The sequence below is a fragment of the Desulfosarcina sp. genome (genome assembly GCF_055467485.1).
In genome coordinates this window covers 1-115,343 of the sequence record NZ_JBUOIV010000004.1, presented here as the reverse complement: position 1 = coordinate 115,343, position 115,343 = coordinate 1, and the positions used below count along the sequence as shown (strand labels likewise).

The window sequence follows — 115,343 nt, the reverse complement described above, 5'->3', positions numbered from 1 at the left end:
ATCCTGATGCATGCGCGTATGCCAGCGGTCATTTCGATCGACTGCCGGACGCTATGGATGATGCTTTCTCGCGGGACGACCTGGATCGCAGCACCATAGAGGCCGTGGCACAATCCCACAGGGTCTGCCCATTTGAGCTTTCCCTGGAGTTGGCCCGCTGGGCGGATTGCATTATTTGCGATTATAACTACGCCTTCGATCCACGCGTGTACCTGAAACGCTTTTTCGATGAGGAAAACGGCGCTTATGCCTTTCTGGTAGACGAGGCACACAACCTGGTGGACCGCTCCCGGGAAATGTTTTCCGCCCAGCTGAGTAAAATCGATTTCCTCGACCTCAGGCGGGCGGTGAGAAAGCACCTGCCAGCTGTTTATCGGGCGGCGGGAAAGATCAATGCCTGGATGCTCGATGCCCGAAAAAGGACTCATGAAGCCGGCGGCTTTCACTCCGAGGCCAACCTGCCTGACGGATTGGAACCCGTGTTGCGTGTTTTTCTGCGGGTGTCGGAGCGTTGGCTGGCCAAGAATCAATCGACGCCCTTCCGCGAAATTGTCATGGATCGCTTCTTCGAAGTCAGCGGGTTTTTGCGAGTGTGGGATCAGTTTGACGACAGCTATGTGACCTGCAGCAAGGCAGCCGGCAAGGACCTGCAGATCAAACTTTTCTGCCGTGACCCCGCCCGGCACCTGAAAATGGCCCTGCGGCGTTCCCGGTCGGTCGTTTTTTTTTCGGCCACCATGACACCGGCAGGCTATTTCAGGGATATTCTGGGATGCGAACCGACCGCGGCCATGCTGGCCATCCCGTCTCCTTTTCCTCCAAAAAACCTGAAGGTGTTCATTGCTGGCGGCATATCCACCTATTACACCCAGCGCGAACGGAGCATCGATCCGATTGTGGCACTCATCCGGAGCTTTATCCACCCCAAGAAAGGCAACTACCTGTGCTTTTTTCCTTCCTATGAATACATGAGCATGGTGGTCGGTCGATTTGAAGAATCGGCGGATGAGGTTCAAGTCCTGGTACAGATGCGTGAGATGGACGAAGCGGGGCGTGTCCGGTTCCTCGAGCATTTTTCAACGCAGAACAATCAACCGATGGTCGGATTTGCCGTAATGGGAGGGATTTTTGGTGAAGGCATCGACTTGGTGGGCGAGCGGCTCAGTGGTGCGGTCATTGTGGGTGTTGGCTTGCCGGCCGTCTGCCCGGAAAGAGACCTGATTCGCCGCTATTTCGATGAGCGGGGCACCGGATTTGATTTTGCGTACCGTTTCCCGGGGATCAACCGAGTTCTGCAAGCTGCGGGCCGGGTGATTCGCACTGCTCAGGATCGCGGGGCGTTGCTGCTCGTTGATCAGCGGTTTTGTCATTCCACTTACCAGGGGTTGCTGCCAGAGCAGTGGGCCATGGCCAGGGTCGTATCCGAACAGCAAATGCAACGCGGGCTGAAGCGATTCTGGTTGTCCGGCGATTGACCGAGGCTGCACGGGAAGGATGTTTTTTCCCTTGGCCGCTTGCATCGACGCCGGTAGAAAGGGCTTCAATCCGGTCTATTTCAGTTTGGCCGGCTTTTCGATTTTTGTCGTATCCGCCGGCGTGCTCAGGCAATAGGTGCGCCAGTCGCAGTCGATGATGTCACAGTCCGCATTGCCCATTTTGAAGCAGTCCGCCACCCCCGCCGTTCGCTGCAGGCTCCGGACCATGGCGATAATGTCGACTTGTCCCTTGGAATGAAGCTTTTTTTCGATGTCATTCTTGGCGGTCTGGTTGGAATTGTTGCCGGAACGAAATGGTTTCTGGTTTTCTGGTACGGAAGATCGATATTGATCCATCATCGTTAGCTCTTTTGATGTTGGTCAAAGGCCAGGGGGTGCGAAGACGATATCGTTGATTCGAAAACGGATGAAAGAGCCTTTTCCATGGAGCCACATGCGGCGGTGTAGGCAACCCGAAGAGCGCCTGAAAAGCCGGGAAACAGATGGTATCGGCTGGCCGCAACCGTTTATCCTGTTGGCCGATGCAGTTTTATCCGAACAAAGTGCCATGAATCGGCGCAATCCCAAGCCATGGACTGGGCCAGACAATTTAGAACGGCAAGCAAGGACGCTAATATGGGCTCATCATGGCCGCAGATGGTGACTTGATGTGGTAGCGGCTTTCCTCGGTGCAGTCGATGGCGCTGTAACAGATGCTTTTCGCGGTTATCAGATGGAATTCCTGAACGTCATGCAAAATTTTACAGTCTTTCAGGCATTCATCCTTCGGGTCGTTCCTTCTTTCGCAGGTTTTGCATGGAGAAGATATCATCTTGTTCTCCTTTCTTAGCATTCGCCGTACCATCACTGGCTGTTAAAAGAACATGGTACCCGTTAACCTCCCTATCTGTTGTCCATCATTGAAAATCATTGGCAGGATCGGTCGATTCTCCACCCCTTTTAGACAACCGACCCTTCTCTGCTTTGTATATACTATCGGCAGTAGAAAAAATGTCTATAGGTCATTCGACTCATTTATTTAGGTTTTTTTACTATATCCCGGGAGAAATTCCCGAGTGGTGAGAAATCTTGTGGGTTAAAGAGGAATTAAATACAAGATGTTGAGATGGCTTCAAACCGAATTTGAACCATCCGTTGTAGGTCACTGGCGGGAAATTGCGTCGATGCGATGATTCTGGTGTTAACACATGATGGTTTTAGTTTGCACCTGTGCTTCAATCCGCATCAGGCCCTACTCTTTCCAGAGGTCGATATCAATGAGCCCCAGTTTGGCCGCGTAGCGAACGAGATCCATGGCGCTGTGTAAATCGAGTTTTTTCATGATGTTGGACCGGTGGTTCTCGACGGTTTTAATGCTGATGCAAAGCCGGTCGGCGATTTCCGATTTTGGGAGCCCTTCGGCCAGCATGCGCATGATTTCCTGTTCCCTGGGGGTGAGACGGCCATAGTCCGTATCGCTCACCCTTGCCTCGCGGACCGGTGATTTCATCAGTCGCTCCACCACCTCGTGAGAGATGGAACTGTCCAGAAAATACTCACCTTGAATGACGGCATGTAGCCCTTGCACCAGTCGGCCAGCGGCTGATTCCTTGACCACGTAGCCGGTTGCACCGGCCTGGAAGGCTTCCACGATGTAATCGATTTTCGAGTGCATGCTGATGATCATCACCCGGGTGTGCGGCAGGGCTTCCCTTATTCGTCGGGTCAACTGCATGCCGCTCTCATCGGGCAATGAAATGTCCACCAGTGCCACATCAGGTTTGATTTTTTTGGCCATGGCCAAACCATTGCGTGAATCTCCGGCCTCGCCTTCGACCACGAAATGACGGTCCCCGGCAATGATGGATTTAAGGCCTTCTCTGAACAGCGGGTGGTCGTCAATAATGAGAATGCTTTTCCTGGAAGACACTGCTTTTCTCCTTTAGCGGAATGGCAATGAAAATATAGGTGCCTTTGTTGGGCTTGGATTGGATGTTGATTTTTCCTTGGAGCAGACGAACCCGTTCCACCATGCTCTGAAGGCCCATGCGCTTTTCCTTCAGGGCCCGCTTCCGGCGATCGTTTACGTCGAATCCTTTACCATTGTCCTTGATACGTATGACGATATCCGGAGAGGAAGTGACCACCCGGATCGTCACCCGGTTGGCGCCGGCGTGCCGTTTGATGTTGTTCAAGGCTTCCTGGATCAGCCGGTAGATGTTGATTTCCGTTTCATATTCCAGGTCCAACTCGTCCACGCCGGCCGCAGCGAAATCGATCTCCGTCGTAGTGGATTTTGAAAAATCCTCACAATACAGGTAAAGGGTTTTGACTAAACCCAACTGGTCGAGGCCGGGGGGGCGCAGATCGTAGGCCATGTCCCTGACAGCCGCAATCGATCGCTGCAGGATATCAGACAATTGGGCAACTTTTTTATTGGTTTCGGTCGACTGGTCTTTGAACAGCGTTTCCAGGCTGATTTTCAGGGTGGACAGGTCCTGGGCAATGTGGTCATGCAAATCCCGGGATATTTTAAGGCGCTCATTTTCTTGCGCTTTAATCAATTGGTGAGTGAGAAACTGTACCTGATCCTGGGCCTGTTTGCGCTGGGTGACATCCACACCGACACTCAGGATTTCGACGATCCGGTCTTTTTTATCCCGGACGACCTTGTTGGTCCATGCAATCCAGGCTCGCCGACCGCCACGACGGATATTTTCCATTTCATTGGTGGGGTATCGTTCCGGATGTTTCAAAAAGTCCATCATCAGGGAGCGATAGTCGCGCCCTTCGGATGACCGCCATGGAATGATGCTTCCCAGTATATTCCGTCCGATGACCTCCTGTTCGGGAAACCCGAAAAATTGTCGGGCATATTCATTGAAAAAGGTTATGTGTCCCAAGGGGTCATAGCGAACGATAATGCTGTTGGTATTCTGGACCAGTTCCCGGTATTTTGCCTCGCTGCGGCGAAGGGCGGCTTCGGATTTTTTTCGGGCGGTTACATCCCTGGCAATAGTGTGGGCACACGCGTTGCCGGCAATCACGATCTTGCGGCTGCTGAACTCGGTATAGATGGTGCGGCCGTCTTTTCTGGCGATTCTTGCCTCGCCGGAGATGGATTGACCGGCCCAGATGCGTTTAAAAAAATCGCTGTGCCGTTGGGGGTCGACCTTGGCGTAGAGATCGAAAATTTTGAGTTTCTTGAGTTCATCCGGTCGGTAGCCGGTCAACTGGGTGGCGCTGCGGTTGAAAATCAGGATGGCGCCATCGGCACCGCTGATAAAAATGGCATCCCGGGAGCCGTCGAAAATGATGCGGTGCCGCTCCTGGCTCTCCCGCAATGTCTTTTCGATTTTTTTTCGGTCCTCAATTTCGTTGAGCAGGTGTTCGTTGATCAGGGTCAGGTCACGGGTCCGGGCGTGTACCCGCTCTTCCAGTTCCTCTTCGGCTTCTTTCCGCTGGTGAATGTCGATGATCATGCCGAATTTGGAAATGGATCCGTCCGGATGCACGAGTGGGGTATCGATCACGTAATACCAGCGCTGATCTTTGGGGCTCTTCACCTCCCAGCGAACGGTTTCCCCTTTGAATACGCGCTCGTTGCGGCACCATGGGCAAACCTTTTCCAGGTTGTGCAAGACCTTGTGGCAACGTTGCCCTGTTCCGTCAAAACCCGTGCGCTGGATCAGCCGCCTGTTCATGAACTCGATGCGATAGTCTTTGGTGCAAACATAGACAAATCCGTCAAACGCGTGGATGATGGCGGACAGTTGAAGATCCCTTTCCTTCAACGCTGGCTGGGAAGGACGATGCCCGTCGTCAGGGGAGGCGATGGCAGCACCGGGTGTTCCGCCGGACTGAAATCCCTTGGCAGGCATGGCAAGGTGTTCCAATCGGCTGCGTTCGCTCATCCGGACGACTCCTGTGGGTGGTTGCAGGTGGGTCAATGCTGTGACTGCTGAAAAGTTATCTCAAGAACCCTCTCCCTGAAAAGAAAAAACTTTGAAAAAGATGAAATATTCGTTAGAACACGATACATTGGCTAAAAAGGTGGCCCAACGTGACTGACAATGAACCGCAGGAAAACAACGATGAACGCCGGATCAGCATCAAACAGGCCGTCTCCGCTTACGCCCAAAGCGAGAAGGTCAAGTCTGGATTAATCTGGATCTGCCAGGTCTCCGACCAGGTGGCAGCTATGGATGCTCCGGGCAGACGGCAGGGATTGAATCTCCTTAAAACGCTCGCTCATATGGTTGCCGATGAATCTGATCTGGCCGGCAGGATCACTGGTGACAGGTGCTGGTATGAAATTGGAAAAAAGATCAATATGGCGCTGGTAATGATCAATTCCGGCGTTCCCCAGGAGACCGCCTTTCATCTGACGCAGGCCCTGACCCGCGTTACCCGCCTTGGTGGGCGGGCCGCATCGGTTTTAAAGGAGAGAGGTCTTCTATAGGAGGTCGTCATGACCGTATCCATTGTATATATAACAGCGGGAAGTATGGATGAGGCGGCACGCATCGGAAAAACGCTGGTCCAAGAACGACTGGCCGCCTGTGTGAATATAATCGACGGCATGCGCTCATTATATGAGTGGGACGGAACCCTTCAGGACGACCGGGAGGTAGTGATGATTGTCAAAACCCGGTCCAGCCGGGTAGCCGAATTGACCAGCGCGGTCAAGGCCATCCACAGTTATGACTGCCCCTGTGTCGTTGAACTGCCGGTGTCCGGCGGCAACAGCGCTTTTTTGGACTGGATCGGCAAGCAGGTGGATTCCCCATCATCGGAGGACCAATAGCATCATGAAAGACAAAATCGGTATCTTCTACTACCCCGTTCCTGAAAATAAGCGGGTGCGCATGTATGTCCGCGAGAAAAACGAGGATGTCGAATTCAGAATGAAGAATGAAGACGATCCCAGCGTCTGGAATGATCACGGCTGGGTCCCTTATGGTGCCATTCAACAGGCTCAGGTGTTGTATGAGAAGCGCGGTCGGTTCGATCCGAATCGGGCCTACGACATCCAGATAGCGAAAGTTTTGATCCGGGACGGCGGATAGAGCGAATCCGCGATGAATGGGTTTCGGCAACGCTAGCATAAGACTAGGGACAGCATCCATGGTTTTACAGGGATCGGCAGGGCTGGTGGCATTTCTGCTCCTGGCATGGCTGATGAGTGAAAACCGCAAACAGGTGTCGTTGAAGGTGGTTGGCGTGGGCATCGGCGCCCAGGTGGTCACCGGCCTGATTCTGCTTAAGGTGCCTGTATTCAGGCAATTCTTTCTGATGCTGAACGACGGGGTCATGGCACTGGAGGCGGCCACTACGGCCGGCACGGCTTTTGTCTTCGGCTATCTTGGCGGCGCACCGTTGCCCTTTGTCGAGACCTATCCCGGCGCCGCATTCGTGCTTGCGTTCAGGGCGCTACCGCTGGTTCTGGTAATCAGCGCCCTGTCGGCCCTGCTGTTTCACTGGCACATTCTTCCCGTGGTGGTCACAGGGTTTTCCTGGTGTTTGCGAAAGACCATGGGGCTGGGCGGTGCCGAAGGATTAGGCGTTTCGGCCAACATATTTGTAGGCATGGTGGAGTCCCCGCTGTTCGTGCGGCCCTATCTGGAAAAAATGACCCGCAGTGAGTTGTTCACCCTGATGACGGCCGGGATGGCCACCATTGCCGGTACGGTGATGGTGCTATACGCCAGCATCCTGAGTGATGCCATTCCTGGTGTCATGGGCCATATCCTCACCGCTTCGATCATCAGCGTACCGGCCGCCGTCACCGTGGCGAAGATCATGGTCCCCGAAACCCGATCTCCCACCGGTGGACAGCTGGCGGTGGCGAATCCGGATGCCGGCAGCATGGATGCTGTCACCCGGGGCACGCTTCAAGGTGTTGAACTGTTGATCAATATCGTCGCCATGCTGGTGGTGCTGGTGGCCCTGGTTCATCTTGTCAACACAATGCTGGGGGTATTTCCGGACATGGGCGGGCGGCCGCTCACCCTCCAGCGGGTGCTGGGAGGCGTGATGGCGCCGATCGTCTGGTTCATGGGGGTGCCCTGGAAGGAGGCACCGGTGGCCGGCAGCCTCATGGGCGTCAAGACTATTTTGAATGAATTTCTCGCCTACCTGGAACTTAGCCGACTTGCACCGGGTGCACTGAGTGATCGCAGCATGCTTATCATGACGTATGCCATGTGCGGGTTTGCCAACCCCGGCAGTCTGGGGATCATGATCGGGGGCATGGGAACCATGGCCCCGGGACGCCGTAGCGAAATCGTCGCCCTGGGTTTACGCTCAGTGGCGGCCGGTACACTGGCCACCTGCATGACGGGTGCTGTGGTGGGGATTTTGCACTGAGCGTTTTATAACCATGCTCATGCAGAAAAATTCTGAAGCACCTGTTTAACGGTATTGCCATCTGCAGAAGTGCCGAAGTGGGCCATGATGGTACCCATGGCCTGCATTTTATTCTTGTAGGCTGAAAAATCGATATTGTCGGCGATCCACCGGGAAATTTCATCCGGGGTGGCCATTTTGGGCAGGTAGGCCTCGATGATGGCGATAAAAGGGGACGATTCTCCCTGGCCGCTCTTCTCCAGCATTTCCTTTTCCGATTTGATCAGTTTTTTGAGTATCTTGATGATCTCTTCATCCGGCAATTGCTTTTTGTCCGAGCGGGCCATTTCTCCCATGACAACCCGGATAGCATCTTTCTGGGTAACGTCTTTAGCCTTCATGGCCGATTTCAGGTCGTCTTTGAGTTTATCTTGAAGTGTCATCGAAATGATCCTTTCCGAAGAATCGAGGTCTCAGGTACGTCGTCTCACCAAAGATGAACTGGACATCGTCGTGTCCATCGTAATCCAGATCGATGAGGATATAGCCATAGTCCGGGTAGCGCAAAAAAGACAGCGTGATCAGCGAAGGGTCGAAAGGGGGTTCAAACTGGGCGTCCAATCGCAGTGTCGCTTCCCGCCGGGTGCCGTGGCAGACGACGCATTCATCCCTTGCTATCGGGTCGATAGTCTCCGGTGCGTAGAAACTCAGTTGGAGCGCCTCAGGATCGATGGTTGCCGGGGTACCATCGATTTCAACGGTCATTTCGGACAACTGGGTCTCGAGGATGGCCCGGTCGCCAAAAAATAGTCCCAAGGCATGATCCAGATCGTCGATGGACCACCAATTCTCCGCACCGAAAACCGCCCTAAAAAGATCGGTATTGTTATACCATGAGGCTTGGATATCATTCTGCAGGTCGGTGCAGCAGGCTTCGATTTGACCTTTTTTGAGCCGGGTAACCCGCCCCATACACAACTCAATAAACGTGCCCTTCCAGCCAAGGGCCAACTTTTTTTTCTTCATTTTTTTTCCGGTATCAACTACTATTTGAAATGGTGACCACTGTTTCAGCGCCCGTCGGATTTGTCAAGAAGATAGCGCTGAGGGGTAAGGGGGCCGCGTGTATGCATGATCTTTAGCATGACTGTCTTGTAAAGCTAAACGGGTGGGATTTTATGCAAAAGCAGCTGGAGCGATTTCCGAAACAAGGTTAACCAGCGCTCGCCTTGTTATGGATGGGCGTACGACAGTTTTCGAACTCAATTAAACCGGAAGAAAAAATGCGACTGCTACTGGTTGAAGACGACCGAAAAATCGCCTCCTTCGTTAAAAAGGGCTTCAAGGCGGAAGGGTTCGCGGTGGATCATGCCGTGGATGGAACGGACGGGTTGGACCTGGCACTCAGCGAACCATACGATGCCGCAATTGTGGACATCATGCTGCCCGGATTGGACGGCCTGTCCCTGATCGGGCGGATGCGCCGGGAAAAGGTGATGACGCCGGTGATCATCCTCAGCGCTAAAAGTTCCATCGATGACCGGGTCAAGGGCCTTCAAACGGGTGGTGACGACTATCTGAGCAAACCGTTTGCCTTCTCCGAATTGCTGGCCCGGGTGCAGGCGCTGATCAGGCGGGCCAGCGGAGCAAAAGAACCCACCCGATTGTCATGCGGTGATCTGTCGCTCGACATGCTGACGCGGGAAGTATACCGTGGTGGGGTTAAAATTGATTTACAGCCGCTGGAATACTCTCTCCTGGAATACCTGATGAGGAACGCCGGCCGGGTGGTTTCCAAGACCATGATCATGGAACACGTATGGGATTACCATTTCGATCCCCAGACCAACGTGGTGGAGGCCCGAATCTGCCGGCTCCGCGATAAGGTGGACAAGGGTTTCGAAGACAAGCTGATCCACACGGTCCGCGGGGTGGGTTATGCCCTTCGCCAAAAAGATTAAACTGCATCGGACCCTCTCGTTCAGGTTGACCTTGTGGTACGGGATTGTTTTCTCATTGACCTCATGCCTGGCATTTCTTTTTTTCTATGTCTTGATCACCACCAGCCTGAGGCAGCGTCTGGACAGCCGGCTTTCCGATAAAATATCTGAATTCGAGGCCATCTATAATCTTCAGGGACTCGAGGATGTCAAATCCGCGGCACTGATCGAATCTCAGGCGGCCGGCGAGAAAAAGATCTTCTTCCGCCTGCTGTATGCCAGTGGGGTGGCTTTTTCTTCATCCAACATGACTTACTGGCAGGAGATCGGCATCAACCGAAACGCTGTCGGCCAGTTGGTGGAGGGGCGTTCGCGGGTCTATGAAACGTTGACCATTCCCGGTCGTCCGGATCGGGTTCGCATTGCCTATGGAATCATCGGCAAGGGTGTCGTTGCGCAGTTGGGATATTCCATGGAAAACGACACGGCATTTATCGCTATTTTCAAGAAGATATTTCTCATTACCATGTCTGCGCTGATATTGACCGCCGTCCTGGTGGGATGGTTCATGGCCAGGCGGGCCCTTTCCGGCGTGGAAGCGGTCACGCGTACGGCCCGGCAGATTTCCGAATCCGATCTCAGCCGTCGGGTGCCGATCACCGCACACCATGAGGAAATCGATCGCCTGGCGGTGACCTTCAACCAAATGCTGGACCGCATCGAAAGACTGGTGGTCGGTATCCGTGAGATGGGCGACAATATCGCCCATGATTTGAAAAGCCCGGTGGCAAGGATTCGCGGTCTGGCGGAAATCAGCATTTCCGGTGCATCCTCCGCCGGCGATGATCTGACACTGGCCGGCAGCACCATCGAGGAATGCGACCGATTGCTGGATATGATCAACACCATGCTAATGATCTCCAAATCCGATGCCGGTGCCGGAGATGTGAGCATGGAACCCGTTAACATGGCCGACGTGGTTCGCGGTGCGATCGCGCTATTTGCTCCCCTGGCAGAAGACAAGGGCCTTTCCCTGAGCTGCGACATCCCCGATAGGCTGATGGTGCGAGGGGATCTGAAAATGCTTCAACGGGCAGTGACCAATGTGGTGGACAACGCGATCAAATATACACCGGCACCGGGTAATATTGACATTCATGGGTTTCATGATAAGGATGTTGAAATGATTAACGTTTCCATAAAAGACAGCGGTATCGGCATCGACGCTGAAGACCTGCCGAAGATATTCAACCGGTTTTTCCGATGTGACCAGAGTAGGGCAGCCGGAGGCTTCGGTCTGGGGTTGAGCCTGGCCAGAGCCATTGCCCATGTCCATGGTGGTGAAATCCATGTCGAAAGTTCACTTGGGGTTGGAAGTGTGTTCACTTTCAGTTTGCCCCGGACGCAATCCCGTTGATAAGTGGCACTGCGTTTAATCCATGTTCTGTATCTGCGTTTTCCCTCCTATCACGACGCTGCTGTTGTTCGGCGAAAACCAATGGTGAGCCATGAACTTAACCCTGGAAAAAGTTGATGTCGCCATTTCCTACAGCATGCTTCGAGTCTACCTCCACCCGTTGACCCTTGTTTTTACCGGAAACCACCAATCCTTAGAGCAACCCTTCAGGCAGGCATACTTTTCAAATTCTATCGATCATGTACGACGGTGTAAACTGTATGCGATCCTTTTTTTCAGCATATTCGGCCTTCTCGACGCCTATGTGTTTCCGGAACAGAAATTCCAGTTGTGGTTTATCCGGTATGTGCTGGTGTGCCCTGTTTTCCTGGTTGGGCTGATCTTCTCCTATACCGATGCCTACCGCCGGGTATGGCAGCTCGCGAATGGCTTCTATATTATGGTCACCGGGTTTGCCTACGTGGCCATGGTGGTGATCACACCTGCCCCCGAGTCCTATTTTTATGGTGTAGGAACCATTTTTTGCGTTTTCTTCGGATATACGTTTATCCATGCTCGGTTCCTTACCGCATCCATTGCCGGGCTATTGGTCGTCGGCGGCTACCAGGCGGCGATGATGTGGCTGATGGAATCCACCGGTGTCATCCAGTTGATATTTGGCGCCCATTTCATGGGAATCAATTTACTGGGAATGCTTATCTGCTATTCCATCGAAACTCACCATCGAAAGAATTTTTTCCTGAATTATCTCTTGGAGCAAGAAAAGGAGAAAACAGACACGATTAACCGGAATCTGGAACAGCGTGTCGAAGAGCGCACCGCCGCGCTGCAGCGGATCAACCGTGATTTGAACAAAGAGATCCTCGAGAGAAAACAGGCCGAGGGGCGGGTGCGGGCCAGTCACGAACAGCTCGCGTCGATCATCGACAGCATCGATGCGGATATCCATGTGGCGGATTTGGAAACGCACATCATTTTGCTGGCCAACCGCCACATGAAAGAGACTTATGGCGACGATATTGTCGGACAAGTATGTCATAAAGCGATCCAAAAACTCGAAGCACCTTGCCACCACTGCAAGACCCACCTATTGCTGAACGAAAACGGTCGCCCCGGTGAGAGTTATTCCTGGGAAGATAAAAATTTGGTCAACGGCCGCTGGTACATTATTTCCGCTCGTGCGATCGTGTGGGAGGATGACCGCCTGGTTCAGCTCACCGTGGCCACGGATATTACCGCGATGAAGGAGATGGAGGCACGACTCCAGCGGGCTCAGAAAATGGAGGCCATCGGTACCCTGGCCGGTGGTGTGGCCCACGATCTGAACAACATTCTTTCGGGTTTGGTGGGATATCCGGAACTGCTTCTCATGGATATTCCCCAAGGAAGCGAAACACGCATCATCGTTGAAACCATTAAACAATCCGGTGAAAAAGCAGCGGCCATTGTTCAGGATATGCTGACCCTGGCACGGCGGGGGGTGGCCGTTACCGATGTCATCGGATTGAATCAAGTGGTTGAAGATTATTTGAGCAGTCCTGAACTGGCCAGGCTTAAATCTTTCCATCCTCAAGTGACGATTCAATCGGATCTGGCTCCTGCGCTGTTCAACATTATCGGCTCCTCGGTGCATCTGGGAAAAACCATTATGAACCTGGTGACCAACGCAGCCGAGGCGATGCCCGACGGGGGAGAAATCATTTTAAGCACCCGGAACTGCTATGTGGACCGGCCGATGCACGGATTCGAAACGGTGCTGGAAGGCGAATATGTGCAGCTGCGGGTGGCCGACACCGGCGTCGGTATCTCAACCCAGGACCTGGAACGAATCTTCGAGCCGTTTTATACCAAGAAAAAAATGGGGCGAAGCGGCACCGGTTTAGGCATGGCTGTGGTGTGGGGTACCGTGAAGGATCATAGCGGCTTTATCGATGCCAGCAGTATCGAAGGCCAGGGGACGGTATTTGACCTTTATTTCCCCATTACCCGACAGGTTGCAAAAGTGGAAGCTGAGGAGCTGCCCATCGAACGGTACCGCGGTGCCGGCGAATCCGTCCTCGTTGTTGATGACATCAAGGAGCAGCGTGATCTGGCCGCTTTCATGCTTAAGCGTCTGGGTTACCAGGTGGACGCGGTTGCCAGTGGCAAGGAAGCCGTCCAACATATCCGCAGGACTCCTGTGGACATCCTTGTACTGGACATGATCATGGACCCTGACATGGACGGCCTTGATACCTATCGTCAAATTCTGGCTGTTTCTCCAGGCCAGAAAGCGGTTATCGCCAGCGGCTTTTCCGAGTCTGAACGCGTACTGGAAGCCCAGCGTTTGGGTGCCGGACCCTATATCAAAAAGCCCTACCGTATGGAGCAGATCGGCATGGCATTGCGCGAACAACTGGCCGCCGCGCATACTGTTGACCCACCCGATACCTCATTGCGCGACTGATCAGGTTTGATGATCCGTCTCATTTTCTGCCACCTACCTTGAATATTACCATATGGTAATCTTTCAGTCATCTTGCCGTAACCCTTGACGGTTACATTCATCACCATTGAAAGATGTGCGGGTTGAGAACAACACGACTACCATTTTAACATTGGGATGTACCAGGAGGTTGGTCATGATCAAATCTAAACAGACGTTTCACTCATTGCTTGTCTTTTTTCTGCTTGTCGCCGCGACCGCTTTCCTATGGGGAGCCTCTCCATCGGTCAGCACCGTGCACGCATTCTCGGCTCCGGAAAGCTTCAGCGAACTGGCCGAAGCAGCCAGACCCGGTGTGGTTAACATCCGCACCGTTAAAATCATCAAGGGCGGCAGTCCGGTTTTTCGCCATTTTTTCGGAAATCCCCATGGCGGCAACCGGAATCCGTTTGACGAATTTTTTGGCCCGTTTCAGGGTGATGGCCAACAGCGGGACTTCAAACAGCGAAGTCTGGGTTCGGGCTTTATCATCGATGGCAACGGTTTCATCGTAACCAACAACCATGTCATCGAGGACGCCGATCAGATCAAGGTGATCTTGGCCGACGATAAGGAGTTTGACGCAGAACTGGTGGGACGGGATCCGAAGACCGACCTTGCCCTGATTCGCATCGAAGGGGCTAAAAATCTTAAACCCCTTGAACTCGGCAATTCTGAAGAACTGAAGGTGGGAACCTGGGTGGTGGCCATCGGCAGCCCCTTCGGCTTGGAGCAGACGGTCACCGCCGGTATCGTAAGTGCCAAAGGGCGGATCATCGGTTCGGGACCCTATGACGATTTTATCCAGACGGACGCCTCAATCAATCCGGGCAACAGCGGTGGGCCGCTGCTGAACATGGACGGTGAAGTCGTGGGCATCAACACGGCTATCATCGCCAGCGGCCAGGGCATCGGTTTTGCCATCCCCATCAACATGGCCAAAGGCATCATCGAGCAACTCAAGGACAAGGGAGAGGTTACCCGGGGCTGGCTGGGAGTTGGCATTCAGGACCTTACCCCGGAACTGGCCGACTATTACGGCTTGAAGGCCCAAAAGGGCGTCCTGGTTACCCAGGTATTCGAAGGGGATCCGGCGGACAAAGCCGGAATCAAAGTCAATGACATCATTTTGTCCGTGGACGGCCAAAAGGTGACAACGGGCCGGGAATTGTCCGCCATGATTGCGAATACGCCGGTGGGGAGCCAGACCACCGTTGACCTGATAAGGGACGGCAAGGCAAAATCCCTGACGGTAACGTTGGCCAAACGCGACGATGATGAGAAGATGCTGGCCGCCCAGAGTCCGGAAAACGACGAGCTGGGAATCGAGGTTACGGACCTGGATTCGGATATCGCACGCCGGTTTGGTATCGAAGGCAAAGAAAACGGTGTGTTGGTTACGGATGTGAAAGATGGCAGCTTGGCCCGGGATGCCGATGTACGTCCCGGCGATATCATCAAAGAGATCAATCGCACCGTCGTGAAAGACCGGAAAGGTTTTGCCCAACTGATGCAAAAGAACGAGGACAGCAAAACCATTCAGCTGCTGATCAAGCGGCGCAACGCCGGGTATCTGGTGGTAAAAATAGAGCGAAAGTAGCCATTGCCAGGATAGTGATACGATCGGCGGATTCGGTTTGGTGCATCGGGTCCGCCGTTTCCGTTGGGAGCTTTGCAGCATTTAAAACAGTTGCGATCAGGTCTTGACACGATAACAAAACAGAACTAAGTTGGCACAAAAACGGGCAATTATGAGCAAGCGATCCATTTGTACGCGTTGCCCGCCCAGAAAGGAAATCGCGATGCCGGTTTACGAATTCAAGTGCAAATGTGGCCATATTACTGAAGAGCTGGTTCGGATGGATACACAAGCGGTCGAGTGCCCCAAATGCCATGATAAAGCCAAAAAAATACTCTCCGCTTGCAGCTTCGAACTGAAAGGCGGCGGATGGTACGCCGATGGATATGCCTCGTCGAAGAAATAGCCGGAAAGCCAAACTCTTCCTAATGAAGAAGCGGCGATATGATTGACCACCACCTACCCGTTCCGTTTTTCATTGCCCGATAATTTTTACATGAGAACATGCCTGCCGTTACGGGCAGCAGTTTTTCCGGTCGCTCTGTTGCCGGATGTTTCGGCCCTGCACGCCTTAAAAAATAAAACCGGCCCTTCTTTAGGAGGATAGTCGGTTTTTTTGTTTTCTCTGCTGCAACTGTCTTCGGGACACCACACCTTAAACCACCAGGGGGGGGGCATGACACACGAGCTAATCCATGGGATCGAGGCGTTAACAACCTTTGCCATTGAAGCCATTCGAAGTTCCGGTCAGCGGGCATTGGAGAGTTTTGGCAAGGGCAGGGGGGCGACCAAATTCGATGAAGGGCTGGTGACCCGCGCTGAGTTACAGATCAGCACGTGCTTTCAGCAAGCGCTGGACAACCAGTATCCCGATCACCGGATGTTCACCAGCAAAACGCTGGACACCGCCTATACCCATGACAACCGGCGATACTTGTGGATTTTCGACCCCATTGACGGTGTCGACAATTATCAGGCGGGTATTCCCATCTGGGGAATGTCCTTGGCGCTGCTGGAAAATTTCTGGCCGGTTTTCGGCGCATTCTATATGCCGGCTACCGGTGACCTGTTTCATGCCCGGGCCGGCGGCCAGGCCTTTTGGGGAGAGAAACGCATCCGGATGGCCGACGATCGCGCCATTGACGATGAAAGCCTGATGTTCACCTTTTCCAGATTCCACCGGCACTATGTGTCCCGGTTTCCCGGTAAGATCAGAAATCTGGGCTGCACCGGCGCGCACCTGTGTTACGTGGCCATGGGGCGCGCGGATGTGGCCGTTACGGCAAATGAATCCTTTCAGGATCTGGCCGCCGCGCGAATGATCGTGGAGGCAGCCGGCGGGCAATTGTTCAAAGCCAGCGGTGAAAAATTCTATCTCAACGACTATCTGAACGGGGCAAGGATCGAGGAACACCTGCTGGTGACCGCCCCTGGCAATATCAAAGCGGTGTTGGACTGTCTGGAAAGGCACGTATGACAGGGAAATAGGACCGGTGGCTGGCTTCAGGGGCTTAGTCGGCCTCTTCGTCAATGATGGTCGTGGTGTTTTCCAGCCGGTAGATGAGCACGCAAACGAACAGGCCGGCGGCAAATAGGGCGCAGAACAAGAGGAAGCTGTCTGCAGCCCTTCTCCAGGATAAAAAAAACAACAAGGCGACGATCATCAGCAGTTTGGTGTTCATGGAATGATTCCGTATCTTTCCGTTTGGTGCCGTTCGGTACAGTCGGGTGTTCATGCGGACATGGCAGCTTCTGGTTGCGGACAAGATCGAAAGAACACCGATCCGGGCCGACACCTCAATCCTGACCAGACACTTTTTAGATTATCGGCTTTTTCTTTTGTATCTTAACCTCATTTCTCAGAATCAGCACCGTTCCTGCGATAGGATACGTGATGCCATAAAAATCAAGTCTGGAGCACGCAAGGAGAACGATTCGTGGACAATGTGACGCGTACGATCATCGACTACTTTGAACAGATCAACCAGATTCCACGGTGCTCGCAGAAAGAGCAGCAGATATCCCGCTGGCTGCAGCAGTGGGCCAAGGATAGGGGGATACCGGTAAAATCGGATCCAGCTGGCAACCTGGTCCTTCAGGTCCCGGCATCAAACGGTTTGGAGCAAGCCCCCATCGTTATTCTTCAGGGCCATCTGGACATGGTTTGTGAAAAACTGGACGACTCGGATCACGATTTTTCCAAAGATTCCATCCGCATGGTACAAGATGGCCCCTGGCTGACCGCCGAGGAAACCACCTTGGGAGCGGATAATGGGATTGCCATCGCCCTAGCCCTGGCCCTGGTGGACCATCCGGATGTCTCCCATCCGCCTCTGGAGCTTTTTTTTACGGTGGAGGAGGAGACCGGCCTGACCGGCGTTTTGAAGATGGACCCATCTTTGCTGTCGGGCAAAATCCTGATCAACCTGGATTCAGAGGACGAAGGCGTCTTCGTTGTCGGGTGTGCGGGCGGGCGGAACACAACCATCAACCGGCCATTGGAATTCGAGATCCTTGACGACGACTATGAGATGCTGAGCGTGTCGGCCCAAGGCATGAAGGGGGGGCACAGCGGGGTGGATATCGCCAAGCATCGCGCCAATGCCAACAAAATCATGGCCCGCCTGCTGAGTGCCGGGATGGCGGTCGCACCGATACGACTCGTGGCGCTAAAGGGCGGCACCGGCAGGAATGTGATCCCCCGTGGCTGTGAAGCGCTGGTGGCCTGCCGCCGGGAATCGCTTGGTGACCTGGAAAGGATGATCGGTTCCGTCGCCGATATCATCAAAACGGAGTATAAGGCGGCGGATCCGGAGTTGGTCGTTCAAATTGAAAAAAAAGGGCCGCTGAGTGCAGACGTGCGAGCCGTTACCCAAAACGATACGGCGGCGGCGGTGAACCTGCTGGCGGCATTGCCCAGCGGTCCGGTTGAAATGGCCGAAGAATTTCCGCTATTGGTGCAGACTTCCACGAATTTATCGTTGGTGGAGATAAGCAACGATGAATTGGCGGTGACCACCAACCAGCGTAGTTCGGTACCTTCCCGTCTGGATGCCATCTGCATGACGGTCGAGGCAGTGGGCCGTCTTGCCGGGGCCGCGGTTCAAACCGGCAGCGGCTATCCCTCCTGGCCCATGAATCCCGAATCTCCTCTGCTCAGACGCTGCACGTCGCTCTATCGGGAACTGTTCGATGCCGCACCCAGGGTGCAGATCATGCATGCGGGCTTGGAATGCGGGGTGATCGGCGACCGGTGCCCTGGCATGGATATGATCTCACTTGGACCCACCATGGAGAATCCTCACTCGCCATCGGAGCGGCTCTATCTGCCATCGGTGGGAAAAGTGTGGCTGTTGATGGCGGCGCTGCTGAAATCGTTGGGGCGATAAAGCATTATCGGTTTCTGCCGATTCCCCGAACGCGTCCTACCGGTTTAATCGGCCCCGGACGTTCAGCACCACCCACGGCACCCACGGCGCTACCTTTCCGACGATAGGGCCGGTATCCGGAAGCGAACCGGTGGCCAGTTCCGGCGTGGTTTCCCGGGCGGCGTTTCAGTTTTGGGGGTGTGGCACCGCCGGCCATTTCATCGAGAACCTGTTCAAATGTTTTTTGCCGTTTGGTAACGCTTTCACCATCCGGTGGTACCGCGGGTCCGCCGGTACGCTTCCCCGAATAGGCGTTCAGGGCATCGAAGAGGTGGTCCACCCAGGAGTGCTTTTTCTTTTTTTCGCCGGATATGTCGTGGCGGTGGGCGCTGGATTGATCCGGATGAGGTGGGCTGGCGCTGGCCGAGACGGTCGGATCCGGCCGATGCATGGCCAGGTGCGCTTTGACGCGGGCATAGGCGATGTTGATCTGCTTCAGCTTTTCTTCGGCACCCGTCTTGGTGGCCGACCCCTCGGGAAACTGATCCGGATGCCACCGCCGTACCTGGGCCTTGTAAGCGCGCTTAGCCTGCGCTTCATCCGCTTCCGGGCCGATACCCAGCGTGTTAAAACTCGTCACTAAATTCATTTCCGTCCCCCGATTGTCATCGCCACAAAATAGGTGAAAAGGGCCATGGTGTCAAACGGGTCTTGTCGCCCATCCAGAATCCGGTGCAATCCGGGAAATTTTTTTAGGTGGCCCTTGACCCGGCAGTCAAAAGTTTTTACACAATGGACGGAACCAACCGTTGCCTGAGGAGTGAACATGCGGAAAAATAACCTTACCGTCTCCTATATATTCTTTTATCTGCTATTTTCAGACGATACCTGGCGCATTGCCGCCGGCTTTGCCTGCGCCCTTTTTTTAGGCCCCCTGCTGACCCACGGGCGCAACTTGAGCCAGGCAGGTGAAGCGATGGTCTGGCTGATGATTCTGGCCCTCGGCTGGTCGGTGACGGCATGGCCGGCCAAAAAGATCACCGGTGCGTTGCAGCGGGCTGTTAAGCGTGCGGCCAAGTAGTGTTTGTCAGAAAACGGCATCTTTTGGCCCATGCCCGCGTTCCCGCCTTGTTGAACCGCGAAAGCGCTCGCATTCCCCGCTGCTTGCGGCGGGGAATGCGAGCGAACGGGAAATCGATTATCATCCTTACGGTTTCAACTTCGCTGCAGCCTCGTCCCGAACCCAAATCGACCACTTTTTCACAGATACCCCATTTATCGAATCCCCCTATTCGGGATTCGATTACCCGTCCTCCGGCGTTTGTCTACGATTGGCTCGACCCGCTCCACGGTGAGGGTCGCGGCATCCCAGTTTTTTTCCACCTTTCCTGACAGCAGATAGGGGCGATTCCGGTCTAGCATGTGACAGAAGCGGCGGTAGGGCTCGGGGAAAAAAGTGGTCTCAACGATACCGGTTTCGTCCTCGAAAGTGAGAAATTCCATGGGCTCTCCGCGGTGGGTGTGCACCACCTTGCCGGTAACCAGCCAGGCGGCCAGCCGAACCCGTCGACCCGTCAGGTCTGGAAGGCGGCCGGCCTTCACGGTGTGCATCGTGTCGATGACATCGGCAAACAGGGTGATCGGGTGCCGGCGGCACAGAAAACCCAGAACGGCGAATTCCCGGCGAAGGCGCGACGTGGCGTCCTCCGGCGGGAATACCGGCGGCGGCGTGGCAGCTCTGCCGCCCTGCCGGGCGGCGAACAGATCGGGCTGGCCCGCTGACCGGCGTCGATTCGCTTTCCACCGGGCCAATGTCCACAGCAGTTGGGCTCGCGAATGGCCGGCAGCCAGTCCATCCAGGGCGCCGCAGTGGATCAGGGCCCGGATCTCGTCTTCATGGGGCTGCACCCGATCCAGAAAATCGGTCATGTCCTTGAAATTGGATGCCTGCCGGCATTCCACGATTTTTTGCATGGTATGTTGGCCCAATCCGCCGACCGCCATCAGGCCAACCTGCAGACGACGATTCCTGCCTGTCCAGTGGATCCGGCTGGTGTTGACGTTTGGCGGATCGAGGACCAGTTCCATGCGCCGGGCTTCGGAGACGTAGGCGAAGGTGCTGTAAAAGCCACCCTGGTTGCTGATGACCCCGGCCATGAATTCGGCCGGGTGATGGGTCTTGAGAAAGGCCGCCTGGAACGACACCCGGGCGTAGGAGGCGCTGTGGGGCTTGCAGAAGGAGTATCCGGAAAAACTCATCATCATCTGCCAAACGGCGCTGGCCTGGTCCGTGGATACGCCCCGGGCTGCGGCGCCGGTCATGAAGCGGTCATGGAAATCGGCCAACTGTCGCTGCCGGTCTTTTTTGGCGATAATCTTTCGCAGGCCGTCGGCCTCGGCATGGGAGAATCCGGCCAGCGCTTCAGCCGCCCGGGAGACGTCCTCCTGGTAGACCATGATGCCGAAGGTTTCGTCCAGTACATCTGCCAGCAGCGGGTGGATGGGGTCCCAAGCGCCGCCGTGCAGGCGTCGAAGGTACTCCTGGATATAGGCGTTGGCCGCCGGCCGGATGATTGAGGAGTGAACCACCAGGTGGTCGAAATCACCGTTGCCGGCTTTCTGGTGCAGCAGTCGCATGGCCGGGCTCTCGATGTAAAAACAGCCCATGGTGCGGCCCCGGGCCACGGTGTCCCGCGTGGCCGGGTCGTCCTCGGGTACCCAGCGGTCTTCGTCGAAGGCAACGCCGTTGGCTCTTACGTTGGCCAGCGCATCCCGTATCACGCCCAGGCTGCGGTTGCCCAGAAGATCGATTTTCACCAGGCCGGCGTCCTCGGCGCCGTCCTTGTCCCACTGGATGACGGGGACCCCTTTGGGGGCGTTTTCGATGGGGACATAGCTGTCGAGGGAGCCCGGGGTAACTACCACACCGCCGGGGTGCACGGAGAGATGGCGGGGGATGCCGATGATTCGCTGAGCCAGGTCCATGATCTGCGGCCAGGGGTGAACGAAATCCAGGTGGCGGGTTTCCGGGCGCTGCCGCAGATTTTTAAGCAATCCGGCGTCCAGTTCGTCCCGCTGCCAGAACCAGGGCAGGCGCCGGGTGATTTTGCCGATCTCGGCATCGGGCATGCCGAAAACCTTGGCGGTTTCGCGCAGGGCCATGCGGGGCTGGAACAGGACATGGCTGGCCACCATGGCCGCACAGCCGGCGAAGCGGTCGAGCACGCCGTCGATGACCGTATCCCGCTCGTCCCAGGCAAAATCGACGTCGATGTCCGGTGGGTCCGTTCGTCCGGGGTTGAGAAACCGGCCGAAGTACAGGTTGTGTTTCACCGGGCAGACGTTGGTGATCTTCAGGCAATAGGCCACCAGAGAGGCGGCGGCCGATCCCCGGCCGCAGGTGCGCGGACTTTGTGACACGATTTTTTGTACCACCAGGAAATAGGCCGAGAAATTCATGCGGGCGATGACGGTCAGCTCATGTTCCAGTCTCTCCACCACGGCCTCGCCCAGTTCCTTCCCGTATCGGTTCCGGGCGCCGGCATAGGCGGCCCGGCGCAGGCAATCATCGGCGCTGCGCCCGCTGTTGTCTTCCCACGGCGGCATGACCAAACCGAAGGATGGGCCGGTGAAGGTCAGTCTTTCGGCAAGCTTGCAGGTGTTGTCCAAGGCTTCCGGGCAATGCATGAACCGCCGGTGATATTCCTTGGCCGGAGCCAGCCAGGCCTCTTGCGGAGACGTGTCGGTCGGGCCGAGCCGGGAAAGGCCGGTATTGCCGGCGATGGCCCGCAACAGGCGGTGGGCGACGAATCCGTCCGGCTCCAGAAAGAAGCTGCCCGGTGTCGCCACCAGGGGAACGTCCAGGCGTCGAGCCGTCTGCACCAGGGGATGGAAAGGGGATGGGGGATGCCGGGGCAGGGCCGCTGCCGTGTGGACCCCGGCCCGGTGCCAGGCCGTCAGCAGGCCGGCGTGGTTGACCAGCACCAGCAGACCGGCGGCCAGATCGGGCAGGGTGGTGGACAGATCGAATGCCGGGTCCCGGTGGCGACGGGTGATCAACCGGCACAGGTTGGCGTAGCCGGCTGCGTTCTTAACCAGGCAAACGGCGCGGCCTTGTTTGTTCGGGTCGGTGATTTCGGCCCCCACAATGGGGGTGATGCCCTCCTCATGGCAGGCGCTGACAAATTTCAACATGCCGTAGAGGTTGTCCGTATCGGTGAGGGCCAGACGGTCATATCCCATGCGTCGGGCAGCCCGGCAGATCGCTGCCGGCGAGTCGGTGCCCCACATGAGGGAATAGTGGGATCGGACGGTCAGAGGAATCATGATCGGATGTCCGAGGTCAGAAGACAGAGGTCAGAAATCTGAAACCGGGCCTCTGTCTTCGGCCAATCGATGTGGTGCCGGTGACAGAGGCAGCGTCACTCAGGCGGTACGTTGGGTTTGTCGGGTGTGTTGCGTTCATTGGGTGTCTTGCGTTTGGGCTCGGTTAATTCTTCAATCCCTCAATTCAGAATGCCGCCATCCGTTTTCAGACTTCTGTTCTCTGGCCGCTGTCATCCGGCCTATGCCGCCAGCGTCCGTCCCATGGCCAATGCATCGGTGCCGAAGCGCTGACGGACCCGGTCCATGGCCGCCACCAGTCGGTCCTGTCTTTCGGCCATTCGGCGCTCCGGTTCGAACAACAGACGCTGGGCCGGCGGATAGGTCAAGCGGTCGCAGACAAGGGTCAAACGCCGCAACCGGACCCGGCGGGTCCAGGCCAGGTCCAGCACCCGCCGGGCATGGGCGAAGAGGGTGAAATCGTTGGCCGTAGCCGGTGTGGCCGTGGTCTGGCGGATCCGCCGGACGCCGTCGGTGTGCTCCAGAACCAAGGCGACCCGCCGCGCGGCCAGGGTTTGGCGCCGCAGCTGTCGACAGGCCCCTTCCACCAGCCGGTACAGGCTGCGTTCCATCTGCAATCGATCATTGGTGTCTTCGCCGAATTCCAGACATTCGATGACCCTCGGGGACGGCTGGTCCACGGGCCGGACGGGCGACGGGTCGATGCCGTGAAGCCGGTCATGGATAAAACGCCCCCGGTGGCCGAAGAGGGTCTGCATCTGATCGGCGCTGAGCCTGGCGGCCTGAAACACCCGGATCATGTTGAAATCATTTAGTCGTGCCAGGTCGCCGGGTTCGATGCCGGGCACCAGAAAGAGGGGCAGGGGCGCCAGAAAGGCGGCTTCGTCACCGGGTTCCACGATATATTCGCCCAGAGGCTTGACCAGTCGGGTGGCGGTCTTGGCGACCAGCTTGCTGGTGGCCACCGACCAGATGGGCACCAGGCCCAGGTCCTGCCGGATCCGGCGGCCCAGTCGCCAGGCCACATCTACCGGCGGTCCCAGCAGGCGGCTGCTGCCGGTGGCATCCACAAACAGATGCCCGTCCCCTTCACCCGCCTCGATGAGGGGCGAGTAGGGCAGGGCGGATTTGAGCATCCGGGCCATGGCCTGGCCATAGCGATCGGGGCGGGGCGGCAGCACCCGGGTGCCCCGGCACCGGCGAAGCGCCCGGTTCAGGGGCATGTGCTTTCTCACTCCTGCTTGAAAGGCCTCTTCGCTCATGTCATAAACCGTGGCCCGGGCGGCCCCCTCCGGTGCGATGATTAACGGCCGGCCGTCGAGCCGGCGATCCAGTACCCGCTCTACGGCCACGGCGAAGTCGGCGACATTGATGTGAATGATCGATCGTTCCATGATTATTCAGAAGTCGGATGACGGAGGTCGAAAGTCTGAGATCGAAATTCCGAATTAAGGGATTGAGGAATTGGGGAATTGTCGGAGCGGCTTCCAGCCGCGATCTGTCCTCCGACTTCTGTTCTCTGTCATCTGTCGTCCGTCTTCAGACCTCCGTTAGTTGCTCCATCAGCATCCGGGCATTCTTCGGTGCCTGGCCGCGGACGTGGTTGTTGAAAAAAATGATGCCGGTGCCTGCCTGCCGGGCCATTTCGGGAATGCGCGACCGGGACCACTGGGCCAGTTCGTCGTTGCTGTAATCGTAGTCGAACTGCTTTTGCATGCTGCCCGACCGCCAGCCTTTGGTATTGCGGCCGTGGAAGCGGATGTAGAACAGATCCGGATTGGTGACCACGGCCAGGGTCGGGAACAGGTCCTTTAGTTCCGGGACATCCACGCATGCCAGGGTTACCCGGCGTTCTTCGAGGGAAACAAACACCCGGTCGGTGGCCCAGGAAGCGTGGCGGAACTCGACGACCAGGGGCAGGCCGGAAAGCGCATCCAGCAGCCGGGCCAGATAGCGGCGGTTTTCCGGATTGCGCCGGAAAGAGGGCGGCAACTGCACCAGCACAGCCAAAAGCTGGCCCGACTGCACCAGCGGGGAGACGCCTTCCCGGTACAGGGCCGCCTGGGCCGGCCAACGGGTGGTGTCCACCTCGTGGGTCAGGGTGCGGGTGAGTTTGACAGCAAAGCGAAAGCCCTCCGGCACCCTGCGGCGCATGCGGTCCATGGCCGGCGCCTTGGGCATCTGGTACCAGGTATAGTTAATCTCGGTGACCGGGAAAACACGAGCGTAATGCGCCAACATCCGGGCCGAGCCGGTGCCCGGGGGGTAGAAGCCGGCATCCACCCACTCGCTGTAGGCGTATCCGCTGGTTCCCACCAGAATTCGATTTGGATGGTTGTCTATATTTTCCATCGTTTTTCATTTTCGAAGCATGCGTGAAAGTCAGAATGGATAAAACCGGAAATACCGGTGGCCGACGGATTGATGGGACGCCCGCGCGGTCAAGGCGTGTCAATCCTGAGAAAACCGCTATCGCGGGTGCCGCAGGCAGCGTACATCGGTACGCCGCAGTGATGAAGGGTGCCGCACAACGCAGATGTCGGGTGTCTCATCAACCCATCACCCGCTGTATCCCGATCACCCGCCCCTGGATCAGCACCTCGTCAAACCCGTAGTGCATGACCGGATAGTCCGGGTTTTCCGGCCGCAGTTCGACGTGGTTCCGGTGGAGAAAAAACCGTTTTATCGTGGCCTCCTCCCCATGGATCAGAGCCACGACGATCTCTCCGTTTTCGGCGTACTGGCGCGGTGCGCACACGGCCATGTCCCCGTCCAGGATACCCGCCCTTTTCATGGAATTCCCTCGCACCCGCAGGGCGAAAAGATGCTGGCCGCGGTACAGGGCGCGGTCCAGCACCAGACTGCCCTCCCATTCCTGCTGGGCATACAGGGGCAGGCCGGCGGTGACCCGGCCCACCACCGGTACCTCCCGCCACCGCTGGGCCGCCGCCGTTTCGCCGGTGGGATTGATCAGGTGAAGGGTCCGGCTGTAGCGGCCCTGGCGCTTCACCACTCCTTTTTGCTCCAGCAGCTTCAGGCCCTGGGAGATGGCCGCGTGGCTCACGCCCAGGTCCTGGGCCGCCTGGCGGAGACTGGGTGCGCTTCCGGTGCGTTCGATGTTATCTTTCAGATAATCAAAAAGCCGTCTCTGTCCCGGTGTCAGTTCGGATTCCATTTGGCCTCTCCACGAATCGGTGCGTTTGCTGTCCCCATTATAAAAAGTGAAATGTAAATGTCAATGTAAATTATTTTATGGATTTGTTGCTTTACAAAACGACTGGCCTCGGACTTGGGACTTTACCTGCACGGCCGGTCGGTGTATGGATGCAAGCTGATGCCGACGCCGCCCATCTCTCCCATGGATCCGGAAAGAAACGATTGTCATGACCCGAAAGCGCCCCATTGATATCGACCGTTTTGTCGCCACCATCGAATCCAATTACCGCCAGTGGAACCCGCCCATCATCACCTTCATCGCCAACCGCGGTGCCACTCCCTTTGAGGTGCTGGTCTCCACCCTGCTCTCTCTTCGCACCAAGGACGAGGTGACCGGTGTGGCCGCCCAACGCCTGCTGGCTGTGGCCCGGACCCCGGAAACCATGGTGAATCTGCCGGCGCGGGAAATCGAAACACTCATCTACCCGGTGGGGTTCTATCCCACCAAAGCCAAGCGGCTGCTGTCCATCAGCCGGATATTGCTGGATCGCTACGGCGGCAAGGTGCCGGACACCCTGGAGGAACTGACCGCCTTGCCCGGTGTGGGCCGTAAAACCGCCAATCTGGTCCTCGTGGAGGGGTTCAAGATCCCGGCCATTTGCGTGGACACCCACGTGCACCGGATCAGCAACCGCATCGGTTACGTCAAGACGAAGACGCCGGACAAGACCGAACTGGCCCTGCGAAAGAAACTGCCCAAGCGGCACTGGGTCCGCTACAATGAACTGCTGGTGGCCTTCGGCCAGGTGCTGTGCCGGCCCGTTTCCCCTTTTTGCAGCCGGTGTCCGGTGTCCGGCATGTGCCCGCGAATCGGGGTGGGCCGCCACCGCTGATCCGTTGATTCAGCCGGGTAAATGCGGAACGAAAAAGTTAATAAATAGCTTTATATTCGTACAATAAATAATTAATTTAATTATATTTATTTTCATATTGCATTAAAAAGGCGATCCATGTCCAAGCAAACCATCAAATTGATCTCCTGGAACGTCAACGGTTACCGGGCCGTCATGAAAAAAGATTTCCTGACATCCATTCGCCGCCTGGATGTGGATATCGTGGGGCTCCAGGAGACCAAGCTTCAGGAGGACCAGTTGACCCGAACCATGAAAGCCTTGGACGGTTACGAGGCCGCCTTTTCCTTTTCCACGGTGAAAAAGGGGTACAGCGGGGTGGCTGCCTATTCGCGTTTGGTTCCCAAGGCGGTGCGCCACGGCATCGGCCGCCCCCGGTTCGATGACGAAGGCCGCATCGTGGAACTGGAATTCGATGCATTTACGCTGTTTAACGTTTATTTTCCCAACGGCCAGGCCAGCGATGAGCGCCTCCAATACAAACTGGACTTTTACCAGGCCTTTTTCGATTACGCCGAGGGGTTGCGTAAACAGGGAAAAAGCTTGATCATCACCGGTGATTTCAACACGGCCCACAACGAGATCGACTTGAAGCACCCCGGGCCCAATTCCAAGCGATCCGGTTTCCTGCCCATCGAGCGCGAATGGCTCGACCGCATCGTCAAGATGGGTTACGTGGACACGTTTCGTCACCTCTATCCCGACACGGTGAAATACTCATGGTGGTCCTACCGTTTCAATGCGCGCACTAACAACGCCGGCTGGCGCATCGACTACTTTTTCGTTTCCGATGTCATCATCCGGCAAGGATGGCTAAAAGACGCCTTCATCGACAACGACATCTTCGGATCGGATCACTGCCCGGTTGGCTTAACACTAGAAATATAAGCAAAAACATACGCTTTCGCAGAAACATGAAGGTTAACCGTTAACTGCCGGATGGGTCGTCTTCGGCCAGGATGATGCAGACGCAGACGATGCCGGTCAATGAGCGGTCGAGGAACTGCCCATGTCAATCGTGAAAATAGACGGTCTGGACACGTACTACGAAATCCACGGGGATGGGGAGACCATCGTGCTGCTGCATAACGGATTCTCCTGCGGCATGATGTGGGAAGGGATCTATCCGATGCTGGTCGCCGCCGGGTTCCGGGTGCTTTTATATGACCGGCGCGGGTTCGGCCGATCGGACGGCGGGGCTGACTTTGCCGGCCACTATGTGGATGCGCATTTCCGCGAACACAGCGTGTCGGCAATGGCCGAATTGATGGCCCTGCTGGAGGTCGATCGTTTTCACATCGTCGGCCAGTGCGAAGGGGGAGTCGTGGGTGTGGACTATGCCGTTCGCTTCCCTGAGCAGGTCCGAACCCTTGCCACGGCCAGCACCCTTTGCCACAGTGCTATTTCCATAAAGGCGTTCAACCGCCAGAAGCTGCCGGCAACCTTCGAAGACCTGGCGCCGGAACTCCAGGAAAAATACATTCGCTGGCACGGTGCCGGCCGGGGGAGGGTATTTTATGATGTCTGTGCCAAAGGCGGCGGGTGCTATGGCCAAACCGGCCTTTTCGATCTCCGGCCGGCGATTTCCCAGGTGACCTGTCCGATCCTGGTCATGTACCCGGACCGGGGCTATTTTTTTGACGTGGAACAGGGGGTTGACTTCTACCGCCATTCAACCCGGGGCGAGCTGCTGGTTTTCCCCAAATGCGGACACAACATTTTCGAGCATTACCCGCAGATGTATGCCCGGCAGGTGGTTGACTTCATTCGGCGGCAGGGATCGCCATCCGGATCGATCAGCGTGTAGGAACCTTTAACGAATGCGCAGAAAAAACAAGAGGTGGCTTTTTCGCCGTCCGTAAAAAGCAGTTGACGGACGGTCGGGTGAAATGTCAGTTAACACTATGGAGCTGAATCACAATGCGAGAATCGCTGCAAACGGGAGGGTGCCGGGTTGAAAAACAATTATATCGATGATCTGATCCATTCGGTAGCACGGGTGGTGAAACCGAACGTCCCGCTGCTCAAAGATGTGCTGGTGATCGGCGGCATGCCTGATAAAACCCAGAACCTGCAGTATCTGAGCTACAACCGGGATACCACTTTGGCCAGAGGCCTGTCTTGTGAATTTTCTGCCGTGGCGGTGATCAATAACCGGCGAGCCTCGGAATGGCAGCTCACCGGGTATCCGAAGAAAATCAGCCGCTGGGTATTCAGTACCCGATGGGCGCGCAACCCACTGGATCTGTTTATAAACAACCTGAGATGCAACCCATCGGTCATGTCCGTGCTGGCCGGGGCGACCAGCAATTATACCTTGCTCGGCATACTGACCGAGACCGATCTTCAAGGGTCGGGGCTGACGAATCGACGGGCCCAATACATCTGTCCGGTCGTGGCGGTACCCGGCCTCGAGGTCAACGCCCTGCAAATCATCCAGGCCTTTGAATCGGCCAACCAGATTAAAAAATCAGGGATTATCGGGTTAGAGCTGTATCGCAAGACCGGCCGGCAGATGGCCGGCACCTGAAAAAAGAAGGTTCGCGGATTCCAGGGGGCAAGGGGTCAAGAATCTTTTTTCGGCGATTTTTTTCTTTCCCGCTGGTTCATTGCACAGAACCGGCAGGATGTATGTCGTGCGTATTGCGAGTTGCCATTCTTGAGCCTTTAGCTTGATCCTCGGTCCCTTGAATCCCATCAAGTCTTAAAATAGCGCATCCACGAACTGCTTCGGGTCGAACGCCTGAAGATCTTCCACGCTTTCTCCCACACCGATATATTTCAGCGGGATGTTCAGGCTGCTGCAGATGCTCACCACGATGCCGCCCTTGGCCGTGCCGTCCAGCTTGGTCAGGGCGATGCCGGTGACACCCAGCGCCTCGTTGAACATCCTGGCCTGTGACAGGGCATTTTGCCCCGTGGTGGCATCCAGCACCAAGAGCACTTCATGGGGGGCGTCGGGAAGCCGCTTGGCAAGGGTGCGCTGGATCTTTTTGATCTCCTCCATCAGGTTTACCTTGGTATGAAGACGGCCGGCGGTGTCGACGAAGACGATGTCCGTTCCTCTGGAGACGGCGGCATCGACACTGTCGTAGGCCACGGCTGCCGGGTCTGCATGGTCCTTGTGGCGGACGATCTCCGCCCCGGCCCGTTCGGCCCAGATGCTCATCTGTTCGATTGCCGCTGCCCGGAACGTATCGGCGGCGGCAATCAACACCTTCTTGCCGTTACGGGACTCGTGTGCGGCCAGTTTGCCGATGGTAGTGGTCTTGCCCACCCCGTTGACCCCCACCACCATGACCACGTGGGGTTTGGCGGCAGGCTCGGCCGCTGGCGCGGGCAGGGCCTCGAAATAGGCCAGGATCTCTTCTTTCAAGACCGCTTTCAATTGACTGGCACCGGCGATGCGCGATCGTTTTCCCGCAATCCGTTCCATGATGTCCATGGTGGTCCGGACGCCCATATCAGCCGTGATCAACAGCTCTTCCAGTTCCTCGAGCATGTCGTCGTCAACCAGTTTTTTTCCGAGAAACAGGTCATCGATATCTGTGGTGAGAATCTTACGGGTTTTGGAAAGCCCGGATTTCAGCCGGGCGAACAGGCCCTTGCCCTTTTTTTCAGCGGGTGCGTCATCCGCCGGCGGCACTTCCGGCGCCGCTTCTTCCTTGGCTACCGGTGAGGCATCTTCTCCTTCTGCCGCCGGCGCTTCCGGTTCGATCATCCCGCCGTCGACGGGCGCTTCCGGCTCCGGAATGGTCTCATCGTTTTGATCATCAATCGGCGGCGCTCCGGTTGCCTGCTCGCGGGTCTTGTCTTTCTTTTTTTTAAACCAGTTGAATGCCATGGATGTCCTTCAATGATGACGGCTTCGCCAACAGTCCACTATCTATGTTACGCTTCACCCCTCGTCACTACGGCGTACCATAAGTACGCCTCATTCCTCAAGGATTGAAGATTCCCTGCGGGAGATTTTTGACGTATTGATGTTGATCAGTCTAACGTTCGCCCGCGAACCCCGCTGGCCTTTGCGGCGCGCGAGCCTTGATCGTGAACTTATGACAAATCCGTCTGAAATCTGGCTATTTATGCGTCTATCAGTGGTGTTAGGCGGCGGTGAGTTCCTTTGAGTGGTTTTCGCGGTCCAGGTTTACCGACACGACCTTGGACAATCCTTTTTGTTCCATGGTGATACCGAACAAGGTATCGGCAAACTCCATGCTGTTTTTGTTGTGGGTGATCATGATGATCTGCGATTTTTCACCGATCACCTTCATCAGGTTGTTGAAACGCATGACGTTGGCGTCGTCCAGCGGTGCATCGATCTCGTCCATGAGGCAAAAGGATGCCGGTCTGAGGAGGAAGATCGAAAAGATGAAGCTGATTGCCGATAGCGCCTTCTCACCGCCGGAAAGCAGGCTCATGCGGGTGAGTTTTTTACCGGGCGGGTGAACCATGAATTCCACTCCGGTTTCAAGCGGTTCGGTGGGGTTGGTCAGTTCCAGGCGTGCGGTGCCGCCTTCGAACAATCGGGGAAAAACTTCCTGGAGCTTTTCATTGATGCGGTTGAAGGTGTCCAGAAAACGCTCCTGAGTGATGCGGTTGATCTTGCGGATCACCTTGTGCAGGCCATCGATGGCGTTGACGAGATCGTCGCGCTGTTCGCACAGGAAATCGCAACGCTCCTTTTGCTCCTCGAATTCGCGGATTGCCTCCAGGTTGACGTCGCCGATATTGATGATCTTTTGGCGGATGGCGGCCAGGGTCGTTTCCAGTTCCTCGGGGGTTTGCCGGCCGGTTTCATCCGGCTGCTCATCGGTTTTACCGAGATCGGCGATGGCACAATGGTAGTATTCCTGGCAGCGGTTTTCCAGGTTTTCCCGCTTGATCCGCTTTTCGGCCAGATCCATTTCCAGCATGCGGATTTTCTGGTGAAGCGCCTCACGCTGGTTTTGGATCTGGGAAATCTGGTCGTCGTTCTCCCTGAGTCGGGCGTCGATGTCGCCAAAGGCCTTTTCTTCGGCGCCCAACCTGCCGTCTATCTGCTCGAGTGCTTCGTAATGGGCGGCAAGATCCCGGCTGATGATTTCGTTGCGTTTGCCAGTCCCCTCGATCTTTTCGGTTTTAGCGGTAATATCATGGGAAAGCTGTTCGAGACGACGGACCCCATCTGCCTGGAAATCTTTCAGGCGGCGAAGCGTACCGGCGCAATTGTCCAGGTTGGCGCTGGCGGAGGTGAGCTTGAGCTTCAGGTCAACAATCCGCTGGTTGAAGGCTTCCAGCCGTGAGGCGGTTTCATCGATCTGGGCCGATGTGCGGGCCACATGTTCCTGGGCCTGGGTGACGTTGCGGGCCATGGTCTCCAGCAGGGCATGGTAGCGCTCGATCTCTTCGTCCAGGTCCATCTCTTCGCCCATGAGCTGTTCCTGCTCCAGTCGGACGATCTCATGGTGCCGCCGAGCGCTTTTCAGGTCTTCGTCGGCCCGGTAGAGGGCTTTTTCCGCCTCCATGGCGTCCTGGGCGGCGCAGTTTTTTTCAGAGATGGTTTCCTGCAAGTGTTTTTCGAGGCCGCGGACCCGGACCTCCATTTCCGTCTGGAGCTGGTGAGCTTCTTTCACCTGCTTGTCAAGTTGGTCACACTGCAGGGCAAGGGATTTGATTTCCTGTTTTTTTGCCAGAATGCCCGACAACTTGTCCGGGCTGCCCCCGATCATCACGCCCTGGTAGGAGAGCAGATCGCCGCCCCGCGTGACAACGGTCTGGGTCTTGCCGTTGCGGTTGAAAATTTCCCGGGCCGCATCCAGGGTGTCGGTGACCACCACATGTCCCAGCAGGGCACCGGCCACCGATTCAAAACCCTCCTTGACGCGGACGTAATTCAACAGGAGATGGCCGGATTCCGGTTGCTTATGCGGGCGATCGTCCACGGTTCGCATGCCCCCCACGGGGATGAAGCCGCACCGCCCTGCCTGAGTTTTCTGCAGATAGCCGATGGCGTCGGCGCCTGAAGGCTGGTCCTGCACCATGATATATTGAAGGGATTCACCCAGGGCCGCTTCCACGGCGGTTTCATAGGTGGGGGCCGGGTCGATCACATCGGCCAGGAGCCCGACAATACCGGTGGGCCGGCCGGCATCCGCCAGGGGTGTTTCCTGTTTGGCGGACTTGAGAATGGCCTTGACCCCGTCCCGGTACCAGTCCAGATTGGCTTCCATCTTTTTCAGCGTGGCCAGGCTGCTGCTGGCCTTGTTGCGTTCCATATCGAGGGTCTGTGTGGTTTTAACCTGCGTGGCCAGAGACGCAATGGCGCCATCCAGCTCCTTTTTCAGGGACGCCATCCGGCCTTCCAGGTCGCGGATCTCGTTTTTCGTCTGGGTCAGTTCGGCATCGGCGGCCTCGCGGCGACCGGAGGCTTCCAGAACGGTTTTCTCGGCTAAAGCGGCTTCTTCATCGGTGCGTTTGAGCCGGCGCTTGAGATTGTCGCGGTTATTGGCAGCGTTCTGGTGGGTGTTTTTGACCCTGGCCTCCTCGGCCACCATTTTCATCAGATCGTTCTTGCCGGTTTCCATCGCCCGGTTCAGGGTGTCGATGCGTTCACGAAGGCCGGACGAATCGCTGTTTTCGCGTGCGACGGTCTCTTTCAAATCACTGATTTGGGACTGCAGGTCCAGGTGCTGCCGCTGGACTTCCTCGATTTCCGACACGATCGTGCTGTTCTTGGCCGACAGATCGGTCCTGGCCGCTTCCAGTTCGGCGACTTCGCGCATCAGCCGCTCACGGTCGGTTTTCATGTGGGCCAGGTCTGCCTCCATGCGGTCGATCTTGCGCTGAATGTCGAACTTGCGTGACTTCTGGGAGGCGATTTCCCGGTCCTTTTCCGAGCGCCGAAGTTTGATGGCTTGGATGGCCGCATCGATCTTTTGCAGTCTGGTACTCTGGCCGATGTCTTCATCTTTGAGTGATTTTAAAAGGTTGCCGGCTTCGTCCATCTGACGGCCCAGGGCGGCATCGCGATAGCGGATGAGTCGGATGTCAACCTCCCGAGCCTCGGCCTTGAGGTTTTTGAACCGCTCCGCCCGCTGGGCCTGGCGCTTGAGTCCGGCCATCTGCCGGTCGATTTCGGTGATGATGTCCGTGACGCGCAGCAGGTTCTGGTTGGTGGCGTTCAATTTTCTCAGGGCTTCAGTTTTGCGCATCTTGTAGCGGGTGACGCCGGCCGCCTCCTCGATGAAGACCCGCCTCTCGTCGGGCCCGGCGTCGGTAATGGCGCCGATGTTTCCCTGCTGGATGACTGCGTAAGTGCGGGCGCCCACCCCGCTGCCCATGAAAATATTGTGGATGTCTTTGAGACGGCAGGGCTGCTTGTTGATCAGGTAGGCGGTTTCGCCGCTGCGGTAAAGCCGGCGGGTCACCATCACCTCGCTGAAATCCCTGTACTCTTCCGGCATGCTGCCGTTGTCGTTGACCAGGGTCAAGGAAACCTCGGCCAGGTTCAGCGGCGGTTTGCCGCTGGCGCCGGAAAAGATGATGTCTTCCCTGTCTTTTCCCCGAAGCTGCTTAATGCTCTGTTCGCCCATGACCCAGCGAAGGGCATCCACCACATTGCTTTTGCCGCAGCCATTGGGCCCGACCACCGCGCAGATGCCCGGGGGGAAGGCGATACTGGCTTTTTCAAAAAAAGACTTGAACCCGACGATGTCCAGTTTTTTAAGTTTCATCGCTACCTGCTCCTGCTTGCCTGTCCAGCGATACACGCTCGACCCGGGTCAGCAACAGCCGTTACGCCCGAAGGCGAAATCGAAATGGGTAATGTTGATTGCCGTCGATATACCGGAAGCGGTCGCCCGGAAAGGGCGATTGCTGGTATGTTGATACCATCATGGCCGGTGGTTGTAAAGCGGAAAGCACAATTTGAGGGGTTGTGAAATGATTTGCGCCACTATATGTGGTGTAAATTCCCGAAGCAGGATGAGGAGCGCGTGAGGGAGTCGAAATTGAGTGCCCAGCTTGGACTGGTAACCATTCTAAGCCGTTTAAAACACAACCAATGGGAATCAGGCGTGTCCCGTCCGGAAGTGGAATCTTTGGCTCAGGCCAAGGTGGCAACGCTTTAGAACCGCTATAGCGAGCGTATTCCCCGTCGCTTGCGGCGGGGGAATGCGAGCGAACGGGGAATCGATATTCATTCTTGCGATGCTGCCCAGCACCGCCGCTGTTGGCAGCACATTCCCCGTGGTTTGCCGCGGGGAGGGCTCAATCCCCAGGTGTTGCCTTCTGCGTCGAGGATGACGCTGACATTTCACTCCGTGATCGAAACCCTGAAAATGCCGCCCTGGATCAATACGTGCCGTTTCCGGATGAAGACAGACGATTACTCTTTCTTAAGCAGCAGGTACAGCAGCGCCATGCGGATGTAAAGGCCGTTCATGGCCTGTTGAAAATAGCGTGCCCGTGGGTCGTCGTCCACTTCCTTGGGAATTTCATCCACCCGGGGCAGCGGATGCATGATGATGGCGTCCGGTTTCATGGTCCGGACCCGCTCCGGGGTAAGGATATACTTGCCCGCGGCCGTTTTGTAGTCCTCGGGGTCATGGAACCGCTCCTTCTGGATGCGGGTCATATAAACGCAGTCCACCTCCGGGGCAACTTTGGCAAGGTCCGTTTCTTCGCGCCATGGAACGTTGTTTTTATCCAGGTAGGCTTTGATGTCTCCCTCCATTTTACAGACCGGCGGCGAGACGAAGATGATCTCCACGTTCTCATACTTGGTCAAGAGGTATGACAGGGACCTTACCGTACGTCCGTAGCGCAGGTCTCCCACCATGGCGATTTTCAGGCTGTTCTTTTCAGAAAAGGCGTCCACGATGGTATACATGTCCAGCAGGGCCTGGGTCGGATGCTGGCCGGCACCGTCTCCTGCATTGATTACCGGAATACAGGAAATCTCAGCGGCGCGTGCCGCACTGCCGGCTTCATTGTGGCGCATGACAATCACGTCTGCATAGCCGTTCATGATCCGTGTGGAATCGGAGAGGCTTTCCCCCTTGGCCGCGCTGGAGAACTCCCGGGCGTTTTCCGTGGTGATCACCGAACCGCCCAGACGCAGCATGGCGCTTTCAAAAGAAAAGCGGGTACGGGTGGAGGGTTCGTAAAACAGGGATGCCATGATCCTGCCCTCCAGTGACCTGGCAAAGCGGCGCTCACCATCAAGGTCCGCCTTCATCTGGTCAGCGGTCTGGAAAACCATTTCCAGCAGTTCCCGGTCGAACTGCTGGGACTCGATTACGTGGGACAACGGAAAAGCTGCCATGGGAGCGTCCTCCTCAATTCCTTGGATGTTAACTCAATCAATCAAAGACGAATTCGGTTCCGGCCGTTCCGGCCACTGCGTCGACGATGCGGTCGACCCGGGTAATTACCGCCCTTTTCCCTCCGCCGCCGACGAACTGCATGGCCGCTTCCACCTTGGGCAGCATGGCGCCGGCTGAGAAATGGCCATCGATGATATATTTGGCCGATTGCGCCAGGCTGACGGCGGTCAGATAGCGTTCTTCGGGGTTGCCGTAGTTCAGGGCCACGCCGTCCACATCCGTGGCGATCACGAACAGGTCCGCACCCACCTCTTCTGCCAGGCGGGCACTGGCCAGGTCCTTGTCGATGACGGCATCCACGCCATCGAATGTACGTCCGGCGCGCACCACCGGAATACCGCCGCCGCCACAGCAGATCACGATGAATCCGGCATCGATCAGGGTCCTGATCTCCCGTTTTTCAACAATGGTCACCGGCTTGGGGGAAACCACCACGCGCCGGTAGCCTTTGGGTGTCTGGATCGTGGGATAGGGCAGGGTGGCGGCCTTTTCTTCGCTGAATGCGGGACCTACCGGCTTGGAGGGCGACTTGAAGGCGTTGTCGTTTTCGTCAACCACCACATAGCTGATCAGGCTCACCAGCGGCTGGTTGTTGATGCCCATGGCCATGAGGGCTTCGTCCAGGGTTGATTCAATCATGTAGCCGATCTGACCCTGGGTCTGGGCCACGAGAATCTCCAGCGGCAGCCGGGGGACCGAGTCGCAACATTCCTGCTGAAGGAGCAGATTGCCTACCTGGGGACCGTTGCCGTGGGTGAGGATGACCCGGTAGTCCCTTGACAACATGGCGATCTGTTTCATCGGGACCTTGAGGTTGTCGAACTGTTCCTCCACGGTGCCAGCCTGCCCCTTCTGGATCATGGCGTTTCCGCCCAGAGCGACCAGCAAAACGGGCTTTTTGTCGGCTTTTTTCTTCATCAGGCTTTTCCGCAGATTTTCAGGAGGATGGCATTTTGGGCGTGCATCCGGTTTTCGGCCTCGTCGAAGACGATCGACGCCTCGGACTCGAGCACCGCGTCGGTGGTTTCCACGCCGCGTTCGGCGGGCAGACAGTGCATGAACAGGCTAGCCTTGCCGGTGGCGGCCATCAGTTCGTCATTGACCTGGAAGCCCTGGAAACGCGCTTTGCGCGTGTCGGCTTCCTCTTTCTGTCCCATGGAGGCCCACACGTCTGTATAGACAATATCGGCATCCCTGACGGCCGTTTTGGGATCGTGGCTGATTTCTATCTCAGACAGGCCCGCCTGCCGGGCGTCGTAAATGGTCCGGGCGTCGGGTTCATAGTCGTCCGGGCAGGCGCAGACAAAATGGAAGGGCAGGCGTTGAGCCAGGCGCAGCCAGGAGTGCACGATGTTGTTGCCATCGCCCACATAGGCCACCTTCAGGTCATCGAGGTGGCCGCGGTGCTCCAAAATCGTGAACATGTCCGCCATGATCTGACAGGGATGGTTGTAGTCAGTCAGGCCGTTGACGACCGGCACCGATGCGTATTCGGCAAGTTCCAGTACGTGCTCGTGGGCGAATAGCCGGGCCATGATCACATCGTTGTAGCGGGCCACCACCCGTGCGATATCCTTGACCGCCTCACGTTTGCCGATGGAGATGTCCGAAGGGCCCAGGTAGAGTGCGTGACCGCCCATGCGGAAAAATCCCGTCTCAAAGGAGATGCGCGTACGCGCGGAGGGCTTGGCGAAGATCATGGCCATGGTGTGGTCCTTGAACGGTTTATAGTCCTCCCGGCGCTTGAAACGGGCCTTGACCTCTTTGGCCAGGGCGAAGGTTTCATGGATTTCGTCGGCGCTAAAATCGGTGACATGCAAAAAATCGCGTTTCACGGGTGTTCCTCCTTAAAGATAAAGACACTATCGCGAAAAGTTGTCGATCGTCTCAGATCAGGTGCGCATCACCGCATCGATCTGCTCCACTGCCCAGTCCACTTCGTCTTTATTGATAACCAGGGGCGGGGCGAAGCGGATGGTATTTTCATGGGTTTCCTTGCACAGCATACCCCTGTCGGCCAGTTTGTAGCAGAAGGGACGTGCACCGCCCGCTTCGTGAAAAAGCTCCATGGCGATCATCAGGCCGCGGCCGCGTACCTCTTTGACATGTGGGCTCTGGATCTTTTTCAGGCCGGCGAGAAAATAATCACCCATTTCCTTGGCGTTTTCAATCATCTTTTCATCGATGAGCACCCGGATGGCGGTGCGGGCGATGGCGCAGGCCAGCGGGTTGCCACCAAAGGTGGATCCGTGTTCGCCAGGCTGCAGCACATCCATGACCTCTTTATTGGACAGGACGGCTGATACCGGATAAAAGCCGCCGGACAGTGCCTTTCCCACCAGGGTGAGGTCGGCTTCGATGCCTTCGTGCTCCTCTGCCAAGAGCCGTCCGGTGCGTCCCAGGCCGGTCTGAATCTCGTCGAGAATCAGCACCACGTTATGGCGGTCACAGATCTCTCTGGCTGCCTTGAGATAGCCAGCTGGCGGAATGATAACTCCGGCTTCCCCCTGGATGGGCTCAACCAGAAAACCGGCGGTGTTGGGGGTGATGGCCGCTTCCAGGGCATCGGCATCGCCGAAGGGGATGATTTTGAAACCCGGGGTGAACGGTCCAAATCCGCTGCGGGCCGTCGGGTCGGTGGAAAAACCCACGATGGTGATCGTGCGACCGTGAAAGTTGTTGGCGCAGACGATGATCTCCCCTTTGTCTGCGGGAATACCTTTGACCTGGTAGCCCCATTTTCGTACTGCCTTGATAACGGTCTCCACCGCTTCGGCGCCGCTGTTCATGGGCAACACCTTGTGGGAACGGGTCAACTCGCAGATTTCCTTGTAAAAATAGCCCAGTTGGTCGTTCCGGAAAGCCCGGGAGGTGAGGGTCAGGTTCTGGGCCTGGGCCATCATGGTTTTCATGATCGCCGGGTGGCAGTGGCCCTGGTTGACCGCACTGTAGGCCGCCAGGCAGTCCAGGTATTTCTTGCCATCTACATCCCATACCCAAACGCCTTCGCCCTTCGTCAGAACGACGTCAAGGGGTTTATAGTTATGTGCGCCAAATTCGTTTTCCAGGTCGAGATATTTTTGGGTGTTCATTTGTTCGCTCCTTTTGAGTGGTCTTTGCCGGATTGCTGCTGGCCGTTCATATAGCGGTTGAAACGCCGCACGTGGCTTTGCATGAGTGAGCGCACGGCCGTGGCCTGCTGTTTTTCCAGCGCAGTGACGATATCATACAGGTCCTGATAGTTTTCCTGCATGAACGACTGGTCTTTAAGGGCGTGGGCCTCATAATACTGCTGGATGTTGTCGTGGACCATGCGCAGGACGAATTCGTAAACCCGGTTGCCGGCTGCTTTGGCAATGGCCACGTGGATGCGATTGTCCACCTGGCAGAACCGTTCCCACGCTTCGATACCGTCTTCCACATGCTTTTTAGCCTGTTTCAGCAGCGATTTGAGATGACGGACGTCTGCCGGGGTGGATCGCTGGGCGGCGATGGCAGCCACGCTGCCCTCGACGCCCTCTCTGAATTCAGAAAGCTCTGCCAAGGTGATTTCGCGATGGCGAATCAGAAGACCCAGACTTTCCGCCACCGGTGCCATGCCAGGCTGCTTGACCACCGCTCCACCGCGCACCCCTCGCTTGATTTCCAGAAGCCCCTTTTGCTCTAGTACCCGCAATGCTTCTCGAAGGGGTCCCCGACTGGTCTGGAACATATCGACGAGGTCTCGTTGGGCCGGTAATTTGTCGCCGGTCTTCAGGCGACCATCCAGGATTGCCCCTTCGATTTGTGAGACCAAATCTTCGAAAATTCGTTGCTGATTTGTTTTTTTAAACATGGCTTGCCTGCAGTGGATCGCTCTTCAACAAAAAATATAATTGTCATATCGGGCAGGTAAAGTTAATGGGTAACCCATTTATTTTATGATAGGCCAAATGTCAACCAAAAGTTGGCCGGCGTGCCATCAGGTCGTCCGATGGATGGAACCGTGGACGACAAGGTAAATCGTGAACTTGATAATGAACAGTCGGATCACGCAGTCGCGGCGGCTAGATTTCACCGAAGCCGCTGGTGAGGATTGGCTGTCCTTTGCGGCGATGACTTCATTGGATGGTCGTAACCGGCGCGTCTCATATTAAAATCAGGCGACCGGGTGATGACCGGTTTACGCTGATGAAAAATGGCAGCAGACGATCCGAATAGGCGGTAGACCGCTTGACAGCAAGGATCGAGACAACCCGGTCAATCTTACTTTCTCGGAGATATGAGCTCAAACAGCTCCTGGGACGTGTCCCGCAGGTGCAGGCTAAGCAGTTGCGCAATCGATCTCAGGATTTTAACCCCGATCTTCGGGTGTTCCTCACAAATTTCGTCAAAGCGCCGTCGGGGCAGGGTGAGCAAGGTGGAATCAGTGCGCGATTTGACTGTGGCGGTGCGGGAAAAATTGCCGATGACGGCCATTTCTCCAATGGATCCGCCAGGGGCTTTGACAGCTATTTTTTTTTCAAGTTTGCCGGCATACAATTTCAAAACGTCGAGTGTGCCGTCAACGACGAAGCACACCTCATCACCCGGGTCGCCTTCGCTAAAGACAAGATCGCCGGCTTCAAACCGGGACACATGCATGTGGTCGCTGACCGTGTTCAATTCAGCGTGATCCAGATCAGCAAATATCGGTATGCCGGACAGGCAGTTGATGATGGCTTCTTTCAGCACATTTTTAGCGTATGTCGGTTTCAATGGTGGCGTGTCCTCTAAGAAAAAATGGATGGTTGATTGTGTTGCGGAAGATGCAACATCTGAACCAAATAATCCTACCATGGTTATCCCAAGAGACCTTCCGATGTCAAATGCCAATGCAGGTAAAAATAACAAATGAAAGCCAATAATTGTCCCAGATGACGACAGGGACCTTGTTTTTTTTTGTGGTGTTTAATATATCAGACACCATACCGATAAAAATGTACAGAAAATGTATCGATCGGCATGATAAAGGCTTGAAAGAGAAATTCAGACCGATTGGTAAAACGGCCCCGATCAGGGTGTGGTATTCATCGAAAATGAGGCGTGCGCATCGACCTCATCACAAACGAGCATCGCTGCTCAACGCAGACCCTGGCAATTTTGAATGTCGTCAGGTGTTAACCCGTATAACAAGGAGTATTCAATGAACGACTTATTGTCGCATGTTTTGGATTACGGCGTGGATGAGATGGTCGTGGGCGACAAGGATCACCTGTGGCATCACATCAAACCTCACAAATGTTTTCAGAACCAGGAGCAGATGATCATCGTTGCGGGCAAGGGGTTGATGGTCACGGATATCCGCGGCCGAGAATACTTGGATGCGACCTCCGGCGGCGTGTGGTGCGTCAATGTGGGATACGGCCGCGACAGCATCGCCGATGCCGTCGCCGCCCAGATGAAGAAGATGGCCTATTTCGCCGGCAGCGTCGGTACGGTCCCTTCCATCAAACTTTCCAGCAAATTGATCAAATTGTTGCCTAAGATGGGCAAGGTCTATTTCTCCAACAGCGGGTCCGAGGCCAACGAAAAAAGCTACAAGATTATCCGGCAAGCCACAACCATCGATCCGGCACGTAAAGGCAAATTCAAGATTTTATATCGGGACCGAGACTACCACGGTACGACCATTGCCGTGCTGGCCTCCTCTGGACAAGCCGAACGCAAAAAGGCCTTCGGTCCCTTTCCGGAGGGGTTCGTGCAGATTCCCCACTGCCTGTGTTACCGTTGTCCTTTCGACAAGCGCTACCCGAACTGCGATGTCCAGTGCGCCAGAGCCGTCGAGGAGATCATTCTGCAAGAGGGACCGGAGAGCGTGGGCGGTTTGATCGTTGAACCGATTACCGCCGGCGGCGGCATCATCGTTCCGGTGGATGAGTATTTTCCCATTCTCCAGGAAATATGTGAAAAATACGGTGTGTATCTGGTCATCGACGAGGTGGTGGCCGGATTTGGGCGAACCGGCAAGTTTTTCGGGCATGAGCACTTTGATGTGGATCCGGACATGATCACCCTGGCCAAGGGTATGGCCAGCGCCTATGAGCCCATTTCCGCCACGGTGGTCAAGCAGCACCTATACGATCTGTTTCTCAACGATCCCGCCGACCCGGATAAACGAATGCACTTTTTTCGGGACATCTCCACCTACGGCGGCTGTGCGGGGACCATGGCGGCGTCGCTGGAGAACATCCGCATCATGGAAACCGAGAACCTGGTCGAAAACAGCCGGGTGATGGGCGATTATCTGCTCGGCAGGCTCGGGGAGCTGCTTGACCACCCCGCCGTCGGCGACGTTCGCGGCAAAGGCCTGTTCTGCGGCGTTGAACTGGTGGCGGATAAACAGAAAAAACAGCCGCCCAGCGAAGCCCAGGTCGGTGCGGTGATAGATGCCGTCAAGGCAGAGGGTGTGCTGCTCGGACGAACCAACAGCAGCCTGCCCGGACTCAACACCACCCTTTATTACGCCCCGGCGCTGGTGATTACTAAAGACGAGGCGGACCGGATGGTACACGCCACTCAAAAAGGCATAGAAAAGGTCTTCGGATGAGAAAAGCGATTGCTTCCACCAACTGACAAAAAACCGGTCAACCCATTTGAGCTGCGTTCATTGCGGGAGCAGGTCTACCAGTATCTGCGTGCTGAGATGCTCAACGGCCGCATTATCCCTGGTGAGTATATCCGGCTCAATGAGATGAGTGAACGACTGGGCATCAGCAAGACCCCCCTGCGCGACGCGATCATCCAATTGGAATGCGAAGGTTTTGTCACCATTCTGCCGCGCAGGGGAGTGCTGATGAACCGTTTGTCCCTGCAGGACGTCAAAGACGCATACGAGGTTGTCGGTGCGTTGGAGGCCGCTGTGCTGGTTGATGTCTGCAGTCGATTCACCGACGATCGTCTCGATGCCATGACCGCCATCAATGGCCGCATGAAGAAAATGATCGAACGGGACGATTTCGACAGTTTTTATGCCGAATTTTTCGGGCTTAACCTCGCCTTTCACAACCAATTCCTTGACCTGTCCGACAACCGACAGGTCAATAAAATTATTACTCCTTTCAAACAGCGGCTCTACGATTTTCCCCGTCGCGTATACATTTGCGAGTGGGAACGGCAAAACTGCCAGGAGCACGATGAGCTAATCGAACTGATCCGTACCGGAGATGGAAAAACAGCTGCCGATCTGCTTCAGAACCGGCATTGGTCCTTTTCCTATTATGAAGGTTTTATCCGTCAGTTTTACGAAGAATAACTGAATATAGCATAAGTGGAGGTGCCAATGCGAAGGATCGCCTGGTTTACGTTGCCGCTGATGCTCAGCCTCTTATCATTTGCCGGATGTACCGGACTCAATCGCTATCCGACCGATGGCAGACTCGTATTGAAGGACCTCGATTCACCAGTAAAAGTGGTTCGGGATGAGAAGGGCATGGCCTATATCCACGCTGAATCCCTGGGCGACGCCATGCGCGCCTTGGGTTACGTCACCGCCCAGGACCGCCTGTTCCAGATGACCTTGACCCGGCTCTTCGCCGCAGGTCGGATTGGCGAACTGGCCGGGGAAAAAGCAAAAGCGCTGGATATCCGACACCGTACCCTCGGCCTTCACCGTCAGGCCATCGCTCACGCCGGAATGCTTGCCCCGGATACGCGTCGTTTAATCCAGTACTATGTGGACGGTGTCAATGCCTACATCCAAGACGGTGGGGAGTCTCTTCCGCTGGAGTTCAAACTGGCGGGAATATCGCCGGAACCGTGGACCCTTGCGGATAGCCTGACCATCTTGTATTTCATGAGTTGGGACACCTCGGCCAATCTGAAGGCTGAAATCCTTGCGCAGATGCTGGTTGAACAACTTGGGCAGCAGCGGGCTACGGAGATATTTCCCTTGATCGTCAACCCGGACGATGAGGGTTCCCGGGCAGATGCGGCCGGCGCTCTGACGATGGTTCCGTCCGGGTTCCAATCCGATAAACGGCTCCTGGGCTTTCTCGAAGACGGCAGCCATGAGATGGGCAGCAACAATTGGGTGCTCGGTCCGGGTCTGTCTGCCGGCGGCAAGCCGGTGGTCTGCAACGATCCACACCTGGAAACCCGTATTCTCCCCGGTCCCTGGTACCCGGTCGGCCTCATCACACCCCACAACCGCATCGTCGGCGCTCATATCCCCGGCCTGCCCCTGATGCCCATCTTTCGTAACCGGTTTGTGGCCGTCGGTATTACCAATGCCTATGGGGATATGCAGGACCTCTACGTCGAAACTCTTGATCCGGCCGACCCCGATCGTTATCTGGAAGGCAACCGGTCCATTCCCTTTACTGTAGTTGAGGAAACATTGAGGATTCGGGATAAGCATGCGAAGGAGGGTTTCCGTGAAGAGCGGATTGCGATTCGTTACACCAATCGGGGGCCGGTGGTTTCCGGCGTGCTCGAGGGTCTTGAAACGGAACAGGTCGTGAGTCTCAGGTGGGCGCCTTTTGAAACCATGAGCCCAACCCTTGGTGTCACGGATATGATCAATGCCAAAAGTGTGGGCGACATCCGGCGCGCGCTGGCCATGGCCAATATTATCATGCTCAATTTCGCCTTTGCCGATACGGATGGCAACATCGGCTGGCACGTCTCCGGACGGTTGCCCATCCGCAATGACGGCGATGGAACCGTTCCGTCCGTGGTGACCGACGGCAGGGACAACTGGCGCGGTTTTGTCCCTTTTGAACAGATGCCCCATGCATACAACCCCAAAAAGGGGTGGTTAGGCACCTGCAACCACCATACGGTGCCGCACGATTATCCCTATTACTACTCATCCTATCAGTCGCCATCCTACCGATACCGCCGGCTCAAACAGCTGATGGACACGCCTGGCGAGAAATCCGTTGACGATCACTGGCGCTATCAGCGGGACACCTTCAACCTGATGGCGGAAAAGCTGGTCCCCTATATGGTGGATGTTCTGGAGACTTCCCCGCACACGCTCGAACTGGCGCAGATCCTGAAAAAATGGGACTTGCATGACGACATCGACGCCGTCGGCGCCACTGTGTTCCATTCGATCTACGAACGATTCGCCTGGCTGACGTTTTCGGATGAACTGGGAGAAGCTCTCGCCGGGCACATGCTCGGGGTCTGGTATTTCTGGCAGGAACGTTTTCAGCAGATGGTTTTGACCGACCACCTGGGGCTGTGGTTCGATGACACGACGACTGCAGGGACCGTCGAACGAAAGCCGGAGATCCTGATCCGTGCAGCCTTGGACGCCCGTGCCATGCTTTCCGCGTCGATGGGTAGCAATCCGGATGGATGGCTCTGGGGAAAGCTCCATCGACACAGCTTCGTCAGCCCGGTTCGGCAAGATGGATTTGGCAAGGGCTTTCTGGGGGGCGGCACGCATCCGGCGGCGGGATCCGTGGAGGCCTTGTATCGGGGCCGGTATGAGTACAACGATCCCTATTCGGTGACCATCTCCGCGGCCCTTCGCATGGTGGCCGATCTGGCCGACGAGGACAAGGTGCTGGCAGTGTTGTCCGGCGGGGTGACCGGACGGGTGTTTCACCCCCATGCCACGGACCAGATCGGGGCATTCATGAATGGTGAGAAGATGTACTGGTGGTTCAGCGATCACGAGATCGCCAACCATACCCGTTCGGTCCTGGTGCTGACACCTACCGCCGTACCTTCCAACTGAGCATGCACTGCCTCATGACCAAGATAACAATCATGTGTCGCATGCGATGCATTCTGCTTTTCGCGATATTGCTGGTTGGCGGTAGCGTGTCTTGTGACCGGCCGATCGGAAGGACGTCCTCAGCCGTTATTCTCATGGCCCATCCATGGCCGGCGGCCGATCGCATTTTCCGGCAGGACCCACGCTGGCTGGGCGCCGATGACGCCCATAGTGTTGATCTGGGAAAGGGCAGGGCGCTTTGGCTGTTCGGGGATACCCTTATCCGTTCAGGCACAAGTGACGACCGAAGCCGGGCCATCCTGATCCGCAACAGTATCGGCATTCAGACCGGAAGCAATCCAGCTGCGGCATCCATGACGTTCTTCTGGAGACAGACGGCGGCCAGAACACCGGCATCCTTTTTCCCCGAATCTGAAAAAACATGGTCCTGGCCCGGAGACGGTATTCGGATCGGCAATCATCTGCTGGTTTTTCTTACGATGATCGCGCCTTTCGACAACGATCTGGGATTTGCCACGACCGGATGGCATGCGCTATTGATCGACAACCCCGACGCACCTCCTGAACGATGGCGGTTCACCCACGCGAGAAATAATCCAGGCGCGCACCCTATCGCTTTGGGCACCGGCGGCGTATTGCGCAGAAAAGGACACCTCTACGCCTATGGAACCAATCAAGGTGGCGATCAGGCCTATCTGGCCAGGTGGGAGGAGGAACGGGCATGGGAAGGGGACTTGCGTGAACCGGAGTGGTGGTGTGGTATGCGGACTGGATGGAAAAAAGAATCACAGATGGACGGCTGGCCGGCAGTCCTGTTCGCCGATGCCCAAGCCGAGTTCGGCGTTCATTTCGAACCCCGCATCAACCAGTTTCTCCAGATTCAAACCGTCGGCTTCGGCGCCGCCGAACTGGGGTGGCGGATCGCCCCCCGGCCCGAAGGGCCGTGGGGTCAATTGACGCGTTTATATTCCCCGGAAGAAGTGTCGATTCCCGGTGTTTTGATTTATGCCGCCAAATCCCATCCGTTTCTGACCGGGGCGGATCTGGTGATCACTTACGCCACCAATCATATCGATCCCAATCGATTGGACGACTATCCTGCGCTGTACTACCCGCGCGTACTTCACGGTTCATTCGAAGCCGCCCGTGTTATCGATTGAACCCTTTCGGCAGGGTGAGCGGTAACGGGTGATCCGCTGCCCCACCATGAAGAAAGGCCGACTTTGCGGCCGGCATCTGTGCCCCGGTCTCCTATTCGCCGGGCAGCTTCTCAAGCCGGGTCGGCTTGCCGGCCGCTTTGCGAACGTCGTTCCACTCCTGGCGCGAACAAGCCGCCATTTTTCCCGGAAGTTGGTCAATAATTTCAAAATAATCCAGATTGTATCGGTTTTTTACCACCTCGTCTCTCGGCTTGCAGCGCACCACGTAAACCGTTTGAACCGATTGATGATCGAAGTCGCGCCATACCTGTTCATCTTTCAACAGTTGGTAACGGTGACCTTCCAGCGCTTTGATCACTTTTCCCGAGTCAAACGTGCCGGCTCGTTCAACGGCAGCTTTGTATTCGTAAAGGATGGTATAAGCGGAAGCGGCAGAGGAACTGGGATAACGCTGGTGTTCTTTTTGGAAATCCTCTACGAATTTAATACCCCGTTCGTAGTTGTAAGTATATGGGATCTGCCAGCACCAGGGTACCGTTCCCACCACACCCTGCATGGCTCTGGGGGTCCCGCGTTCGGCCATGCCGAGCGTCAGATTGGGAACGACGATCTGCATGCGCTCCTTCATGCCCATTTTGTGCGCCGAACGAATCGCATTGGCCATTTCCTGGCCGAACAGTACCAGTACCAGTACATCCGGCCGCTCCTGGTCGGCCTTTTTCAGTGCAGCAGTGAAATCGGTTGAAGGAAACGGTGTCAGCACGCCCTTGTGAATGGCTTTGTCCTCAGTGTCGCTGAATTTTCTCAATGACGCTTCTGTGGTCCATCCCCAGGTATAATCCGCCGTGATATAGAAGTATTTTTTGCCTTTAAAATTTTTATTCATATATGACGAGATGGCCTTGGCCGCCATCCACGAATCGTTGCATTCCCTAAAGGTATGACGTCTGGCTTCCTCTCCGGTAACCGTCGTGGAATAGGTCAACGTACCAAAGAAGGGCACGCCCTTTTCCTGGCAGACTTTGGATACCGCCACGGCAACCGCACTCGAAGAGCCTCCGAAAATCATTTTCACACCATTTGAATTGATGGCGTGAACGGCATTTTTGGCGGCAAGTTCCGAACTGGATTTGGTGTCGTAGGTGACCAGTTCAATCTTTTGATTTAAAATGCCACCGGCGGCGTTGATTTCAGTTTCAGCGAGATTTGCGGCTCTCCACTGGTCCTTGCCCTGCATGTAGTAAGGGCCCGTCTCGGGATAGTTCAACGCAATCTTGACAGTGCCTTGACTGGCTAAGGCCACCGATGCCGAGAAAAGCAGGATAAGTCCAATTAAAATACGGGTAAATGCAGGTCGGCCGGGGTGCATGGTTTTTCTCCTTATATTACGGGTTCAATAGTTACCTAATTACTACAGAACTCTACATACGATTGTTCGGTTGTAGGAGAGCAATCAGCTCAGCTTTTATGTGAAGCCGATTCTTATTTTATAGGTAAAGCAAACAATGTGCCATCGTAAAAAAATAAACTAATCACACAAAATGAAAACAATTCAAAGTATACAATCGCTGAATTTACTGATTTCAATTAAATTTAGTGCATTTTTTAAAAAAATGGAGCATTTTTCAAAAGGACGGGGGTCGCCGGTTGACGCGGGTGGTGGTGAAGCGGGGGAGGTTGATCCTCAGGCGGGCCGGTGATAGGGCCGAAGTGCTTTTTTTAGGGTTTGTGGCACTGGCACCGACTGGCGCTGCCGATAGTCGTAGCAGACTTGGATGGAGGACCCCTTCGCGAAGATGCGATTCGCATCGGCCTTATCCTTCAGGGCATAGGCAAGCCCGAAGCTTTTCGTGCCGATGGCGGTGACCCACATGTTCAGCAACAGCTGGTCTTCGAGGCGGATGGGTAGTAGGTAATCGCATTCCAGGTGGGCTAGGATAAAATTAAATCCACCGGGGACGGATTCCTTGAAAGCGTCGCAGAATAGCGCTTTTCGACCCTCTTCGAAGTAGGTGAAGATCACGGCGTTGTTCACGTGCCCCATGGCATCGATGTCTTTGAAACGGATGCTGATTCGGGATTGAAATGGCTGTTCGCGGTTCAATGGTGTGCTCCTTGAGGTATGCGCGGGTGACTAAAAGGACGATCCGCCGTCCTTCATGGATACCAGCTCTCCGCTGTTTCCATTGATGTGAAAGATCTTCCGGCTGCGGATATATTTCTTGGAACCGATGGCCTCCATGACATTTTCGGACAGGGCTTTCCGTGAAAATCCCACGGTAACCTCCCAGTGGCACCCATCGTCACCCATCTTTACCTCTTCCAACAGTATGTCCTCAAACTTGCGGGTGTCGTACAGACCGTTGAGAAGGTCCATGGCTGCTTGAACCGCTTCTTTCACTGTCAACACGTGGCCGTTTCCTTCCATTGCTGACCGGATGCCGGTTGCAAGGTGGCACCGGAAATGTCATGATCACTGCAATTGTTGCCAGATCCGAGGGGTCAAGTCAATGCTGAGATCGCATGTGCAATCTACCACCATGAAATCATAGGGGCGCTTTGCTGACAGCAGATATCATTGTCGTCGGAGCGGGTCCGGCCGGGTGCAGCGCGGCCTGGGACCTGACCGCCAACGGATTGAGGGTTCTTTTATTGGACCGGGCCGAATTCCCGCGAAAGAAAACCTGTGCCGGCGGGCTGACGGTCAAGGCGGTTCGAGCCCTTCGCTATTCAATCGCCCCGGTTATCCAGAGAACCGTGTGCGACCTGTCGGTAAGCTGCCGAATGCGCAATCAAAAACGGTTTAAAGGGATTCACCCCATCTGCCACATGATCGAACGGTCGGCATTCGATTATTTCTGCCTGAAAAAAACCGTGGCTGCGGGTGCGCGTTTTTCGGTGGTAAAGCGGATCGATCAAATTGTGGAAAGCGATCGACGTGTTTCGGTGATTACGGATAGGGGGGTGATCCGTGCCCGTTTCTTGATCGGGGCCGACGGTGCCCACAGCCGGGTCCGTCGGCTGACCGGTCGATTTGACGGCTATCGCGCGGGATTTGCCGTCGAGGGAATCGTAGACTGCTCGCCTTCCATGGATCTGTCCATGGGCTTTGATTTCAGCCGGGTATCCGGCGGGTATGGGTGGATTTTTCCCAAAAAGAATCACATCAATGTGGGGCTGTATAGCTTGAAAGCGGATGTTAAGATCGACCGTCAGGACCTGGTTGACTATGTGGTCCAGAGAATCGGCAGACCGGTGCCGACGCGCATAACCGGTTTTCCGCTGGGCATGGGGGGATGGCGGTATCGACCCGGTCGCGGACGGGTGCTGCTGGTCGGTGACGCTGCCGGTCTTGTGGATCCGCTGCTCGGCGAAGGGCTGTACCATGCCATCATCAGCGGCCAAAAAGCGGCTGCTGCCATCGCAGATGCCATGGGTACCGGTAAAGATGCCTGCAAGACGTACGCAAATGGGTTGGTGCCGATTCAACGCGATCTTCTTTTCGCTCACGCCGCCTCGGCAGCTTTCTACAAACTGCCTAAGATAGGGTACCTGCTGCTGGTCTCACCGCCAGCCAGAATAGCGCTGATGGGCGGGTTTTCCAAGGGGATGCCCCTGCTGGATATTTTTCGTCACGGCTATCGGTTCTGGTTTGGAATGCCGTTGCCCGCCAACGGAAAACAGAATTGTTTTTGACAGTGGCGAGCCAATTAGCTAAAACTTAATATAGACAGCCGGGACGAAACGATTTTTAGATGATGTCGCCACCTGAGCCTGCACACCGCTGTTTTCCGTTTCACTCTTTTCTCGGTTGTTTTTTGGGGCGCGCTTAAGGCCTCGGTAGTAAATAATTGCCCGTTATGCTTGACCTTGGCCCGCCATCCGCGTTGCCCCACTGGTCCTTTTCCTGATAAAGCGGTCAGCGGTCCTTGCAGACGGTCCCGCACCCGATGCAATCGTGCTCGACTATTTTTTTCCGCGGCCCTGATTCCCATCCTTACAGATTGCCTGCGGGGGAGGTGACTCATGGAAAAAGGCTTAACGGCCCTTGAGGTTGCCGATAACGGCGGCAGGCGCCGGGTCAAGGATCGGCGGTTCCTGGTCTCGATACCATGCGGCCGGGAGCGGCGAACCAACTGGGATCGGCGCAGCGGATACGATCGACGGCTAAGGCGAATTATAGGATACCCGGACGATCGGCGGGTGGCCGAGGGGGAGCTTTCCGACTAACCTTGAGCGAGCTTTGCCTTAACACTGTCCACTTTGTCGGCCATGTGTTGCTCCCTGTCGGTGCGGGTCCCGAATTTGAGGGTAGTGGTGATTCGCGGTGCCCCCATTCGATGGATCGCTTCGTGGCAGTGCCGGATGGCGGTAAACACGGCATCCCAATCCCCCTCGATGTTGGTGCCATAGGCGTGCAGCGTAATGTCCAGGCCCGCTTCCGCAAGAATTGGCTGGCAGGCGGCGATATACGGTGAGACCGATACCCCCACACCGATGGGCACAATGCACAAGTCTGCGATGACGTTCATGTCAACTCCTCTGTTTCGGCCGAATTGGCAGCAGCTGCGCCTGCGCATTCAAATCGACCAGTAAAACCAATCGAACCAGTAACACCAATTCAACAGACCGACCAAGCGTCCTTCGTCGTTCGTTTTCAGATTTCATTCATCCGGCAACAACCGGCAGCTGGCCTGACGGCAAAAGCCCGCAATTTCACTGCCGTTGCTCTGATGGTCCCGCCGAAGGTGAAAATTGAGCCAGGATGAGGTGTTGTTCAGTTCCCACATGCGTGGGGGGACACACCCGTCACACATCTCTTTGGTTTTCCCATCAACAGCCAAACGGTAATGGGCGCGAAACCAGACGCATTTCCGGTCCGGGTTCACCTCGCACCTGCCGTTTAGACTGCCCCCGCAGGCGCCGTTGCGCGTGTGTTTGGGACATCCCGATTCGGGGCACAAGAAGCCCACATGCTGGATGGCGCAGTCGCCGCATTGAAGACACCCCAGCAGCATAAGCTTGATGGGGTGTTCGGCCAGGTGCATGAACAGTCGTCCGCCGATGCCGCGGTCCATTGCCTGGCAGAGCGTTCGATAGACGGGGGCCATTGGTGAATCGAAATTGAAAAACAGGTTGTGGAAGTGACGCATCAGCGAATAGAGCGCCCGGTCGACCACCGGCACCGGCTGGGGGCGAAGACCGAAAACCGGAGCGGTGACCGGCTCCGGGGGTGGTTCGCGAAAGGCGTAAAAGCCGTTGGGCTGGGGATAATCGAACTGGGGAATGAACGCCTGCCAGTCGTTTTTGATCTGCGCCATCCGGTCCAGGATCATGCCCACCGTGGAAAAGTCGCGATGAATACCCCCGATGTGAATACCCCGGTACCCCAGGCCCTGCAATACCGCCCCGAGGCGTGCGGCCCGCTCGATGGCAGCCATCTTTCCCTGTTTTTTGTCCTGCCACTCCGCGAGTACCGTTTGGAGAAGCGTGTCGGTGACCACCGCCCCCGGCACCCGGCCCTGATTCATGATGCGGGCAGCATTGGGGGTGAGCAAGTAAACCGAGCCCAAGGTGGGAACCCGCAAATCCATATGTCGCTGGATGCCTATCAGTTCGTGGAACTTGCGGGCATCGTAACCCAACTGAGTGATGACGAATTGGGCGCCGGCCGCCACCTTTCGGCTCATCTTGGCATACTGGGCCATGTTCTCCCCTTCGGTTTGCTTGAAAGGCGAGACGGCGCAGCCGGTGAAGAAGCCGTCGGGGTCGCCGGCGGCATTGACGCGCTTGCTGATCAGCGTGAGCATGATCTGCAGGTTCACCGAATCCAAGTCGAACACCGGTGCTCCCTGGCCGCCAAACCCCTTGCCGGAATAGTCACCGGTGAGGGCAAGGATATTTTTCATGCCGATCATGGCCAGTTGCAGGGCCCGGCTTTCCATGCCGACGCGGTTCATGTCCCGGCAGGTGAAGTGAACGATGACGTCCATGCCGATTGAAAAGATCCGGTAGCCGATGGCGTCGGGGCTCAGGGACGGGTTGCCGCCGGGGTTGTCCGTGATGGAGACCGCGGAAATGCGCCCGTCGGCAAAGGCGTCCCTGGCAATGCCCATGACCGTGTCCACCGACCGTCCGGTGGACTCCCGCCCGGGTACCAGTTCCAGGGTGACGACGAACTGCTCCGGGTCGGCAATGTCGGTTTGAAAAACGCGCAGCATAGGTAGTCAGTCCTCCTTATCCCAAGCCTCTGGCGGTTCCAGATGGCGGTCTCATATCATCCTTGCAAAAGTTGATTGCCGGACATACATTATCAATTCCTCGCGTTAAAACCAGGATGATGGCTCACGGTCAAGGACGGCCTGTTTTAAACCCGCAGGCATGCGCGTAAATGTCGAAGATTCGACGCGGTCCACCCGCACTGAAATTGAGCCGCTTAACCATGCCGAGATGATCCCGCGCAATCGCCATTGGCGATGGGACCCAAATAGCTGTGAAAGGTGGTTTGTCCGTGAACGATTTCGATAAAAACAATTGGCTGCCAACGTTTTTTTTAGTGGCCTGCGGTCTCTTTTTTTTCGGTTGTGTATGGTACCTGTGGGTTGGTGCACTGAACCCGGACTATCACTGGCAACCGTCTCCCGCGGTAACCGCTGAACCGGCGGATCGGATTCTGGAACAGCGTGGGCGCATCCTTCTGGCAAAAGATCACGGCGCACGGGTAGGTGACTCCCGCATCGTCTATCGAGGCAGCCGTAGCGGCATTCTGCATATGGACTTGTATATTCTCCAGTTGGACCCCCACTTCGGCTATCCGCATCGGATCGATGCAGACCAGGCCCGCAAGGGATTCCGGATGGGAGAGCATTTTTTCCAGGTGCTTGCTGCCAGTGACGGTAAAATCAGCCTCAAGCGCCTTTAACGCCTTCACGCTGCGTTGGGCCGGATCATCCAATGCCCCACCGACTCAATTTCTGCCCTCGATGTATTTGTCTATCCTCTGTATTTCACCGGCCGGCAGACGCCCCGACGGCGCCACAGTCGTGAAAAAGGGGCGCCTGCCGGCAGGACATCCCTTTCCAGGCGGTCGATGTCCACGTCGATCGATGCGCGGGTGTAATCCGGGTCCCAGGGCTCGATGATCAGCGCGCCGTTTTCAAGCGGCCACAACCGCGGCATGATCGGTGCCGGCCAGGAACGGCGGCGGGCTTCGGCCATCAGGGTGCCGAGATCGGCAAAGGTCAGCATCTGATGAAGGGTCACCAGGGTCGGCGGGCTCAGCGGCAGGAGGCCTCGTTCGTTTTCTGCCAGGGCTTTTCGGGGTGTGATCCAGGTGCCGTGGACCGTTTCCCGGTTGTCCGGGCGGCAGCGTTGATCCTGCCCCACGGGCGCCACAAAGAAAAAGGTGTCGAAACGTCGCGGCATCAACTCCGGCGTGATCCAGTGGTGCCAGCGCCCCAGCTTGGAGATGGACAGCCAAAGGCCGTCGTTCTGTATCCGCCGGGTGAATGGCGTGTTTCTTTTTCCTGCCGGTTCAAGGCTGCGGGGTCCTTTCGCGGGGGCGGCCAGCAGCAGCCCGGCCTCCTCCCAGGTCTCCCGGATGGCCGCCACGGCAAAGGGCAGCATGCGGTCAACAGCGCCGTCCAGCGCCGGCTCCAATTGATCCGCAGGAAGATCCGCATGGTCCTGCCAGAAGGCGCCATCCATGTCTTCGATTTCCAGGTTGCCGCCGGGAAAGACGTAGGTGCCCGGCATGAATTTGCTGGCGGCGTTGCGGCGCAACAGGTAGACTTCGACTCCCGCATCGTGCTGGCGGGCGAGGATGAGGGTGGCCGACGGAGACGGCGTCGCGGGATGGCTGGGTTTGACGGTCATTGGCGTGAAGCGGCCCTTTCCGCGGATTCCTCTTGGGGTTTATTCCTCATGCGTGGTCGTCAGCTCCAGCGGTGCCTGATCGGGGGCGTCGCTTTCCAGGCGGTCGACATTCTGGAATCCCCGGGGCAGTTTTTTTCCACGGCGGCCGCGCTCACCCACGTATTGGGTGAGATTGCCGTAGGTCAACTTGAAAAACCGTTTGCCGGCGAAAATGGTCAGGGTGCCTGCTTCGGGTACAATGATGATATGGATCAGCAGTTCCGTGCGCTCCCTGGCCCGCTTGGGCGGGATCTGGATAATCTTGTTGCCTTTGCCCTTGGCGATGGCTGGCAACTTATTGAGGGGAAAGACCAGCATGCGTCCCTCGCTGGTGACCGCGGCCAGCAGATGTGAAGAGGTGTTTCCCAGCGCGATGGGTCTCAGCGGCAGGGCGCCTTTGGGCAGCGAGAGCAATGCCTTGCCTTTGGTGTTGCGCGTCAGCAGGTCGTCGAAACGAGTGATGAATCCGTACCCGGCATCGCTGGCCATCAACAACGGTTGATCTGCCGGCGACATGATCACGTCGATGAAGGTCGCCCCGGGCGGCAGGACAAAGCGGCCGGTGAGCGGCTCGCCATACCCCCTGGCCGACGGCAACGTATGCGCCGACAGGCTGTAGGTCCTGCCGGTGGAATCCAGAAAAACAACCGGTTGATTGCTTTTACCCCGGGCGGCGGCCAGGTAGCGGTCACCCGGCCGGTAGATGGCTTCGCCGGGCTCGATGTCATGGCCCTTGGCGGCCCGCACCCATCCGTTGGCCGAAAGAATTACGGTCACCGGCTCGACCGGGGCAAGCTGCTCTTCGGAGATGGCCTGGGCCTCCTCGCGCTGGACGATGGCGGTGCGCCGGTCGTCGCCGTGGGTTTTGGCATCCGCCCGCAGCTCCTTTTTGATTAGCGTCTTCAGGCGTGCCGACGATCCCAGGATTGCCTCCAGCGTCTGACGTTCGCTGTCCAGTTCCTCCTGTTCGGCTCGTATTTTCATCTCTTCCAGCTTGGCCAGGTGGCGCAGGCGCAGTTGGAGGATCGCCTCGGCCTGCGCATCGGAGATGTCGAAGCGCGCCATCAGCACCGGCTTGGGTTCATCCTCCTTGCGGATGATGCGGATGACTTCGTCGATGTTCAGGTAGGCCACCAGAAGGCCTTCCAGGATGTGCAGGCGCTCTTTGACCTTTTCCAGCCGGAATGCCAAACGATCCTTGACAGTTTGGGTGCGAAAGGTAATCCATTCGGTGAGTAGTTCGGTGAGGCCTTTCACACCGGGTTTGCGGTCAAGGCCGATGATGTTCATGTTGATCCGAAAGGTTTTTTCCATTTCGGTGGTGGCGAACAGGTGCGCCAGCAGGGCGTCTTTGTCCACCCGGTTGGAGCGGGGCACGATCACCAGGCGGATGGGGTCTTCGTGGTCCGATTCATCTCTGAGGTCCGCCACCATGGGCAGCTTTTTTTTATTCATCTGGGCGGCGATCTGTTCCAGCACCTTGGCTGGCGACACCTGGTGGGGCAGGGCGTTAATGACGATGTCGCCGTTTTCCAGCTCGAAGGTGGCCCGCATGCGGATGACCCCCTTGCCGGCTTGATAGATGCCGACGATTTCCGATTTGGGTGTGATGATTTCGGCGCCGGAAGGGTAATCCGGTCCGTGGATGTGGTTGCACAGCGCTTCGACACCGGCGTCCGGGTTATCGATCAAATGAATGCAGGCATCGACGACCTCTCTGATATTGTGGGGCGGGATGTCCGTGGCCATGCCCACGGCGATGCCGGTGGTGCCGTTGAGCAGGATGTTGGGCAGACGGGCAGGCAGCACCCGCGGTTCTTTCAGCGTGCCGTCGAAATTGGGCACCCACTGTACCGTTCCCATGCCGATTTCCGACAGCAGCACCTCGGCATAGGCCGAAAGCCGGGCTTCGGTATAGCGCATGGCGGCAAAGGATTTGGGATCGTCAGGAGCGCCCCAGTTGCCCTGGCCGTCAATCATCGGATAACGGTAGGAGAAGGGCTGGGCCATGAGCACCATGGCCTCGTAGCAGGCCGTGTCCCCGTGGGGGTGGAACTTGCCGAGAACATCGCCCACGGTGCGGGCGGACTTCTTGTGCTTGGACGACGCTTTGAGACCCAGTTCGCTCATGGCATAGACGATGCGCCGTTGAACCGGCTTGAGCCCGTCGCCGATGTGGGGCAGGGCGCGGTCCATGATCACGTACATGGCATAGTCGAGATAGGCCTGCCGGGAGAACTGCTGCAGGGGCATGCGTTCGGTACCCTCGATGCGGATGGGGGTAGCGGTGGTTGTCATATAATTATTACTTTCATTGGGTTTTATTTCGTTTGGGTCATCGTTGCTTTAGGAATCGGCGATAGGCGATGAGCCATGGGCTGTCGGAAGGTTTTTAAGCACCAATCTATACGCAACATCGCGTTTGTTCCTTTCGCCCCTTTCTATTTTGATCGCTTGTGCATCCACCCTGCTCTGAAGGCTTTCAATCTTCAGCCTATCCACCTTATCAATCCACTTCCGCCAGGTCGCCGCTGTCCTCGATCCACTGGCGGCGGTCGGCGGCGCGTTTTTTGGCCAGCAGCATGTCGAGTGTCGAAAAGGCCGCCTCCTTCTCGTCCGCGGTCAGTTGGACCAGCCGGCGGGTATCCGGGGCCATCGTGGTTTCGCGCAGCTGCAGCGGATTCATCTCACCCAACCCCTTGAACCGCTGGACGTTGATTTTGCCGTTGGGCCTTTTGGTCTCCATGCGGCGGATAATGGCTGTTTTTTCGGCCTCATCCAGGGCGTAGTGCACCTCCTTGGCCATGTCGATGCGATACAGCGGGGGCATGGCCACGAAGATATGGCCGGCTTTGACCAACGGCGTGAAGTGCTGCAGGAACAGGGCGCATAGCAGGGTGGCGATGTGAAGCCCGTCGGAGTCCGCATCGGCAAGGATACAGATCTTTCCGTAGCGCAGCCCGTTGATATTCTGCGACCCCGGGTCCACCCCAATGGCCACGGCAATGTCGTGAACCTCTTTGGATCCCAGTATCTGGGTCGACTCCACTTCCCAGGTGTTGAGGATCTTGCCCCGCAGGGGCATGACCGCCTGGTTCTGCCGGTCCCTGGCCTGTTTGGCCGATCCGCCCGCCGAGTCGCCTTCCACCAGGAACAGCTCGCTCTCTGCCGGGTCCTGGCTGACGCAGTCGGCCAGTTTGCCGGGCAGGGCCGGGCCGGCGGTGATTTTCTTGCGCTCGATCTTCTTGCCCGCCTTGAGTCGGTTTCGGGCGCTCTCGATGGCCATCTCCGCCAGGCGTTCACCGGCCTCGGTGTGGTGGTTGAGCCACAGGCTGAAAGCGTCTTTGACCACTCCGTTGACAAAGGACGCGCACTGGCGCGAGGAGAGGCGCTCCTTGGTCTGACCGGAAAACTGGGGGTCGGTCATCTTTGCCGAAAGCACATAGGCGCAGCGCTCCCAGATGTCGTCCGGGGCCAGCTTGATACCCCTGGGGACCAGTTTGCGAAAGTCGCAGAATTCGCGGATGGCGGCCAGCAGCCCGGAGCGGAAGCCGTTGACATGCGTGCCGCCCTGAGGAGTGGGGATCAGGTTGACATAGCTTTCGGTGATGGCCTCGCCGCCTTCGGGCTGCCACACCACCGCCCAGGAAACGGCTTCACCGTCGCCATCCAGTTTGCCCTCGAAAGGTTCGTCGGGAATGAGTTCGCAGCCCTGCAGCCCGTCGGCAAGGTAGGCTTTGAGTCCATCCGCATAGTGCCACTGCTCCTTTTCACCCGTGTTTTCGTCCGTGAAGGTCACCGTGAGGCCCGGGCAGAGAACGGCCTTGGCCCTCAGGTTGTGGCGCAGGCGGCGCGTGGAAAACCGCACCGTGTCGAAAAAGGCCGGGTTGGGCCAGAAGCGGATGAAAGTGCCGGTGTTGCGCTGGCCCACGCTTCCGGTGACTTGGAGGTCTTGCTGTTTGTGGCCGTCGGCAAACCAGATGAAATGCTTCTGGCCGTCGCGTTTGATCTCCACTTCCAGGCGCGATGAGAGGGCATTGACCACCGACACGCCCACGCCGTGCAGCCCGCCGGAAAACTGGTAGTCCTTGTTGGAAAACTTGGCCCCGGCGTGCAGCTTGAGCAGGATCACCTCCACGCCGGTGATGCCCTCTTTTGGGTGGATGTCCGTGGGCATGCCGCGGCCGTCGTCGGCCGCACTCAAGGATCCGTCTGCATGCAGGATCACGTCGATTCGGCTGGCAAAACCGGCTATGGCCTCGTCTACGCTGTTGTCGATGACCTCCTGGGCCAGGTGATTGGGCCGCTGGGTGTCAGTGTACATGCCCGGGCGCCGCCGGACCGGATCGAGTCCTTTGAGCACCTCCAGCGAGGCGGCGTTGTAGTCGCGTTTGGTTGTATTGTCGGTATTGAAGAGATGGTCGGATTTGATGGTGAAACCTCCGGTTGACAATGCTTCAGACTACCTAATTCTTATTTTAATCGTGTTCGCCGGTTGATGGTACACAAGGCTCGAATGAAAGCCTCCTGTCAGCCACTACCCGGCGAACTATCAGCGGGATTGGGATCATAAAATTTAAACGCCTACTTTATGGGGTATACCATAAAAAAAAGCAATACTGTATGTGGTGGTATCGTTTTAGAAAAGATCGTCGCTCATCCGGGATCCAATCATCGGGGCAAACCGCTTGGATTATCGATATCATTGGCAATGGAGACGCTGCCGGTCGCGTTCAAGGGGCGTCGTCTTCTTGAGCGTCTATCGTTTTGGTTTCGCCTTCGGTTTCGAACCCATCGATTTCCGGTTCATCCTCAATTCGTGAGCGGCTCAGTTCTTCGATCTCCTTTGGGGTGGGCAGATCTTTGAGGTCTTTTAATTCAAACACTTCGAGAAAATGTTTGGTGGTGGCGTAGATCAGCGGGCGCCCGGGTATTTCCTTGCGCCCCAGCACGCGGATCAGTTTGCGTTCCATGAGCATGCGGATGACACCGCCGCTGTCGACCCCGCGGATGTGCTCGACATCGCTGCGGATGATGGGTTGGTTGTAGGCGATGATCGCCAGGGTTTCCAGGGCTGCCCGGCTCAGGCGTGGGGCATTGGGCTTGATCAGCCGCTTGATCCATGCGTTGTAGCGGCCCTGGGTTCTGAACTGGTAGCCACCGGCCACCTGCTTCAGAACGAATCCACCGTCCCGCTGCTCGTACTCTGCCATCAGTTCGTCAATAGCGGAACGGATCACATGGGTGTCTTCGCCTTCAATAATGCCCTTGAGGTGGTCCATCGTCAGCGGTGTTTCCGAGACGAATAGCAGGCTTTCGATGATGTATTTGAGGTCTTCAGCCATAACACCTACTGATAAAATATCCGAATGATGCCCGTGGGCACATGCTGGGCGATGCGGATCAGGCTGAGCTTGGCCATTTCCAGGATGGCCAGGAACGTGACGATGATGTCGGACCGCTGGTGATCCTCGGAAAAAAGCTCGTCAAAGGTCATGGACTCCTTGACTTCCAGCATTTCGGTCAACTGGGTGATGCGTTCCTGGACCGAGATGCGGTCCCTTGTTAAATCGACACGATGGCCCGGCGACACCTTGTCCAGAATGGTCTGGAATGCATCGATCAGTTCGAACAGGCCGATACGGATCACCTGATCATCTTCCATGCCATCCAGGATGTCGGCGTCCGGTTTTCGGGTGAAGGTTTTTTCCCCCAGCAGATTGCGCTCCGCCAACTGCTCGGCCGCCGATTTGATCCGAAGATACTCCAGCAGTGGCCGGGTGATCTCCAACCGGGGATCCTCTTCCTCTTCATCGCCCGCTTGTGGCGGCAGCAGCATCCTGGACTTGATATGGGTCAGCGTGGATGCCATCAGGACAAAATCGCCGGCAAAGTCGATGTTCATTTGCTGCATCCATTCCAGATATTCCAGGTATTGTTGGGTAATCTGTGAGATGGGAATGTCGTAAATGTCGACTTCGGCTTTCTTGATCAGATGGACCAGCAGGTCCATGGGACCTTCGAAAACGTTCTGGAGCCTGACCCGGTAAAGGTCGTCTTCCGCATCGTCGGGGTCGGCATCCGTCAAGTTGTCCTGTATTATCGGCATTGGCAGATAAAGTTTTTTTTATATTCTCGTTCTGTTAACGTTCCATTCATCGGTGGATGCTCCATATATTGATGCAAGGCACCAAAAGCTTTCAAAAAGGATGCGATTAGGTCAAGCTGATATTCAGTGTCCGATCAGAAATGGTAGATTGGGGTTCAGATCAAGGACGCAGGGTGATTAAACCCGCAGGCGTAGCAGCTCTGCGTCGAGGATTCTAGTCACCCGAGAACACAGATATGAGCCCCAAGATGCCGTTTCTGATCGGAGACGTTTAATCTTTGATCCGTATGGCCGCCCTCACCTGAGCCATGGTTTCCCTGGCCTCCGCGCGCGCCTTTTCGCTGCCGAAGGCGATGATCTCTTTGACCCGATCGGGCTTGGCTTTAAAATGCGCCCGCCGTTCGTGGAGGGGTTCCATGGCCTCGATCAGATTTTTAGCCATGATTTGTTTACACTCGACGCATCCGATCTCTGCATTTCGGCACTGGGGGTCGATGGTCTCCACGGTATCCTGGCCCGAATAGATTTTGTGAAATTCGAAAACATTGCAAACGTCCGGGTTGCCCGGATCGGATCGGCGCATGCGCTGGGGATCCGTAATCATCTGGGACACCTTTTTGGCGATTTCATCCGGCGTGTCGGACAGGTAGATGGCATTGTTGTAGGACTTGCTCATCTTGCGCCGGTCCAGGCCTAAAATCTTGGATGTTTGGGTCAGGATCGCCTCTGGTTCGGGAAACACCTCGCCGTACAGGAAATTAAAGCGTCGGGCGATTTCGCGGGTTATTTCCACATGAGGCACCTGGTCGATGCCCACCGGTACGCCGTTGGCTTTGTACATGATGATATCCGCCGCCTGGAGCACCGGATAGCCTAAAAAACCGAAAGTGGAAAGGTCCTTGTTTTCGATCTGGACGATCTGGTCTTTGTAGGTGGGGTTTCTTTCCAGCCATGGCACCGGCGTGATCATGGAGAGAAACAGGAACAGTTCGGCATGTTCCGGAACCAGCGATTGAACGAATAGGGTGCTTTTTTCCGGATCGAGACCGGCGCTAAGCCAATCGATCATCATTTCACCAACATAACCGGTGATGGCGCCGGGGTTTTCGTAGTCGCTGGTCAGGGCATGCCAGTCGGCAATAAAGAAAAAACAGTCGTACTCATCCTGCATGCCGACCCAGTTGTTAAGGGCGCCGTGCAGGTTGCCCAGGTGGAGCGGGCCGGTGGGCCGCATACCGCTTAAAATCCGTTTCTTGGAACTCATGAAGGCATCTCCTGATCGATGGTTTGGCTGCCGCCGGTTTGCCGGCCGCTTGCGACCGTCGTTTTATTGTTCAAACCCGCTATACTAAACGGAAGGTTGCATGCAATCAAGAAAAAAAAAGAGGTGACAGGCAGATGAAAACGGGTACGCCAGCTGTCAGCCAAAGCGGTTTGCATGTATATCGACGGCGCGAAGGGGACTGCCGGAAAAGCCATGGGACGGTCATGGCTATGCGGATTGCATATGCATGGACCTCCTGCGCACTGGCCGTTTAATCCATGTCCGGCGTCTTTTTGATCTGTAAGGCCTTCAGCGGTTGACCTGTCAACCTCGACATCCTGCTCCGGACGAAGTCAAGTTCATCCTCACGAGTTTTGACCAATCCGTTGAGTTTGGCTTCCAGGACGGCCTGAAGTATATTGCTGAATACAGGGCCAGATGCGAGTCCCATGTCCAAAAGATCCTTGCCGGAGACGGTAATGCTCACGTTGCGCAAGCGGGTATGGTAGAGCGATATTCTTTTTTTGGCCGTTTCTGAGCCGGTGCAAACCATCATGTAGAGGATCTCTTCCGTTTTGAAGGCTTTGAGTAGGTTAAAGACCTCCGCGTTTTTAAGGCGTTTATGCCATTCCAGTCGGGAGAGTTGTTGCTCCGCATAGAGGCGGTTTTCACCGAACATTGTTGCATAGCGCGGAGCGATGGTCAGGTGCTTGCAGATTTCATGCGTAGTATGCAGATCGCAGTGTCGGATCAACGCCATGAAAAAAACGGCCCACCGTTCATAGGGTTCATCAATGAAGAGCAGGTCGTGCCAGTCAGTCACTTTCTTGGTGGTGTCGAGCAGATACTTCAAATCGCTTTCAATCTTTATCCCCGGATGAATCACCTCTATCAGATCGTAGTCCATCAGCCTTAAAAGCGTCGGCGCAGGGTTCTCTTCCTTAAGGATCAGCTTGAGCTCCGTGTATACCCGCTTGCCGGCAAGCCGCTTGAAAAAATCCATTTTTACGGCGTTGTCGATAAGGCTCGATGTTAGTTTGCCGATTGTAAAACCAAATCGCTGCTCGAAACGTAGAGCCCTGAATACCCGTGTTGGGTCTTCAACAAAGCTCAGGTTGTGCAGCACCCGCAAAGTTTTGTCCTTGATATCCTTTTGGGCGGAGAAGAAATCGATGAGCCTGCCGAATTTTTCAGGATTAAGCTGAATGGCCAGCGTATTTATGGTGAAATCCCTGCGGAACATGTCCATCTTGATGGAACTCATTTCAACTACCGGCAGCGATGCCGGGAATTGGTAATATTCCATGCGCGCCGAGGCGATATCGATTTTAAAACCGTCGGGGAAAATAATGACGGCGGTTCCAAATTTCTGATGCGTGTGGGTTCTTGCCCCGAATTCCTGGGCGAATCTCTTGGCAAAATCGATTCCGTTTCCTTCGATGACCACATCGATATCTTCATTTTTCCTGTACAAGAACAGATCTCGGACAAAACCGCCTACTACGTATGCGTTTAAATTCAACCCACTGGCGGTCTCACCCAACTGGACAAGGGTTTTCATCATGTGTTTGGAAAGGCGTTCCCGCAAAAAATTGTTCACCATGCGTGAGCGTTTGTTGCTGGACTTGTCGTCCAATGGGGAAAAGTCCTGGTTTGCCGGCCGATTCTGCTGGACCAGTGTGTTGAGCAGATCGGTGCGGGTGATGACCCCTACAACCTGGCCATGCTCCACGACCGGCAGGATTCGCTGTTTATTTCCGATGATCTTGTCCTGGATTTCTAGGACATCTGCATCCGGATGCACGTGAGATATCTCGGTGCTCATGTATTCGCGGATCGGAATCGTCTCGAGGTGATGAAACAATGCTTTTTCGACGACTTGCCGGGTGATGTAGCCGGTAAAACCCATGGCGCTCGGACGGCTATCGGCAACCAGCAGGGCGTTGATGTTATAACGGGTCAGCAATGCCTTGGCTTCCTTGCAGGTGGTGCCCTCGCTTGCCATGATGGCCGGTGAGGACATCAGATTCCGGGCCAGGCGTCTTGGGTTGATCTTCGCGTACAGGGCTTCAAAGAGCAGTTGCTCGGTCTGAGCGATGGTTTTCCCCTTGACGGTTGCCGCGGCGGCTGAGGGGTGCCCCCCCCCTCCGATGTGGTCCAAAATATCGCCGACATCGACATCTTCGGTTCGGCTTCTTGCCACGACATAGACTTTGTTTTCCATCTGCCCCAGTGCAAAAATGGCGTCGATGTTCTCCATTTTGGCCATTTTTTGAACGAGGAACGAAAAATCGGGGAAATAGTCGTCGGTTGTCACACTGGTCAATACGAGATCTACTCCTTTGATTACATAGCGCCTGGATGCTTGAATCATATCGTTTAGCAGCCCAATTTGTTCCGGATTGAACTCCCGTGTGATCATGCTGGAAATAACGTTGAGGTTGGCACCCCTTGAAAGCAGATATCCGGCTGCATTGAAGTCTTTTTCAGTCGTCGAAGGAAAAGAAAACGATCCGGTGTCTTCATAGATTCCCAAGCACATGATGGTCGCTTCTTCCGGTGTGATGGGGATGTTGTTTTTCCGGAGGATGTCCGACAGGATCGTTACCGTGGCACCGGTCAACATGTGGTATTCCTTGTCCGCGGGAATGTCATCGTCGTGTTTGGGATGGTGGTCATAAATAATAATTTCCAGTCCTGGATTGTCCAGGACCCGGCGCAAATCGCCAATCCGGTTCTTTCGCCGGGTGTCAACTAAAACCAGTCTGGAGACTGCTGAGAAGTCGATTTTTCCCAGTTCGGCAATGTTGAACAGATAGACCATGGATTGAATGAAGAAATTCCTCAGGTTTTTTTCCTGGGACCCGGGAAATACCACCAACGCGTCTGGGTAGAGTTTTTGGGCGGCAAGCATTGAGGCCATGGCATCGAAATCCGCATTTACATGGCTGGTGATGATGGTCAATGATTGCTTTTCGTTTTCACCGGTCATGGCTTCTCTGGTCTCTGCCTCCCGTAGGGAGGAACGATTCAGTTGTTGGCAATTGTGGGTCGATGCTTTTGCAGTTTGCATCGTGCGCGCGTTTTGATATGAGCAACAGCGACAACATGAATGCTAAGAGCGGTGGTGTTTGGCATAATGACGTTACATGCGGTCCAGTATGCGCAATCATCATAGCGTAACACCTTTGTTTTGCCAGATCATCACTCGTTTTTACTTTTACTCATGGCCTTTATCAAGACTTGGTTCCGTTTTTTAGATATAAAATCTAAGGCGGTGTCCACAAAACGGAAAAGAAAACGGGCGAATATTACGCTGTTGGTTCCGTTTTTGCAAGCCATCGAGTACGATGCACCGGTTGCCAGGCCCGGACGGTAGTGGTACCAATACCCCGATATTAATAAAGTTATTGTTGTTTCAACTAGTTTGTGGTAGCAAGATTTAAAACAATTTTACTGACATAGACCATGACTGCCGATTACACTTTTAAATACATGACTCTGTTCGGACCTGTTCCATCAAGGCGCTTGGGCACCTCTCTCGGTGTGGATCTCGTTCAACACAAAACGTGCAGTTTGGACTGCATATATTGTGAATGCGGCGCAACAACCCACCTGACTTTGAAAAGGGAAGAATACGTTCCGGTGGACAGGGTGAAAGAGGAATTGGCCGCTTATCTGTCTCGAAATGAGAAAATTGACCATATCACCTTTTCCGGATCTGGAGAACCCACCTTGAACGAGGGAATAGGCGATGTGATTCAATTTCTCAAATCCAATTATCCTCAATACAAAGTCGCCGTGCTCACCAACAGTACGCTCTTCGACCAGCCGGCGGTCAGGAGCCAGGTCAAGGATGCGGATGTGGTCATGGCATCCTTAGATGCTGCTATCACGGACTCGTTCAAACAGATTAACCGCCCCCATCCAGAACTTGATCTGACTTCGATCATCGATGGCATTATTGCATTCAGAAACATGTTTCCGGGGCGATTGCTGATCGAATACTTTGTCGTCAAGGGCCTGAACGATTCTCTGGAAGCGTTAAAACCCATGAAATCCATTTTAGAACGGATCGATGCCGATGGTCTTTTATTGAACACCCTTGACCGGCCGGCTACGGAAGACTGGGTTGTCCCGGTCGGACCCAAACAGCTGAAAAGTATTTCAGATTTTCTGAAAGGTGCCGAAATTGTCAATTATCGACCCAGGCCGCCTGCAGGGACGATGCAACATATTGATTTGGTGAAGCGCTTGGTTTCAACGGTTCGCAGACGACCATATACGGTTCAGGACATGTCGCAGATCGTGGGCATAGATGCTGAGACGCTGCAACCGGTTCTGGATCGATTGGTCGCGTCCAAACAATTGATCATTAAGCCAATGGATCGAGGCCTTTTTTATATGGCTTATTAAAAATTTTCTATTAATTTAAAAATAAATAGTAATATTTAAATTATTAGACAGCGACGGCGGCTCATTATAGGATACAGGGGGATGTTATGCCGATCTATCTGTGGGAAGGAAAAAACAGGAACAATATCGTTCAGAAAGGTGAGATGGAAGCATCCAGTGAGGATCTGGTTCGATCCAATCTTAACAGACTTCGGATCACCCCGACCAAAATCAAGAAGAAACCCAAGGATCTTTTCGAAAATGTTGCTTTTCTTCAGCCCAAAGTCACCCAAAGAGACGTCATCCTGTTCTGTCGTCAGTTTTCGACGATGATCGATGCCGGACTTCCCATCATTCAGTGCATGGACATCCTGCATGCGCAACAGGAAAATGCTACATTCAAGAAGATGCTGAAAAATATCAAGGAACATGTTGAAAGCGGTTCAACCTTGGCGGATTCCTTGAAAAAGTATCCCAATCAGTTCGATGACCTGTTCGTAAATATGGTTTCTGCCGGCGAAGCCGGCGGTATACTCGATACCATCTTAAGGCGTTTGTCCGCCTACATGGAGAAGGCGGCCAAACTGAAGAGTCAGGTCAAAGGTGCGATGACTTACCCTATCGTGACAATGATTATCGCTGTTGCTGTCGTTGCGGTCATCCTGGTTTTTGTGATTCCCGTATTCCAGGAAATGTTTGCCGATATGGGCGGGGCACTTCCTCCTATCACGCAGGTCGTCGTTGGCATGAGTGAATTTGTGAAATCGAAGATCCACTGGATTGTGATTGGCGTCATCATTTTTATCTTCGCATTCAAAAAATATTATAAGACCGAAAAAGGCCGAAAACTGGTTGATGCAACGATGCTTAAACTGCCGGTTTTCGGCCTGCTGATTCGCAAGGTGGCTGTCGCCAAGTTCACCCGCACAATGGGAACCATGTTGTCCAGTGGGGTGGCGATTCTGGAAGCCTTGGACATCGTCGCCAAAACATCGGGTAATAAAACCGTCGAGCAGGCAATCTATACGGTTCGAAGCGGAATCGCCGAAGGCCGTACCATGGCGGACCCACTGGCTGAAAGCGGAGTCTTCCCCGCCATGGTATGCCAGATGATCTCCGTTGGCGAATCCACCGGTGCCCTCGATGCAATGCTTCAGAAGATTGCGGATTTTTACGAGGAAGAGGTTGACCAGGCGGTAGAAAATCTGACGTCGCTGATTGAACCGTTTATGCTTGTTTTTTTGGGTGTCGTCATCGGTACGCTCGTTGTTGCCATGTATATGCCTATTTTCAAAATGGCTGGTGCCCTCTAACCCTCAGGTTTATCACAACGGTTTTAAAACAGGACGCGGCTCATCATCGGTAGACGATACCAACGGGCGTGCATTCTCCTAAGCGCAGGCAAGTCTCCAGAGCGCTGATAAAGGCTCTCGGATGCACCCACACCCATGATCATGGACGCGCATGGGGCGATGTTGTTGATAATGAGTATCAAGAGTGCTCCGGTGCTTGTCAACCAACGCGTTAATCTTGATATCCTGCTATGCGGTATTGACTGAATCCTTGCCAAATTACCAACTTGACAGAGAGACATTCAACCGAAAACTCAATTGGTTGATGTCAATACGGTTCCTTTTCGCCTTATTGTTGTTGGGGTCAACCCTTGCCTATCAGGTCGGCAACCAGTTGGGTCTTCAGGACACACCCATTGCCATCCTATACGGTCTGGCAGGAGCGATCGTGTTTATGTCAGCCGTATACGTGGCTCTGGTACCTCTCGTCAAGCGATACCAGTTCATTGTCATTTACGGTCAGATAACTATCGATACATTGTGCATTACCCTGATCATTTTTGTGACAGGCGGTTATTCAAGTGTGTTTTCATTTTTATACCTCGTGGTGGTAATCTATTCCAGCGTGTTTGTTTTTAAGCGAGGCAGTCTTTGGGTGGCAGTATTATGCAGTTCCCAGTTTGCCGCGCTCCTGGTTCTCGAATTAAATGGAACAATCGCTCCTATCGACTATGGCGGCAGCATGATTGGCTCTTCGATTACAGGGATTCAGGTTCTACAAAAATGCGTCATTATGGCGGCTGCATGCTTTTCAGTTGCATTTCTAAGTGGCTATCTTTCCGATCAGGAGCGTCAGTCCAAGGCTGAACTGGTGGCGATGGAAGCCCATCTTGGCAGGGTTCAAAACCTGGCGCAGATCGGTGAAATGGCTGCCGGACTGGCACATGAGATCAAAAACCCGCTTGCTTCATTATCGGGAGCCATACAGATCCTTAAGGGTGAGATGGAAAACAACAAGGACAATATGCGGTTGGTGCACATTGTTCTTAGAGAAACTGACCGGTTAAGCAGCCTGGTTAACAATTTCCTTACTTTTGCCAGGCCCTCTGCCGGCCAGGCTCAATGTGTGAATCTGGCAGATGCCATGACTGAAATGGTAACCCTTTTTGAAAAAGACGGGTCGATCGATCAGCGGGTTAAAGTAGATTTAGACATTATCACAGATGTATATATTGAGATTGATCCGCTGCAGCTCCGTCAGGTAGTCTGGAACCTGCTGTTGAATAGTGCCGAATCGATTGAAAATGAAGGCACAATTAAGATATCTGTTCAGAAGCACAGGAGCGAACGGATCATGGTTTCGATCGCCGATGACGGATGCGGAATGGATGAACAAACCGTAAAAGCCATTTTCAACCCCTTTTTCACGACAAAACCCAACGGTACCGGGCTGGGCCTTTCCATCGTATATCGAATTCTTGAAACTTATGACTGCCGAATGGACGTGCAAAGCAAGCCTGGCAAGGGCAGTATTTTTACCTTATATTTCAAACCGGTCGACCCTCCATATGCCTGCTGATTGATCAACCAGCGTTAAACTCCCCCACGGCGAACCGCGCGAATTCGGTTAAACGCCATATCAACTTTTGGACCCATCTCACGGGTAGAACTTCGCTTTCCTTAACCACTCCTGGCTCAGTCTGCTGCATAAGGAAAGGACGGCGCGTTCACTTGATTAGTTTAAAAAAAAAGTGATTTATATTCGCATTAGACATCCGTGTACAAAAATGCATCGCTGCCGTCCAAGATATGTGCATTAATTAAAACACCTGGTTCGGATTTGATCTTTAAAAAGAAAAAATCGGTGACTGTGAAAGCAACCGGTGCTTTAAATACATTAAATTTCAGCAATATACCGCCTGAATAAAAAATGTATAATGTTGAGCGGGCATGCATCCATATATGGTACGGTTTGTGCTGAAAGAATTGTCAACGTTTTTTGAAAATCTATCAGCTCGATAAAGGCAAAACATCCGAAAGGGTGTGACGCAAAGCCAACGGCCTAACACCAGACAGTCTGGAAATGGCGGCAGGGCTGCCGAGCGAACACAGCATCTCTCAAATTCGCTGTTGGTCGCACGGCACATAACAATTTGGGAGATGCAATATGAAACAATCCACTCGATTCTACCTGAAGTCTTTTTTTGCTTCCATCGTCATCCTTGCAGGCATCGTGACATATGCTCACAGTGCGAATGTCACGTTACGGTGGGATGCCAACGTCCCTGCTCCGGAGGGATACCGGGTTTTCGCCCGGGAAGGCACCCAGAGTTACAACTACGATAATCCCATCTGGGAGAATAGCCTTACTACTTGCACGCTGACCGGGCTCAATGAAGGTGTTACCTATCATTTCGTCGTACGCGCCTTCGACGGTGCACTGGAAAGCGCCGACTCCGAAGAAGTTGACTGCACCCCCGCCGTCGTTGTGCCCAACCAGGCGCCCACGGCTGTTGCCGGACAGAGCCAAGTCGTTTATGAAGGCGCTTCAGTGGTCCTCGATGGATCGGGTTCAAGTGATGCTGACGGTACGATTGTCGGCTATCAATGGACACAGATTGGCGGAACTGGAATATCCCTTAATAGTGCCTCCACCAGCCAGGCATCCTTCACTGCTCCTGTGGTCGGTCTCGATGGCGAGACGTTAACCTTCCGCCTGACCGTAACCGATGACGATGGGAGCAGCTCGGCGTCGAGCATGACCGTCAGCGTGCTCAAGTCTTCGAGCACCGATGTCGACGGTGACCTAGTTCCTGATGTTCTGGACGCGTTTCCAAACGACCCTGCTGAATGGGCGGACAACGATGGTGACGGTATGGGCGACAATCAGGATCCGGACGATGATAACGATGGAATGACCGATGTCTGGGAGGTTACCTATGGGTTGGATCCGTTTGTGAATGATGCCGAGCTGGATGCGGATAATGATGGATTGACCAATTTGGCCGAGTTCCATGCAGACACCAATCCAACCAGCGATCCTGCCAATATTGCACCGGATGCACCGGTTATCGAAAGCGCCGTTCAAGTCGACCGCGTCGACCTCACCCCGGTGCTTGTCTCAGGGATCTATTTTGACCCTGACCACGATGACCACTTTCAATCTCAATGGCAGATCAGTACCGAATCGAATTTCTCGACACTCGTTTTGGATGAAACCAGCAAGGTCCAGCTTACCACCTACACGGTCGGTGAAATGGTGCTTGATGTGGATACCACTTACTACTGGCGGGTAAAGTTCATCGATGCCCGCAATGGTGCATCGGATTGGTCACAGCCGTCCACCTTTACGACAATTGTTGCCGAGAGCGCAGGTGACCCGAACTATAACGGTGTCCCTGACGCACAGGAGGTCGATGATTCGGTGGATGTCAACGAAAACGGAATAGCGGATTCCCTCGAAGACAATATTATGAGTATCAACACGATCGAGGGGCAGACCATCGTCGGTGTTGAAACCTTTACCGATAATGTGACGCTGGTTTCGATCAAATCACTGGCCACAGACATGATTCCGGATAAATCGGTAAAAATGGGATTCGGCCTGATTGGTTTCAAGCTCTACCTGAACAATGGGGTTAAAACCGCAGCGGTAAGAATTCATTTTTCAACCCGGGTCCCCAAAGACGCGAAGCTGTATAAATACGTCTCCGATACCGGTTGGGAAGTATATGGGAACGCCGTCTTTGCATCAAACCGAAAAAGCGTCACATTGATCCTGGAAGATGGGGGGATGGGCGATGAAGACGGTGTTGAAAATGGCGTGATCGTTGATCCCTCAGGGGTCGCGTATGTGGATTCCACGACCGCTGATAGTGCGAGTCTGTCAACGGGTGAGGCATCTACCGGCGGCAGCAGCGGCGGCCAGTGTTTTATTTCTGCCGGCGTACACGACGCGGGCTGGGTTGATTCTAATTTCCCAGGTGCTGCCATGGTGATGGTTATGACGTTATTGATAGCAGGAATTACTTGTACCGCAGTATTTCAAATCAGTAAAAGTGAATAAAAGGGAAGACGCGCTCTGAAAATCACCTGAAGGACAACAAACCGAAAAAAGAGATGCCCCTGAAGTGCAATCATCAGGGGCATCTCTTTTTAAAAAAGTCAGATGAGGTTCAAGGCGATTCTCGCGACTCGATCTGATGCGCCGGCGCCGCCGAGAAGGTCTCTGATAGCAAACAGCTCTTTTTCTATTTGCTTTAATCCTTCCTGGTCACCGAGCATGGTGGCAACGGTGTCAGCGATGGTTTGGGGCGATGCATTGTCCTGAACCAATTCTGGCAGCAGTCTCTTTTGAACAATGAGATTGACGATACCGATATGCTTTACCCTGATGAGTCGTTTTCCCAGCCAGTAGCTCAATGGGGAAACTTTATAAATGATTACCGTCGGGATACCGTAAAGCGCGGCCTCCAAGGTGACGGTGCCAGAGGCTGCAACCAGCATTTGGCTTTGCTTAAAGATTTCAACAACCGAGCCCTTGATCGTTTCTATTTCGAGCGTTGATGCATGTTTGCGGATGAGTTCCATTACCCGGTCGTCTTTTATGGAATCGGAACACGAGACAACAAACCTTGCCCCTGGAAGCCGCCGTTTGATTAATTTAGCGGCTTCGAGCATGACAGGAAGCAGGGTCGACACTTCCTTTATCCTTGATCCGGGAAGCAGACCAATGGTTTGATTTTCGGTTTGGATTGTCGATTTCTGGTGGTGCAACATCGGTAGAATTCTATCTAGCAAGGGGTGGCCGACAAAAGTAACGGGCACCTTGTGGGAGTGGTAAAAAGGTGCTTCAAAAGGTAGGATCACCGCCATGTGATCGACCAGTCGTTTGATTTTTTTAACCCGGTTTTGGCGCCATGCCCAGATCTGGGGGCTGATATAATATAAAACTGGAATGCCGAGCTTTTTGGCGGTAGCAGCGACGTGAAAGTTGAAGTCGGGAAAATCGATCAATATCAGAAGATCCGGTTTGAGTCGGCTGAGGGCCTTCTTGACAGTTGTCATGGCCCGATAAATCGTCAGCAGATGGGAAAACACCTCCGTGATGCCTACAACGGAAATCGTTTCGGCGTCGACGACGAGTCTGACGCCTTCCGCTTGCATGGACTTGCCGCCAACGCCAAAGAGGAAGGCGTCCCCGGACAACTTCTTGATCGCCTGGGCCAGTTTGGCTCCGTGCATATCGCCTGAAGCTTCACCGGCAATGATCATGATGCATTTTAAAGGCATAGAATTAAACCTTTTTTATCAATACATAAGGTGCCGGCTGGTTTCTTGAATCTGCGTCATGATTGTCATTGCGGTATTCAGGGCATCTCGACCCATCTGGCCTGTCACCAGGGGGGGGCGACGGTGCTTGACGGATTGCACAAACGATTTGATTTCGTCATCCAGTGCATCGCCTTTATCAAGTCTCAATTCCTCGATGGTCATGCCGGGAATGATTCCTTCGGACTGACTCGGATCAGGATGGACAAGGGTGATTTTATGGTTGGCAAAGTCGATTGAGATATATGCGTCTTTTTGAAAAAGCCTCAGCTTTCGTTCATTCTTGGCGGAAATCCGGCTGGCTGTTACATTGGCAACGGCCCCGTTAACAAACTCCAGACGCGCGTTGGCAATATCAATGTTTCCGGATATGACTGATATGCCGGCAGCATTCACGGTCTTAATATCTGAACGGACAAGGTTTTGGATTAAATCGATATCATGGATCATCAGGTCAAGAACCACGCTTACGTCTGTGCAGCGTCCCTGAAAGATACTGAGACGATGGGATTCGATGAAGCGGGGGTGATCGACTTTGCCCTCCAGTTGAACGACCGCCGGGTTGAAGCGTTCCAGATGCCCCACCTGGATGATCAATCCTTTGGACTCAGCAATTTGAATTAATTCATCTGCATCTTCGAGAAGGCTGGTTATCGGCTTTTCGATCAGGACATCCACATCCTGGTTTAAGAAATCTTTTGCGATTGCATGGTGGACAGGCGTCGGTGCGGCGATGCTGATCGCATCTACCTTTCCGAAAAGCGATCGATGATCGTGAAAGTAAGCAGTGCCGTTCTCATCGGCGACTCGTTTACCCTGAACCTCATCCGTGTCGACAACACCGACGAGATCCACATCCGGCAAATGGTGGTATTTTTGGGCGTGGAATTTGCCCAAATAGCCCACACCGACAACTCCTACGCGTAGTTTTCCCATTGGCGGTTCCATTGGATTAAAAATGAGCCTTCATCAATTCGTCTATGACAATTTCTATACACAGATGATCGAGATGTTGTTTTCGTTCGCCTTGCGGATCATTTCCGCACGATCGAAAACAATGGTCCGGTCGGCCTCTATGGCTATGGCGTTAACATTTGAATCAATCATGATTTCAACTGTTTGCATCCCAACCGATGGTACATCGAAACGAAAATCCTGATTCGGTTTGCAGACTTTGACCAGGATCGCCTCTCCTTTGCCCAACCGTCCACCCCGTTTGATTGTGGCATCGGTTCCATCGATGGCTTCAACGGCGAGAATGGATCCACCACCCACAACCACGCTTTGCCCGATGTCCAGACGACCAATTTCCCTTGCGATGGTCAAGCCCATGGCGATGTCCTTCTTTTCCGCTCGGGAGGGTTTCCGGTTGGTCCATACACCTTTGGTGGCCAGTAATTCGGGCAAGAGAAAAGTCGACGGTTCAATCTTTATACCCTCTTTTTCAAGACTATCCGCAAAGGCACGCATAATTGCATCATCGTGGGTGTGTCGCATTCCTGCAATGATGGCGATGGCCTTCATGTCCGGCTTGACGTCAGTGAACAGCCGAGTCTTGCGAACGGCGCCTAACATCACTGCACGGTTGACGTTATTTTGCTTGAAGAACTTGATTAGGCGTTTGACTTGACCTAGGTGCAGCCATTGAATTTTTTCTGACAGTTGGACGAGTTCCTGGTCTGCCTCATTGACGTATGCCGCCGTATACACGGAAAAGCCTTTTTCAACGGCGGTTTTAGAAAAAAGAACTGGGAACTGGCCGCTTCCCGCTATGAGTCCAATTTTTTCATCCATAGGAAGGGATATACTCTGATGCCGTCATCGACGCTATCGATGAACGGGCTTATCGGGTCACGCCTCTGGAGGAGGCTTTGATAAATCCGATAAAGGTTTCAACTTCAGGCACTATTTCAACCTCGGCGTGCACCCGTTCGATCGCTTCGTTCAGGGTCAACCCATATCGAAATAGTATCCGGTAGGTTTTTTTCAACGCGGAAAGCGTTTGTTCAGAAAAGCCATAGCGTTTGAGGCCGACGCGGTTGAGGCCGTGCAATACGGCCCGGTCACCTGCCGCTATGACATACGGCGGCACATCCTTGACCACGGCGGATTTGCCGCCGATGAAGGCATGATCGCCAACCCTGACGAACTGGTGGATGGCCACCAGCCCCCCGACAGTGGCGTGATTGCCGATGGTGATGTGGCCTGCCAATGTAGTATTGTTGGCCAGAACCACCATTTCTCCGACGCGGCAGTCGTGGGCGATATGGGTATAGGCCATCAGGAAGGATTTCTTGCCTACTTCGGTCAGTCCACCACCCGGTTTCGTCCCACGGTGAATGGTGACAAACTCCCTGATGGTAACGTTTGGTCCGATTTTTACATAACTCTTTTCACCGCCAAATTTAAGATCCTGAGGGATGGCGCCGATTGCGGCAAATTGAAATATCCGGCATTCGGGACCGATGGTCACATGGGGGTCAACCACCACGTGGGGGCCGATCCACGTTCCTTTGCCGATCGTGACATCTTCTCCGATAATTGAGTATGCGCCGATCGTGACGTCTTCTTCAATGGTTGCATCGGGACTGACGATTGCAGTTTGATGAATCATATCAATCTCCATAGGCGGCCATCAGCTTTGCTTCGGCGACAATTTTCCCGTCTACCTTGGCAATGCCGGCCATTTTTACGACTTTGGATCTTAGTTTCAACATCTCCAGTTCAAGAATCAATTGATCTCCGGGTACGACCGGTTTTCTGAACCGCACATCGTCAAATCCCATGAAATAGATAAGCTTCCCTTTTTTCTCCGGAGGAAGTGATTGGGTGACCAGAACACCGCCGGCTTGTCCCATGGCTTCGACAATCAGGACACCGGGCATGATCGGCGTCTCGGGGAAATGTCCCTGAAAAAAAGGTTCGTTGATGGTCACATTCTTCAGGGCGATAATCCTCTCGTTTTGGACGAACTCAACCACCCGGTCCACCAGCAAGAACGGATATCGGTGGGGAAGCTGCTGCATGATCGAATTGATGTCGAATACCATTTCCATGTGTGGCCCTCCGTGCAGCCTCAAGGCGCATCGATGCGTTTTTCCAGATCGGCGAGTTTCTTTTCCAGGGCGGTAATTTTTTTCTTCATTTCCGGTAGCGATGGAATGACGCGTTGAACCCTCAACCACGTTCGGTGGGGCATAGACGGGGAGCCGGACGAGACCACTTCACCGTCTGGGATGGCTTTGCCTACACCGGTCATAGGACCTACGGTGACATGGTTGCCGATGGTCAAATGACCGGAAATACCCGCCTGACCGGCGATGATGGCGTGATGGCCGATCTTGGTGCTGCCCGCGATGCCGACTTGGGCTACGATTAGGCTGTCTTCACCGATGACCACATTGTGAGCGATATGCACCAGATTGTCCGTTTTAACTCCGCGCTGAATCCACGTGCGGCCGAAGGTCGCCCGATCGATGGTATTGCATGCCCCGATTTCCACATCATCATCGATCTGAACGATGCCGATTTGTGGGATTTTGTGGTGATGTCCGTTATCCGGTACGAAACCATAACCGTCACTGCCGATAACCGTCCCCGGATGAATGGTCACCCGGTTGCCGATCCGGCAGCCGTTCATAATGGTTACATTGGGGTGAATCACCACTTCATTTCCGATACTCACCCCGTCACCGACGTAAACACCGTTATGAATGGTCGAACCTGAACCGATCGTTACACCATCGCCAACGGTGGTGAATGCACCAATGAAGACCCTTTCGCCTGTCTTGAGGTCACTGCCGGTGACAGCCATGGAGCTGATGCCCGAAGGCGGTGGTACCGTCGGATGAAACAACTCCACCACCTTAGCGAAGGCCAGTTGAGGGTTGCTCACACCGATCAGGTTTTTCCCGGGCGCCTCGAATCCTGTGGGAACGAAAATGGCGCCGGCCCGCGTCTCGTCGATGCGCTTCAAATAATCGACACCGCCCGCGAAGGTGATTTGATTTGGCTCTGCCGTTTCAAATGGCGCGACGCTGCTGATTCTTTTCTCTTTGTCACCAACGGCGTCACCGTTGGTTGCTTCGGCAATATCTTGAAGGGTATAATCAGTTGGCACCGTCGACACCTATGCTCACTTTTTCTTGTTTTTGGCGTACCGGGCATTGTATTGTTTGATGACTTCGTCGGTAATATCGATGGTGGTCGGTGAATAGAGAACCCCGCGCTTGTCCATAATCAACAGGTATCCCTCTGATTTTCCGATCTCATCGATAATCTCCAGCGTTTCAGATTGAAGGCCGCCCATCAATTTTTTCTGAATGCCCTGTAACTCCACCTCATATTTTTTCTGCAGCGTTTTGATGTCATTGACCTTGATTCTGAACTCACGCTCTTTCTCTTCGCGCATTTCTTTGCTCATCACCAGGGCTTCGCGCTCCAGGCGTTTTTTTATTTCCTCGATTTCAACACCCTTTTCTTTGAGCTCGGCCTCCATCTTTTTGCCTTGCGTGGTGATTTCTGCCTTGATATCTTTCCCGGCGTCTGAATTGTCAAACAATCGTTGAAACTCGACCACGCCTATTTTGGCCACATCCGCACAGAAGCCAGATCCCCCAACGAAAAAAAATGCCAAAACCGTCAGGATTATCCATTTGCTTGCAGATCGCATAAATTCCCCTTTCCATGCTTCAATTTAGATTTCAACTTTACTGGTTACCATTTTATGGATCTTTTAATCAATTGTTTGTTGGTATGGTGGGATAGAAACCGATCATGCGGCGCATCACTTTAAAATGCCCCGCCCATGGAAAATTCCCAGTTAACCCCGGAATCTTCTCCATTCTCTTCCTTTGGATCCAAGATATGGCCGCCTTCGATGCGGATCGGTCCGATGGGTGAATACCATCGTATGCCATATCCGGCAGCCTGGCGCAGCGTACCCAAATCAATTGACTCGTCCGGTCCAAACACATTGCCGGTATCATAGAAAACGACACCGACAATCCCCAGATCTTTAAACAGTGGATAGGTGAGTTCAAAATTGAACTGGACGAACGATTCGCCGCCCTCTTCGGTTATCTGCCCGGCGCTGTTCACCGTTTTGATATTAATGTCCTGAAAACCGAAACCCCGGATGGAATTCATGCCTCCCAGATAGAATTTTTCATAGTCGGGCAGGATGTAACCATCCAATGCTTGGACATAGCCGGATTTCCCGTGAAGAAAAGTAACCAACCCGTTGTATACCGGAATGTACCAACCCAATTCGCCGACGACTTTGTTGAAACCGATATCTCCGCCCAATCCCGCATACGTGTAGTTGATGCTGTGATCCTGGCCTTGCGTGGTATTGAAGGCCCGATCCCTGGAGTCATAGCTCAATCCCGTGGTGATGGCGCTGGTGGCGTTTTCCCCTTCCAGGTCCTTGATGTTGTCCGAGGCATCATCCGTGATTTCGGAAATGTCCGTCACATCGTATCGATAGGACAGGGATACACGGGTATAGTCGTAAACGGGGTAACTGATCCCCAGTCCGCCACCCATGCTGGTTTTATCGTAGGTGTCATACTCACGCCTGGTGCGGTAAAGGCTAACTGAACCGGACAGTGGGATGTCAAACATCCACGGCTCGGTGAAACTCAGGCTATATAAATCGGAGACACCTCCGATCTGACCGCTCAGCTTGAGAATCTGACCCCGGCCGAAAAGGTTCCTCTGGGAAACCGAACCGGTCACGAAGAAGTCGTCCACTGTGCTGTATCCCGCGCCAAAGGTGAAGGTGCCGGTGGGCTTTTCCATGACCTCGATTTTCACATTCATCTTGTCTTCAGCACTGCCTTTGGGTGTATCTACTTTAATATCCTCAAAAAAATCAAGGCGGTGGAGATTGCGCACACTTCGCTTGAGTCGGCTGCCGCTATACAACTCCTGTTCGTAGATACGAAGCTCTCTGCGAATGACTTTGTCACGGGTGCGGGTGTTGCCGGAGATCTCGATGTTTTCAAAATAGACCTTGTCCCGTTTTTGGGCGGTGTAGGTGATATCTACCAGGAGGTTTTCCGGATCTTCCTTCGTCACCGGTGAAATGTCTGCGTAGGCAAAACCGGCATCTGCATACAGATCGGTCAGCCAAAGGACATCCTTTCGAACGGTTTCCCGGTTGAAGTAAGGCTCTTTCGAGATCTGAAGCCCCGGCATCAAACGCGCCCTGGGCAGGATCAGGTCTCCATCCACGTCAATGGTGCCCACTTTGAAACGCTCGCCCTCTTCGATTTTGAAGGTGATAAATATCCATTGGTCTTCGAAGTCGACGATGGGATCGGCGACTTTGGCACGAATAAACCCCTGAGTGTGATAATAAGCCATGAGACGGGCCGCATCTTGACTCAGATCTTCCCGATTCAATTCTCCGGAGGAAGTGATCCACGAGAAAAACCCTTTTTCGGACGTGCTGATGAACTTTTTCAACTTCTTGTCCGGGAAGGTGCGGTTGCCCTGGAAAGTGATTTCTTTAATTCTGATCTTCTCTCCTTCCTCGAACACAAATTCAATATCCGCCTGGTTGTTGTCCCGGTCGTGGGTGGTGTAGCTGATTTTTATATTGTGGTAGTTCTTCTCCTTGTACATGGCCTGGAGCTGTTCGATGTTGGACTTGATCGTGAAAATATTCAAAATGGAACCTGTGCTGATGCTTAAGTTTTCCCGAAGCTTCTTGTCTTTGAAAACCTGGTTTCCGCTGAACGTAATTGTCCGAATGGTGGGTTTCTCCTTGACATGAAATACGATCAGTTTCCCGCCGTCGCTTTCTTCAGATTCAACGCGGATGTCCTCGAAATAGCCCATTTTGTATATATTTTTCAAATCTTTGGAAAGTTCACCGGCGCGCAGCACGTCGCCCGGTTGTACCCGGATCACCCGTTCGATGGCATCGGCTTCGATCCGTTTATTGCCTGTGACCCGCACGCCGGTAATGAGTTCCCGGCGAAAGAGCTGTCGGGCCAGCTTTTCCGCCGCTTTTTTGGATACCGCCCTCAGGTTTTCCATGCCCGAGGCCGACTCATAGACTGAAAACACCGGTTTGGTGCCCACCGTTTCCACCATATTGATGTCAAGGCTGATGTCGTTGCCGATCCGTGTCATGCTTCCCCAGATCACGCTGTCTGCTCCGGCGTTCAGGCCCAGTTGTTTCAGCGCGTCAACATCGGATGTGACGTCCGAGACGGCCGTGGTTCGGGCGTGGTCTATTTCAACAGGAACCGCCCCTTCCGTTTGCAGGTGCTCATTAATGACTTTTGGTATGTCTTCGGCCAGGTAGGAAAGGCTCTGACTGGCATGAATGTCAAAAGGCAACACCAACACCTGAACCGTTTCAACGGCACAAGCGGTGCGGGTGACGAGAAGAAGGGAAAATAACAGCACGGGTAAATATCGCCTCAACATCGAATCCCCCTGATCAATTGCGGTCTCATCACCATTTACGTCGTATCAGAATCGGTTGATGTCCAAAACAGATAACATCGGTAACCACAAGGCCGTTTTTCAATTCGCTGCCTGTTGCTTGGCAAGGACAAAACCATCAAAAAATTATTGAAATTCTTGCAGCGCTCCGTTGGCAATGGTAACCCGCCGGGATACCAACGCCGCCAACTCCATGTTGTGGGTGACCACTACCATGGACATCCCCATTTCCTGGTTCAACTCCATCAGCAAGGTGTGGATGTGATCACTGTTTTTTCGATCCAGATTGCCGGTCGGTTCATCTGCCAAGAGAATGGCCGGCCGCAGCACCAGTGCGCGGGCCAGAGCCACGCGCTGCTGCTCCCCACCGGACAATTCGCTGGCCCGATGGGACAGGCGATCTTTCAGGCCCACCCGGACCAGGATCGCTTCGGCAGCCGCTGCTGCCGATTTTTTTCCCATGCCACCGATCAGGGCCGGCATCATGGCGTTTTCCAACGCCGAAAATTCGGGCAGGAGGTGGTGAAACTGAAACACGAAACCAATAGACCGGTTGCGAAAACGGGCCAGTCGGCTGTCATCCCACTGCAGTACGTCCTTCCCCGAATATTCAAGAATGCCGCTATCCGGTCTGTCCAAGGTCCCGAGAACGTGAAGGAGAGTGGATTTGCCGATGCCCGATGCCCCCACGATGCCTATCGTTTCCCCGGTGCCAAGTGTCAAGGCCAGCTGGTTGAGAACCACGATGCGCGACCCACTGTGGTTGTATATTTTGCTGATTCCGGAAGCCTGAATCAAGGGGGTTGCAGAGCGGTGCTGGTTGCCGGGTTCCACCCGCGTTGTCCCACCGTTTCCATTATCCATGGCGGATGGCCTCGACCGGATCGATGCCGGCTGCCTGACGGGCCGGATAAAGGGTTGCTGCAAAGCAGATGACCAGTGCGCACAGCGCGATCAGCAGGACATCCGATATCTTCATGTTAACCGGTAAGGTATTAATGTAATATACGTCTGCCGGCAGATGAATGAAGGAATAGCGTTTTAAAAGGGAACATAACACCAACCCGGCGGATGTCCCCAGCACCGTTCCTACCAGGCCGATCATCAGCCCTTTGATGACAAAGATGCGGCCGATGGACCTGGCCGTCGCCCCCATGGCTTTTAAAATAGCGATATCCTTTCGTTTTTCCATGACCATCATCACCAGGGATCCGGCGATATTAAATGCGGCGACCAGAACGATCAAGGCAAGGATGATGAACATGACGGTTTTTTCCAGCCGAAGGGCTGAAAACAGGTTGCGGTTCATCTGTTTCCAGTTCTCTATGGCGTAGTCACCCGCTAGGGCCTGTTCAATATCATTGGTAACCGCTTTGACCTGATCCATATCCTGCAGGCGAATCTCGATTCCACTGACCGAATCGGGCATTCGCAGAATCTTTTGGGCCTGATTCAGATCGACGAAAGCAAGCGTCCCATCAAATTCATACATCCCGGACTCGAACAGGTCGGCCACCTCAAATTTGATCATGGCGGGGATATGTCCGACCGGTGAAAGCATTCCTCGAGGGGAGATCATGTATACCGTGTCTCCCCGGATCACACCCAGGCTGGCGGCCAGTTCTTTGCCTAAAATGATGCCGGGCAGTTGATCGTTTCCGCCTGGCGCCGCCTTCGCATCAGCGTATGTCAACAACCGGCTGGTATCCACGCTGGCGATGCCGCTTTTTCCCTGGACGGCGTCGACGCCTTTCAATACAGCACCGGCGGCCCGGGTTGTCGTACGAAGGACGACCTGGGTGGTGATAAAGGCCGATGCGGTTTCGATTTCCCCAATGGGTTTCATCTTTGCCAGAACCTGCTGGTAGTCACTGAAGTCTCCCTGTTTTTTGGTGAGCACCAGGTGTGGCCGGATTCCCATGATCCGCGATTTGAGATCGTTTTCAAATCCGGCCATGACAGCGATGACAACGATCAGTGCCATGACCCCGACAGATACCCCGGCAATGGAAAGCACGGTGATCAGCGAGATAAAGGCCCGCTTCTGGCGGGTCCTTAGATAACGCCCTGATACAAATGTCACAAATGACATGGCATTGCCGGTGATGGCTGAGTGTGAGTGTTTTCCGCGATGACTTTTACCAGATGCTATTGAAAATGAATCAATTGTCCGTCTTTGAAATTCCTGCCCGGGGCTTCATGTGGGGGAACAGGATGACCTCTCGGATGGACGGGGCATCGGTCAGCAGCATTACCAGGCGATCGATACCGATGCCCTGGCCGGCCGTCGGCGGCATGCCGTACTCCAGGGCCTCGATATAATCGTCATCCATGAAGTGGGCTTCGTTGTCGCCGGCTTTCCGATCTTCCACCTGCTGCAGAAATCTTCCTCGCTGGTCTTCCGGGTCGTTGAGCTCGGAAAATCCGTTGGCGATTTCCCGTCCGGCGATGAACAGCTCGAACCGCTCGGTCAGGTCCGGATGGGCGTCGCTTCTTCGGGACAGGGGTGAGACTTCCGCCGGGTAGCCGGTAATGAAGGTTGGCTGGATCAATCTGGGTTCAACGAGGACATCGAACAGTTTGGTGATCACTTTGCCCAAACGACCGGTTTTCGTTACCGTAATGCCCTGTGAATCCGCAAAGTCAAGCAAGCGTTCCTTGTCGGTCAGCAAGGATGGATCGACTCCGCCGATCTGTTCCAGCGCGTCGAACAGGGATATCCGTTTCCAGGTGCCCCCCAGCTCGATTGGATTGCCCTGATAGGTGACGACGGTACCCCCTGTAATCGTTTGCGCAATCTGGGCAAACATCTCTTCGGTGAGGTCCATCAGATCTGCATGGGTGGCGTAGGCCTGGTAGAATTCGACCATGGTGAACTCCGGGTTGTGCTGGGTGGAGACACCTTCGTTCCTGAAATTGCGGTTGATTTCAAAAACCCGCTCAAACCCGCCGACCACGAGACGTTTGAGATAGAGCTCCGGAGCGATTCGCAGATAAAGGTCCATGTTCAGTGCATTGTGGTGGGTCTTAAAAGGCGTTGCCTCGGCGCCTCCCGGGATGGGTTGCATCATCGGTGTTTCGACTTCCAGAAAATCCCGGGCCAGGAAAAAGTTCCGCATCGCCTGGATGATCTGGCTGCGTTTGATGAAAATATTCTGTACCTCCGGGTTCATGAGCAAATCGATGTAGCGCTGTCGGTATCGCTTCTCCGGATCCTTGAGCCCATGAAACTTCTCAGGAAGCGGTCGGGTGGACTTGCAGGCAAGATGAATCCGGGAGGCCAGAATGGTCCATTCGCCGGTCTTGGTGCGAAACAGGGTTCCCGCAATCTCAACAAAATCACCGACATCCAGGCGCTTAAACAGGTCATATGACGGATCCCCGACCTTATCCTTGCGAACATAGGCCTGCATGAGGCCGGTTCGGTCTTTGAAACGGATGAAGGCGGATTTTCCGAAACGGTTGATGGCCATCATCCGTCCAGCCACCTTGAACAGGGAAGCATCTTCTTGTCGATCATCCGGCAGATTGCGTAGATGGTCCTGAATATCCTTGATGGTATGACTGACGGTCAAGCCGTTGGGGAACAGATTGATCCCGTCCGCCCTCAGGCCGTCCGCCTTTTCTTTCCGTTTGCTCAGCAGGTCTTTTGCGTTGTCCATGATAACCCCGATCGATATTGGTTCCGAATCCGTTATACAACGTCGGCGGATGTCGTTCGCTTCCTGTCGATTTTCACTTTCATGACGAGCGCCCTGAATCGGTTCATGTTTGATTCCGTGAACCGGGCTTCACCAGAAAATGGTAAACCCCTTCTGCTATCTTATTTGGTGGATCGTGTCAAGGAGAGGGCCTTGCGGATGACGGTCGTCTGGATGGGTGGATAAAGAGGGTCGCAGGAGGCGTTAAGAACCTCTATCATTCCTTTGATGAACCAGGGGGGCATGGGGTGACCGTGGCGAAAAATGAAATCGAAGGCGACAGCATTCACGGATCCCGGTTGTTGTCTTTCAAGACCGATACCCCGCACCACTGCACGGAAAAGACCATGACCGCGGATGAACCGTGGACTGCAATGTGGCATGGGTCAAATGGTTCCAGGCGATACATGAATGCACGCAACCATAGAACACCATGGGCTGATTGTTCAAAAAGAGGGTGGGGCGCCGGTGTCGGGCTGCGTCAGCGCGTCATCAGCGGCCGTGCCCCTGAAAGCCGGGCGTTGGGTCAATGATAGGATCCGGGTCGGTCATCAAGGGTTCGGTGTTCGCTGCAGGGGGTCAGCAGCAGCCCGAGTCGCCGCAGCCGCATCCTCCGCTGGAACAGTCAGGGCCGCATCCAGCATGCTGCTGGGTGGCGGTTTCGTTGATTCCCACCACCTCGATAGTGAACGTCAGGGATTGGCCTGCCAGGGGATGGTTCAGATCGAAGGTCACTTTTTCGTCATCGATGCTGTCGACCCGGGCAGGGATCTGCTGTCCCTGGGGAGTGCTCAGCATTAATGTTTGGCCCACTTGGGGTTCCATCCCTTCCGGAATATCGGATTTCGGGAAGTCGTGCATCCGGCTGTCATCCCGATAGCCATAGGCTTCTTCCGGTGAGAGGGTAAAGGTTTTGGTTTCGTTTAGCGACATCCCCATGATTGCCGATTCAAACCCGGGAATCACCGTGCCGGAACCCATCTGGATCTCCATGGGTTGGCGCCCTTCACTGGAATCGAACACTTGCCCATCCTTCAGCGTGCCGGTGTAATCAACGCTCACGAACAATCCGCTTTGAACTTTCTGCATTGGAAACTCCTTTAGAATAATTAAGAATCGTTCCCGTCATAATTGGGATGATTCATGCAAAGTCAAGGCATTTTCCCGGCAGGGCAAAGGGCCGCAGCCGGATCCACGTATACCAGACGGCAGAGGGTAAGGGTTCTTGACAGAACCATGATTTGCTGTAATTTCAAGATACAATACCATAAACAGCCTGGAGGAAAAACATGCGCATCGAAAAAGACTCGATGGGAGAGATGCCGGTTCCCGATAACGCCTGGTATGGCATCCACACCTCTCGCTCCATGGAAAATTTCAACGTTTCCGGTGAACCGCTGCCCCTTGCGATCGTCCACGCCATCGTTCACCTGAAAGCGGCCTGCGCAGCGGCAAACGAACAGCTCGGGCTTCTCGATCAGAAACGATCCCAGGCGATTCGCAAGGCCTGCGCAATGATTCTCACCGGGGTCCACGACGACCAGTTCCCCATCGATGTCTTTCAGGCCGGATCCGGCACCTCCACCCAGATGAATGTCAACGAGGTGATCGCCAACCTGGCAGCCGTGCAAATGGGCGGACAACCGGGGGACAGGGAGATGATGCATCCCAACGATCACGTGAACAAGGGGCAATCCACCAACAATATATTCCCTTCGGCCATCCGGCTGGCAGGTGTTCGGCTGAGCCACCGGTTGAAAACGGCGCTGGATGGGCTGATCGCATCATTTGGCGATAAGGCCGGACAGTTTGCCAACGTAGCCAAAAGCGGCCGCACCCACCTTCAGGATGCGGTACCCATTACGTTGGGCCAGGAGTTTGCGGGATATGCGCGTGCCCTGGAAAAGGCCAGCGCGCGTGTTGCCGCAGCCGTCGAAAACCTGCTCGAAATCGGCGTAGGGGGGAATGCAGTGGGAACCGGGATAAATACCAAACCGGCTTTTCGTTCCCAGATCGTGGCATCGCTCAACGCATCGACCGGCCTCTCTTTCAGAGTGGCCGAAAACGGTATCGAAATCACCCAGTTTATGACGGATATGGGACAGATGTCCGCGGCCCTGCGATTGCTGGCCCTGGATCTTTTAAAAATTACCAATGACCTGCGGCTGCTGGCGTCAGGGCCCAATACAGGTATCGGCGAAATAAGACTGCCGTCAGTGGAGCCGGGTTCTTCCATCATGCCGGGCAAGGTCAATCCCAGTATCTGTGAGGCCGCCAACATGGCATGCATCCAGGTGGTCGGATATGATGCCGGCCTGGCCATGGCCTGCGGGCTTGGGCAGTTGCAGCTCAACACGCATATGCCACTGATCGGAAACAATCTGGTCAAGTCTTTTGACATCCTGATTCGCACCTGCAGGATGCTGGATGAAAAATGTATCCGGGGCGTTGTGGCGGATGAGGAGAAATGCCGAAAGCATTTCGAAGCCAGTGCGGGCCTGGCCACCATCTTGAATCCTGAATTGGGTTACGACAGGGTCGCGGCCCTGGTCAAGGAGGGCCTGGCCAGCGGCAAGAACCTTAAAACCCTGGTCCTGGAGAAGCGCCTCTTGGCTGAAGACCAATTGGAGCGTCTTCTGGCCGGCGCCTTCGGCCCCAATCTCTGATCCCGGCACTTTCAAACGCATATACTTAAGGAGAAGAGGCGATGGAGCTGCATGGCGGGGACCTGGTGGCCAAGGTGCTGTCTGCCCACGGCGTTAAGGCGGTGTACTCTCTATGCGGAGGGCACATTTCGCCGATTCTGGTGGGATGCAAACAGGCGGGTGTCCGGGTGGTGGATGTGCGCAATGAAGCCACGGCCGTTTTTGCCGCCGATGCCGTATCCAGGATCACCGGCGTTCCCTGCGTGGCCGTGGTTACGGCGGGACCGGGTGTTACCAATACGGTGACAGCGGTGAAAAACGCCCGGATGGCGCAATCCCCCATGGTACTTATCGGCGGCGCGGCACCCACCATGCTCAAGGGGCGCGGGGCCCTTCAAGATATGGAGGCCGGCCCGCTGATGGCGACGGTGGTAAAAGCGGCCCTTTCCGTCCGGCGCAACTGCGATATCGTGTCGGCCCTTGAAAATGCATTTTCAATAACTCGGGAAGGGGTCCCCGGACCGGTTTTTGTGGAGATGCCAGTGGACCTGCTCTACCCGGAATCACTGGTCAGATCATGGTATGCGGAAGCCACCGGTGCCAAATCCGCCAAAACGGTGGGGGACCGCCTAAAATCGCTTTATCTGCGACATCATGTGGACCGGATGTTCTCATGCAACCTGGATGAAATGAAAACCGCGGCTTCGGAGGCAGCTCCGCTGTTACCCGATTCGAAGCTGGTGAAACAGGTGGCCGGAATGCTGGACCAGGCCAGCAGTCCAGTGATGGTGCTGGGCAGTCAATCCATGTTGGCTCCAGAGCGCGCGGGTGATCTGGTTGCCGCATTAGACCAACTGGCCGTGCCTGCCTATCTTACCGGAATGGCCCGGGGGCTGTTGGGGGAGGACCACCGGCTGCAGATCCGCCATCACCGAAAGACGGCCCTCAAGCAGGCAGACCTGGTGATCATGGCCGGCATGCCCTGCGATTTCCGCATGGATTACGGCCGGGTCCTGGGCCGGGGAACCCGCCTTGTTGCGGCTAACCGAAGCAAGCACGATTTGTATTTGAACCGCAAACCCGACGTGGCCTTCCACGCCGACCCGCTCCTGTTCATCATGGCCCTTGCCCGGGAGACGGCTGCGAGTGAGCAGCACCGGTGGACCGGCTGGCGCGACTCTCTGAAAAGGACCGACGGTCAACGGGAGGCAGAAATCGATGCATGGGCCGGTGTTTCCGGACCATATGTCAACCCGGTTCTTTTCTTCCGAAAGCTGGATCGATTCTTAACCGGCAACACGATTCTGGTGGCCGATGGCGGTGATTTTGTAGCCACCGCCGCCTACACCCTATCACCCAAAGGTCCCTTGCAGTGGCTGGACCCCGGCGTGTTCGGCACGCTCGGTGTGGGCGCCGGATTCGCCCTGGGCGCTGGGCAGGCACGGCCGGATGCCGAGGTATGGATCCTTTACGGTGATGGGTCTGCCGCATACAGCATCGCGGAGATGGACACTTTCGTTCGCCACGGATTGCCGGTGATCGCCGTGGTGGGAAACGATGCGGGCTGGACGCAGATCGCCCGGGACCAGAAAGAAATCCTCGGCGATGACGTGGCCACCGTCCTGGCGCGGACTGACTACCATCGGGTGGCCCAGGGGTTTGGCGCCGAGGGTATCGTGGTCAAATCCAACCAGGAGATCGACGCTGCTCTGGATACGGCCAGGGCCGGGGCCGCCTCCGGAAAGCCGGTGCTGATCAACCTGTGGATCGATTCCTCCGATTTCCGCAAGGGCAGCATCTCCATGTGACGGGACATCGCCTTTAACAATGACGATTCAGATGCCGATGAAGGCGTTCTGGCAAGGCCCGGAATAGGTCCTGCCCGCCAAAACGTGTCAAGCATCAGGCGTTCAGGCGTTTTTCGAACAATCCCCGGTTTTCCGCCAGCATGGCGCCGGCCATGAGATCTGACATGGCGCTCAGGTAATGCTTCAGGTCGATGCCGGGGATCAGCCGGTGGCGATGGATTTCCGCCAGCACGGCCATGTTCTGCATGCGGATGTCCGGCAGTTCCGCATGGAATACGGTTATGACCTGTATGCCACGCGCACGGCAAAGTCCCTGAATGTCACTCTCGGCAGTCTCTGTCCGTTGGTTCAATCGGACAGTGAGCGGCTGCCAGACGGTGTTGTAGTAGATCAGGCACCCATTGTCCTTCAACACGGTTCCTGCCGCCCGAAAGGCTTCGTGGCGCTCCAGGGAGATCACCAGGTCCGTCTGCCCGGCGGGGATGATTGGAGAGAAGATCCTATCTCCGATGCGTATCTGGGATACGACGATTCCGCCGCGCTGGGCCAGCCCGTGGGTGTCCACGCTCTTCACCGGGTGACCACCGTGATCCGCCGCCCTCAGGATGATTTCGCTGATCAACCCGATACCCTGGCCGCCCACGCCGGTCAGATAGATGCTGAAAGCCTTCATGCGGCACCTCCTTTAGCCTTTTTGCCGGCTGGGTTGATGGCTTTGGTCGGGCAGGTCTGGATGCAGGAACCGTCGCCGATGCAAAGATCGGTATTGATGCTGACATTGCCCTCGCTGTCCCGGCTGAAGGTGGGGCAGCCGAATGTTTCGATGCAGGTGTGGATGCGCTCGCACACCCTTTGGTCGATGGTCACATGCTTCTGCCGGTAGGTTGGATTTTTTCTTTGCTCACGGGTGAACTTGAGCATGCAGGGGTGGCGGGCGATCACCACACTGAATTCGTCGATGGACGTCGCCTCGACCACCAGTTCGGCCAGTTTGGCCTGCTGATAGGTGTCCACCTCGGCGATGTGCTTGACCCCCAGCCCTTCCAGCACCTGTCGGACGGGAATCCTGTCCGTGGCCTCGTTGACGTTCTTCCCGCTGGCCGCATGGTCCTGGTGGCCGGTCATGGCGGTCGTGCCGTTTTCCATGAGAATCAAGGTAATGGGGTGGCGGTTGAATATGGCATTGATGATGCCGGGCAAAGCCGCATGAAAAAATGTCGAATCACCCAGGAAAGCGACCACCTTGCGGCGGGTGTTGAACAGTCGCAGGCCGCTGGCCATGGCCGTGGATGCCCCCATGCACATGAGCAATTGGCCCATCTCATAGGGCTGCATGAAGCCCAGGGTGTGGCAGCCGATGTCCGCCACCGTGATATCGGAGGGGGCAAGGGCCTGCTTGATGGCGTGAAACGCACTTCGGTGACCGCATCCCGGACACATCTGGGGGGGGCGTTGGGGTGCGGGATCGTCCTTTGGTGCAGCCGGTCCAGGCTGGATCAGATCAGGCCAGGTGGCGGACAGCACCTGATGCACCTTGTCCGGTGTATACTCGCCGATCCAGTCCTCCGGCTGGGTTTTTCCGATGATCCTCACCGGTACCTGGTGATCGAAGGCCATGGCCTTGATCTGGTTTTCGGTCATGTCGTCCAGTTCTTCCAGAACCTTGATTTCCTGGTGGCTGGCGAGAAAGTCGAGGATTTTCTCGCGGGGCAGGGGATGGACATAGCCCAGCTTCAGGATATCCGGCTTAACGGCCACGCCATCCAACACCTCCATCAGCGACAGAAATGGCAACCCCATGGTAATCACGCCCCGCGCGGCGTTGCCATTTTCGACGATACGATTCAGCTCGGTTTGCTCGGCGTGCCGGCGAACCTGTTCCAGTCTGGCCATGGCAGCGCGTTTTTGGTCGATGGCCTGGACGGTGAGGGGAATGTAGGGACCGTGGGCCGGATCGAACCGGGGCGTGTCATCCGGGTGAGCCGGGTGCCAGGCGTCAAAGGAGACCCTTTCCTTGGCGTGGCAGACGTGAGTGGTCAGCCGCAGGATCACCGGCATGCGATGGGTTTGGGAGAGGCGGGCGGCTTCGAGATAGAAGCGGTAGACTTCAGCCGGGTCCGCCGGTTCGAGCACCGGCGTGTAACTCATCGCGGCATAGTGGCGGTTGTCCTGCTCGTTCTGCGAGGAATTGGCGCCCGGATCGTCACCCAGGACCACGACCATGCCGCCGATGATATTCATCAGGCTCAGCTGGACAAAGGTGTCGGCAGCCACGTTGAGACCGACGCTTTTGAAAAACACCGTAGACAGGTGCCCGTTGACCGCCGCTCCATAGGCCAGCTCGGTCGCCACTTTCTCGTTGGTGGAGAATTCGAAGTAGAAAGGGCGGATCTCGCCGGGTATGGACTGGATCGCCAAGGCGATTTCCGGTGTGGGGGAGCCAGGGTAGGAAGTGACGACCCGTGTACCGGCCTCCACCATGGCACGGACAATGGCCGTGTTGCCCATGACAATCTCTGAAAAGGCATCGCGCCTGAGCAGCATGTCTCCCATTTTTTTCATGGTCTTTCTCCTGAAGTAAACCGTGGTTGTCGACGAATCGGCCGTACGGTCGTCAAGCGGGTCGGCGGGATAAACGATGGCAGGCCTATTCTGTATGCCGTGCATCGGTTAATTAGACGGGGTTACCCCCGTCAATTTACAATTAGGCGAACGGCTTGTCAATTGAGCTGCCCGATCCAATTGCTTGCGATCGTCGGTCAGATTACCGGCCGGCGGCGGATGGGCATGGTCATGCACCGGGCACCGCCGCCGCCGCGGGGCAGTTCCGATCCATCAAGGGTAATGGCACAGCGTCCCAGTTCGGAAAGGTGTTTCCGGCCGGCGATAATGTCTTCGGCGGGGATGATATCGAAGCCGTTTTTGTTCATTTCCTCCATGGTGTGGACGTTGCGTGCGTATCCCACCACCTTGCCAGGGGCCAGGGCAAAGAAATTGGCACCGGAATGCCACTGCTCCCGCTCCTGGACCCACAGATCTTCTCTGCCGCCACAGCATACCGTTGTCAGGTCCATACCCAACCGCCGCAGTGCATCGATGAGTCCTTTTTCCTCGCGTATACTGGTGACACGGCCGTTTTCGATCAGGATATGAATGGTCTGGTACTTGCTGGGCCTGAGCATAAGCGGTTCGAACAGCATGCAGTAGTTTCGGTCCAGGAAGGTGAACACCATGTCCAGGTGAATGAACGACTCCGGGTGGTGCGGCAATTCCTGGACCAGGAGATGACGTTTGCGATCTTTCTGGGCCTTGATCCGTTCGATGATAAAATCGATGCCCTGGGTGGAGGTGCGGCTACCGTTCCCGATGACCAGGATGTCTTGACGGCCAACGAGCACGTCGCCCCCTTCCACGGTGGCAGTGGCATCCGGATGCTTTTGGGCGAGGGGGTTGACCGTGTTCACCGAAAACCGGGGGCTGTGATTGAAGATGGCCTCCATGATGATGGATTCCCGGGCCCTGACCGGCTTGGCCATCCGGCCGATGAGAATCTCGTCCATGATGGCCATGGCCGCATCGCGGGTGAAGAAAAAGTTATGCAGCGGAGGCAGGCAGAAGCGTTCCTTGGAGAGAAAGCGGGTCAGGTTGTCCCGCGGTTGAACCACGCCTTCGATGAGCTGCCGGGCAAGTGTTTTCAGCGGCAGTGCCAGCAGGTCGTCGCACAGGTCGAGGCACCCTTCCGCCTCGCAGATACGCAGGACCAGGGGCGTCTTGACCGCCGGTTCGGCAAGCACCGATTCGAGCAGATCAATGACCTGGTAGGTTTGCGTGACCGCGTTCAGCAGGTCCGCCAGCTGAGCGTATTCTTTCTGAGCCACGGACAGATTGAGGATGTCGCTGTAAAGGGCCCGCTCCGCATTCCGGGGGGTCATGTTTTCCACTTCCGGTCCGGGCGTGTGCAGGATCACCCCCTCCAACTCGCCGATTTCCGATTGAATGTCGATCATCATAGCTATCAGCCCCTTTACGATGGCATGGAAACCATGTTTCCTGATGGTTATTCAGTGTGGCTATGTATCAGATCGGACAATAAAAAGAAATGTGTGCGCTGTCGATTGATTATGAAAACACGTAAATTGACGACCGGCAAAAAGGGGCGGTGATTGACCCCTTTTGAAATTCCATGCTTGCAATAAACTGGCGATCCGCCTTAATAAATCCAGGAACACCGAAAAACCAAAGCGATGGACAAGGGTGTGTCAAATGAGTGGTCAGCGCCTGACCTCCTACCGGCATCAGCTGGTTTCAGCCAACCTGGATGAGTTTGGCGATACCGCCGACGCACTGAACTGGATTTCCCCGGACGGTGCGATTGCGGCGCAAACCGAACGAGATGAGCGACTCGACGCCATCGGTCAGCGTCTGCATTTCGCATTCAATGGGACCAAACCCCATATCGGCCCCCTGTCTCCCGGTTGCCGCATCTGCGGAGAAGGGGGATGGTCCTGCCTGTTCATCAACGGGAAATGCAACTGCCGGTGTTTTTTCTGCCCGAGTCCCCAGGACGAGATCGGCGTTCCCACCACCAACCGGGTGCCCTTTGCCAAGCCTGCTGATTATGCCGCTTATGTGGAATCTTTTGGTTTCAGCGGAATAAGCATCAGCGGCGGCGAACCCTTGCTTACACCGGCGGTCACCCTGCGCTTTCTCCAGGCGGTGGACCAATCCGCAAATCGTCCGCTTCACCTGTGGATGTACACCAACGGCACGTTGCTGACGATGGATCTGGTGAAAAAACTCCGGGATGCCGGCCTGGACGAGATACGGTTCGATCTCAGCGCCGGGGGTTACGATTTGACGGCGGTGCGGTTGGCCGTCGGACTGATCCCGGTTGTCACCGTCGAGATTCCCGCCATCCCTGAAGATTTGACGCGTCTCACGCAATTGCTGCCGCAGATGAGAGCGGCCGGCGTCGATCATTTGAACCTCCACCAGCTGCGCTTGACCCCCTTCAACCGGGATCGACTGGCCAAACGGCATTACACCTATTTGCACGCGGAGAAAGTAACCGTATTGGAATCGGAACTGGCCGCCCTGGCGCTGATGCAGCACGTCGCCGACCAGGGCATCGACCTTCCGGTGCACTACTGTGCGTTCGTCTTCCAGCATCGCTTCCAGCGGGCCGCCGTTCGATGCAAGAGTGCCCGGTTGATGGTGAAGCCATTTGAGAGCATCACGAAAAGCGGTTACATTCGATCGCTTTGCCTGGTCGGGGATCCCGAGCGGCTGGCCCGCCAGGCAGAGCAGTTGACCGAGCGTGGCGCGGATCGCCAATTGTGGACGATCGGCAGTCGCAACGACCGGTTGTATTTTCACCTGGACCTATGGGAACGGATGGTTGAATCGGGCCTGAAAATAGCCGTGGCCTATTCAGAAGCATTGCTGTGCCCCCATATTTCATACCGTCGCACCTTTAAAGAGATCCGCGTCAATGCGGACAAGAAAATCTTTATCGAAAAACAGCCGGCGGGTGCCGAAACGTGCTTGAACGATGAACAGCAACGGTATTTCCAGGCAATGGCGACCCACGCGGACAGGCAGGTGGCTGAAAGCGGCCTTTTCAGCGTGGGCGGTTTGGCCGACTATGAGTTTATCCAATCCGGGCTTCAGGACTATTTTTAAAGGCTGTTCGGGCCAATGCCCATCGTCCGTGGCCGGATGATTTCATTGTCTTGACATCCGCAGGCGTGGGAAATAGGTTGAGTGTCATCGATGACGACAACGCGAACATGCCAGGGAGGTTGCCATGGAAGAAAAAGCCAGGGCCCACCTGATTGTTTTCGGGCGGGTGCAAGGGGTCTGCTTCAGGGCGGAAACCCAAAAGGCGGCAACGGTCATTGGATTGTCCGGATGGGTTAGAAACAAGCACGACGGCACGGTTGAAGCGGTTGTTGAAGGTGCCAAGAAAGATGTAATATCACTGATCAACTGGTGCAACACCGGTCCGCCCCTGTCCAGGGTGGAAAAGGTGGATGTTACCTGGCAGGATTACCAGGGCGGGCTAGGTCATTTCGATATCAAGTATTGACGAGACACTGTTTTACGGAGGAGCCCATGACTGCAACCACCTCCCTTCAAAAAGCCGAAAAATTAGAAATTGAGAAATATAAGGTTCCCAAGGATATCCGATCGCTTTCAAAGACGCATATGCCTTACACCGGATCACCGCAGAAACATCCACTCGACCCTGACCGGATCATTTTGTTGCCGGACCCGTATAACGAGAAAAGCCCCTACCTGGAGTTCAGCAAAAATGATGTCACCCATGTGGAGAAGCTGGCCAACATCGTCAACATGGAGGGGGCGACCGTGAGCATGGTGCGAATCTGGGTGAAAAAAGGCAGCATTGCCATCCAGTGCACCCCGTTCAAGGTGACTGCGATGTAACGTTGTGTCCGATCCGGTTGCCGCGTGTCGTGCGACAGCCGGCCACCCGGCGTCCCGTTTTGTCTCCCTAAACCCTCGGTGCGACCTTACTGCCCGGTCAATTCCACTGGTTGTGTGGCCTCATTGTACTGTGGCTTGCTGATTTGCAAAAAGCCGCGCGATAAGGCATTATAGATGGCCACGGGTCGGTCTGCGCGATGGCTTGTCGATCAATCCATTACTGTTTTTCTCGTCCGTTTCGAAACCCGTTGGTCGTTTTCGCTCCACGATGAGCATTCAAGGAGGGTCGTGTGATTGTTGTCATCGGTGAGATTCTCATCGACATGTTTCCGGATGGTGAACGGATTGGCGGTGCACCGTTCAACTTTGCCTTTCATCTCAAGAAGCTGGGTTTTCCGGTACGTTTCTTCACCCGGGTGGGAAAAGACAGGCACGGGAAGCGCATCATCGACATACTGGCGGAAAATGGCTTTGACATCGCAGACGTCCAGATCGATTCCCGGCTCCCCACAGGAACGGTTCGCGTGGACCTGGATCGGCGGGGCATTCCGGATTTCGATATATGCACGAATGTCGCTTATGACCGACTGGATCTGAATACCGCCGACGTGTCGGGTGCGGATGGTGCAGACATCATTTATTTCGGCACCCTGCTGCAACGTACCGACGCCGCCTTCCGTCAGGTTCAACGCTTTCTTTCCCGAAAACAACCGGGCGCCAAGTTTTTTTGCGACATCAACCTGCGGCCGCCCCACGTCAATCCCGATGCCGTGGCCGGTTCGCTGCACCACGCCGACCTGCTCAAAGTCAACGACGCGGAGCTTGCCGACATTCAACGCACGTTCGATGGCCCGGCGGCAGCGGGTGATGTCATGCCCTGGCTGATGGAAACCTTTCAGATCGGCGCCGTGGCGATTACGATGGGCAGCCGGGGAAGCGTTTTCTACGGACAAGATGGACCTATCACCTGCCCTGCCGTGACGAGCCCCTCCATTGTCGATACGGTCGGTGCCGGGGATGGATATGCCGCGATGCTGGCTGCCGGATATATGCGGCAGGTTCCCTGGGTGGAGACCCTTCGCCAGGCATCCGGTTTCGCCGCAAGGATCTGCACGATTGCCGGTGCGGTTCCCGATGACGATGCGTTTTACGACGATTTTCGCCCCCTGCTGAAAGGAGATGCCGATGGCCGATAAAAGGCCAACCATCCAGCTGTTCAGCCTTCACGGACTGATTCGATCGAAAAGTCCGGAAATGGGAAGAGATGCGGATACCGGCGGACAGGTCAAGTACGTCCTGGAACTGGGCAACGGCTTGAGCGCCAGGTCGGATATCGGCCGCGTGGATCTGTTCACCCGCCTGATTGCCGACAAACGCGTCTCTTCGGATTACAGCGCGCCCATCGAGGTGATCAACGACAAGTTCCGCATCGTCCGCATCCAGTGCGGTGGCCGTAAGTACATGCGCAAGGAGTTGCTTTGGCCCCATCTCGAGGAATTTGTGGACAAGACGATCAAATTCATCAAACGCAATCATGCCATGCCGGACATCGTCCACGGTCATTATCCCGATGCCGGATACGTGGCCATGCAGCTGGCCGAAATTTTCGGCCTGCCGTTCGTATATACCGGGCACTCGTTGGGTCGCTCCAAGCAGGCCAGGCTCAGGGACCAGGGTATGAGCGAGGCGGAGATGACGAGAAAATTAAAAATCGATCGTCGAATCGACACGGAAGAAAGGATCCTTTCACGGGCCGACCTGGTGATTGCCAGCACCCGGCATGAAATCAAGGAACAATACGGTTTGTACCACCATAAGGATGTTCCCGACTACCAGGTGATTCCGCCCGGCATTGGAATCGATACGTTCTACCCGTTTTATCACGACATGTTCGATGGCACGGAACAGTCGGAAAACGCCCGCTATGCCCAGGCGTCCATGCTCAAGGAGTTGAACCGATTTTTCATGGCTCCCGAAAAACCGTTGATCCTTGCCCTGAGCCGACCGGATCAGCGCAAGAATATCTCAGGGCTGGTGCGTGCCTATGGCGAAGATCTTGAACTGCAGAGCATGGCCAACCTGGCTGTGTTTGCCGGTTTGCGAAAGGATATCGATGCCATGGCGGACAACGAGCGTGAAGTTCTCACCCAAATGCTCCTGGCCATGGACAAGTACGACCTGTACGGCAAGATGGCCATTCCCAAAAAGCACGATTTCGAATATGAAGTGCCGGCTTTGTATCGGATTGCCGCCGAGCGAAGAGGGGTGTTCATCAATCCGGCCCTGACGGAGCCCTTCGGCCTCACCCTGCTTGAAGCATCGGCCACCGGGTTGCCCATCGTGGCTACCGACGACGGCGGACCCAACGATATCGTGCGCAACTGCAAAAACGGTATCCTGGTGAACGTCTCCCGCACGGATCAGGTATCGTCGGCGCTGCGCAAAATTATTTCCGACACGGATCTGTGGGAACGATACTCGAAAAACGGTATCATGAACGTACGCAAACACTACACCTGGAAGAACCATACCCGCGAATATGCCGCTGCGGCAGCCAAGCTGACCGCCGCCAACCAGCGCTCGGATCTGGCAACGGCCAAGCCGTCGGACCCCATCGGCCGACGGCTGATAAAACTTAACCATTTCTTTATCACCGATATCGACAACACGCTGATCGGCGACGACAATTCGCAGCTGGAAAAGCTGGTATGGCTGATAAAACGTCACCGGAACCGCATCGGTTTCGGTGTGGCTACCGGCCGGACCGCCGATTCAGCCCGAACGATTCTCAAGAAATACCGGATCCCCCGGCCGGACGTAATCATCTGTTCGGTCGGCAGTGCCCTTTTTTATGGGAACAGCAGCAACCCCGGTGCAGGATGGGCCAGCCACATCGCCAGCCGATGGAACCGGGATAAAATCGTCGGCTTGCTCAAGGACTTCGATTTTCTGACGTACCAGGAAGAAGAAACCCAGCGCCGCTTCAAGATCAGCTACTACATGAATCCGGGAAAAGATCGCTTGTCCACCATCCACAACCGCTTGCTGCACCACCGCTGCCGGTACAACCTGATCTATTCCCACGACCGCTTCCTGGACATCCTGCCTTACCGGGCGTCCAAAGGAAAGGCCATTCGTTACCTGAGCTACAAGTGGGAAATCCCGTTGATGAATTTTCTGGTGTGCGGTGACTCGGGAAACGATGAGGAGATGTTGCGCGGCGAACCCCGCGCCGTGGTAGTCGGCAACTACAGCCATGAATTGGCGGATCTCAAGGACGGCCGGAATGTCTATTTTGCAGACAGCTTCTGTGCCGGCGGAATTTTGGAAGGGATGCAGTACTACCGCTTCATCGAGGAGGCCACCGGAGGATAAGTGATGACCCTTAAAAACGAAGTCCAACTGATCGTCTATCCGGACAGCCTGGGTGGTGATCTTGTCGAACTGCACTATGTGCTGCGCCGATATTTCAGCAGCGCCGTCGGGGGCGTCCACCTGCTGCCCTTCTACCCCTCCTCCGCGGATCGCGGGTTCGCCCCGTTGACCTACGACGAAGTGGACCCGGCTTTCGGCACATGGCGGGATGTCGACCTGATCGGAAGGGAGTTCGACCTGGTCATCGATTTTATGGTCAACCACATCTCCCGGATGTCCGTCTATTTTCAGGACTACCTTGAAAAGGGTTCGGACTCCGAGTTTGCCGACATGTTCCTGAGTTTCAACAAGCTCAGCCCGACCGGCGAAATCAGTCAGGCGGACCTGGCCAAGGTCTACACCCGCAAACCCCGGCCACCGTATACCGTCCTCCAGCGCGCCGACGGCTCCAAAGAGAAGGTCTGGTGCACCTTTGACTATGAGCAGATCGATCTCGACTGGGACTCACCCAAAACACGGGAGGTGATGCGGCGTTACCTGATCCTGCTCTCGCGAACGCCCGCCAAGATGATCCGCATGGATGCCTTTGCCTATTCGACGATTGAAATCGGCACCACCTGCTTTTTCCTGGAGCCCCAGGTGTGGCAACTGCTGGAGTGGCTTCAGGATTATGTTGCCCCGTTTGGGGTGGAAATTCTACCCGAGGTACACGAGCATTACAGCTACCATCAGAAGATCTCTGCCAAGGGATACTGGACCTATGATTTCTCGCTTCCCATGCTGGTTTTAAACACTCTTTATCATCACACCAGCCGGGCGCTGAAACAGTGGCTGGCCATCTGCCCGCGAAAACAGATCACCACCCTGGACACCCATGACGGCATCGGCGTGGTGGATGTACAAGACCTGTTGACGGCCGAAGAGATCCAGCGGACCCTGGACGGCCTGGATGAAAAAGGCGCCAATACCCGCAAGATATTTTCCGGTCCCGAATACCAGAATCTGGACGTCTACCAGGTGAACTGCACGTATTACTCCGCGCTGGAATGCAACGACGATTCCTATATCGCCGCACGGGCCATCCAGTTCTTTACACCCGGCATTCCCCAAGTCTACTACGTGGGGCTGCTGGCCGGCGAAAACGACATCGAACTGGCGAAACAGACCAAAAACGGCCGTGACATCAACCGGCACAACTACACGCTGGACGAGATTGCTGTCGAGGTCCAGAAACCGGTGGTACGGCGTTTATTGCGGCTCATGCAATTCCGCAACACCTGCCGGGCCTTTGGCGGCCAGTTCACCATCGAAGACGCGCCCGACGACCACCTCAAACTGACCTGGAGCAACGGCGACCAGCAGGCCACCCTGCGGATCGACCTGGTCGGTTATGTAACCCGGATTGACTATTTCGACGAAGCGAAACAGGCCATCGTCGAATTCGTTGCCTGAATGGCACCGTGACGACAGCAGGCCATCTTCCTTTCCGCAGAATGAATCGCACCGCCAGCACGCCATCACAGGGAGCCGGTGCGGCCGCGCTATTTGTTTGCGTCCGCGGACGGCGAACCATCGCATTGGCAGGCGTCGCCTGGTTTCTGTTCAACCGTTTCCCCGGATGATGCGGTATCGCCGAAGTCCATGTGGATGGTCACGTCGCTGCCCCCGGAGACGGTTGTTTTGGCATGGGGATAGCGTTTTTTGAAGACGTGAAGCATGGCGGTGTTTTCGTGCAGGACCGTGGCGGAGAACGCTTTGAAGTGGTTCTCCTTGGCGATGCGTTCCAGGTCCGCCAGCAGATAGGAAGCGATGCCCATTCCCTGATAATCCTCACGAACGACGAACGCCACTTCTGCCATGGTGTCGCTCTCCTCCGCGTAGGAACCGATGGCAACGATCTCCTGATGGCCGCCGATGCGCACCTGGCCGATCATGGACATATTCTTGCGGTAGTCCACGCTGGCCCATTGCTGCTGGACCACTTCGTGGGAAAATAGTTTCATTTTGTAGAAGAACCTGAAGTAGATGGTCTCTTCCTGCAGCGAGTAGAAAAAATTGCGGTAGGCGAATTCATCGGATGGCAAAAGTGGGCGAAATTCAATGGTCTTCCCGTTTTTCAGGGTCAGTCGGTTTTTATAGCCTTCAAGGAAGATCAGGTCGTCCTGTGACGGTGGCAGCTGGTCTGAGAAGATGTAATGCCGGGTCTTGGCCACATCGATGAGCTCTTCCCGGAATTTGGGGTGGGCGATCTGGGCCAGCTCCATGACCCGCTGGTAGATGCTCTTGCCGCTGAGTTCGGCAATGCCGTATTCGGTAACCACGAAGTTCACATCGCCGCGGGTGGTGGCCACGCCGGCGCCCTCGCTGAGATGGGGAACGATTCTCGAGACGGTTCCGTTTTGGGCCGTGGACGGCAGGGCGATCACGGAAAAGCCGCCTTTGGACATGGCGCTGCCGCGAAGAAAATCCACCTGATCGCCGATGCCGCTGTAAAACAGATGGCCCATGGAGTCGCTGCACACCTGTCCGGTGAGGTCCACCTCGAGGGCCGAACTGATGGAAATCAGATTGTCGTTCCTGGCGATCACGGTGGGATCGTTGACGAACGCCGATGAACGGAAATAAAACATGGGGTTGTTGTCCACATAGCGGTAGAGCGTTTCCGATCCCATGCACAGCGATGCCACCACCCGCCCGGGCAAAAGGGTCTTCTTGCGGTTGGTGATCACCTTTTTTTCGAACAGGGGCAAAAAGCCGTCGGTGATCAGCTGGGTGTGGATGCCCAGGTCTTTCTTGTCGGTCAGGTGCTGCAGGACCGCAAAGGGTAGGTGGCCGAAACCGATCTGAAGGGTGGCGCCATCGTCCACCAGCTGGTTGACATAAAATCCGATGCGGCTGGCGGTTTCCGAGTCTTTGATGCTGGGGAGCGCTTCCACCAGCGGCTCCTCATACTGCACCAGGTAATCGATGTCGTCGATGTGAACAAAGCTGTCTCCCGAGGTTCTCGGCATGCGTGGGTTGACCTGGGCGATGACCATCTTGGCGTTTTGCATGCCCGCCAGGGTGATGTCGATGGATACACCCAGGCTGCAGTAGCCGTGCTTATCCGGCGGGCTGACCTGAATCAGGGCCACATCCAGTCCGATTCGGCGGTTGGCGAAGTATCTGGGGATTTGGGACAGGTAGGTCGGAATGTAGTCTATCTTGCCTTCGAATGCCGCTTTTCTCATGGAACTGCTGATGAAAAACAGCTTGAGGGAAAATCGCCTCAAAAACCGGGGATCGTCCACGTAGTTGGAAAAGGTCCAGGACAGCATCTGATAAACCATGATATCCTGCATGCTCAAATCCTCCACCATGGTCCGAATCAGGTGCTGGGGTTCTCCACACCCGGTTCCGATGAACACGCGGCTTCCATTTTTGATATTGGATATGGCGGTTTGAGCATCCATCAGCTTGTGCGGACATGCCGTCTTCAGATCCATCACCATCCTCCCGTCCTTACATGTAGGTTGCCAAGGCGGTTTGGCCTAATGCAATCGCTTTTATCACCCCGGCAGGCTGTCGGCCAGCAAGAAACGCGGTCATTCCATCGTAAATCAACCGGATAGTCAAGCAGACAGTTTGGGTGCGCTGTCGTTCTCGCCGGTTCCCGCACGATCCGTTTCGCTGGCGATATAAACGGATATGCGGGTTGACCCGCTGCCGGTTTGATCGATTGGGTCGGCAGGGGGGGGTTGACTCGCGCCGCCCTGATCGGGCGCGTCGCATAAAACAGTTGACAGGATACAGGCAGATTCATAGTTTCATCGTATTGCATCCAATCACCCGTGTTCTCACAGAAAGGCAGGGTACGATCCATGAAAGTGATTCAATACAGCCACGAACCGGAAACCCGTTTTGAAAATGATATGGTCAAGGGCGTTTCAGGCCGTGTGGTCATCGGCAAGGCAGACGGCGCCCCCAACTTTTGCATGCGTGTGTTCGAACTGGAGAGCGGCGGCTTCACGCCCAGGCATAAACACGATTGGGAGCATGAGATCTTCTTTCATGCCGGTTATGGTGAGGTGTGGCAAAACGGCAAGTGGGTGCCGGTCCAGGCCGGCAGCGTGGCCTTCATACCGGGCGATGAAGAACACCAGATCAGAAATGCCGGTGACCATCAATTGACCTTCGTCTGCCTGATACCATCAGGCCCGCCGGAACTGTAGCATGACCCAACCATACAGAAACCCGCTGCCCACGGTCGACATTATCATTGAGGTGAAGGGCGGTATCGTATTGATCGAACGCAAAAATCCACCCTATGGATGGGCTATTCCGGGGGGGTTCGTCGACTATGGTGAATCGGTTGAAGATTGCGCCGTCAGAGAGGCGCGCGAGGAGACCGGCCTGGACGTCCGCCTGAAAGATCTGCTTTACGTGTATTCCCGACCGGACCGGGACCCGAGGCATCATACCCTGACGACGGTATTCATTGCCACGGCGGACGGGCTGCCGGTCCCCGCGGATGACGCAATCGCGGCCGGTGTCTTTTCCGCCGGGGCCTTGCCGGCTCCCCTGGCGTTCGATCATGCCGATATCTTGGCTGATTATTTTCAATGCCTCGATGGCGCCGACCGGAGGGCTGTTTTTCGAAACTATTTCTGAAGCGGCTGCGGGAATCACGCAAAACCGGTTCGGGTGTTGAACCACTGAACCGCCGAATCCACGGTCAAGGCCATGTCACGCCGTCGATTGTCCATCGAAAACCGCCCCTTCGAATGTCTGGGCAAGATTCTTGCCGATAACAACATCCGTCTTCCCGAGGTCTGCCTGCCCGAACCGCCGGTTCGCCGGCCGACGCCGCGCGAAGAGAGAAGATTGTTCCGGCAGGCCATGGCCGATGTGAGTCCGCTGTGCAGCAAAAGAATCGACCCGACGGTTCGGGCAAGGCCGACGCCAGCTGAACCGCTTTGCGAGGATCCCGATGCCGAAGCCATCCGACAGCTCAGGCGGCTGGTGGAAACCGGCGATGGATTCGTTCTCAGACATACCGCCGAGTATCTTGAGGGCTCAACCGAACCCATGCCGCCGGAGATGTTCCGCCGCCTGCACGGTGGGTACTTTTCCATCCAGGATCATGTGGATCTTCACGGATTGAACCTCACCGCGGCAAAATCGCACGTTGACCGGTTTTTGGAACAGGCCATCGCCGCCGGTAAAAGGGCGGTGCTGGTGGTTCACGGGCGGGGGCGGTGCTCTCCCGGGCCGCCGGTGCTTAAACGGAACCTGACCCGTTGGCTGGTCAGCGGACGCTGGAAACGCTGGGTGATCGCGTTCACCAGTGCCCGGTTCTGTGACGGCGGCACCGGCGCCACCTACGTGCTGCTGAGACGAACACCGAAGCAGTGAACATCCACAAACGGCATCTTTCTGCCCAGGCCGGCGTTCTCGCTTTTTTTAAATCCTCGACTTAGTGCTGCTGCGCCTGCGGTTAAAAAAAAAGGCTGCGGCCTTGGCCTGAACCTGAAATTTACCATTTCCGAATATCACACGGATCGTAAGTTTAAAGGATTGTCGGATTGGGAATATAAAGATCGATTGGTGGGATATCGGAAAAATGAATCCAGTAGATGTGATGAATGAGCAGAGTTAGCTTTTTTGTCTCGGGAGTCGAGCCATGCATGCCGCCGATGTAATGACGACCCGCTTTATGACCTTGAAGCCCGATGATACGATTACCGAGGCGGTCAATCGTTTCAAGGCCGCCAGTCGGGAGCACGGGAAAAATGTGTTCGGTTTGATGGTCACCGACGACAGGGACCGGCTGGTGGGAATGCTTTCCATGTACGACATCCTGCTGTTTGTCCACCCGCGACATGCCAACATCTGGCAGGAACTGGAGGATGACGAACAGGCCGGCGCATTCAAAGATCTGTTGGGGCGGGTGAAATCGATCCGGGTTGGTGATCTGATGACCACCGACGTGGTGACCATTGCCCCGCAAACCCATTTGCTGGCCATTGTGGATATCATGATCAAACGCCATGTCCGGCGGTTGCCGGTGGTCCTGAACCAGGAGGTGGTGGGTATCGTTTATATTTCCGATCTTTTCTACCACCTGTTGCAGCAATATTTGGGATAGAGAAGGGGAGGTCAAGCATGCCGCTGGCCAGGACGCGAAGTGTGCTCAGTGGAATGCGGGTCAAGGAAGCCATGCGCCGCCAGGTGATTTCATTGGACAGGTCGGCGTCGATTTTGACCGGCATCGGCCGGCTGATCAAGTACAAGGCGGATGCCTTGCTGGTGACGGATTCGGAAGGAAGACCGGCTGGAATCGTCTCCAAGACGGACATGGCGGGTGCATATTACGCGGAGATGCCTGCAGGCACGCCGCTGGAGGCAATTATGGCAGGCCCCCTGCTGACCTGCTTTCTCGACGACGGACTGGAACATGCGCTGGACATCATGGTTAACTGCGGCGTTCACCAACTTTTCGTGGTCGGGGCCGATTCCGGACGGTTCGAAGGCATGCTGAATTACGGAGACATCCTGGGGGTGGTGTTCCAGACCTGCCGCAGCTGCCGTAAAAGCAGTATGCGGCAGGCCGCAGCAGGTGAGGATGACCATCAACCCAAGGAAACCACCGTGTCGGAAGTGATGACATCGTCGGTGATCACCTGCACGGTCAGCGATGATCTCTATCAAGTGATGGAGGCCCTGACCGCGCACCGGATGAGCGCTGTTCTGGTGATCGATGACAGCGGGCACCCGGCCGGCGTCATTTCAAAGACCAACCTGGTCCTGGCCTGGTACCGGGGGATCGCTCCCAGCGCAAAAGCCGTTGCGGTGATGAGCAAACCGGTGATCTCGTGCGATCGAAACGATACCATCAACCAGGCCCTTACTCGCATGCTGGTTGGCGACCTGGGGCGCATTTTCGTTCACGACGGCGACCCTGAATCGATTGTCGGCGTGCTTTCCCTTTCCGATGCCGCCGGCCACCGGTCCGGTACCTGCCGTGCCTGCATCTCCAGCAGGCTGGTCGGCTGAACGAATGGCATCGCCTACGAAGTGAGCCGTCTTCCACGGATGCCATTTTCCTGGGTTGCCCGGGTTCATTTTGAAAAGCGCTTGACACCCGATGATAAAACACATAAACAGTTGTCTATACTAGTTTAAAAATATATAAATTACAGATATATACATACGAACATACTGATTGGACCCTTTCGCGATGACGCCCTGCAGATTTCCCGCAACGGTCGACACTCTCTGGCTGGACGCCCGCTTGGCCACCTTGGCCGATCAAACGCCTTATGGTGTCATTGAAAAAGGTGCCATGGCCGTCGACGAGGGGCGTATCGTGTGGCTGGGGGCGGTGGAAGCGCTTCCTGCGGATGCCCTGAACAGAGCCCGGTCGGTGCACCGCCTTGACCATGCATGCGTCACCCCGGGGTTGATCGACTGCCACACCCATCTGGTCCACGCGGGCAATCGCGCCAGAGAATTTGAAATGCGGTTGAACGGCGCCACCTACGAAGAGATCGCCCGGGGCGGCGGCGGTATCATCAGCACCGTCAACGCAGTCAGAAACGCCTCGGATGCCGATCTCTATCACCAGTCCGCAGGTCGACTCAAGGCCATGCTGGCCGAAGGGGTGACCGCCGTGGAGATCAAGTCCGGCTACGGTCTGGATACGCCAAACGAGTTGAAGATGCTGCGGGTCGTCCGGCAGTTGGACCGGGATTTCCCGGCCACCGTCATGGCGACGTTTCTGGGTGCGCATGCCCTGCCGCCGGAATACACGGGGCGGCCGGACGCCTATATCGACCTGGTGGTCGAAGAGATGATTCCCGCCGTTGCCGCCGACGGCCTGGCAACGGCCGTGGATGCGTTCTGCGAACGGATCGCCTTCACCCTGGCACAGACCGAACGCGTCTTCAGCACCGCCCGGCAGCACGGCCTTCGGGTCAAACTGCATGCCGAACAGCTCAGCGACAGCAACGGGGCAGCTCTGGCAGCCCAGTTCGGTGCCCTGAGCGCCGATCACCTGGAACACCTGAACGCGAACGGTGCGGCGGCCATGGCCGCCGCCGGCACGGTGGCCGTGTTGCTGCCCGGTGCGTTCTACTATCTCAACGAAACCCGTAAACCGCCGGTGGACCTGCTGCGCAGCAAGGGGGTGGCCATGGCCGTGTCCACCGACTGCAATCCGGGCACGAGCCCCACGACATCCCCGCTGCTCATGATGAACATGGCCTGTGTCAGTTTCGGACTCACCCCGGCCGAAGCACTGGCCGGTTTCACGGTCAATGCCGCCAGGGCACTGGGCATGCAAGCTCGCTGGGGAACCCTCGAGGTCGGCAAACAGGCCGATTTCGCCGTGTGGGACATCGAAGAACCGGCCGAACTGGCCTATCGTATGGGCGGCAATCCGTGCCGCTTGACCGTGAAAGGCGGCGAGATTGTTTTCCGCTCATCGTCAATTGCTGGAGAAGGATGCCATGGTTGAACTGATTTGCGTTTACCTGTCGTTCACTGCCATCCTGGTCGTTTACGGTGCACAGGTCTGACCGTTTTTAGACGGCCTCGGGTATACAAAGGCCGTGCTGATTTCTTACGGTCCCATCCTTGCCGTGCTGCCATTGCGGTTGCGCTTTCTCGGGCGGACGAACGCCGTTATGTTGAAGGAGGAACCGCCCATCCAACAGCTCTTTCGTCTTCCGTGGCACGCGTTTCTGGCCGACCTGGCGGCATGGGTCGTCGCCGGTCTCGTGATGGTATTCATCTACTACGTGTTTTTCATCCCCTTCGCTTCGACAGGCATTAAGGTGTTGGTCGCCTGTGCGGCTTTCGGCACGTTCAGCGGCATGCTGGGCTACCTCTCCACCGAGCGGCGGTTGGTCGGTCGCCTCAAGGGGCGCAGGACGTTTTCCATGCCATCGGGAAACCGGTTGACGGTTAGCAAGAAGATCGTTGTCCTGATCGTGTCCGTCTTGGGCATCATGGCCTTTTCAATCCTGTTGATGGTGTTGCTGGACGTCTACTACCTGATCGGCCAGGATTTTTCACGGCCTGAGATATACTGGGGCATTTTCAAGGAAATCGCCTTCGCCCTGTGCGTGCTGCTGGGTATATCCTTGATCATTGTCCGCCGATACGCCTCCAATCTGACCGAGATCCTGGACACCCAGCTAGCGGCCATGGACGAGATCAGCCGGGGCAACCTCGAAAAACAGGTGCCGATTCTGTCCAGTGACGAATTTGCGCGGGTGGCCGAAAAAACCAACCTGATGATGCTGGGTCTGAAGGAAAGAGATTTCTGCCGGTCCAGTTTTGACAAATACGTATCCCCGGAGATCAGCCGCAAGATTCTCGATGACGCCATTTCGCCGTCAGGAGAAATTTTGGATGTGACCATTTTGTTTGCCGATCTGCGCAACTTCACCGGTTTTGCGGAAAAGCGAAGCCCCAGGGCCGTGGTGGAAATGATCAATCGCTACTTTACCGAAATGGAAGGCGTGATCAGCAGCCATGGGGGTGTGGTGCTCCAGTTCATCGGGGACGAAATCGAGGCGGTGTTCGACGCGTCGGGTACCGCCGGGAATCATCCGGACCAGGCCGTGGCAGCCGCACTTGCCATGCGTGCGGCGATGCAGCGGCTCAACCTGGAGCGCCGCGAACGCGGTGACATTGAGATTCAGCATGGCATCGGTATTCACAGCGGACCGGTTCTGGCGGGTAATGTGGGCAGTTCCAAGCGGAAAAGCTACAGCATGCTGGGCGACACCGTCAATTTGGCCTCGAGGCTCCAGGTGCTCAATAAAAAACTGGCTACCGACATCCTAGTCAGCGGCGAGACCCGTAACCGGCTCGACCGATCGGGCCTTCGTCTGCAGCCGATGGGTCAGCATTCCGTCAAGGGAAAAGTGGAACCCGTGGTGGTTTATTCGGTGGTTTGAAAACAACTCTACAATGGAAGGGGACGGTGGTGAGATGGCCATTCAAGCGCAAGTGAAATGGATCGATGACCTGCAATTTGTGGCACGAGCCGGCAGCGGGCCTGCCGTGGTGATGGATTCGTCGGACAGCGGCGGCGGTGCCGGCCCAATGGAACTCATGCTCATGGGTACGGCCGGGTGCACGGCCATGGACGTGATCACGATCCTTAAAAAAAAGCGCGTGAACGTCACCGGATTCGAGATCAATATTTCCGGAGATCGGGCCGAGGCGTACCCCAAACGCTATACCGACATCACCATCGAGTATGTGGTTTATGGGACGAAGATCAAACCCGAAGCCGTCCAACAGGCCATCGACCTGTCGGAGAAAAAATACTGCGGCGCCATGGCCTCGCTCAACGCCCGGATCTCCCATACCTTCCGGATTGAACCCCCGGAATGAAAGCCCGCCCCATGTACCGATGCCTTGCGCGTATACGAAAAAACTGTTGTCCCCGGCCGGCGCGTCGTGTAATTGTACGCTCTTTGCCAACCCAACCAACCCTATAGAGGACGCCGATGATTACCCTGCTGGACTACGGTGCGGGAAATGTACGCAGCGTGATTAACGCCATCGAAAAGTTGGGCGAACGGATCTCGGTCGCCAAAACCGGACGCGACATCCTTGACGCCGAAAAGCTGGTCTTTCCCGGGGTGGGAAACTTCGGCAGCATGATGCAGATTCTCAGGCAAAAGCAATTCGTGGAGCCGCTTCTGGGCTACCTGGGATCCGGGCGTCCGTTTCTCGGAATCTGCGTGGGGATGCAGGCCTTGTTCGAGGGCAGCGACGAAGCGCCGGAGGAGAGGGGGTTGGGTGTCCTGTCCGGGCGGGTGAAACGCTTCGACGTCGCCCTGGCCGTTCCCCATATCGGTTGGAACGGCATCAGCGTCAAACAGCCCACGGGCCTGTTCGACACGCTGCAGGGCGACGAGAAATTCTACTTTGTGCATTCCTACCACGCCGTGGCCGACGATCCGGCGGTGGTGCTGACCACCACCGATTACGGATACCCCTTTGTCAGTGCGGTCCAAAAGGGAGGCATCCAGGGTACCCAGTTCCATCCGGAGAAAAGCGGGGCTTCCGGCCTGACCCTGCTGGAGAATTTTATCCGCCAGGACCGTCGCGTGGCGATCCCGTCTACTTGCCCGCCTCAGACCCGCCTGGCCAAGCGCATCATCGCCTGTCTGGATGTGCGCGCCAACGACCGGGGTGATCTGGTGGTCACCAAGGGCGACCAGTATGATGTGAGGGAAGACGGCAACGTGCGCAACCTGGGTAAGCCGGTAGAACTGGCCGGACGCTACTTCGAGGAAGGGGCCGATGAAATCACCTTTCTGAACATCACCGGGTTCCGGGATTTCCCCCTGGAGGACATGCCCATGATCGAGGTCCTCAAGGAAACGTCGAAAAACGTTTTCGTGCCGCTGACCATCGGTGGTGGCATCCGGGATTACACCGACAAGAACGGTCGCACCTACACGGCCCTGCAAGTGGCGGCCGAGTACTTTCGTTCCGGGGCGGACAAGATTTCCATCGGCAGTGACGCGGTGGATGTCGTCGAGGCGGTTCTGAAGACCGGCCGACCGACCGGCAGGAGCGCCATCGAGCAGATCTCCCACGTATACGGCAATCAAGCCGTGGTGATCTCCATCGATCCGCGCCGTGTCTATGTGGATTCGCCGGATCAGACACCGCATGCCACCATCGAAACGGCCATCCCCGGTCCGAAAGGCCAGCGGTACTGCTGGTTTCAGTGCACGGTGAAAGGTGGACGGGAAGGCCGGGATGTGGATGCCGTGACCCTGGCCCGGACATGCGAACGATTGGGGGCCGGGGAGATCCTGCTCAACTGTATCGACCGGGACGGCACCAACATGGGCTTTGACATCGAGTTGATCAACGCCGTGAAACAGTCGGTCAGCATCCCGGTGATCGCCTCCAGCGGGGCCGGCTGCGAAGCCCATTTTGCGGAGGTTTTCGAAAAAACCGATGCCGAGTCGGCCCTTGCCGCCGGCATCTTTCATCGGCGCGAAGTGCCCATCTCCGCCGTCAAGGCCTATCTCAACGGCAAGGTCGAGATCAGGCTGTAGATGGTTGAACCGCGAAAGCTCGCACAACCCCGTCGCTACCGGCGGGATTGGTGAACGAACAAACACTCGAGTGAATGGTGCGGTTTGGGATGGGAGAGGCACATCGGTTCCGCACATCCTTTGTGCTTGACTCGGAGGCAAGCAACGCATTATCGTCCTCAGTCCTCAGTCCTCAGTCCTCAGTCCTCAGTCCTCAGTCCTCAGTCCTCAGTCCTCAGTCCTCAGTCCTCAGTTACTTGTCACCGATGTAGCATCCCTGGTAATCCAACGTGCACAGGGGTGTTTGTTGCCCGTTGAAGGCGGTCTCGACCACCTCTCCAATAAACAGGGTGTGGTTGCCCGGTATCAGGGTCTGCCGGATGCGGCACTCCAAACTGCCGATGCAGTCCTGCAGGATGGGACACCCGGTTACACCGTCGTGCCAGGCAATGGCGGCAAATTTTAATTCGGGGTCCGGACCTTTGAATCGTGCCAACAGATCCTTCTGCTCCCTGGCGAGGATATGCAGGGCAAAATGGCCGCTCTTCTCCAATAGGCCATGGGAATAGCGGTTGGGATGAACGGCCACCATGATCAGGGGCGGGTCGTGGGACACCTGGCTTGCCCATGAGGCGATCATCCCGTTGATGATGGTTTCGTACCGGGTGGTGAGCACATAGATCCCGTAGGTCATGTGCGCCATATTGGCCTGCAGTTGCTTGTTCATTTTTTATACCACCCCCATGTTTCTCGTTAGCGGGTCAGTTCCGGTCTGGCCGTTTTCCCAGATCGGTTCATCCAGATCCTTCCCAAGTCAATCACCCTGAAGCTTGTGCGATCAAGTTATGACCGGCGATCGTATCTAAATTGTAATTATACCTCGCTGAATGTGAGGGAACAAGGGCGGCAACCGTTCGTAGGACCGGACAGGCCGCCTAATAATGAGTTCAATAAACAAAAGGCAGCTTACCGATTTGATTCACGGGGTCTGCGATCTATCCAAGGCTTGAGTCATATTGCATTGCCCAGGAATTCGGGTGTCTTGCTTTCGGTGGTCGCTTCGGTTAGTGTGGCCCGGGCAGAAACCCACTTAACCCTTGCGATCAAACACGGAAAGGAAACCGATCCATGACGCCAATCACGTTGATTGAAAAAACCAAACGAGCGGCCAGCGTCATCTGCCGGCAGGGGCTGATCCAATTTCCGGTCTCCGATACGGCGGTCACCATCGTCCAGCGACTCGTTGGGAACGCCGAGGACGAACTGGACATGATCGATGCGTTTCGTGACCAACCCTCCCAGACCATGGACCAGCTTGTCGCGTCGAGTGGGTTTTCAGAAGAAAAAATTGAGAGGCTGACCGCCTCCTTGGCCAAAAAAGGGCTGGTATTCAATCAGCCCAGTTCCAGCGGGATCATGATCTACCGGCTCCTGCCGCTGATGATGGTTGGGGTGATGGAATATCAATTCATGGGCCCCCTGACCGGCAGCGAGGCGGAAAAGGAACTGGCCGTTCTGTTCGAACGCTTGCTGGCCGAGTTGCGCGACCAGACCCAGGGGAACTACGATGCACTCGCACCCCTGTTCGCGGCGGCCCCTGCCGTTGACCGGACCGTGCCGGCCGCCCGAACTGTCGATGGCAAGGCGATCCGCGTCATTCCGGTCGAAAAATCCCTGGAATCCGTCGAAGAATCCATACTCCCGAGCCAGACGGTCGAAGCGATCATCAACAAGTTTGACGACATCGCCGTGGGGCACTGCTTTTGTCGCCAGCGGCGGAGCCTGCTGGGAGACACGTGCAAGATGGATGCGCCGGTGCTGAACTGCTTTTCCTTCGGCAAATCCGCGCGGCATACCAGCTCCCAGGGTTTTGCCAGGAAGGTCACCCGCGAGGAGGCCCTGAAAATCCTGAAAGAAGCCGAGCAGGCCGGTCTGATCCACAAGGCATTCCACCCCGGATCCCGGGAGTCCAGCCCGGAAACCAGCATCTGCAACTGCTGCAAGGATTGCTGCGATACCCTGCGCATCTGGCGGGATGGAACCCTGCCGATGATCAATTCCACCAACACCCTATCGGTGATCGATGTCGAGGCGTGCACGGGCTGCGGCACCTGCCTGGAATGGTGTCCGACGGATGCGATTGTCCTGAACGAAAACGGGGTGGCCCAGCGGGATGAAGGCGCATGCCTCGGCTGCGGGGTTTGCGCCCGGTTCTGCCCGGAATCGGCGATCTCGCTTAAGGAGGGGGCAAGGAAAGTCTTCATCCTGCCTCCGCGACTGCGCGGCGCGTTGTAAAGAACCTTTGCCACACAGTGGTTGCGCCGTCCGGGATGACGAACCGGGTTGCCGTCTAATGCGTCTTGCGGTAGCCTACATCATCATAATACTTCATTCTTGCGGGTTGGCCGTAATCATTGGTTTCAATCGCCTGGGCCAAGGATTCCTCCTTGTCGTCTGGTTCCGGACTGACCAGGGCGATGTTCTGCGATTCATCGATCGCAGGGTTCGTCGCGCCAACCAACTTATATTCGTCCAGCGGTTTGAGGGACAGCCCCGCCGGCGCTTTGGGCACATGCAATTGGTAGGGTTCGTTGATCCTGGTCATGTCCGATTCATTGCCGTCCTTGTCAATCGCCGTCACGCCGAACATAACCGGACCATCCGAAAGGGTGACATCATCGGGCAGTGCTATTTCAGTGACGTTTCCCACCTTGATGTATTTGGAATCGTATCCGACCTCGGCCGCCTTTGACCAATAAAGCTTATAGCCGATCACCTGTTCCGAGTCTGAAGCTTCCCAGGACAATTTGCACTTGCGGATTTTCGCCATTTGGCCTCCATCTCATCTGTTGGTTGAATACTGCCATCGGTCAACGAGATGTAGTATGCTGATTCTCCCTTGTCAACCACATGGTCATCGATGAAAACCGGCTGATTGATCGACGGCAGCCAGCGCATTCACGCCGCTTGTCGGAGCGAAGTAAACATGTCGAAAATCAAAGCAGCGGGACCGACAGCGAGCGGCCCGGGGATCGTTTGTCTTGTTGACGGTGATTCTTGACATGGGGGGGCAATTGGAGGCAGCCATCAGGTGCGTGTGTGCTTATCCACAAGGATTGATGGGATAATATGTTGAAGCAGAAGGGGTGATGTCAGCGAATGGCGAGTCATCTCTTCAATAAAAAAGGCGCTCCCCCGTATTCAGGGAGAGCGCCTTTTTTTCGGAAAAATAACTTAGATCACAGTGACATTGCTGGCAGACGGTCCTTTGGGGCCCTGCTCGATGTCAAATGACACGCGATCGCCGTCGTTGAGGGATTTGAAGCCGGTTGCATTGATCGCTGAATGATGAACGAATACATCTGCTCCATCTTCCTGCTCAATGAATCCGAAACCCTTTGAGTCGTTAAACCACTTAACAATTCCATTGGCCATGATAACATCCTCCTTTCTTATAATTTTCAACGTCACAGACTGGAGGGTGCCACTTAGACAAATGGGTTTTTCTCACAGAAAGGAACTATCCCATACATTCGATGGGACTTAATTGATTTAAGTGATAATAAGCTTTATTCGCGATAAAGCAAGCTAAATATTTATTATTTTTAAAAATAACAGGAAGGTTAATCGCAAATCGTTTAAAAAACGTAAAGATATGAAAGCGATACCCCCAAGCGACCCAGTGCCAGGTGCTACTTTCATCAATGTCGAACACTATGGGATAGGATTGACGTATAAATACGGGGGGAGCAAAGAAAAAGCATCAAAGATGCACTGAGTTGCGGTGGTTGCAGTTAAGCGATAATTGCATCGGACGTATAGGAAAAAATAAAGCCGTAAACCGCTATTAGTACCATTTTCTGATATCGTTGGTGTCGATGGCGGGATTAGCAAAAAGGTTTACAAATACAAAAAGTTATTGGATGTAAAGTTAGTTTTTTTAAGTTTAAACTTAAAAGGAGGCTCGAAATCACCAGTGCGGAAAATCCGAGCCCCTTTTGGTTCTCTCTAAACGACCTTCACCGCGTAGGTTTTGTCCTCACTGGTATCAATTACATGAACCCCGCAAGCGATACAGGGGTCAAAGGAGTGAACCACCCGGATGACTTCAACTGGATTGGCCGGGTCGACGACAGGGACCCCGACAAGTGCTTGTTCCAGGGGACCGGGATTACCCTTGGCGCACCGTGGTCCCAGGTTCCAGGTGGTCGGCACGACCATCTGGTAGTTATCGATCGTCGATCCCTGAATGTTAATCCAGTGCCCCAACGCCCCTCTCGGGGCCTCCAGAAAGCCGGTACCGGAA

Annotated in this window: 97 protein-coding genes, 1 pseudogene and 1 riboswitch (1 of these 99 running past the window's edge); of the genes and pseudogenes, 47 read left to right on the top strand and 51 right to left on the bottom strand. The window is 55.4% G+C overall.

What is annotated here, in order from left to right:
• Positions 1-1,475: the 3' portion of a helicase C-terminal domain-containing protein gene (locus ACZCED_RS03485; protein ID WP_462968371.1), read on the top strand. Its footprint begins 865 nt before the window's first position; only the last 1,475 of its 2,340 coding nucleotides appear in the window; its start codon lies off the left edge, out of view; the stop codon is at positions 1,473-1,475.
• A gap of 75 nt (positions 1,476-1,550) precedes the next feature.
• On the opposite strand, the gene ACZCED_RS03480 is transcribed toward ACZCED_RS03485, so the two are convergent.
• The 3 genes from ACZCED_RS03480 to ACZCED_RS03470 form a co-directional block, all read right to left on the bottom strand.
• Complete coding sequence (locus tag ACZCED_RS03480; protein ID WP_464860219.1) at positions 1,551-1,835, bottom strand: hypothetical protein; 285 nt, start codon at positions 1,833-1,835, stop codon at positions 1,551-1,553.
• Between the two features lie 892 nt (positions 1,836-2,727).
• Positions 2,728-3,405, bottom strand: a complete 678-nt coding sequence (locus ACZCED_RS03475) for a response regulator (protein ID WP_464860218.1) — start codon at positions 3,403-3,405, stop codon at positions 2,728-2,730.
• Positions 3,374-5,389 carry a PAS domain-containing sensor histidine kinase gene (locus ACZCED_RS03470; RefSeq protein ID WP_464860217.1) on the bottom strand — a complete coding sequence of 672 codons (2,016 nt, stop codon included), beginning with the start codon at positions 5,387-5,389 and terminating at the stop codon, positions 3,374-3,376. Before ACZCED_RS03470 ends, ACZCED_RS03475 begins: the two co-directional genes overlap by 32 nt.
• A gap of 149 nt (positions 5,390-5,538) precedes the next feature.
• Between ACZCED_RS03470 and ACZCED_RS03465 the strand changes: the two genes are divergently transcribed.
• The 4 genes from ACZCED_RS03465 to ACZCED_RS03450 are packed head-to-tail and all read left to right on the top strand — an operon-like array spanning position 5,539 to position 7,844.
• The gene (locus ACZCED_RS03465; RefSeq protein ID WP_462968367.1) at positions 5,539-5,937 is read left to right on the top strand and encodes a hypothetical protein; all 399 of its coding nucleotides are present in this window, start codon (positions 5,539-5,541) and stop codon (positions 5,935-5,937) included.
• A 9-nt stretch (positions 5,938-5,946) separates the two neighbouring features.
• On the top strand, positions 5,947-6,282 hold the full coding sequence (cutA, locus tag ACZCED_RS03460) for a divalent-cation tolerance protein CutA (RefSeq protein WP_462968366.1): 336 nt from the start codon (positions 5,947-5,949) through the stop codon (positions 6,280-6,282).
• Between the two features lie 4 nt (positions 6,283-6,286).
• Positions 6,287-6,544, top strand: a complete 258-nt coding sequence (locus ACZCED_RS03455) for a hypothetical protein (RefSeq protein WP_462968365.1) — start codon at positions 6,287-6,289, stop codon at positions 6,542-6,544.
• A gap of 58 nt (positions 6,545-6,602) precedes the next feature.
• Positions 6,603-7,844, top strand: a complete 1,242-nt coding sequence (locus tag ACZCED_RS03450; protein WP_462968364.1) for a NupC/NupG family nucleoside CNT transporter — start codon at positions 6,603-6,605, stop codon at positions 7,842-7,844.
• Between the two features lie 17 nt (positions 7,845-7,861).
• Here the strand turns inward: ACZCED_RS03450 and ACZCED_RS03445 are convergent, their stop codons facing one another.
• Entirely contained in the window at positions 7,862-8,266 is a 405-nt protein-coding gene (locus tag ACZCED_RS03445) for a GatB/YqeY domain-containing protein (protein ID WP_462968363.1), read from the bottom strand.
• Complete coding sequence (locus tag ACZCED_RS03440; protein WP_462968362.1) at positions 8,250-8,849, bottom strand: hypothetical protein; 600 nt, start codon at positions 8,847-8,849, stop codon at positions 8,250-8,252. Before ACZCED_RS03440 ends, ACZCED_RS03445 begins: the two co-directional genes overlap by 17 nt.
• A 257-nt stretch (positions 8,850-9,106) precedes the next feature.
• Between ACZCED_RS03440 and ACZCED_RS03435 the strand changes: the two genes are divergently transcribed.
• The 6 genes from ACZCED_RS03435 (at position 9,107) to ACZCED_RS03410 (ending at position 16,700) form a co-directional block, all read left to right on the top strand.
• Positions 9,107-9,784: a response regulator gene (locus ACZCED_RS03435; RefSeq protein WP_462968361.1), complete on the top strand. Its 678-nt coding sequence runs from the start codon at positions 9,107-9,109 to the stop codon at positions 9,782-9,784.
• Positions 9,762-11,180, top strand: coding sequence for a sensor histidine kinase (locus ACZCED_RS03430; RefSeq protein WP_464860216.1), 1,419 nt, complete (start codon positions 9,762-9,764; stop codon positions 11,178-11,180). The genes ACZCED_RS03435 and ACZCED_RS03430 overlap by 23 nt, the downstream gene beginning before the upstream one ends.
• A 91-nt stretch (positions 11,181-11,271) precedes the next feature.
• Positions 11,272-13,626 carry an ATP-binding protein gene (locus tag ACZCED_RS03425; RefSeq protein ID WP_462968359.1) on the top strand — a complete coding sequence of 785 codons (2,355 nt, stop codon included), beginning with the start codon at positions 11,272-11,274 and terminating at the stop codon, positions 13,624-13,626.
• A gap of 175 nt (positions 13,627-13,801) precedes the next feature.
• Positions 13,802-15,244: a DegQ family serine endoprotease gene (locus ACZCED_RS03420; protein WP_462968358.1), complete on the top strand. Its 1,443-nt coding sequence runs from the start codon at positions 13,802-13,804 to the stop codon at positions 15,242-15,244.
• 202 nt (positions 15,245-15,446) lie between these two features.
• Positions 15,447-15,629 (top strand): FmdB family zinc ribbon protein, encoded by a 183-nt coding sequence (locus ACZCED_RS03415; RefSeq protein ID WP_462968357.1) that lies wholly within the window; start codon positions 15,447-15,449, stop codon positions 15,627-15,629.
• A gap of 270 nt (positions 15,630-15,899) precedes the next feature.
• Positions 15,900-16,700, top strand: a complete 801-nt coding sequence (locus ACZCED_RS03410) for an inositol monophosphatase family protein (RefSeq protein WP_462968356.1) — start codon at positions 15,900-15,902, stop codon at positions 16,698-16,700.
• Positions 16,701-16,734: 34 nt separating this feature from the next.
• Here ACZCED_RS03410 and ACZCED_RS03405 read toward each other — a convergent pair whose 3' ends face one another.
• Positions 16,735-16,905 carry a hypothetical protein gene (locus ACZCED_RS03405; RefSeq protein ID WP_462968355.1) on the bottom strand — a complete coding sequence of 57 codons (171 nt, stop codon included), beginning with the start codon at positions 16,903-16,905 and terminating at the stop codon, positions 16,735-16,737.
• A gap of 255 nt (positions 16,906-17,160) precedes the next feature.
• Between ACZCED_RS03405 and ACZCED_RS03400 the strand changes: the two genes are divergently transcribed.
• A complete protein-coding gene (locus tag ACZCED_RS03400) occupies positions 17,161-18,612 on the top strand; it encodes an aminoacyl-histidine dipeptidase (RefSeq protein WP_464860215.1) in 1,452 nt (483 codons plus the stop codon).
• A 4-nt stretch (positions 18,613-18,616) separates the two neighbouring features.
• On the opposite strand, the gene ACZCED_RS03395 is transcribed toward ACZCED_RS03400, so the two are convergent.
• Entirely contained in the window at positions 18,617-19,240 is a 624-nt protein-coding gene (locus tag ACZCED_RS03395; protein WP_464860214.1) for a J domain-containing protein, read from the bottom strand.
• Between the two features lie 177 nt (positions 19,241-19,417).
• On the opposite strand from ACZCED_RS03395, the gene ACZCED_RS03390 reads away from it, so the two are divergent.
• A complete protein-coding gene (locus ACZCED_RS03390; RefSeq protein ID WP_462968352.1) occupies positions 19,418-19,672 on the top strand; it encodes a hypothetical protein in 255 nt (84 codons plus the stop codon).
• Between the two features lie 194 nt (positions 19,673-19,866).
• Here ACZCED_RS03390 and ACZCED_RS03385 read toward each other — a convergent pair whose 3' ends face one another.
• The 4 genes from ACZCED_RS03385 to lexA form a co-directional block, all read right to left on the bottom strand.
• Positions 19,867-22,917 (bottom strand): DNA polymerase III subunit alpha, encoded by a 3,051-nt coding sequence (locus ACZCED_RS03385; protein ID WP_464860213.1) that lies wholly within the window; start codon positions 22,915-22,917, stop codon positions 19,867-19,869.
• A 239-nt stretch (positions 22,918-23,156) separates the two neighbouring features.
• Positions 23,157-24,329, bottom strand: a complete 1,173-nt coding sequence (locus tag ACZCED_RS03380) for a DNA polymerase Y family protein (protein ID WP_464860212.1) — start codon at positions 24,327-24,329, stop codon at positions 23,157-23,159.
• Positions 24,330-24,474: 145 nt separating this feature from the next.
• Positions 24,475-25,287 carry a DUF72 domain-containing protein gene (locus tag ACZCED_RS03375; protein ID WP_464860211.1) on the bottom strand — a complete coding sequence of 271 codons (813 nt, stop codon included), beginning with the start codon at positions 25,285-25,287 and terminating at the stop codon, positions 24,475-24,477.
• Positions 25,288-25,486: 199 nt separating this feature from the next.
• A complete protein-coding gene (lexA, locus tag ACZCED_RS03370) occupies positions 25,487-26,110 on the bottom strand; it encodes a transcriptional repressor LexA (protein WP_462972111.1) in 624 nt (207 codons plus the stop codon).
• A 208-nt stretch (positions 26,111-26,318) separates the two neighbouring features.
• Here lexA and ACZCED_RS03365 point away from each other — a divergent pair, with 208 nt between their 5' ends.
• The 4 genes from ACZCED_RS03365 to ACZCED_RS03350 all read left to right on the top strand — a co-directional run bounded on the left by ACZCED_RS03365 (position 26,319) and on the right by ACZCED_RS03350 (position 29,532).
• Positions 26,319-26,984: an endonuclease III domain-containing protein gene (locus tag ACZCED_RS03365; RefSeq protein ID WP_462972110.1), complete on the top strand. Its 666-nt coding sequence runs from the start codon at positions 26,319-26,321 to the stop codon at positions 26,982-26,984.
• A 117-nt stretch (positions 26,985-27,101) separates the two neighbouring features.
• A complete protein-coding gene (locus ACZCED_RS03360; RefSeq protein ID WP_464860210.1) occupies positions 27,102-27,890 on the top strand; it encodes an exodeoxyribonuclease III in 789 nt (262 codons plus the stop codon).
• Between the two features lie 121 nt (positions 27,891-28,011).
• Positions 28,012-28,809, top strand: coding sequence for an alpha/beta fold hydrolase (locus tag ACZCED_RS03355; protein ID WP_462972108.1), 798 nt, complete (start codon positions 28,012-28,014; stop codon positions 28,807-28,809).
• A gap of 147 nt (positions 28,810-28,956) precedes the next feature.
• Positions 28,957-29,532, top strand: coding sequence for a hypothetical protein (locus ACZCED_RS03350; protein WP_462972107.1), 576 nt, complete (start codon positions 28,957-28,959; stop codon positions 29,530-29,532).
• A 174-nt stretch (positions 29,533-29,706) separates the two neighbouring features.
• Here the strand turns inward: ACZCED_RS03350 and ftsY are convergent, their stop codons facing one another.
• The 8 genes from ftsY to ACZCED_RS03310 form a co-directional block, all read right to left on the bottom strand.
• Positions 29,707-30,846, bottom strand: a complete 1,140-nt coding sequence (gene ftsY, locus ACZCED_RS03345) for a signal recognition particle-docking protein FtsY (protein ID WP_462972106.1) — start codon at positions 30,844-30,846, stop codon at positions 29,707-29,709.
• A 259-nt stretch (positions 30,847-31,105) separates the two neighbouring features.
• Positions 31,106-34,717 (bottom strand): chromosome segregation protein SMC, encoded by a 3,612-nt coding sequence (gene smc / locus ACZCED_RS03340; RefSeq protein WP_464860209.1) that lies wholly within the window; start codon positions 34,715-34,717, stop codon positions 31,106-31,108.
• Positions 34,718-35,370: 653 nt separating this feature from the next.
• Positions 35,371-36,309 carry an aspartate carbamoyltransferase gene (gene pyrB / locus ACZCED_RS03335; RefSeq protein WP_462972104.1) on the bottom strand — a complete coding sequence of 313 codons (939 nt, stop codon included), beginning with the start codon at positions 36,307-36,309 and terminating at the stop codon, positions 35,371-35,373.
• Between the two features lie 37 nt (positions 36,310-36,346).
• The gene (arcC, locus tag ACZCED_RS03330; RefSeq protein WP_464860208.1) at positions 36,347-37,288 is read right to left on the bottom strand and encodes a carbamate kinase; all 942 of its coding nucleotides are present in this window, start codon (positions 37,286-37,288) and stop codon (positions 36,347-36,349) included.
• Positions 37,288-38,205 (bottom strand): ornithine carbamoyltransferase, encoded by a 918-nt coding sequence (gene argF / locus ACZCED_RS03325; protein ID WP_462972102.1) that lies wholly within the window; start codon positions 38,203-38,205, stop codon positions 37,288-37,290. Before argF ends, arcC begins: the two co-directional genes overlap by 1 nt.
• A gap of 57 nt (positions 38,206-38,262) precedes the next feature.
• Positions 38,263-39,462, bottom strand: coding sequence for an ornithine--oxo-acid transaminase (gene rocD / locus ACZCED_RS03320; protein ID WP_462972101.1), 1,200 nt, complete (start codon positions 39,460-39,462; stop codon positions 38,263-38,265).
• Positions 39,459-40,205 carry a FadR/GntR family transcriptional regulator gene (locus ACZCED_RS03315; RefSeq protein WP_462972100.1) on the bottom strand — a complete coding sequence of 249 codons (747 nt, stop codon included), beginning with the start codon at positions 40,203-40,205 and terminating at the stop codon, positions 39,459-39,461. The genes rocD and ACZCED_RS03315 overlap by 4 nt, the downstream gene beginning before the upstream one ends.
• Before the next feature lie 410 nt (positions 40,206-40,615).
• Positions 40,616-41,242 carry a cyclic nucleotide-binding domain-containing protein gene (locus ACZCED_RS03310; RefSeq protein WP_462972099.1) on the bottom strand — a complete coding sequence of 209 codons (627 nt, stop codon included), beginning with the start codon at positions 41,240-41,242 and terminating at the stop codon, positions 40,616-40,618.
• A gap of 292 nt (positions 41,243-41,534) precedes the next feature.
• Here ACZCED_RS03310 and ACZCED_RS03305 point away from each other — a divergent pair, with 292 nt between their 5' ends.
• The 4 genes from ACZCED_RS03305 to ACZCED_RS03290 all read left to right on the top strand — a co-directional run bounded on the left by ACZCED_RS03305 (position 41,535) and on the right by ACZCED_RS03290 (position 47,239).
• Positions 41,535-42,938, top strand: a complete 1,404-nt coding sequence (locus ACZCED_RS03305; RefSeq protein WP_464860207.1) for an aminotransferase family protein — start codon at positions 41,535-41,537, stop codon at positions 42,936-42,938.
• A gap of 9 nt (positions 42,939-42,947) precedes the next feature.
• The gene (locus ACZCED_RS03300) at positions 42,948-43,643 is read left to right on the top strand and encodes a GntR family transcriptional regulator (RefSeq protein WP_462972097.1); all 696 of its coding nucleotides are present in this window, start codon (positions 42,948-42,950) and stop codon (positions 43,641-43,643) included.
• 27 nt (positions 43,644-43,670) lie between these two features.
• Positions 43,671-46,079: a penicillin acylase family protein gene (locus tag ACZCED_RS03295; RefSeq protein WP_464860206.1), complete on the top strand. Its 2,409-nt coding sequence runs from the start codon at positions 43,671-43,673 to the stop codon at positions 46,077-46,079.
• A gap of 134 nt (positions 46,080-46,213) precedes the next feature.
• Complete coding sequence (locus ACZCED_RS03290; protein ID WP_462972095.1) at positions 46,214-47,239, top strand: DUF4185 domain-containing protein; 1,026 nt, start codon at positions 46,214-46,216, stop codon at positions 47,237-47,239.
• Positions 47,240-47,330: 91 nt separating this feature from the next.
• On the opposite strand, the gene ACZCED_RS03285 is transcribed toward ACZCED_RS03290, so the two are convergent.
• The 3 genes from ACZCED_RS03285 to ACZCED_RS03275 form a co-directional block, all read right to left on the bottom strand.
• Positions 47,331-48,608: a substrate-binding protein gene (locus ACZCED_RS03285; protein WP_462972094.1), complete on the bottom strand. Its 1,278-nt coding sequence runs from the start codon at positions 48,606-48,608 to the stop codon at positions 47,331-47,333.
• 315 nt (positions 48,609-48,923) lie between these two features.
• Positions 48,924-49,343 carry an acyl-CoA thioesterase gene (locus ACZCED_RS03280; protein ID WP_464860205.1) on the bottom strand — a complete coding sequence of 140 codons (420 nt, stop codon included), beginning with the start codon at positions 49,341-49,343 and terminating at the stop codon, positions 48,924-48,926.
• Positions 49,344-49,373: 30 nt separating this feature from the next.
• On the bottom strand, positions 49,374-49,649 hold the full coding sequence (locus tag ACZCED_RS03275; RefSeq protein WP_462972092.1) for a hypothetical protein: 276 nt from the start codon (positions 49,647-49,649) through the stop codon (positions 49,374-49,376).
• Positions 49,650-49,798: 149 nt separating this feature from the next.
• On the opposite strand from ACZCED_RS03275, the gene ACZCED_RS03270 reads away from it, so the two are divergent.
• Complete coding sequence (locus ACZCED_RS03270; RefSeq protein ID WP_462972091.1) at positions 49,799-50,935, top strand: geranylgeranyl reductase family protein; 1,137 nt, start codon at positions 49,799-49,801, stop codon at positions 50,933-50,935.
• A gap of 330 nt (positions 50,936-51,265) precedes the next feature.
• Complete coding sequence (locus ACZCED_RS03265; protein ID WP_462972090.1) at positions 51,266-51,469, top strand: hypothetical protein; 204 nt, start codon at positions 51,266-51,268, stop codon at positions 51,467-51,469.
• Here ACZCED_RS03265 and ACZCED_RS03260 read toward each other — a convergent pair.
• On the bottom strand, positions 51,466-51,771 hold the full coding sequence (locus ACZCED_RS03260; RefSeq protein ID WP_462972089.1) for an MTH1187 family thiamine-binding protein: 306 nt from the start codon (positions 51,769-51,771) through the stop codon (positions 51,466-51,468). The two genes, ACZCED_RS03265 and ACZCED_RS03260, sit on opposite strands and share 4 nt — an antisense overlap.
• Positions 51,772-51,903: 132 nt before the next feature.
• Entirely contained in the window at positions 51,904-53,460 is a 1,557-nt protein-coding gene (locus ACZCED_RS03255; RefSeq protein ID WP_464860204.1) for a methylenetetrahydrofolate reductase C-terminal domain-containing protein, read from the bottom strand.
• Positions 53,461-53,750: 290 nt separating this feature from the next.
• On the opposite strand from ACZCED_RS03255, the gene ACZCED_RS03250 reads away from it, so the two are divergent.
• Positions 53,751-54,161 (top strand): hypothetical protein, encoded by a 411-nt coding sequence (locus tag ACZCED_RS03250; RefSeq protein ID WP_462972086.1) that lies wholly within the window; start codon positions 53,751-53,753, stop codon positions 54,159-54,161.
• A 71-nt stretch (positions 54,162-54,232) separates the two neighbouring features.
• Here the strand turns inward: ACZCED_RS03250 and ACZCED_RS03245 are convergent, their stop codons facing one another.
• From ACZCED_RS03245 to ACZCED_RS03215, 7 genes are all read right to left on the bottom strand, one after another.
• Complete coding sequence (locus ACZCED_RS03245; protein WP_462972085.1) at positions 54,233-55,114, bottom strand: NUDIX hydrolase; 882 nt, start codon at positions 55,112-55,114, stop codon at positions 54,233-54,235.
• 39 nt (positions 55,115-55,153) lie between these two features.
• Positions 55,154-57,451: a DNA topoisomerase IV subunit A gene (gene parC / locus ACZCED_RS03240; protein ID WP_464860203.1), complete on the bottom strand. Its 2,298-nt coding sequence runs from the start codon at positions 57,449-57,451 to the stop codon at positions 55,154-55,156.
• A 208-nt stretch (positions 57,452-57,659) separates the two neighbouring features.
• Positions 57,660-59,606, bottom strand: a complete 1,947-nt coding sequence (gene parE, locus ACZCED_RS03235; RefSeq protein ID WP_462969572.1) for a DNA topoisomerase IV subunit B — start codon at positions 59,604-59,606, stop codon at positions 57,660-57,662.
• Between the two features lie 280 nt (positions 59,607-59,886).
• Positions 59,887-60,498 (bottom strand): SMC-Scp complex subunit ScpB, encoded by a 612-nt coding sequence (gene scpB, locus ACZCED_RS03230; protein WP_462969573.1) that lies wholly within the window; start codon positions 60,496-60,498, stop codon positions 59,887-59,889.
• 5 nt (positions 60,499-60,503) lie between these two features.
• Complete coding sequence (locus ACZCED_RS03225; RefSeq protein WP_464860202.1) at positions 60,504-61,241, bottom strand: segregation and condensation protein A; 738 nt, start codon at positions 61,239-61,241, stop codon at positions 60,504-60,506.
• A 292-nt stretch (positions 61,242-61,533) separates the two neighbouring features.
• Positions 61,534-62,526 carry a tryptophan--tRNA ligase gene (gene trpS, locus ACZCED_RS03220; RefSeq protein WP_462969575.1) on the bottom strand — a complete coding sequence of 331 codons (993 nt, stop codon included), beginning with the start codon at positions 62,524-62,526 and terminating at the stop codon, positions 61,534-61,536.
• 271 nt (positions 62,527-62,797) lie between these two features.
• Positions 62,798-65,518 carry a CBS domain-containing protein gene (locus ACZCED_RS03215; RefSeq protein ID WP_462969576.1) on the bottom strand — a complete coding sequence of 907 codons (2,721 nt, stop codon included), beginning with the start codon at positions 65,516-65,518 and terminating at the stop codon, positions 62,798-62,800.
• Positions 65,519-65,994: 476 nt separating this feature from the next.
• Here ACZCED_RS03215 and ACZCED_RS03210 point away from each other — a divergent pair, with 476 nt between their 5' ends.
• The 4 genes from ACZCED_RS03210 to ACZCED_RS03195 all read left to right on the top strand — a co-directional run bounded on the left by ACZCED_RS03210 (position 65,995) and on the right by ACZCED_RS03195 (position 72,279).
• Entirely contained in the window at positions 65,995-66,942 is a 948-nt protein-coding gene (locus tag ACZCED_RS03210) for a radical SAM protein (protein WP_462969577.1), read from the top strand.
• 86 nt (positions 66,943-67,028) lie between these two features.
• A complete protein-coding gene (locus ACZCED_RS03205; protein WP_462969578.1) occupies positions 67,029-68,234 on the top strand; it encodes a type II secretion system F family protein in 1,206 nt (401 codons plus the stop codon).
• A gap of 196 nt (positions 68,235-68,430) precedes the next feature.
• The gene (locus ACZCED_RS03200) at positions 68,431-69,792 is read left to right on the top strand and encodes a two-component system sensor histidine kinase NtrB (RefSeq protein WP_464860201.1); all 1,362 of its coding nucleotides are present in this window, start codon (positions 68,431-68,433) and stop codon (positions 69,790-69,792) included.
• Between the two features lie 434 nt (positions 69,793-70,226).
• A riboswitch (cyclic di-GMP riboswitch) is annotated at positions 70,227-70,316 on the top strand.
• A 64-nt stretch (positions 70,317-70,380) separates the two neighbouring features.
• Positions 70,381-72,279 carry a fibronectin type III domain-containing protein gene (locus ACZCED_RS03195; protein ID WP_464860200.1) on the top strand — a complete coding sequence of 633 codons (1,899 nt, stop codon included), beginning with the start codon at positions 70,381-70,383 and terminating at the stop codon, positions 72,277-72,279.
• A 98-nt stretch (positions 72,280-72,377) separates the two neighbouring features.
• On the opposite strand, the gene lpxB is transcribed toward ACZCED_RS03195, so the two are convergent.
• From lpxB to ACZCED_RS03135, 12 genes are all read right to left on the bottom strand, one after another.
• Positions 72,378-73,487, bottom strand: a complete 1,110-nt coding sequence (gene lpxB / locus ACZCED_RS03190; protein ID WP_464860199.1) for a lipid-A-disaccharide synthase — start codon at positions 73,485-73,487, stop codon at positions 72,378-72,380.
• 36 nt (positions 73,488-73,523) lie between these two features.
• A complete protein-coding gene (locus tag ACZCED_RS03185) occupies positions 73,524-74,480 on the bottom strand; it encodes a Gfo/Idh/MocA family oxidoreductase (RefSeq protein ID WP_464860198.1) in 957 nt (318 codons plus the stop codon).
• 54 nt (positions 74,481-74,534) lie between these two features.
• The gene (locus ACZCED_RS03180) at positions 74,535-75,338 is read right to left on the bottom strand and encodes an LpxI family protein (protein ID WP_462970200.1); all 804 of its coding nucleotides are present in this window, start codon (positions 75,336-75,338) and stop codon (positions 74,535-74,537) included.
• A 49-nt stretch (positions 75,339-75,387) separates the two neighbouring features.
• Positions 75,388-76,158, bottom strand: a complete 771-nt coding sequence (gene lpxA / locus ACZCED_RS03175; RefSeq protein ID WP_462970199.1) for an acyl-ACP--UDP-N-acetylglucosamine O-acyltransferase — start codon at positions 76,156-76,158, stop codon at positions 75,388-75,390.
• A 1-nt stretch (position 76,159) separates the two neighbouring features.
• Positions 76,160-76,600, bottom strand: coding sequence for a 3-hydroxyacyl-ACP dehydratase FabZ (fabZ, locus tag ACZCED_RS03170; RefSeq protein ID WP_462970198.1), 441 nt, complete (start codon positions 76,598-76,600; stop codon positions 76,160-76,162).
• 20 nt (positions 76,601-76,620) lie between these two features.
• Positions 76,621-77,664, bottom strand: coding sequence for a UDP-3-O-(3-hydroxymyristoyl)glucosamine N-acyltransferase (gene lpxD / locus ACZCED_RS03165; protein WP_462970197.1), 1,044 nt, complete (start codon positions 77,662-77,664; stop codon positions 76,621-76,623).
• 15 nt (positions 77,665-77,679) lie between these two features.
• On the bottom strand, positions 77,680-78,216 hold the full coding sequence (locus ACZCED_RS03160; RefSeq protein ID WP_462970196.1) for an OmpH/Skp family outer membrane protein: 537 nt from the start codon (positions 78,214-78,216) through the stop codon (positions 77,680-77,682).
• Between the two features lie 119 nt (positions 78,217-78,335).
• Positions 78,336-80,966: an outer membrane protein assembly factor BamA gene (bamA, locus tag ACZCED_RS03155; protein WP_462970195.1), complete on the bottom strand. Its 2,631-nt coding sequence runs from the start codon at positions 80,964-80,966 to the stop codon at positions 78,336-78,338.
• Between the two features lie 165 nt (positions 80,967-81,131).
• Positions 81,132-81,869, bottom strand: coding sequence for an ABC transporter ATP-binding protein (locus ACZCED_RS03150; RefSeq protein WP_464860197.1), 738 nt, complete (start codon positions 81,867-81,869; stop codon positions 81,132-81,134).
• Complete coding sequence (locus tag ACZCED_RS03145) at positions 81,862-83,097, bottom strand: lipoprotein-releasing ABC transporter permease subunit (RefSeq protein ID WP_462970193.1); 1,236 nt, start codon at positions 83,095-83,097, stop codon at positions 81,862-81,864. Before ACZCED_RS03145 ends, ACZCED_RS03150 begins: the two co-directional genes overlap by 8 nt.
• Before the next feature lie 70 nt (positions 83,098-83,167).
• A complete protein-coding gene (gene lysS / locus ACZCED_RS03140) occupies positions 83,168-84,667 on the bottom strand; it encodes a lysine--tRNA ligase (RefSeq protein WP_462970192.1) in 1,500 nt (499 codons plus the stop codon).
• A 618-nt stretch (positions 84,668-85,285) separates the two neighbouring features.
• Complete coding sequence (locus ACZCED_RS03135) at positions 85,286-85,795, bottom strand: FKBP-type peptidyl-prolyl cis-trans isomerase (RefSeq protein WP_464860196.1); 510 nt, start codon at positions 85,793-85,795, stop codon at positions 85,286-85,288.
• A 200-nt stretch (positions 85,796-85,995) separates the two neighbouring features.
• Here ACZCED_RS03135 and ACZCED_RS03130 point away from each other — a divergent pair, with 200 nt between their 5' ends.
• Positions 85,996-87,372: an aspartate ammonia-lyase gene (locus tag ACZCED_RS03130; RefSeq protein ID WP_462970190.1), complete on the top strand. Its 1,377-nt coding sequence runs from the start codon at positions 85,996-85,998 to the stop codon at positions 87,370-87,372.
• A 41-nt stretch (positions 87,373-87,413) separates the two neighbouring features.
• Complete coding sequence (locus ACZCED_RS03125; RefSeq protein ID WP_464860195.1) at positions 87,414-89,159, top strand: thiamine pyrophosphate-binding protein; 1,746 nt, start codon at positions 87,414-87,416, stop codon at positions 89,157-89,159.
• Positions 89,160-89,253: 94 nt separating this feature from the next.
• Here the strand turns inward: ACZCED_RS03125 and ACZCED_RS03120 are convergent, their stop codons facing one another.
• From ACZCED_RS03120 to ACZCED_RS03110, 3 genes are all read right to left on the bottom strand, one after another.
• A complete protein-coding gene (locus ACZCED_RS03120; RefSeq protein ID WP_462970188.1) occupies positions 89,254-89,832 on the bottom strand; it encodes a 2-oxoacid:acceptor oxidoreductase family protein in 579 nt (192 codons plus the stop codon).
• The gene (locus tag ACZCED_RS03115; protein ID WP_462970187.1) at positions 89,829-91,721 is read right to left on the bottom strand and encodes a thiamine pyrophosphate-dependent enzyme; all 1,893 of its coding nucleotides are present in this window, start codon (positions 91,719-91,721) and stop codon (positions 89,829-89,831) included. Before ACZCED_RS03115 ends, ACZCED_RS03120 begins: the two co-directional genes overlap by 4 nt.
• Positions 91,722-91,918: 197 nt before the next feature.
• The gene (locus ACZCED_RS03110) at positions 91,919-93,169 is read right to left on the bottom strand and encodes an arginine deiminase (RefSeq protein ID WP_464860194.1); all 1,251 of its coding nucleotides are present in this window, start codon (positions 93,167-93,169) and stop codon (positions 91,919-91,921) included.
• A gap of 253 nt (positions 93,170-93,422) precedes the next feature.
• Between ACZCED_RS03110 and ACZCED_RS03105 the strand changes: the two genes are divergently transcribed.
• The 6 genes from ACZCED_RS03105 to gtfA all read left to right on the top strand — a co-directional run bounded on the left by ACZCED_RS03105 (position 93,423) and on the right by gtfA (position 100,433).
• Complete coding sequence (locus ACZCED_RS03105; protein ID WP_464860193.1) at positions 93,423-94,841, top strand: radical SAM protein; 1,419 nt, start codon at positions 93,423-93,425, stop codon at positions 94,839-94,841.
• 124 nt (positions 94,842-94,965) lie between these two features.
• Positions 94,966-95,247, top strand: a complete 282-nt coding sequence (locus tag ACZCED_RS03100) for an acylphosphatase (RefSeq protein WP_462970184.1) — start codon at positions 94,966-94,968, stop codon at positions 95,245-95,247.
• 26 nt (positions 95,248-95,273) lie between these two features.
• Positions 95,274-95,606 carry an inorganic pyrophosphatase Ppa gene (locus ACZCED_RS03095; RefSeq protein ID WP_462970183.1) on the top strand — a complete coding sequence of 111 codons (333 nt, stop codon included), beginning with the start codon at positions 95,274-95,276 and terminating at the stop codon, positions 95,604-95,606.
• Between the two features lie 290 nt (positions 95,607-95,896).
• On the top strand, positions 95,897-96,802 hold the full coding sequence (locus tag ACZCED_RS03090) for a carbohydrate kinase family protein (RefSeq protein ID WP_464860192.1): 906 nt from the start codon (positions 95,897-95,899) through the stop codon (positions 96,800-96,802).
• Positions 96,792-98,981, top strand: a complete 2,190-nt coding sequence (locus tag ACZCED_RS03085) for an HAD-IIB family hydrolase (RefSeq protein WP_464860191.1) — start codon at positions 96,792-96,794, stop codon at positions 98,979-98,981. The genes ACZCED_RS03090 and ACZCED_RS03085 overlap by 11 nt, the downstream gene beginning before the upstream one ends.
• 3 nt (positions 98,982-98,984) lie before the next feature.
• Entirely contained in the window at positions 98,985-100,433 is a 1,449-nt protein-coding gene (gene gtfA / locus ACZCED_RS03080; protein ID WP_462970180.1) for a sucrose phosphorylase, read from the top strand.
• An 89-nt stretch (positions 100,434-100,522) separates the two neighbouring features.
• Here gtfA and ACZCED_RS03075 read toward each other — a convergent pair whose 3' ends face one another.
• Positions 100,523-102,466: a GNAT family N-acetyltransferase gene (locus ACZCED_RS03075; RefSeq protein WP_462970179.1), complete on the bottom strand. Its 1,944-nt coding sequence runs from the start codon at positions 102,464-102,466 to the stop codon at positions 100,523-100,525.
• A 375-nt stretch (positions 102,467-102,841) separates the two neighbouring features.
• Here ACZCED_RS03075 and ACZCED_RS03070 point away from each other — a divergent pair, with 375 nt between their 5' ends.
• The 10 genes and pseudogenes from ACZCED_RS03070 to hisF all read left to right on the top strand — a co-directional run bounded on the left by ACZCED_RS03070 (position 102,842) and on the right by hisF (position 111,058).
• Positions 102,842-103,192: a cupin domain-containing protein gene (locus tag ACZCED_RS03070; protein WP_462970178.1), complete on the top strand. Its 351-nt coding sequence runs from the start codon at positions 102,842-102,844 to the stop codon at positions 103,190-103,192.
• A 1-nt stretch (position 103,193) separates the two neighbouring features.
• The gene (locus ACZCED_RS03065) at positions 103,194-103,631 is read left to right on the top strand and encodes an NUDIX domain-containing protein (RefSeq protein WP_464860190.1); all 438 of its coding nucleotides are present in this window, start codon (positions 103,194-103,196) and stop codon (positions 103,629-103,631) included.
• 72 nt (positions 103,632-103,703) lie between these two features.
• A complete protein-coding gene (locus ACZCED_RS03060) occupies positions 103,704-104,375 on the top strand; it encodes a Smr/MutS family protein (RefSeq protein ID WP_462970176.1) in 672 nt (223 codons plus the stop codon).
• Positions 104,376-104,643: 268 nt separating this feature from the next.
• Positions 104,644-105,108, top strand: a complete 465-nt coding sequence (locus tag ACZCED_RS03055) for a CBS domain-containing protein (protein WP_462970175.1) — start codon at positions 104,644-104,646, stop codon at positions 105,106-105,108.
• Between the two features lie 17 nt (positions 105,109-105,125).
• Positions 105,126-106,016, top strand: a complete 891-nt coding sequence (locus ACZCED_RS03050) for a CBS domain-containing protein (protein ID WP_462970174.1) — start codon at positions 105,126-105,128, stop codon at positions 106,014-106,016.
• Positions 106,017-106,200: 184 nt separating this feature from the next.
• Positions 106,201-107,478: an imidazolonepropionase gene (hutI, locus tag ACZCED_RS03045; protein WP_462970173.1), complete on the top strand. Its 1,278-nt coding sequence runs from the start codon at positions 106,201-106,203 to the stop codon at positions 107,476-107,478.
• A gap of 73 nt (positions 107,479-107,551) precedes the next feature.
• Positions 107,552-108,067 (top strand): annotated as a pseudogene (locus ACZCED_RS03040) (hypothetical protein); the annotation flags it as partial.
• Between the two features lie 102 nt (positions 108,068-108,169).
• A complete protein-coding gene (locus ACZCED_RS03035) occupies positions 108,170-108,928 on the top strand; it encodes an adenylate/guanylate cyclase domain-containing protein (RefSeq protein ID WP_462970202.1) in 759 nt (252 codons plus the stop codon).
• A 34-nt stretch (positions 108,929-108,962) separates the two neighbouring features.
• Complete coding sequence (locus tag ACZCED_RS03030) at positions 108,963-109,370, top strand: OsmC family protein (RefSeq protein ID WP_462970172.1); 408 nt, start codon at positions 108,963-108,965, stop codon at positions 109,368-109,370.
• A gap of 116 nt (positions 109,371-109,486) precedes the next feature.
• Positions 109,487-111,058, top strand: coding sequence for an imidazole glycerol phosphate synthase subunit HisF (gene hisF / locus ACZCED_RS03025; protein ID WP_462970171.1), 1,572 nt, complete (start codon positions 109,487-109,489; stop codon positions 111,056-111,058).
• Between the two features lie 232 nt (positions 111,059-111,290).
• Here hisF and ACZCED_RS03020 read toward each other — a convergent pair whose 3' ends face one another.
• Positions 111,291-111,764, bottom strand: a complete 474-nt coding sequence (locus ACZCED_RS03020; protein ID WP_464860189.1) for a flavin reductase family protein — start codon at positions 111,762-111,764, stop codon at positions 111,291-111,293.
• A gap of 401 nt (positions 111,765-112,165) precedes the next feature.
• Between ACZCED_RS03020 and ACZCED_RS03015 the strand changes: the two genes are divergently transcribed.
• Positions 112,166-113,332 carry a 4Fe-4S binding protein gene (locus tag ACZCED_RS03015; protein ID WP_464860188.1) on the top strand — a complete coding sequence of 389 codons (1,167 nt, stop codon included), beginning with the start codon at positions 112,166-112,168 and terminating at the stop codon, positions 113,330-113,332.
• A gap of 55 nt (positions 113,333-113,387) precedes the next feature.
• On the opposite strand, the gene ACZCED_RS03010 is transcribed toward ACZCED_RS03015, so the two are convergent.
• The 3 genes from ACZCED_RS03010 to ACZCED_RS03000 all read right to left on the bottom strand — a co-directional run.
• On the bottom strand, positions 113,388-113,867 hold the full coding sequence (locus ACZCED_RS03010; RefSeq protein WP_464860187.1) for a hypothetical protein: 480 nt from the start codon (positions 113,865-113,867) through the stop codon (positions 113,388-113,390).
• Between the two features lie 404 nt (positions 113,868-114,271).
• Complete coding sequence (locus tag ACZCED_RS03005; protein ID WP_464860186.1) at positions 114,272-114,472, bottom strand: cold-shock protein; 201 nt, start codon at positions 114,470-114,472, stop codon at positions 114,272-114,274.
• 573 nt (positions 114,473-115,045) lie between these two features.
• A partial coding sequence (locus ACZCED_RS03000) for a nickel-dependent hydrogenase large subunit (protein WP_464860185.1) occupies positions 115,046-115,343 on the bottom strand: 298 nt, incomplete at its 5' end.

What these genes read in the sequence shown, in the direction of transcription:
- ACZCED_RS03285 (WP_462972094.1), bottom strand. Translation starts at nt 48,608, where the DNA reads ATGCACCCCGGCCGACCTGCATTTACCCGTATTTTAATTGGACTTATC.
- hisF (WP_462970171.1), top strand. Translation starts at nt 109,487, where the DNA reads ATGATTACCCTGCTGGACTACGGTGCGGGAAATGTACGCAGCGTGATT.
- ACZCED_RS03085 (WP_464860191.1), top strand. Translation starts at nt 96,792, where the DNA reads ATGGCCGATAAAAGGCCAACCATCCAGCTGTTCAGCCTTCACGGACTG.
- ACZCED_RS03480 (WP_464860219.1), bottom strand. Translation starts at nt 1,835, where the DNA reads ATGATGGATCAATATCGATCTTCCGTACCAGAAAACCAGAAACCATTT.
- ACZCED_RS03145 (WP_462970193.1), bottom strand. Translation starts at nt 83,097, where the DNA reads ATGTCATTTGTGACATTTGTATCAGGGCGTTATCTAAGGACCCGCCAG.
- ACZCED_RS03180 (WP_462970200.1), bottom strand. Translation starts at nt 75,338, where the DNA reads ATGGATGAAAAAATTGGACTCATAGCGGGAAGCGGCCAGTTCCCAGTT.
- ACZCED_RS03135 (WP_464860196.1), bottom strand. Translation starts at nt 85,795, where the DNA reads ATGCAGAAAGTTCAAAGCGGATTGTTCGTGAGCGTTGATTACACCGGC.
- ACZCED_RS03260 (WP_462972089.1), bottom strand. Translation starts at nt 51,771, where the DNA reads ATGAACGTCATCGCAGACTTGTGCATTGTGCCCATCGGTGTGGGGGTA.
- ACZCED_RS03405 (WP_462968355.1), bottom strand. Translation starts at nt 16,905, where the DNA reads ATGAACACCAAACTGCTGATGATCGTCGCCTTGTTGTTTTTTTTATCC.
- ACZCED_RS03015 (WP_464860188.1), top strand. Translation starts at nt 112,166, where the DNA reads ATGACGCCAATCACGTTGATTGAAAAAACCAAACGAGCGGCCAGCGTC.
- ACZCED_RS03435 (WP_462968361.1), top strand. Translation starts at nt 9,107, where the DNA reads ATGCGACTGCTACTGGTTGAAGACGACCGAAAAATCGCCTCCTTCGTT.
- ACZCED_RS03105 (WP_464860193.1), top strand. Translation starts at nt 93,423, where the DNA reads ATGAGTGGTCAGCGCCTGACCTCCTACCGGCATCAGCTGGTTTCAGCC.
- smc (WP_464860209.1), bottom strand. Translation starts at nt 34,717, where the DNA reads ATGAAACTTAAAAAACTGGACATCGTCGGGTTCAAGTCTTTTTTTGAA.
- ACZCED_RS03130 (WP_462970190.1), top strand. Translation starts at nt 85,996, where the DNA reads ATGCGCATCGAAAAAGACTCGATGGGAGAGATGCCGGTTCCCGATAAC.
- ACZCED_RS03295 (WP_464860206.1), top strand. Translation starts at nt 43,671, where the DNA reads ATGCGAAGGATCGCCTGGTTTACGTTGCCGCTGATGCTCAGCCTCTTA.
- parC (WP_464860203.1), bottom strand. Translation starts at nt 57,451, where the DNA reads ATGACAACCACCGCTACCCCCATCCGCATCGAGGGTACCGAACGCATG.
- scpB (WP_462969573.1), bottom strand. Translation starts at nt 60,498, where the DNA reads ATGGCTGAAGACCTCAAATACATCATCGAAAGCCTGCTATTCGTCTCG.
- ACZCED_RS03265 (WP_462972090.1), top strand. Translation starts at nt 51,266, where the DNA reads ATGGAAAAAGGCTTAACGGCCCTTGAGGTTGCCGATAACGGCGGCAGG.
- ACZCED_RS03060 (WP_462970176.1), top strand. Translation starts at nt 103,704, where the DNA reads ATGTCACGCCGTCGATTGTCCATCGAAAACCGCCCCTTCGAATGTCTG.
- ACZCED_RS03110 (WP_464860194.1), bottom strand. Translation starts at nt 93,169, where the DNA reads ATGATGATCGACATTCAATCGGAAATCGGCGAGTTGGAGGGGGTGATC.
- lpxA (WP_462970199.1), bottom strand. Translation starts at nt 76,158, where the DNA reads ATGATTCATCAAACTGCAATCGTCAGTCCCGATGCAACCATTGAAGAA.
- ACZCED_RS03385 (WP_464860213.1), bottom strand. Translation starts at nt 22,917, where the DNA reads ATGATTCCTCTGACCGTCCGATCCCACTATTCCCTCATGTGGGGCACC.
- ACZCED_RS03035 (WP_462970202.1), top strand. Translation starts at nt 108,170, where the DNA reads ATGGACGAGATCAGCCGGGGCAACCTCGAAAAACAGGTGCCGATTCTG.
- ACZCED_RS03150 (WP_464860197.1), bottom strand. Translation starts at nt 81,869, where the DNA reads ATGGATAATGGAAACGGTGGGACAACGCGGGTGGAACCCGGCAACCAG.
- arcC (WP_464860208.1), bottom strand. Translation starts at nt 37,288, where the DNA reads ATGAAGAAAAAAGCCGACAAAAAGCCCGTTTTGCTGGTCGCTCTGGGC.
- ACZCED_RS03380 (WP_464860212.1), bottom strand. Translation starts at nt 24,329, where the DNA reads ATGGAACGATCGATCATTCACATCAATGTCGCCGACTTCGCCGTGGCC.
- ACZCED_RS03455 (WP_462968365.1), top strand. Translation starts at nt 6,287, where the DNA reads ATGAAAGACAAAATCGGTATCTTCTACTACCCCGTTCCTGAAAATAAG.
- ftsY (WP_462972106.1), bottom strand. Translation starts at nt 30,846, where the DNA reads ATGGCATTCAACTGGTTTAAAAAAAAGAAAGACAAGACCCGCGAGCAG.
- hutI (WP_462970173.1), top strand. Translation starts at nt 106,201, where the DNA reads ATGACGCCCTGCAGATTTCCCGCAACGGTCGACACTCTCTGGCTGGAC.
- ACZCED_RS03430 (WP_464860216.1), top strand. Translation starts at nt 9,762, where the DNA reads ATGCCCTTCGCCAAAAAGATTAAACTGCATCGGACCCTCTCGTTCAGG.
- ACZCED_RS03195 (WP_464860200.1), top strand. Translation starts at nt 70,381, where the DNA reads ATGAAACAATCCACTCGATTCTACCTGAAGTCTTTTTTTGCTTCCATC.
- ACZCED_RS03055 (WP_462970175.1), top strand. Translation starts at nt 104,644, where the DNA reads ATGCATGCCGCCGATGTAATGACGACCCGCTTTATGACCTTGAAGCCC.
- ACZCED_RS03125 (WP_464860195.1), top strand. Translation starts at nt 87,414, where the DNA reads ATGGAGCTGCATGGCGGGGACCTGGTGGCCAAGGTGCTGTCTGCCCAC.
- rocD (WP_462972101.1), bottom strand. Translation starts at nt 39,462, where the DNA reads ATGAACACCCAAAAATATCTCGACCTGGAAAACGAATTTGGCGCACAT.
- ACZCED_RS03095 (WP_462970183.1), top strand. Translation starts at nt 95,274, where the DNA reads ATGACTGCAACCACCTCCCTTCAAAAAGCCGAAAAATTAGAAATTGAG.
- ACZCED_RS03290 (WP_462972095.1), top strand. Translation starts at nt 46,214, where the DNA reads ATGGCCCATCCATGGCCGGCGGCCGATCGCATTTTCCGGCAGGACCCA.
- ACZCED_RS03205 (WP_462969578.1), top strand. Translation starts at nt 67,029, where the DNA reads ATGCCGATCTATCTGTGGGAAGGAAAAAACAGGAACAATATCGTTCAG.
- ACZCED_RS03185 (WP_464860198.1), bottom strand. Translation starts at nt 74,480, where the DNA reads ATGGGAAAACTACGCGTAGGAGTTGTCGGTGTGGGCTATTTGGGCAAA.
- ACZCED_RS03115 (WP_462970187.1), bottom strand. Translation starts at nt 91,721, where the DNA reads ATGAAAAAAATGGGAGACATGCTGCTCAGGCGCGATGCCTTTTCAGAG.
- ACZCED_RS03395 (WP_464860214.1), bottom strand. Translation starts at nt 19,240, where the DNA reads ATGAATTTAGTGACGAGTTTTAACACGCTGGGTATCGGCCCGGAAGCG.
- ACZCED_RS03050 (WP_462970174.1), top strand. Translation starts at nt 105,126, where the DNA reads ATGCCGCTGGCCAGGACGCGAAGTGTGCTCAGTGGAATGCGGGTCAAG.
- ACZCED_RS03420 (WP_462968358.1), top strand. Translation starts at nt 13,802, where the DNA reads ATGATCAAATCTAAACAGACGTTTCACTCATTGCTTGTCTTTTTTCTG.
- ACZCED_RS03070 (WP_462970178.1), top strand. Translation starts at nt 102,842, where the DNA reads ATGAAAGTGATTCAATACAGCCACGAACCGGAAACCCGTTTTGAAAAT.
- ACZCED_RS03375 (WP_464860211.1), bottom strand. Translation starts at nt 25,287, where the DNA reads ATGGAAAATATAGACAACCATCCAAATCGAATTCTGGTGGGAACCAGC.
- ACZCED_RS03315 (WP_462972100.1), bottom strand. Translation starts at nt 40,205, where the DNA reads ATGTTTAAAAAAACAAATCAGCAACGAATTTTCGAAGATTTGGTCTCA.
- ACZCED_RS03470 (WP_464860217.1), bottom strand. Translation starts at nt 5,389, where the DNA reads ATGAGCGAACGCAGCCGATTGGAACACCTTGCCATGCCTGCCAAGGGA.
- cutA (WP_462968366.1), top strand. Translation starts at nt 5,947, where the DNA reads ATGACCGTATCCATTGTATATATAACAGCGGGAAGTATGGATGAGGCG.
- ACZCED_RS03065 (WP_464860190.1), top strand. Translation starts at nt 103,194, where the DNA reads ATGACCCAACCATACAGAAACCCGCTGCCCACGGTCGACATTATCATT.
- ACZCED_RS03215 (WP_462969576.1), bottom strand. Translation starts at nt 65,518, where the DNA reads ATGACCGGTGAAAACGAAAAGCAATCATTGACCATCATCACCAGCCAT.
- lpxB (WP_464860199.1), bottom strand. Translation starts at nt 73,487, where the DNA reads ATGATCATTGCCGGTGAAGCTTCAGGCGATATGCACGGAGCCAAACTG.
- ACZCED_RS03075 (WP_462970179.1), bottom strand. Translation starts at nt 102,466, where the DNA reads ATGGATCTGAAGACGGCATGTCCGCACAAGCTGATGGATGCTCAAACC.
- ACZCED_RS03415 (WP_462968357.1), top strand. Translation starts at nt 15,447, where the DNA reads ATGCCGGTTTACGAATTCAAGTGCAAATGTGGCCATATTACTGAAGAG.
- ACZCED_RS03005 (WP_464860186.1), bottom strand. Translation starts at nt 114,472, where the DNA reads ATGGCCAATGGAATTGTTAAGTGGTTTAACGACTCAAAGGGTTTCGGA.
- ACZCED_RS03365 (WP_462972110.1), top strand. Translation starts at nt 26,319, where the DNA reads ATGACCCGAAAGCGCCCCATTGATATCGACCGTTTTGTCGCCACCATC.
- ACZCED_RS03210 (WP_462969577.1), top strand. Translation starts at nt 65,995, where the DNA reads ATGACTGCCGATTACACTTTTAAATACATGACTCTGTTCGGACCTGTT.
- ACZCED_RS03010 (WP_464860187.1), bottom strand. Translation starts at nt 113,867, where the DNA reads ATGGCGAAAATCCGCAAGTGCAAATTGTCCTGGGAAGCTTCAGACTCG.
- fabZ (WP_462970198.1), bottom strand. Translation starts at nt 76,600, where the DNA reads ATGGAAATGGTATTCGACATCAATTCGATCATGCAGCAGCTTCCCCAC.
- ACZCED_RS03305 (WP_464860207.1), top strand. Translation starts at nt 41,535, where the DNA reads ATGAACGACTTATTGTCGCATGTTTTGGATTACGGCGTGGATGAGATG.
- ACZCED_RS03440 (WP_462968362.1), bottom strand. Translation starts at nt 8,849, where the DNA reads ATGAAGAAAAAAAAGTTGGCCCTTGGCTGGAAGGGCACGTTTATTGAG.
- ACZCED_RS03255 (WP_464860204.1), bottom strand. Translation starts at nt 53,460, where the DNA reads ATGCTGCGCGTTTTTCAAACCGACATTGCCGACCCGGAGCAGTTCGTC.
- ACZCED_RS03100 (WP_462970184.1), top strand. Translation starts at nt 94,966, where the DNA reads ATGGAAGAAAAAGCCAGGGCCCACCTGATTGTTTTCGGGCGGGTGCAA.
- pyrB (WP_462972104.1), bottom strand. Translation starts at nt 36,309, where the DNA reads ATGGCAGCTTTTCCGTTGTCCCACGTAATCGAGTCCCAGCAGTTCGAC.
- ACZCED_RS03160 (WP_462970196.1), bottom strand. Translation starts at nt 78,216, where the DNA reads ATGCGATCTGCAAGCAAATGGATAATCCTGACGGTTTTGGCATTTTTT.
- lysS (WP_462970192.1), bottom strand. Translation starts at nt 84,667, where the DNA reads ATGGACAACGCAAAAGACCTGCTGAGCAAACGGAAAGAAAAGGCGGAC.
- gtfA (WP_462970180.1), top strand. Translation starts at nt 98,985, where the DNA reads ATGACCCTTAAAAACGAAGTCCAACTGATCGTCTATCCGGACAGCCTG.
- ACZCED_RS03030 (WP_462970172.1), top strand. Translation starts at nt 108,963, where the DNA reads ATGGCCATTCAAGCGCAAGTGAAATGGATCGATGACCTGCAATTTGTG.
- trpS (WP_462969575.1), bottom strand. Translation starts at nt 62,526, where the DNA reads ATGAGTTCCAAGAAACGGATTTTAAGCGGTATGCGGCCCACCGGCCCG.
- ACZCED_RS03245 (WP_462972085.1), bottom strand. Translation starts at nt 55,114, where the DNA reads ATGACCGTCAAACCCAGCCATCCCGCGACGCCGTCTCCGTCGGCCACC.
- ACZCED_RS03390 (WP_462968352.1), top strand. Translation starts at nt 19,418, where the DNA reads ATGCGGAAAAATAACCTTACCGTCTCCTATATATTCTTTTATCTGCTA.
- ACZCED_RS03450 (WP_462968364.1), top strand. Translation starts at nt 6,603, where the DNA reads ATGGTTTTACAGGGATCGGCAGGGCTGGTGGCATTTCTGCTCCTGGCA.
- ACZCED_RS03445 (WP_462968363.1), bottom strand. Translation starts at nt 8,266, where the DNA reads ATGACACTTCAAGATAAACTCAAAGACGACCTGAAATCGGCCATGAAG.
- ACZCED_RS03020 (WP_464860189.1), bottom strand. Translation starts at nt 111,764, where the DNA reads ATGAACAAGCAACTGCAGGCCAATATGGCGCACATGACCTACGGGATC.
- ACZCED_RS03360 (WP_464860210.1), top strand. Translation starts at nt 27,102, where the DNA reads ATGTCCAAGCAAACCATCAAATTGATCTCCTGGAACGTCAACGGTTAC.
- lexA (WP_462972111.1), bottom strand. Translation starts at nt 26,110, where the DNA reads ATGGAATCCGAACTGACACCGGGACAGAGACGGCTTTTTGATTATCTG.
- ACZCED_RS03355 (WP_462972108.1), top strand. Translation starts at nt 28,012, where the DNA reads ATGTCAATCGTGAAAATAGACGGTCTGGACACGTACTACGAAATCCAC.
- ACZCED_RS03425 (WP_462968359.1), top strand. Translation starts at nt 11,272, where the DNA reads ATGAACTTAACCCTGGAAAAAGTTGATGTCGCCATTTCCTACAGCATG.
- ACZCED_RS03410 (WP_462968356.1), top strand. Translation starts at nt 15,900, where the DNA reads ATGACACACGAGCTAATCCATGGGATCGAGGCGTTAACAACCTTTGCC.
- ACZCED_RS03120 (WP_462970188.1), bottom strand. Translation starts at nt 89,832, where the DNA reads ATGAAGGCTTTCAGCATCTATCTGACCGGCGTGGGCGGCCAGGGTATC.